The 113,408-nt window shown below is 62.9% G+C and carries 101 protein-coding genes, 4 tRNA genes, 1 rRNA gene, 3 pseudogenes and 1 riboswitch (1 of these 110 running past the window's edge); of the genes and pseudogenes, 45 read left to right on the top strand and 64 right to left on the bottom strand.

All coding sequences use genetic code 11. The annotated features are described in order from the left end of the window. The 4 genes in view from JNA92_RS00535 to JNA92_RS00520 are tightly spaced (at most 13 nt apart) and all read left to right on the top strand, a layout consistent with a single transcriptional unit that may run on beyond the window. Positions 1-811, top strand: the 3' portion of a protein-coding gene (locus JNA92_RS00535) for an ABC transporter permease (protein ID WP_241802820.1). Its footprint begins 29 nt before the window's first position; 811 of the gene's 840 nt are visible here — the last part of the coding sequence; its start codon lies off the left edge, out of view; it ends in the stop codon at positions 809-811. Further along, a complete protein-coding gene (locus tag JNA92_RS00530; RefSeq protein WP_241802819.1) occupies positions 801-1,607 on the top strand; it encodes an ABC transporter permease in 807 nt (268 codons plus the stop codon). Before JNA92_RS00535 ends, JNA92_RS00530 begins: the two co-directional genes overlap by 11 nt. A 1-nt stretch (position 1,608) precedes the next feature. Then, entirely contained in the window at positions 1,609-2,598 is a 990-nt protein-coding gene (locus tag JNA92_RS00525) for an ABC transporter ATP-binding protein (protein ID WP_241802817.1), read from the top strand. Between the two features lie 13 nt (positions 2,599-2,611). Beyond that, positions 2,612-3,265 (top strand): HAD family hydrolase, encoded by a 654-nt coding sequence (locus tag JNA92_RS00520; protein ID WP_241802816.1) that lies wholly within the window; start codon positions 2,612-2,614, stop codon positions 3,263-3,265. 115 nt (positions 3,266-3,380) lie between these two features. Here the strand turns inward: JNA92_RS00520 and JNA92_RS00515 are convergent, their stop codons facing one another. Continuing rightward, positions 3,381-4,343, bottom strand: a complete 963-nt coding sequence (locus JNA92_RS00515) for an NAD(P)H-quinone oxidoreductase (RefSeq protein WP_241802815.1) — start codon at positions 4,341-4,343, stop codon at positions 3,381-3,383. A gap of 142 nt (positions 4,344-4,485) precedes the next feature. On the opposite strand from JNA92_RS00515, the gene JNA92_RS00510 reads away from it, so the two are divergent. Further along, a complete protein-coding gene (locus JNA92_RS00510) occupies positions 4,486-6,567 on the top strand; it encodes a carboxy terminal-processing peptidase (RefSeq protein ID WP_241802814.1) in 2,082 nt (693 codons plus the stop codon). A 144-nt stretch (positions 6,568-6,711) separates the two neighbouring features. On the opposite strand, the gene JNA92_RS00505 is transcribed toward JNA92_RS00510, so the two are convergent. The 6 genes from JNA92_RS00505 to JNA92_RS00480 form a co-directional block, all read right to left on the bottom strand. Continuing rightward, positions 6,712-7,080: a hypothetical protein gene (locus tag JNA92_RS00505; protein ID WP_241802811.1), complete on the bottom strand. Its 369-nt coding sequence runs from the start codon at positions 7,078-7,080 to the stop codon at positions 6,712-6,714. Continuing rightward, complete coding sequence (locus JNA92_RS00500; protein WP_241802810.1) at positions 7,077-7,415, bottom strand: helix-turn-helix domain-containing protein; 339 nt, start codon at positions 7,413-7,415, stop codon at positions 7,077-7,079. Before JNA92_RS00500 ends, JNA92_RS00505 begins: the two co-directional genes overlap by 4 nt. A 340-nt stretch (positions 7,416-7,755) precedes the next feature. Then, positions 7,756-8,268 (bottom strand): Fic/DOC family protein, encoded by a 513-nt coding sequence (locus JNA92_RS00495; RefSeq protein WP_347269606.1) that lies wholly within the window; start codon positions 8,266-8,268, stop codon positions 7,756-7,758. Continuing rightward, positions 8,265-8,435 carry a YhfG family protein gene (locus JNA92_RS00490; protein ID WP_241802805.1) on the bottom strand — a complete coding sequence of 57 codons (171 nt, stop codon included), beginning with the start codon at positions 8,433-8,435 and terminating at the stop codon, positions 8,265-8,267. The genes JNA92_RS00495 and JNA92_RS00490 overlap by 4 nt, the downstream gene beginning before the upstream one ends. A 73-nt stretch (positions 8,436-8,508) precedes the next feature. Continuing rightward, positions 8,509-8,949, bottom strand: coding sequence for a YkvA family protein (locus JNA92_RS00485; RefSeq protein WP_241802804.1), 441 nt, complete (start codon positions 8,947-8,949; stop codon positions 8,509-8,511). A 280-nt stretch (positions 8,950-9,229) separates the two neighbouring features. Next, positions 9,230-9,982: an FKBP-type peptidyl-prolyl cis-trans isomerase gene (locus JNA92_RS00480; protein WP_241802803.1), complete on the bottom strand. Its 753-nt coding sequence runs from the start codon at positions 9,980-9,982 to the stop codon at positions 9,230-9,232. A 347-nt stretch (positions 9,983-10,329) separates the two neighbouring features. On the opposite strand from JNA92_RS00480, the gene JNA92_RS00475 reads away from it, so the two are divergent. Then, a complete protein-coding gene (locus tag JNA92_RS00475) occupies positions 10,330-11,646 on the top strand; it encodes a hypothetical protein (RefSeq protein WP_241802802.1) in 1,317 nt (438 codons plus the stop codon). Between the two features lie 62 nt (positions 11,647-11,708). Here JNA92_RS00475 and pcaQ read toward each other — a convergent pair whose 3' ends face one another. The 4 genes from pcaQ to JNA92_RS00455 all read right to left on the bottom strand — a co-directional run bounded on the left by pcaQ (position 11,709) and on the right by JNA92_RS00455 (position 19,975). Next, positions 11,709-12,641, bottom strand: a complete 933-nt coding sequence (gene pcaQ / locus JNA92_RS00470) for a pca operon transcription factor PcaQ (RefSeq protein ID WP_241802801.1) — start codon at positions 12,639-12,641, stop codon at positions 11,709-11,711. 127 nt (positions 12,642-12,768) lie between these two features. Beyond that, complete coding sequence (nirD, locus tag JNA92_RS00465) at positions 12,769-13,131, bottom strand: nitrite reductase small subunit NirD (protein WP_241802800.1); 363 nt, start codon at positions 13,129-13,131, stop codon at positions 12,769-12,771. Continuing rightward, the gene (gene nirB, locus JNA92_RS00460; RefSeq protein ID WP_241802799.1) at positions 13,131-15,683 is read right to left on the bottom strand and encodes a nitrite reductase large subunit NirB; all 2,553 of its coding nucleotides are present in this window, start codon (positions 15,681-15,683) and stop codon (positions 13,131-13,133) included. Before nirB ends, nirD begins: the two co-directional genes overlap by 1 nt. A gap of 302 nt (positions 15,684-15,985) precedes the next feature. Next, complete coding sequence (locus tag JNA92_RS00455) at positions 15,986-19,975, bottom strand: bifunctional nitrate reductase/sulfite reductase flavoprotein subunit alpha (RefSeq protein WP_241802798.1); 3,990 nt, start codon at positions 19,973-19,975, stop codon at positions 15,986-15,988. A gap of 313 nt (positions 19,976-20,288) precedes the next feature. Here JNA92_RS00455 and map point away from each other — a divergent pair, with 313 nt between their 5' ends. Further along, the gene (map, locus tag JNA92_RS00450; protein WP_241802797.1) at positions 20,289-21,065 is read left to right on the top strand and encodes a type I methionyl aminopeptidase; all 777 of its coding nucleotides are present in this window, start codon (positions 20,289-20,291) and stop codon (positions 21,063-21,065) included. A gap of 88 nt (positions 21,066-21,153) precedes the next feature. On the opposite strand, the gene JNA92_RS00445 is transcribed toward map, so the two are convergent. From JNA92_RS00445 to JNA92_RS00430, 4 genes are all read right to left on the bottom strand, one after another. Beyond that, positions 21,154-21,230: transfer RNA gene (locus JNA92_RS00445), tRNA-Asp, on the bottom strand. Positions 21,231-21,243: 13 nt separating this feature from the next. Beyond that, a tRNA-Val gene (locus JNA92_RS00440) sits at positions 21,244-21,319 on the bottom strand. A gap of 169 nt (positions 21,320-21,488) precedes the next feature. After that, positions 21,489-21,565, bottom strand: a tRNA-Asp gene (locus JNA92_RS00435). Positions 21,566-21,578: 13 nt separating this feature from the next. Continuing rightward, positions 21,579-21,654 (bottom strand) — tRNA-Val (locus JNA92_RS00430). A 216-nt stretch (positions 21,655-21,870) separates the two neighbouring features. Here JNA92_RS00430 and rdgC point away from each other — a divergent pair. Together rdgC and sugE are read left to right on the top strand one after the other, a co-directional pair. Further along, on the top strand, positions 21,871-22,791 hold the full coding sequence (gene rdgC, locus JNA92_RS00425) for a recombination-associated protein RdgC (protein WP_008098477.1): 921 nt from the start codon (positions 21,871-21,873) through the stop codon (positions 22,789-22,791). Positions 22,792-22,999: 208 nt separating this feature from the next. Further along, entirely contained in the window at positions 23,000-23,317 is a 318-nt protein-coding gene (gene sugE / locus JNA92_RS00420; RefSeq protein ID WP_012313171.1) for a quaternary ammonium compound efflux SMR transporter SugE, read from the top strand. 10 nt (positions 23,318-23,327) lie between these two features. Here sugE and JNA92_RS00415 read toward each other — a convergent pair whose 3' ends face one another. Further along, the gene (locus JNA92_RS00415) at positions 23,328-25,205 is read right to left on the bottom strand and encodes a 1-acyl-sn-glycerol-3-phosphate acyltransferase (RefSeq protein WP_241802796.1); all 1,878 of its coding nucleotides are present in this window, start codon (positions 25,203-25,205) and stop codon (positions 23,328-23,330) included. Between the two features lie 196 nt (positions 25,206-25,401). On the opposite strand from JNA92_RS00415, the pseudogene JNA92_RS25965 reads away from it, so the two are divergent. Further along, positions 25,402-26,535, top strand: a pseudogene (locus JNA92_RS25965) (methyl-accepting chemotaxis protein); the annotation flags it as partial. Next, on the top strand, positions 26,527-27,390 hold the full coding sequence (locus JNA92_RS25960; protein ID WP_431312446.1) for a methyl-accepting chemotaxis protein: 864 nt from the start codon (positions 26,527-26,529) through the stop codon (positions 27,388-27,390). The pseudogene JNA92_RS25965 and the gene JNA92_RS25960, both read left to right, overlap by 9 nt. 65 nt (positions 27,391-27,455) lie before the next feature. On the opposite strand, the gene JNA92_RS00405 is transcribed toward JNA92_RS25960, so the two are convergent. Together JNA92_RS00405 and JNA92_RS00400 are read right to left on the bottom strand one after the other, a co-directional pair. Continuing rightward, positions 27,456-28,757, bottom strand: a complete 1,302-nt coding sequence (locus JNA92_RS00405) for an SLC13 family permease (RefSeq protein WP_241802794.1) — start codon at positions 28,755-28,757, stop codon at positions 27,456-27,458. Between the two features lie 32 nt (positions 28,758-28,789). Further along, positions 28,790-29,623: an amidohydrolase family protein gene (locus JNA92_RS00400; protein WP_241802793.1), complete on the bottom strand. Its 834-nt coding sequence runs from the start codon at positions 29,621-29,623 to the stop codon at positions 28,790-28,792. Between the two features lie 167 nt (positions 29,624-29,790). Here JNA92_RS00400 and JNA92_RS00395 point away from each other — a divergent pair, with 167 nt between their 5' ends. Beyond that, positions 29,791-30,528 (top strand): GntR family transcriptional regulator, encoded by a 738-nt coding sequence (locus JNA92_RS00395; protein WP_241802792.1) that lies wholly within the window; start codon positions 29,791-29,793, stop codon positions 30,526-30,528. A 144-nt stretch (positions 30,529-30,672) separates the two neighbouring features. Beyond that, positions 30,673-34,149 carry a hybrid sensor histidine kinase/response regulator gene (locus tag JNA92_RS00390; protein ID WP_241802791.1) on the top strand — a complete coding sequence of 1,159 codons (3,477 nt, stop codon included), beginning with the start codon at positions 30,673-30,675 and terminating at the stop codon, positions 34,147-34,149. Here JNA92_RS00390 and rmuC read toward each other — a convergent pair. Continuing rightward, the gene (gene rmuC / locus JNA92_RS00385) at positions 34,121-35,494 is read right to left on the bottom strand and encodes a DNA recombination protein RmuC (protein WP_241803389.1); all 1,374 of its coding nucleotides are present in this window, start codon (positions 35,492-35,494) and stop codon (positions 34,121-34,123) included. The genes JNA92_RS00390 and rmuC overlap by 29 nt on opposite strands. A gap of 169 nt (positions 35,495-35,663) precedes the next feature. Further along, positions 35,664-36,008: pseudogene (locus JNA92_RS00380) on the bottom strand (sel1 repeat family protein); the annotation flags it as partial. Between the two features lie 953 nt (positions 36,009-36,961). Here JNA92_RS00380 and JNA92_RS00375 point away from each other — a divergent pair. The 3 genes from JNA92_RS00375 (at position 36,962) to JNA92_RS00365 (ending at position 39,326) form a co-directional block, all read left to right on the top strand. Further along, the gene (locus JNA92_RS00375; RefSeq protein ID WP_241802790.1) at positions 36,962-37,183 is read left to right on the top strand and encodes a hypothetical protein; all 222 of its coding nucleotides are present in this window, start codon (positions 36,962-36,964) and stop codon (positions 37,181-37,183) included. 248 nt (positions 37,184-37,431) lie between these two features. After that, a complete protein-coding gene (locus JNA92_RS00370) occupies positions 37,432-37,914 on the top strand; it encodes a hypothetical protein (RefSeq protein ID WP_241802788.1) in 483 nt (160 codons plus the stop codon). Between the two features lie 146 nt (positions 37,915-38,060). Further along, positions 38,061-39,326 (top strand): OmpP1/FadL family transporter, encoded by a 1,266-nt coding sequence (locus tag JNA92_RS00365; protein ID WP_241802787.1) that lies wholly within the window; start codon positions 38,061-38,063, stop codon positions 39,324-39,326. A gap of 203 nt (positions 39,327-39,529) precedes the next feature. Here JNA92_RS00365 and JNA92_RS00360 read toward each other — a convergent pair whose 3' ends face one another. The 15 genes from JNA92_RS00360 to cobO form a co-directional block, all read right to left on the bottom strand. Further along, positions 39,530-40,081 (bottom strand): glutathione peroxidase, encoded by a 552-nt coding sequence (locus tag JNA92_RS00360; protein ID WP_241802781.1) that lies wholly within the window; start codon positions 40,079-40,081, stop codon positions 39,530-39,532. A 46-nt stretch (positions 40,082-40,127) separates the two neighbouring features. Continuing rightward, entirely contained in the window at positions 40,128-40,250 is a 123-nt protein-coding gene (locus tag JNA92_RS25810; RefSeq protein WP_267821751.1) for a hypothetical protein, read from the bottom strand. Further along, complete coding sequence (locus tag JNA92_RS00355; RefSeq protein WP_241802780.1) at positions 40,247-41,449, bottom strand: MFS transporter; 1,203 nt, start codon at positions 41,447-41,449, stop codon at positions 40,247-40,249. The genes JNA92_RS25810 and JNA92_RS00355 overlap by 4 nt, the downstream gene beginning before the upstream one ends. A gap of 63 nt (positions 41,450-41,512) precedes the next feature. After that, entirely contained in the window at positions 41,513-41,917 is a 405-nt protein-coding gene (locus JNA92_RS00350) for a MarR family winged helix-turn-helix transcriptional regulator (protein ID WP_241802778.1), read from the bottom strand. 42 nt (positions 41,918-41,959) lie between these two features. Beyond that, positions 41,960-43,081: a glycoside hydrolase family 5 protein gene (locus JNA92_RS00345; RefSeq protein ID WP_241803388.1), complete on the bottom strand. Its 1,122-nt coding sequence runs from the start codon at positions 43,079-43,081 to the stop codon at positions 41,960-41,962. A gap of 163 nt (positions 43,082-43,244) precedes the next feature. Beyond that, positions 43,245-43,979, bottom strand: a complete 735-nt coding sequence (locus JNA92_RS00340) for an adenosylcobinamide-GDP ribazoletransferase (protein ID WP_241802776.1) — start codon at positions 43,977-43,979, stop codon at positions 43,245-43,247. A 1-nt stretch (position 43,980) separates the two neighbouring features. After that, positions 43,981-44,550 (bottom strand): alpha-ribazole phosphatase family protein, encoded by a 570-nt coding sequence (gene cobC / locus JNA92_RS00335; RefSeq protein WP_241802775.1) that lies wholly within the window; start codon positions 44,548-44,550, stop codon positions 43,981-43,983. Then, positions 44,547-45,602: a nicotinate-nucleotide--dimethylbenzimidazole phosphoribosyltransferase gene (cobT, locus tag JNA92_RS00330; protein WP_241802774.1), complete on the bottom strand. Its 1,056-nt coding sequence runs from the start codon at positions 45,600-45,602 to the stop codon at positions 44,547-44,549. Before cobT ends, cobC begins: the two co-directional genes overlap by 4 nt. Beyond that, the gene (gene cobU / locus JNA92_RS00325; RefSeq protein WP_241802773.1) at positions 45,599-46,120 is read right to left on the bottom strand and encodes a bifunctional adenosylcobinamide kinase/adenosylcobinamide-phosphate guanylyltransferase; all 522 of its coding nucleotides are present in this window, start codon (positions 46,118-46,120) and stop codon (positions 45,599-45,601) included. The genes cobT and cobU overlap by 4 nt, the downstream gene beginning before the upstream one ends. Position 46,121: 1 nt before the next feature. Next, positions 46,122-47,576, bottom strand: coding sequence for a cobyric acid synthase (locus tag JNA92_RS00320; protein ID WP_241802772.1), 1,455 nt, complete (start codon positions 47,574-47,576; stop codon positions 46,122-46,124). Beyond that, positions 47,573-48,565 carry a threonine-phosphate decarboxylase CobD gene (cobD, locus tag JNA92_RS00315; protein WP_241802771.1) on the bottom strand — a complete coding sequence of 331 codons (993 nt, stop codon included), beginning with the start codon at positions 48,563-48,565 and terminating at the stop codon, positions 47,573-47,575. The genes JNA92_RS00320 and cobD overlap by 4 nt, the downstream gene beginning before the upstream one ends. Continuing rightward, positions 48,558-49,466, bottom strand: coding sequence for an adenosylcobinamide-phosphate synthase CbiB (gene cbiB / locus JNA92_RS00310; protein ID WP_241802770.1), 909 nt, complete (start codon positions 49,464-49,466; stop codon positions 48,558-48,560). Before cbiB ends, cobD begins: the two co-directional genes overlap by 8 nt. Next, positions 49,463-50,113: a 5,6-dimethylbenzimidazole synthase gene (bluB, locus tag JNA92_RS00305; RefSeq protein ID WP_241802769.1), complete on the bottom strand. Its 651-nt coding sequence runs from the start codon at positions 50,111-50,113 to the stop codon at positions 49,463-49,465. The genes cbiB and bluB overlap by 4 nt, the downstream gene beginning before the upstream one ends. Further along, entirely contained in the window at positions 50,110-51,405 is a 1,296-nt protein-coding gene (locus JNA92_RS00300; RefSeq protein ID WP_241802768.1) for a cobyrinate a,c-diamide synthase, read from the bottom strand. The genes bluB and JNA92_RS00300 overlap by 4 nt, the downstream gene beginning before the upstream one ends. Then, a complete protein-coding gene (gene cobO / locus JNA92_RS00295) occupies positions 51,402-52,013 on the bottom strand; it encodes a cob(I)yrinic acid a,c-diamide adenosyltransferase (protein WP_241802767.1) in 612 nt (203 codons plus the stop codon). Before cobO ends, JNA92_RS00300 begins: the two co-directional genes overlap by 4 nt. Before the next feature lie 118 nt (positions 52,014-52,131). After that, positions 52,132-52,351, bottom strand: a riboswitch (cobalamin riboswitch). 192 nt (positions 52,352-52,543) lie between these two features. Between cobO and JNA92_RS00290 the strand changes: the two genes are divergently transcribed. Beyond that, on the top strand, positions 52,544-53,860 hold the full coding sequence (locus JNA92_RS00290; protein WP_241802765.1) for a PQQ-dependent sugar dehydrogenase: 1,317 nt from the start codon (positions 52,544-52,546) through the stop codon (positions 53,858-53,860). Between the two features lie 12 nt (positions 53,861-53,872). Here JNA92_RS00290 and JNA92_RS00285 read toward each other — a convergent pair whose 3' ends face one another. The 5 genes from JNA92_RS00285 to JNA92_RS00265 form a co-directional block, all read right to left on the bottom strand. Continuing rightward, on the bottom strand, positions 53,873-54,406 hold the full coding sequence (locus JNA92_RS00285) for a C40 family peptidase (RefSeq protein WP_241802764.1): 534 nt from the start codon (positions 54,404-54,406) through the stop codon (positions 53,873-53,875). Positions 54,407-54,541: 135 nt separating this feature from the next. After that, positions 54,542-55,186 carry a C40 family peptidase gene (locus tag JNA92_RS00280; RefSeq protein ID WP_241802763.1) on the bottom strand — a complete coding sequence of 215 codons (645 nt, stop codon included), beginning with the start codon at positions 55,184-55,186 and terminating at the stop codon, positions 54,542-54,544. 126 nt (positions 55,187-55,312) lie between these two features. Then, positions 55,313-56,020 (bottom strand): DnaA regulatory inactivator Hda, encoded by a 708-nt coding sequence (hda, locus tag JNA92_RS00275; RefSeq protein WP_039601502.1) that lies wholly within the window; start codon positions 56,018-56,020, stop codon positions 55,313-55,315. A gap of 179 nt (positions 56,021-56,199) precedes the next feature. After that, positions 56,200-57,273, bottom strand: a complete 1,074-nt coding sequence (locus JNA92_RS00270) for an AI-2E family transporter (RefSeq protein ID WP_241802762.1) — start codon at positions 57,271-57,273, stop codon at positions 56,200-56,202. A gap of 12 nt (positions 57,274-57,285) precedes the next feature. Beyond that, positions 57,286-58,353 carry a DUF2066 domain-containing protein gene (locus JNA92_RS00265; protein ID WP_241802761.1) on the bottom strand — a complete coding sequence of 356 codons (1,068 nt, stop codon included), beginning with the start codon at positions 58,351-58,353 and terminating at the stop codon, positions 57,286-57,288. Positions 58,354-58,670: 317 nt separating this feature from the next. On the opposite strand from JNA92_RS00265, the gene purM reads away from it, so the two are divergent. From purM to JNA92_RS00245, 4 genes are all read left to right on the top strand, one after another. Further along, entirely contained in the window at positions 58,671-59,729 is a 1,059-nt protein-coding gene (gene purM / locus JNA92_RS00260; RefSeq protein WP_012313138.1) for a phosphoribosylformylglycinamidine cyclo-ligase, read from the top strand. Further along, complete coding sequence (gene purN / locus JNA92_RS00255; protein WP_241802759.1) at positions 59,729-60,382, top strand: phosphoribosylglycinamide formyltransferase; 654 nt, start codon at positions 59,729-59,731, stop codon at positions 60,380-60,382. The genes purM and purN overlap by 1 nt, the downstream gene beginning before the upstream one ends. 8 nt (positions 60,383-60,390) lie before the next feature. Then, positions 60,391-61,101, top strand: coding sequence for a DUF3108 domain-containing protein (locus tag JNA92_RS00250; RefSeq protein ID WP_241802758.1), 711 nt, complete (start codon positions 60,391-60,393; stop codon positions 61,099-61,101). Positions 61,102-61,266: 165 nt separating this feature from the next. Beyond that, positions 61,267-61,449, top strand: coding sequence for a hypothetical protein (locus JNA92_RS00245; RefSeq protein WP_241802757.1), 183 nt, complete (start codon positions 61,267-61,269; stop codon positions 61,447-61,449). 87 nt (positions 61,450-61,536) lie between these two features. Here the strand turns inward: JNA92_RS00245 and JNA92_RS00240 are convergent, their stop codons facing one another. The 7 genes from JNA92_RS00240 to JNA92_RS00210 form a co-directional block, all read right to left on the bottom strand. After that, positions 61,537-62,076, bottom strand: coding sequence for a DUF2058 domain-containing protein (locus tag JNA92_RS00240; protein ID WP_241802756.1), 540 nt, complete (start codon positions 62,074-62,076; stop codon positions 61,537-61,539). 26 nt (positions 62,077-62,102) lie between these two features. Continuing rightward, positions 62,103-62,936, bottom strand: coding sequence for a nucleoside triphosphate pyrophosphohydrolase (gene mazG, locus JNA92_RS00235; RefSeq protein WP_241802755.1), 834 nt, complete (start codon positions 62,934-62,936; stop codon positions 62,103-62,105). Between the two features lie 61 nt (positions 62,937-62,997). Further along, a complete protein-coding gene (gene relA, locus JNA92_RS00230; RefSeq protein WP_241802754.1) occupies positions 62,998-65,238 on the bottom strand; it encodes a GTP diphosphokinase in 2,241 nt (746 codons plus the stop codon). Between the two features lie 95 nt (positions 65,239-65,333). Continuing rightward, positions 65,334-66,692: a 23S rRNA (uracil(1939)-C(5))-methyltransferase RlmD gene (rlmD, locus tag JNA92_RS00225; protein ID WP_241802753.1), complete on the bottom strand. Its 1,359-nt coding sequence runs from the start codon at positions 66,690-66,692 to the stop codon at positions 65,334-65,336. Further along, a complete protein-coding gene (gene cysM / locus JNA92_RS00220; protein WP_241802752.1) occupies positions 66,693-67,592 on the bottom strand; it encodes a cysteine synthase CysM in 900 nt (299 codons plus the stop codon). A gap of 138 nt (positions 67,593-67,730) precedes the next feature. Further along, positions 67,731-69,122: a sensor histidine kinase gene (locus JNA92_RS00215; RefSeq protein ID WP_241802751.1), complete on the bottom strand. Its 1,392-nt coding sequence runs from the start codon at positions 69,120-69,122 to the stop codon at positions 67,731-67,733. A 3-nt stretch (positions 69,123-69,125) separates the two neighbouring features. Then, positions 69,126-69,842 (bottom strand): response regulator transcription factor, encoded by a 717-nt coding sequence (locus tag JNA92_RS00210; protein ID WP_241802750.1) that lies wholly within the window; start codon positions 69,840-69,842, stop codon positions 69,126-69,128. Between the two features lie 194 nt (positions 69,843-70,036). Here JNA92_RS00210 and JNA92_RS00205 point away from each other — a divergent pair, with 194 nt between their 5' ends. The 4 genes from JNA92_RS00205 (at position 70,037) to JNA92_RS00190 (ending at position 74,871) form a co-directional block, all read left to right on the top strand. After that, positions 70,037-72,796, top strand: a complete 2,760-nt coding sequence (locus JNA92_RS00205; protein WP_241802749.1) for a response regulator — start codon at positions 70,037-70,039, stop codon at positions 72,794-72,796. A gap of 215 nt (positions 72,797-73,011) precedes the next feature. Further along, positions 73,012-74,001, top strand: coding sequence for a 2-hydroxyacid dehydrogenase (locus JNA92_RS00200; RefSeq protein ID WP_241802748.1), 990 nt, complete (start codon positions 73,012-73,014; stop codon positions 73,999-74,001). Positions 74,002-74,032: 31 nt separating this feature from the next. Next, complete coding sequence (locus JNA92_RS00195) at positions 74,033-74,470, top strand: hypothetical protein (RefSeq protein ID WP_241802747.1); 438 nt, start codon at positions 74,033-74,035, stop codon at positions 74,468-74,470. Further along, positions 74,467-74,871: an META domain-containing protein gene (locus JNA92_RS00190; RefSeq protein ID WP_241802746.1), complete on the top strand. Its 405-nt coding sequence runs from the start codon at positions 74,467-74,469 to the stop codon at positions 74,869-74,871. The genes JNA92_RS00195 and JNA92_RS00190 overlap by 4 nt, the downstream gene beginning before the upstream one ends. A 215-nt stretch (positions 74,872-75,086) precedes the next feature. On the opposite strand, the gene JNA92_RS00185 is transcribed toward JNA92_RS00190, so the two are convergent. Then, entirely contained in the window at positions 75,087-75,551 is a 465-nt protein-coding gene (locus JNA92_RS00185; RefSeq protein ID WP_241802745.1) for a TlpA disulfide reductase family protein, read from the bottom strand. Positions 75,552-75,636: 85 nt separating this feature from the next. Between JNA92_RS00185 and arsC the strand changes: the two genes are divergently transcribed. From arsC to JNA92_RS00170, 3 genes are read left to right on the top strand one after another with little or no spacing between them, the layout of a single operon-like run. Continuing rightward, positions 75,637-75,990 carry an arsenate reductase (glutaredoxin) gene (gene arsC / locus JNA92_RS00180; protein ID WP_241802744.1) on the top strand — a complete coding sequence of 118 codons (354 nt, stop codon included), beginning with the start codon at positions 75,637-75,639 and terminating at the stop codon, positions 75,988-75,990. Continuing rightward, the gene (gene wrbA, locus JNA92_RS00175; protein ID WP_012313121.1) at positions 75,987-76,592 is read left to right on the top strand and encodes an NAD(P)H:quinone oxidoreductase; all 606 of its coding nucleotides are present in this window, start codon (positions 75,987-75,989) and stop codon (positions 76,590-76,592) included. Before arsC ends, wrbA begins: the two co-directional genes overlap by 4 nt. Further along, positions 76,585-76,998, top strand: coding sequence for a DUF2069 domain-containing protein (locus JNA92_RS00170; protein ID WP_241802743.1), 414 nt, complete (start codon positions 76,585-76,587; stop codon positions 76,996-76,998). Before wrbA ends, JNA92_RS00170 begins: the two co-directional genes overlap by 8 nt. A 33-nt stretch (positions 76,999-77,031) precedes the next feature. On the opposite strand, the gene JNA92_RS00165 is transcribed toward JNA92_RS00170, so the two are convergent. Together JNA92_RS00165 and ttcA are read right to left on the bottom strand one after the other, a co-directional pair. Beyond that, on the bottom strand, positions 77,032-77,703 hold the full coding sequence (locus JNA92_RS00165; RefSeq protein WP_241802742.1) for a DNA-3-methyladenine glycosylase I: 672 nt from the start codon (positions 77,701-77,703) through the stop codon (positions 77,032-77,034). A gap of 3 nt (positions 77,704-77,706) precedes the next feature. Then, positions 77,707-78,531 carry a tRNA 2-thiocytidine(32) synthetase TtcA gene (ttcA, locus tag JNA92_RS00160; RefSeq protein ID WP_241802741.1) on the bottom strand — a complete coding sequence of 275 codons (825 nt, stop codon included), beginning with the start codon at positions 78,529-78,531 and terminating at the stop codon, positions 77,707-77,709. 262 nt (positions 78,532-78,793) lie between these two features. Here ttcA and JNA92_RS00155 point away from each other — a divergent pair, with 262 nt between their 5' ends. Further along, positions 78,794-79,393 (top strand): Yip1 family protein, encoded by a 600-nt coding sequence (locus JNA92_RS00155; protein ID WP_241802740.1) that lies wholly within the window; start codon positions 78,794-78,796, stop codon positions 79,391-79,393. Between the two features lie 139 nt (positions 79,394-79,532). Continuing rightward, positions 79,533-80,027, top strand: a complete 495-nt coding sequence (locus tag JNA92_RS00150) for a SprT family zinc-dependent metalloprotease (protein ID WP_241802739.1) — start codon at positions 79,533-79,535, stop codon at positions 80,025-80,027. Between the two features lie 105 nt (positions 80,028-80,132). On the opposite strand, the gene JNA92_RS00145 is transcribed toward JNA92_RS00150, so the two are convergent. The 4 genes from JNA92_RS00145 to JNA92_RS00130 form a co-directional block, all read right to left on the bottom strand. After that, positions 80,133-81,455, bottom strand: a complete 1,323-nt coding sequence (locus tag JNA92_RS00145) for a dicarboxylate/amino acid:cation symporter (protein ID WP_241802738.1) — start codon at positions 81,453-81,455, stop codon at positions 80,133-80,135. 314 nt (positions 81,456-81,769) lie between these two features. After that, positions 81,770-83,116, bottom strand: a complete 1,347-nt coding sequence (locus tag JNA92_RS00140; protein ID WP_241802737.1) for an ATP-binding protein — start codon at positions 83,114-83,116, stop codon at positions 81,770-81,772. Further along, a complete protein-coding gene (locus JNA92_RS00135) occupies positions 83,113-83,790 on the bottom strand; it encodes a response regulator (RefSeq protein WP_241802736.1) in 678 nt (225 codons plus the stop codon). Before JNA92_RS00135 ends, JNA92_RS00140 begins: the two co-directional genes overlap by 4 nt. 125 nt (positions 83,791-83,915) lie before the next feature. Next, positions 83,916-84,521: a porin family protein gene (locus JNA92_RS00130; RefSeq protein ID WP_241802735.1), complete on the bottom strand. Its 606-nt coding sequence runs from the start codon at positions 84,519-84,521 to the stop codon at positions 83,916-83,918. A gap of 129 nt (positions 84,522-84,650) precedes the next feature. On the opposite strand from JNA92_RS00130, the gene JNA92_RS00125 reads away from it, so the two are divergent. Beyond that, positions 84,651-85,442 (top strand): dienelactone hydrolase family protein, encoded by a 792-nt coding sequence (locus JNA92_RS00125; RefSeq protein WP_241802734.1) that lies wholly within the window; start codon positions 84,651-84,653, stop codon positions 85,440-85,442. Between the two features lie 63 nt (positions 85,443-85,505). After that, positions 85,506-86,207 (top strand): 4'-phosphopantetheinyl transferase family protein, encoded by a 702-nt coding sequence (locus tag JNA92_RS00120; protein WP_241802733.1) that lies wholly within the window; start codon positions 85,506-85,508, stop codon positions 86,205-86,207. Positions 86,208-86,210: 3 nt separating this feature from the next. On the opposite strand, the gene JNA92_RS00115 is transcribed toward JNA92_RS00120, so the two are convergent. Together JNA92_RS00115 and JNA92_RS00110 are read right to left on the bottom strand one after the other, a co-directional pair. After that, on the bottom strand, positions 86,211-87,818 hold the full coding sequence (locus tag JNA92_RS00115; RefSeq protein WP_241802732.1) for an ATP-binding protein: 1,608 nt from the start codon (positions 87,816-87,818) through the stop codon (positions 86,211-86,213). Continuing rightward, positions 87,815-88,513 (bottom strand): response regulator transcription factor, encoded by a 699-nt coding sequence (locus JNA92_RS00110; RefSeq protein ID WP_241802731.1) that lies wholly within the window; start codon positions 88,511-88,513, stop codon positions 87,815-87,817. The genes JNA92_RS00115 and JNA92_RS00110 overlap by 4 nt, the downstream gene beginning before the upstream one ends. Positions 88,514-89,195: 682 nt before the next feature. Between JNA92_RS00110 and JNA92_RS00105 the strand changes: the two genes are divergently transcribed. The 5 genes from JNA92_RS00105 to JNA92_RS00085 all read left to right on the top strand — a co-directional run bounded on the left by JNA92_RS00105 (position 89,196) and on the right by JNA92_RS00085 (position 96,757). Beyond that, positions 89,196-92,075: a ribonucleoside-diphosphate reductase subunit alpha gene (locus JNA92_RS00105; protein WP_241802730.1), complete on the top strand. Its 2,880-nt coding sequence runs from the start codon at positions 89,196-89,198 to the stop codon at positions 92,073-92,075. 546 nt (positions 92,076-92,621) lie between these two features. Next, entirely contained in the window at positions 92,622-93,872 is a 1,251-nt protein-coding gene (locus JNA92_RS00100) for a ribonucleotide-diphosphate reductase subunit beta (protein WP_241802729.1), read from the top strand. Between the two features lie 563 nt (positions 93,873-94,435). Further along, the gene (locus JNA92_RS00095) at positions 94,436-94,954 is read left to right on the top strand and encodes a BRO-N domain-containing protein (RefSeq protein WP_241802728.1); all 519 of its coding nucleotides are present in this window, start codon (positions 94,436-94,438) and stop codon (positions 94,952-94,954) included. Between the two features lie 280 nt (positions 94,955-95,234). Further along, positions 95,235-95,537 (top strand): helix-turn-helix domain-containing protein, encoded by a 303-nt coding sequence (locus tag JNA92_RS00090; protein ID WP_347269605.1) that lies wholly within the window; start codon positions 95,235-95,237, stop codon positions 95,535-95,537. Then, positions 95,537-96,757: a type II toxin-antitoxin system HipA family toxin gene (locus JNA92_RS00085; RefSeq protein WP_241802726.1), complete on the top strand. Its 1,221-nt coding sequence runs from the start codon at positions 95,537-95,539 to the stop codon at positions 96,755-96,757. The genes JNA92_RS00090 and JNA92_RS00085 overlap by 1 nt, the downstream gene beginning before the upstream one ends. Before the next feature lie 234 nt (positions 96,758-96,991). Here the strand turns inward: JNA92_RS00085 and JNA92_RS00080 are convergent, their stop codons facing one another. Next, the gene (locus tag JNA92_RS00080; protein WP_241802725.1) at positions 96,992-97,840 is read right to left on the bottom strand and encodes a hypothetical protein; all 849 of its coding nucleotides are present in this window, start codon (positions 97,838-97,840) and stop codon (positions 96,992-96,994) included. Between the two features lie 618 nt (positions 97,841-98,458). On the opposite strand from JNA92_RS00080, the gene JNA92_RS00075 reads away from it, so the two are divergent. The 8 genes from JNA92_RS00075 (at position 98,459) to JNA92_RS00040 (ending at position 106,492) form a co-directional block, all read left to right on the top strand. Next, on the top strand, positions 98,459-99,697 hold the full coding sequence (locus tag JNA92_RS00075; RefSeq protein WP_241802724.1) for an OprD family porin: 1,239 nt from the start codon (positions 98,459-98,461) through the stop codon (positions 99,695-99,697). Between the two features lie 143 nt (positions 99,698-99,840). Beyond that, positions 99,841-100,647 (top strand): NAD-dependent epimerase/dehydratase family protein, encoded by an 807-nt coding sequence (locus JNA92_RS00070; RefSeq protein WP_241802723.1) that lies wholly within the window; start codon positions 99,841-99,843, stop codon positions 100,645-100,647. Between the two features lie 26 nt (positions 100,648-100,673). Continuing rightward, positions 100,674-101,552 (top strand): glucurono-1,5-lactonase, encoded by an 879-nt coding sequence (locus tag JNA92_RS00065; RefSeq protein ID WP_241802722.1) that lies wholly within the window; start codon positions 100,674-100,676, stop codon positions 101,550-101,552. A 65-nt stretch (positions 101,553-101,617) separates the two neighbouring features. After that, on the top strand, positions 101,618-102,589 hold the full coding sequence (locus tag JNA92_RS00060; RefSeq protein ID WP_241802721.1) for a TRAP transporter substrate-binding protein: 972 nt from the start codon (positions 101,618-101,620) through the stop codon (positions 102,587-102,589). 75 nt (positions 102,590-102,664) lie between these two features. Next, positions 102,665-103,192, top strand: a complete 528-nt coding sequence (locus tag JNA92_RS00055) for a TRAP transporter small permease (RefSeq protein WP_241802720.1) — start codon at positions 102,665-102,667, stop codon at positions 103,190-103,192. After that, entirely contained in the window at positions 103,193-104,473 is a 1,281-nt protein-coding gene (locus tag JNA92_RS00050) for a TRAP transporter large permease (RefSeq protein ID WP_241802719.1), read from the top strand. Between the two features lie 156 nt (positions 104,474-104,629). Continuing rightward, the gene (locus tag JNA92_RS00045; protein WP_241802718.1) at positions 104,630-105,550 is read left to right on the top strand and encodes an EamA family transporter; all 921 of its coding nucleotides are present in this window, start codon (positions 104,630-104,632) and stop codon (positions 105,548-105,550) included. Between the two features lie 24 nt (positions 105,551-105,574). Beyond that, a complete protein-coding gene (locus JNA92_RS00040) occupies positions 105,575-106,492 on the top strand; it encodes an aldose 1-epimerase (protein WP_241802717.1) in 918 nt (305 codons plus the stop codon). 2 nt (positions 106,493-106,494) lie between these two features. On the opposite strand, the gene JNA92_RS00035 is transcribed toward JNA92_RS00040, so the two are convergent. From JNA92_RS00035 to rrf, 7 genes and pseudogenes are all read right to left on the bottom strand, one after another. After that, positions 106,495-107,391 carry a LysR family transcriptional regulator gene (locus tag JNA92_RS00035; RefSeq protein ID WP_241802716.1) on the bottom strand — a complete coding sequence of 299 codons (897 nt, stop codon included), beginning with the start codon at positions 107,389-107,391 and terminating at the stop codon, positions 106,495-106,497. Positions 107,392-107,443: 52 nt separating this feature from the next. Further along, positions 107,444-109,474: a pyridoxamine 5'-phosphate oxidase family protein gene (locus JNA92_RS00030; RefSeq protein WP_241802715.1), complete on the bottom strand. Its 2,031-nt coding sequence runs from the start codon at positions 109,472-109,474 to the stop codon at positions 107,444-107,446. Between the two features lie 27 nt (positions 109,475-109,501). Then, positions 109,502-110,125: a glutathione S-transferase family protein gene (locus JNA92_RS00025; protein WP_241802714.1), complete on the bottom strand. Its 624-nt coding sequence runs from the start codon at positions 110,123-110,125 to the stop codon at positions 109,502-109,504. Between the two features lie 129 nt (positions 110,126-110,254). Then, positions 110,255-110,809: a UPF0149 family protein gene (locus tag JNA92_RS00020; RefSeq protein ID WP_241802713.1), complete on the bottom strand. Its 555-nt coding sequence runs from the start codon at positions 110,807-110,809 to the stop codon at positions 110,255-110,257. Between the two features lie 73 nt (positions 110,810-110,882). Then, positions 110,883-111,065, bottom strand: a pseudogene (locus tag JNA92_RS25900) (hypothetical protein); the annotation flags it as partial. A 116-nt stretch (positions 111,066-111,181) separates the two neighbouring features. Further along, a complete protein-coding gene (locus tag JNA92_RS00010) occupies positions 111,182-112,825 on the bottom strand; it encodes an acetolactate synthase large subunit (RefSeq protein ID WP_012313089.1) in 1,644 nt (547 codons plus the stop codon). Positions 112,826-113,107: 282 nt separating this feature from the next. Continuing rightward, positions 113,108-113,223 (bottom strand): 5S ribosomal RNA (gene rrf / locus JNA92_RS00005). Between the last annotated feature and the right edge of the window lie 185 nt (positions 113,224-113,408).

Raw genomic sequence — 113,408 nt, 5'->3', positions numbered from 1 at the left:
GGCCTTGCTCTGCCTGCTGCCGTTTGCCGTGTTCTTCGTCATCTTCCAGATCGCCCCGCTGGCCTGGGTGGCCATCAACAGCGTGCAGTCGGAGGCGGGCTGGGGGCTGGCCAACTTCAGCAAAGTGTTCGCTTCGAAGTTCTACCTGCAGGCACTGCAACGCAGCCTGGAGATCAGCTTCTGGTCGAGCCTGTTCGGCATCATCATCGCCACCCTCGGTGCTTACTCGCTGCGCCAGGTCGATTCGCGCCTGCGCGACTTCGTCAGCGCCTTCGCCAACATGACCAGCAACTTCGCCGGCGTGCCGCTGGCCTTCGCGTTCATCATCCTGCTGGGTTTCAATGGGGCGCTGACCCTGCTGCTCAAGCAGATCGGCCTGCTGGAAGATTTCAGCATCTACTCCAGCAACGGCCTGATCCTGGTGTACACCTACTTCCAGATCCCCCTGGGCGTGCTGCTGCTCTACCCGGCCTTCGATGCCCTGCGCGAAGACTGGCGCGAATCGGCCGCGTTGCTGGGCGCCAGCCACTGGCAATACTGGCGGCACATCGGCCTGCCGGTGCTGACACCTGCCCTGCTAGGCACCTTCGTTATCCTGCTGGCCAATGCGTTGGGCGCGTATGCCACGGTGTATGCGCTGACCACCGGCAACTTCAACGTGCTGCCGATCCGCATCGCCGGCCTGGTGGCCGGTGACATCAGCCTGGACCCCAACCTGGCCAGCGCGCTGGCCATGGTGCTGGTGGGCTTGATGACGGTGGTCACGCTCGTTCATCAATGGCTGCTGAAACGGAGCTACCATGCACGCTAACCGCTCAACCAGGCCGAGCGCCGGCAGCCTCTACCACCGCGTCGTGGTGTACCTGCTGTTTCTCATCCTGCTGCTGCCACTGGCCGGTACCCTGCTCTACTCGCTGGCCACCAGCTGGTCAGCCAGCCTGCTGCCCAGCGGCATGACCCTGAAGTGGTACGTGGCGCTGTGGGGCGAGCCGCGCTTTCTCGCGGCCTTCGGCCAGTCGCTGTTGGTGTGCCTGGGCGCGCTGCTACTGTCGGTGGTGCTGATCCTGCCGCTGCTGTTCGTGGTGCACTACCACTTCCCCAGGCTCGATGCACTGATGAACATCCTCATCCTGCTGCCCTTCGCGGTGCCGCCGGTGGTGTCCTCGGTGGGCCTGCTGCAGTTGTACGGCAGCGGGCCGATGGCCATGGTCGGCACGCCGTGGATCCTGATCGGCTGCTACTTCACCGTCGCCCTGCCGTTCATGTACCGGGCGATCACCAACAACCTGCAGGCGATCAACCTGCGCGACCTGATGGACGCCGCCCAGTTGCTCGGCGCCAGCACCTGGCAGGCGGCGTTCCTGGTGGTGCTGCCCAACCTGCGCAAAGGCCTGATGGTGGCGCTGCTGCTGTCGTTCTCGTTCCTGTTCGGCGAATTCGTGTTCGCCAATCTGCTGGTCGGCACGCGCTACGAAACCCTGCAGGTGTACCTGAACAACATGCGCAACAGCAGCGGCCACTTCAACAGCGCGCTGGTGATCTCGTACTTCGCCTTCGTGCTGGTACTCACCTGGGTCGCCAACCGCCTGAACAAGGACAAGACCTGACATGAGCTTCGTCAGCGTACAGAAACTGCACAAACGCTATGCCGGGACCCCGGTGTTCGAGAATATCGACTGCCACATCGAACGCGGCGAATTCGTCACCCTGCTCGGCCCTTCAGGTTGCGGCAAGTCCACCCTGCTGCGCTGCATCGCCGGGCTGACCCCGGTCGACGGCGGGCAGATCCTGCTCGATGGCCAGGATATCGTGCCGCTGAGCCCGCAAAAGCGCGGCATTGGCATGGTGTTCCAGAGCTATGCGCTGTTCCCCAACATGACCGTGGAGCAGAATGTCGCCTTTGGCCTGCGCATGCAGAAGGTCAAGGCCAGTGACACGCAGGTACGGGTGCGCGAGGCGTTGGACCTGGTGGAGCTGGGCAGCTTTGCCGGGCGCTACCCGCACCAGCTGTCCGGCGGCCAGTGCCAGCGTGTGGCCCTGGCCCGCTCGCTGGTCACCCGCCCACGCCTGCTGCTGCTGGACGAGCCGTTGTCGGCGCTGGATGCACGTATTCGCAAGCACCTGCGCGAGCAGATCCGCGCCATTCAGCGCGAGTTGGGGCTGACCACCATCTTCGTTACCCATGATCAGGAAGAAGCGCTGACCATGTCTGATCGCATCTTCCTGATGAACCAGGGGCGTATCGTCCAGAGCGGCGATGCCGAAACCCTTTACACGGCACCGGTGGACCTGTTCGCCGCCGGCTTTATCGGCAACTACAACCTGCTCGACCCGCAAAGCGCCAGCCGCCTGCTGCAGCGCCCGGTGACCAGCCGCCTGGCGATTCGCCCCGAGTCGATCACCTTGAGCCTGGAGGGCGAACGGGACGGCGAAGTGCGCAGCCACAGCCTGCTCGGCAATGTGATCCGCTACCGGGTACGGGTGCGTGACGTGGAACTGGTGGTGGATGTGCTCAATCGCTCATCGGCCGATCTGCACGCGGACGGCCAACGGGTATCCTTGTCGATCGACCCCACGGCGCTACGGGAAGTGGCCTAAGGAGACTCAACGCATGGCACTGGCAATTTTCGATCTGGACGAAACCCTGATCCACGGCGACTGCGCGTCGCTATGGAGCGAGCAGATGGCGCGGCTGGGCTGGGTCGACGGCAAGGAGTTCCTGCGCCGCGACCATGCCCTGATGGAGGCCTACGGCAAAGGCCACCTGCAGATGGAGGAGTACATGGCCTTCAGCCTGGAGCCGATTGCCGGGCGCACCCTGGAAGAAGTCGAGCACCTGGTTGAACCCTGGGTGGAGGATGTCATCGAGCCGATCATTTTCGGTGATGCCTGCCGCTGCATCGCCGAGCACCGCAAGCGTGGCGACCGCATCCTGATCATTTCTGCTTCCGGCACCCACCTGGTCGGGCCGATTGCGGCGCGGTTGGGCGTGGACGAGTACCTGGCGATCGAGCTGGAGGCTGTGAACGGGGTATATACCGGCAAGACCCATGGGGTGCTGACTTACCGTGAGGGCAAGATCACCCGCTTGCTGGAGTGGCTGGACCAGGAACAGGAAAACCTGGAGGGGGCGAGCTTCTATTCCGATTCGCGCAATGATCTGCCGTTGTTGCTGAAGGTTGATCACCCGCTTGCAGTTAACCCTGATGCGGTGCTGCGCGAGCATGCCGAGAAGAATGGCTGGCCAATCTTGAGCTGGTCTTGAGGGCCGCGGGGGCGCCTTGCGCCCCAATCGCGACCCAAGGCGGCTGCAGGAGCTTGCACGCCCCTGCAGCAGCGGGCTGGTGTCGCGATTGGGCCGTAAAGCAGCCCCGGCAATCTCACGCCAGGCTAGGGTCGATCACCATGACCAGCTTGCCCGACACCTGATTGCTCTCGAGTTCGGCATAGGCTGCCTGGGCGAACTCGACCGGGTAGGTGTCCACCAGCTGCGGCGACAAACGCTTTTCGCTGAACAACGGCCACACCTGCTGTTGCAGCTCGCGCAGCAGCTCGGCCTTGAACCCGTCGTCACGGTTGCGCAACGTGGAGCCAGTGATTTCCAGGCGCTTGCCCAGCACCTGCGCCAGGTCCAGTTCAACCGTGCGCCCGCCCATCAGGCCGATGATCACCCAGCGCCCATCGCGGGCCAGCAGCTTGAGGTTGAGCTGCCCGTAGCTGGCGCCCACCGGGTCGAGAATCACATCGAACGGGCCCATGCCCTCCAGCGCATCCAGGTTTTCATTGCGCACCACCCCGCCCGTCGCGCCCAGTGCCTGGCAGTACGCCAGGCGGTCCTGCGAGCCAACGCTGACGTACACCGGGTTGCCGAACGCCTTGCACAACTGGATGGCGGCCGAGCCGACGCCACTGGCACCGGCGTGTACCAACACCTTCTCGCCAGCCTTCACTGCGCCCAACTGGAAAATGTTCAGCCACGCGGTGGCGTAGACCTCGGGTAGCGCTGCGGCCTCGTGCAGGGTCAGGCCCTCGGGCACTGGCAGCACATGGCGGGCATCGACCACCACTTCTTCGGCCATGGCCCCGCTGGCCAGCAGCGCGCACACTCGGTCGCCTACCCGCCAGTCGGCACCCGCGCCCACCTCTTCCACCACCCCGGCGCATTCCAGGCCCATGTAAGGGCTGGCGCCGGGCGGTGGCGGATAAAGCCCCTTCATTTGCAGCAGATCGGCCCGATTCAGGCCCGCCGCAGCCACGCGAATGCGTACCTGGCCGGCATCCAGGGCCGGGCGCTCGGCCTCGACCCACTCCACATGTCCGTCTTCGCCTTGCAATGCCTTCACAGTGCCTCCATAGTTGATTGACATGACTGAGCCTGGGGTACCCACGCCCCTGGCTTTTTGCAGTATTTGCCCGGCTCCATGGAACCGGCAACGGAAAAGACGGCCTACTATGCGTGATCAATTGCCTCCACGTCGAATCAGCATGAAGCATTTCCTTCCAAGCACCGCCCTGGCCCTGATGATCGGCCTGGGTAGCCTCACGCTCGGCGGCAATGCGTCGGCCGCCAACAAATGGGACAGCCTGCAGCCGGACCGTGACGAAATCGTCGCCAGCCTCAATGTGGTTGAGTTGCTCAAACGTCACCATTACAGCAAGCCGCCGCTCGATGACGCCCGTTCGGTGATCATCTACGACAGCTACATCAAGCTGCTCGACCCTGCGCGCAGCTACTTCACTGCGGCTGACATCGCCGAGTTCGACAAGTGGAAGCGCCAGTTCGACGACTTCCTCAAAAGCGGCAACCTCGACCCTGGCTTCACCATCTACAAGCGCTACCTGGACCGCGTCAAGCAACGCCTGGACTTCGCCCTGGCCGAGCTGAACAAGGGCGTCGACAAGATGGACTTCACCACCAAGGAAACCTTGCTGATCGACCGCAAGGATGCGCCGTGGCTGAAGAACCAGGCCGAGCTGGACGACCTGTGGCGCAAACGCGTCAAGGACGAGGTGCTGCGCCAGAAGATCGCCGGCAAAGAGCCCAAGCAGATTCAGGAAACCCTGACCAAGCGTTACAAGAACCAGCTGTCGCGCCTGAACCAGACCCGTGCCGAAGACATCTTCCAGGCCTACATCAATACGTTCGCCCAGTCCTACGACCCGCACACCAACTACCTGTCGCCGGACAACGCCGAGAACTTCGACATCAACATGAGCCTGTCGCTCGAAGGCATCGGTGCGGTGCTGCAAAGCGACAATGACCAGGTCAAGATCGTGCGCCTGGTCCCTGCAGGCCCTGCGGCCAAGACCAAGCAAGTGGCCCCGGCCGACAAGATCATCGGCGTTGCCCAGGGCAACAAGGAAATGGTCGACGTGGTCGGCTGGCGCCTGGACGAAGTGGTCAAGTTGATCCGTGGCCCGAAAGGCTCGGTCGTGCGCCTGGAAATCATCCCGGCCAGCAATGCCCCGAGCGACCAGACCAGCAAAGTGGTGTCGATCACCCGCGAGGCGGTCAAGCTTGAAGAGCAGGCGGCCAAGAAGTCGGTGCTCAAGCTCAAGCAGGCTGGCCGTGACTACAAGCTGGGGATCATTGAAATTCCGGCCTTCTACCTGGACTTCAAGGCGTATCGCGCCGGGGACCCGGAGTACAAGAGCACCACGCGTGACGTGAAAAAGCTGCTCACCGAACTGCAGAAGGAAAAAGTCGACGGCGTGGTCATCGACCTGCGCAACAACGGCGGCGGCTCCCTGCAAGAAGCCACCGAGCTGACCAGCCTGTTCATCGAGAAGGGCCCTACGGTGCTGGTTCGCAACAGCGATGGCCGGGTGGACGTGCTGGAAGACGAAAACCCTGGCGCCTTCTACAAAGGCCCGCTGGCGCTGCTGGTCAACCGCCTCTCGGCCTCGGCCTCGGAAATCTTCGCCGGCGCCATGCAGGATTATCACCGCGCGCTGATCATCGGCGGCCAGACCTTCGGTAAAGGCACCGTGCAGACCATTCAGCCGCTCAACCATGGCGAGCTGAAACTGACCCTGGCGAAGTTCTACCGGGTTTCCGGGCAGAGCACCCAGCATCAGGGCGTGCTGCCGGACATCGATTACCCGTCGATCATCGACACCAAGGAAATCGGTGAAAGCGCCCTGCCCGAGGCCATGCCGTGGGACACCATCCGCCCGGTGGTCAAGCCAGCGGCCGACCCGTTCAAGCCCTTCCTGGCGCAGCTCAAGGCGCAGCATGAAGCGCGCAGCGACAAGGACGCGGAGTTCACTTATATCCGTGACCGCCTGGCCCTGACCCAGAAGCTGATGAACGAGAAGACCGTCAGCCTCAACGAGCAGGACCGCCGCGCCCGCCACGATGAAATCGAGGCCAAGCAGCTCGCGCTGGAAAACATCCGCCGCAAGGCCAAGGGTGAAGAGCCGCTCAAGGAGCTGAAGAAAGAGGACGAGGACGCCTTGCCGACCGAGGATGAAAACACCAAGCCCGAAGACGACGCTTACCTGTCCGAGACGGGTCGCATCCTGATCGATTACCTCAGTGCCAGCACCAAGGTAGCCAAGCAGTAATCAGTCATCGCGCTGATGTGACACAAAAGGGGCCGAGCACGTAAGTGCTCGGCCCCTTCTGCTTTCGGTGTTTACCATGGGTGACAACAGTGCGACGCACGTCTATCGGCCTGCGACCGCAATCACAGCGCCACCCTCAACCTGTCAGGCAATCTCCGGGTAGGCATACTCGAAGACCCGCACAACTTCCGAAGCATGCCACGACGCGGCCTCCATGCCGTCGGCCGGCCCGGAGAAGCGCCCAAGCCGCTCAACGCATTCGAAAAAACCGGTGCGCGGCAGGCGGCTGGCGCCCTGGCTGATCACCAGTGAGCTGCGCAGCGGCTGCTCGGCACGGGCATCGAGCACCGCCAGGTACTCGAGCGCCGCAGTCAGCGTCTGCATGGCAGGGCTGGGCAATTGCAAACGCTCGATCAGTGCGCGGTAAGTCAGCAAATGCCGTTGGCGGCGGGCCAGGTCAAGCTCGTCCAGCAAGCTCTGCCAATGCTGACGGCTGATCCTGACCTGGCTCATGACGGCTCGCTCCAGCCCGCCACCCCCAGGTGCCAGGCCAGGGCACGGCGGATCGCTGCATCCGGCTGGCGTTCACCAGACTCGATCATCGCCAGGTAGGCGGGGCTTACCCCCACATTGCGCGCCAATTGCTCGGGTGCAATGCCTTTGGCCTGACGCAACTGCCCTACCTCGCTGAACGCGGGCAAACTGGCACTTGGCTCAGTGTGATCGCGGGTTTCGCCAACCGCCTCGGCAGGCGCCTGGCCGGCCGCCTTGAGCAGCGCCTGATACTGCTCCCAGGGAACGACGGCGTACTCGGGCTGACCGTCCCGGCTAATGACCTGAATACCCATAACAACCCCCTTACGTAGGATTACCGCATGTAATCCGCTCAACAGCCCCAGGCTTGCATCTCTCACAGGCCTGCCTTAACTGCGCGTGCTTGCCGATGCATAAAGCCGTCGTCGACCAATAGCGAAAGGCAATCGGGCTGCTCTTCTTCTGTTATATCTCATTGTAAGGGATTTCCACCTGCCGCGCGCTCTCGTCAGTCAAGGAGGACAATCACGCGAATGCGCTGGCGCCTACAGGCAGCGTTTAGTCATTTTCCAGGATCGGCTGACCGATACACCGAGCGAATATCTGGGCTAAATATCCGTCGTCGCCATGGTAGGAAAGAATGTTGGCGTGAATTCACTCTTCACGCCCGACAGCCTCCCACGTAATCGAAAAGCCCGCATTGATGATGATCCACTCAAACAGAATGCGCTGCGTACGGCCATTGCCTTCCCTGAAGGGGTGCGCGACATTCAATGTACCGTAAGCTTCAGCTACTGCGGTGATCAGATGGTCACGCGAATACCCTTCAAACCACCCTGCCGCAGCGATCTTTGAAAACTCCTTCCTGGTTTCAGGTTCTATGAATTCTGGGCTACAAAACCGCGTACTTCCCTTACTGATCGCACTGCTGCGAACTCGCCCTGCCCAGCTGTAGATGCGGGAAAACAGGGCACTGTGGATTTGCTTCAGCGAATCCAGGCTGTAAGGAGGCGGTAAGAACTCCAAACGGGAAGCCGCGAGCGCGCTGAGGTAGCGTTCGGCATCTTCCAGATCGTCAGGGTCGTGCAACTCGAGCAGGTTAATCAGAACGTCAGTACCCGGATAGCAGTCCGAGTCTTGTTCAGAACCGTACTTGTCCGAACTCAAGCCTTGATCAGCCGCACTGCTTTGAGGGCTGCGGCACGCGTTGGCAGCTTGATCTCACCCTCGCCATTCGACACCCATACACCTTCAAGGCGCAGGCTGGCCGCATAGTTGGCTTTGCGGTGCTTGGCGAACCAAGCTTTCTTGGCTTCCAAACTGAGCTTTTCCATCTCTATGACCCTTGGTTAGCATGCAGTGTGTGTATTGTAGCCGAACCCTTTGCACCATTGGAAAACGGTGCTTTTAGGGCGTTTTACGCTCCAGGCGCAACGCTTCAGGGGTGTCAGGCAAGCGCTCGACCACGCGCAAGCGCTCGGGGGCCTGGCTGTCGCGCCAAGACTTGAACCGCGCCAGCTCATCGGAGACGGTTTTCAGCACCCAGCCGAGCACGGCGATGTCATCGAGAAAACCTACGCCCAGCAGCCAGTCGGGGATCGCATCGATGGGGCTGACGAAATACAGCAGGCCGGCGACGATGGTCACCAGTGCCTTGGGGCTGATCGCGCGGTACTCGCCACGCCACCAGGCCAGGCACAGCGACTGCAACAGCTTGATGTCTCCACGCAACTGGCCCAGGCGCGGGCCTTTGCGGGCCACCGCGAACAGCAAAGCCGGCAAGCGGCCACGGCTTAGCAGGCGCTCGGCCAAGGGCAGGAAGCGGGCGAAATTCCAGGGTGCGCTCATGTAGCCTCCAGCAGGGAGAGGTTATCCACATTTATTGTGGATAACCTTGTGAACAGGGCGAAGTTTCTGACGGCAGGTGCCTGTAAAGCAAGGGCCCCGGTCAGATCGGGCGTTTTTTACACAGTCGTTTCAAAACCGCAAACGATTTGCGTCAGAAGCCTCCTGCTTCTTCACGCTGCCCTTTCTCGGACAGTCTGCTGCCCCGGAGGTTCGGCCCGAGGCCTACTGCACAAACGACAACGCCCCGTCGAAACGGGGCGTTGTGTACTACCAGCCGGTATTATTTGGCTGGTGCTTCAGCCGGAGCTTCAGCTTCAGGCGCGTCGCCTTGCAGCTGGGCCGGGTCCTTGATGGCGATCAGTTCCAGGTCGAACACCAGCACCGAGTTGGCCGGGATCAGCGGGCTTGGGCTCTGTGCGCCGTAGGCCAGTTCAGCCGGGATGAACAGCTTGTACTTCTCGCCAACGTGCATCAGCTGCAGGCCTTCGACCCAGCCTGGAATGACACCACTGACCGGCAGGTCGATCGGGCTGCCACGCTCTACCGAGCTGTCGAACACCTTGCCATCGATCAGCTTGCCTTCGTAGTGGACAGTCACCACGTCGGTCGGCTTGGGCTGTGGGCCGTCGGCCTTCTTGACCACTTCGTACTGCAGGCCCGAGGCGGTAGTGACCACACCTGGCTTCTTGGCATTTTCTTCGAGGAACTTCTTGCCGGCGGAGGCGGCTTCTTCGCTGGCCTTGGCCAGGCGCTCCTCAGCGCGCTTCTGCAGCGCGGTGAAGGCTTCTACCAGCTCTTCGTCCTTGATGCGCTGTTCTTTCTTGCCAACGGCGTCTTCGATGCCGAGGGCGACGGCTTTGGAATCAAGGTCTTCCATGCCTTCCTGAGCCAGGCTCTTGCCCATGTTCAGGCCGATACCGTAGGAGGCTTTCTGTGCCGGAGTTTTCAGCTCGGGGCTGCTGGCTTGTTGATCACAGCCAGCCAGTACCAGGCCTACCAGGGCAACCGCAGCCGCCAAACGATGCTGTTTCATGCTATTTCCTTGTTCATGCGCCATGTGGGCAATCAGGGTAAAGCCGCGAGCTTATCAGGCGGCCATTACCAATGGCTACCGGCATAAGAGCCGGTTTCATGGAGTAAGTTCACTCGGTAGCGCGCTTGCACTCAACCTTAAGGGCCTTTGGCCAGTATTGACCATAAGCCCAGCAAACGCCCCTGCAAACTTGGCCCTTCCAGCGGCCGGCCCCAAGCTGGCATTTCTGCCAGTAGCGCCCTACTTGAGCCTGGTTTCCAATGAGCCTGCAACGCACCTGACGCGCAATGGCTGATCACCCCCTAAGCCAGCACGGCCCCGCGTTTACTCATTACCGAGGAAGAGCCATGAACATTTCACCAAAGCCCAACCGCTCAACCCGTAACGCCCTTGCCGGGCCCCGCACATCCATCGAGCTGCCGCAGGCCCCCCTCGATTGTGATTACGGCATCGATGGGCTCGCCTACATCTTTGAAAAAATCGCCGGGTCACGGGCTAACACCAATGCAATCATCAATAGCACGGTGAGCGCTGGACGCAGTTATGTCATCGGTGAAAGTTACAATCCCCAAACGAGTGAAGCGAAGGTTTTCGTGGCTTGCCTGAAGGATCTAGGCACCCTGGACAACAGTTTCGGTGACGGTGGAATCTTCGATTTCAACAAGGCAGCCAGCACCGACTACATGGACCCCAAAAGCATCGTGGAGGATGCTGCGGGCAATTTACTCATCGCTCTCAAGGTGGTGGGGCAATCAGCCAGCCACCTTTGGAAACTGAGTGCCGGCGGGCAACCGGACCCGAACTTTGGGGACCGCAAGGGGTACGTGGATACCCGCAACCTGATCGGCGAAGAGTTGGTGCTGGAACACTTGGCAGTGACGAAGGGCCACATTTTCGCCACCGGTGGCAAGTCAGAGAACTTCGAACCGGTGGTGCTGGGGCTGGACAATGACGGCGCATTGCGCGCGGATTTTGGTGATGATGGCCTGGTTGATGTCAGCAAGCTAATACCCGATACCGACTCACACATTGTCGACGGCATTGCCAGTTTCACGTCCCCCTCGAATGCGCAGCAGCTGGTATTGACCTGGTACCTGATACGGGGGGAAGACCCCTACAGCGTTACCACAGCCATGACCCCTGACGGGAAAGTGGATGATAACTTTGGCACCAAGGGTTTCCACTGGTCAGCCCCCTGGATCATTAATAATGGTTTTTCCGTAGACCCGGTCGCCAAGCGAATCACCTTTTACGGGGAACTGTACGACGTCGATGAAGATATCAGCCACCCGACCGTTTACCGCATCGACTACTCGGGGGCGCCAGCCAGGGAGTTCAACGGCGGCGAAGCGTTGGTATTTGACAAGCCGGGCGGTTGGTACGCCGGCGTAGAAACAGCCGGTGGCCTGGTGGGTTACGGGCATTTCTATACTTATTCGCTTGCCTTCAGCTTGACCTCCGAGGGCACGTTCGACACCCGCTTCGTCCCGCCCTTCGGCTACGGCCAGTTCGGCGCACAAATACCAGAGGACGGCTTCTATGCCTCGGGATCGACGGTCTCGCTCGATGCAGGCAACCAGCGCTTGTTGATCAATGGCCGTGACGAAGAGGTCCGAGGCTCGACTGTTCCCTGTGTGGCCGCGGTGGCCTTGCCAAGCGCTTGACAGCAGTTGAGCATCAAGCCCACGAGCGTTCCTCGGCCAGGAACGCTCGGCTACGACGAAGCTTACGGGTAGGACCGCTCGCGATATTGCCCCGCCACTTCCCGCAATACATCGCACACCCACTGCCCGGGCAGGCTCAGCGCCAAGGCGGCATTGCGGCAGATACCCACCGACCCACCCGGTTCCCGCACCCCTAGGTCGAGCTCGGCCAGTTCGCCGCGGCGCAGGTCGAGCAGCACCGCATCACGCGGCGCCACCCACACGGCGTCACTGCCGAGCAGGTAGCGGCGGCTCAAGGCCAGTGAGAGGGTCTCCAGGCGCTGGGCCGGCAGTTGAATGCCGCATTGCACGAACAGGCTGTCGGCGTGCTGGCGTATGGTCGTGCCTGGTGGCGGGAGCACCAGCGGGTATCGGCCGACGCGGGCTCGGTCTACTTGCGTGCTGGCCAGCAATGGGTGGCCGGGGCGCACGACCAACGCCATCGACTCGCTGTACAGGTGCTCGAACGACAACCCCTGGATCTGCGGGCTGTCGGTCATGCGCCCCACCACCAATTCCAGTTCCCCCAGGCGCAACTGCCCGAGCAACTGTGCACTGGCCCCGGTCACCACGCTGATCAGCAACGCCTCGTGGCGTTGGTGCAGGCGGCACAGCACCTCGGGCATCAGCAGGCCTTCGACCGTGGACAGCACGCCGATGCGCACCTGCGACGGTGCCCGCGCTTCACCGCGCAAGCTGCTCACGCCGTCGCGCAGGGCCTGCACGCTGGGCCCGGCGTAATGCATGAAACGGGTGCCGGCCGGGGTCAGCTCGACCCCTTGGCGGCTGCGCTCGAACAGTCGCGTTTCGAGCAGGTCCTCAAGCTCCTTGAGGGTCTTGGAAATCGCAGGCTGGCTGATCGCCAGAATGTCAGCGGCCCTGGCCAGGCTGCCCTGCCGGGCAATCTCCAGAAAGCACAGCAGGTGGCGGTACTTGATGCGGGTGTCGAGGTTCATGCGCCAAGCTTACCGCATCGCCACCTGTGGCGTACCCAGGGTTCCTTGCCCCGGTCTTTAGAAGTCGCAATCGGCGGCGCCCGCGCTATCGCTTGTTCAAAAGCAAATGCAGAACACAGAGCCGGGATCAGGCCAGCGCCACTTCCACTGCCTCCCCGTTCAGCCGTACCGGCCACACACGTAACTGCTGGCTGGCATCTTCCAGACAGGCCCCGCTGTGCAGGCTGAAGTGCTGCTTGTACAGCGGGGCTGCCACCACCAGCTCACCCTGCAGGCTGCCCACCAGCCCGCGGCCAATGATGTTGGCCCCCGAGCGTGGGTCGCGGTTGTCCACCGCGTACAGGCTCTGCGCCTGCCCCGGCAGGTAGAACAGGGCGACCTGGATGCCATCGAGCCAGACCACCACACCGGAGTCGGCGACCAGGTCAGCGGTGTGGCACACCGCTTGCCAGTTGGGTTGCTTTGCCACAGCAGCATTGGACAGGTTCATCAGACAGCCTCCTCGACGGTAGGGATCAGGTGCAGGGGTGCAGCGGGGCGACGTTGTTCACGCTCGCGGACGAAGTGCACGTCCGGGTCGGCGCGTCGATCGTTGACGAAGGTACGGAAGCGCTTGAGCTTTTCCGGATCGTTGAGGGCATTGGCCCATTCGCACTCGTACTGCTCGACCACATGCTGCATCTGCGCTTCCAGCTCGGCAGCCAGGCCCAGGCTGTCTTCGAGGATCACCTGCTTGAGGTAATCCAGGCCGCCGTCCAGGCTTTCGCGCCACACCGACGTGCGCTGCAGCTTGTCGGCGGTGCGGATGTAGAACATCAGCACGCGGTCGATCAGGCGTACCAGGGTCTCGTCGTCCAGGTCGGTAGCGAACAGCTCGGCATGGCGTGGGCGCATGCCGCCATTGCCGCAGATGTAGAGGTTCCAGCCTTTGTCGGTGGCGATCACGCCGATGTCCTTGCTTTGCGCCTCGGCGCATTCGCGGGTGCAGCCAGAGACCGCGAACTTGAGCTTGTGCGGGCTGCGCAGGCCCTTGTAGCGGTCCTCCAGGCGCAGCGCCATGGCGACGCTGTCCTGCACACCGTAGCGGCACCAGGTGCTGCCTACGCAGGACTTCACCGTGCGGGTCGATTTGCCGTAGGCGTGGCCAGTCTCGAAGCCGGCCTCGATCAGCTCGCCCCAGATCAGCGGCAGCTCGTGCAACTGGGCGCCGAACAGGTCGATGCGTTGGCCGCCGGTGATCTTGGTGTAAAGGTCGTACTTCTTGGCCACCTGACCGATCACGATCAGTTTGTCCGGGGTGATTTCGCCGCCGGGAATGCGCGGCACCACCGAATAGGTACCGTTTTTCTGCATGTTGGCCATGAAGGTGTCGTTGGTGTCCTGCAGCGGCACCAGCGCAGGGTCCATGATCGGTTGGTTCCAGCACGAAGCGAGGATGTTGCCCACCGCCGGCTTGCAGATGTCGCAGCCGACATGGCCCTGGCCATGGCGCGCCAGCAAATCATTGAAGGTGCGTATGCCACCCACCCGCACCAGCCCGTACAGCTCCTGCCGGGTATAGGCGAAGTGTTCGCACAGGCGCTTGTCCACGGCCACGCCACGGGCGGTGAGTTCATGCTCGAACACCTGCTTGAGCAGCGCCGCGCAGCCGCCACAGCCGGTGGCAGCCTTGGTGCAGCCCTTGATCGCAGCCAGGTCGGCGCAACCACTGTCAATCGCTGCGCACACGGCGCCCTTGCTGACGTTGTGGCACGAGCAGAGGGTCGCGCTGTCAGGCAGCGCATCGGCGCCCAGGGCTGGTACGCCGCCGCTTTGCGGCAGGATCAAGGCCGCCGGGTCGGCAGGCAGGGCGATGCCGTTCTGGGCGTATTGCAGCAATGTATCGTAGTAGCTGTTGTCGCCCACCAGCACGGCGCCAAGCACGTGCTTGCCGCTGGCATCGACCACCAGCCGGCGATAGGCGGCATTGGCCTCGTCGATGAAGCGGTAGCTGCGCGACCCGGGCGTGGCGCCATGGGCATCGCCGATGGCGCCGACATCGACGCCCAGCAGCTTGAGCTTGGTCGACATGTCGGCCCCGGTGAATTCCCCAGCCGCCTCGCCCAACAACAGCGCCGCGACGTTGCGCGCCATACTGTAGCCCGGCGCAACCAGGCCGAACACGCTGCCGTTCCACGAGGCGCATTCACCGATGGCGAAGATCCGGGGGTCGCTGGAGCGGCAGTGGTTGTCGACCACCACCCCGCCGCGCGCGGCGATCTCCAGGCCGCAGGCACGGCCCAGGGCATCCTGCGGGCGGATGCCGGCAGAGAACACCACCAGGTCGGTTTCCAGGTGTTCGCCACCGTCGAAATTCATCCGATAGCGGTAGGCCTCACCGTCGCTGATCGACTGGGTGGCGCGCGACAGGTGCACGCCCACGCCCAGCGCTTGGATCTGCGCCTTGAGCGCGGCGCCGCCTTCAGCATCCAGTTGCACCGGCATCAGCCGTGGCGCGAACTCCACCACGTGCGCTTCCAGGCCCAGGGACTTGAGGGCATTGGCCGCCTCAAGGCCCAGCAGACCGCCGCCCACCACCACGCCACGGGTGGCATCAACGGCAGCGGCGCGTATCGCGTCGAGATCGTCGAGAGTGCGATAGACCAGGCGGGCGTTGCCGCTGGAGCCCTCGATCGGAGGCACGAAGGGGTAAGAGCCGGTGGCCAGGACCAGATGGTCGTACCCGTAGCGGCCTGCGGCGGTCACCACTTCACAGCGCTCACGGTCGATTTGCAGCACCGCTTCACCCAGGTGCAGGTGCACCCCGTTTGCGCCATAGAAACCCTGCTCGCACAGGGCCAGGGTTTCGGCACAGCTGCCGCTGAAGTATTCAGACAGGTGCACGCGGTCGTAGGCGCGCTGGCGCTCCTCGCCGAACACGCGCAACTCGAAGCGCGCCAGCGCGCCGCGTTCGACCAGTTGCTCGACGCAATGGTGGCCCACCATGCCGTTGCCGACGATGACCAGTCGCTCTCGTTGCCCGCTGCTCGCTGTTGCCTTCATAAGCCGATCCTCGATCAAAAAAAAAGCGCCTGGAGCCGAAGCTCCAGGCGCCTTTGCCTGTATTCATCACGGAATGCCCCCGGTTGATCGCCGTTGATCAGTGGGGCTTGTTGTGCTGGAGATAGAGCAGGGAATGTGCCAGTTACCTCGTTTGTCGCGGCCCTGTCGCCGGCAACCCGGCGCATACAGGGGCTTCGCTGTCATTTGGCCCTGTGCTGCAGGCGTGAAAGCCGGCTTACCGACCTTATAGCCAACCCGAACCACGCCCATTCAAGGTGCACTGCTCCCCATCCTGGAGCACGTCAATACACATCGCGGCGATAACGCCTGGCCTTGCTCAAGGCCTGCATGTAGGCATCGGCATCCACACTACCGTGCTCGGCAATGATCTCGCGCAGCACTGCGTCCACATCCTTGGCCATGCGCTGAGCATCACCGCACACATAGAAGTAGGCCCCCGCCTCCAGCCACTGCCACACCCGCGCACCCTGCTCACGCATCCGCTGCTGCACATAGATCTTTTCTGCCTGATCGCGGGAGAACGCGGTGTCCAGGCGCAGGTGGCCGCTGGCCTGCCAGGCCTGCAACTGCGCCTGGTAGTAAAAATCGGTGGCTGCACATTGCTCGCCGAAGAACAGCCAGTTATGCCCTTTTGCCCCCCGCGCCTCGCGCTCTTCGAGAAACGCACGAAACGGCGCGATGCCTGTACCGGGGCCCACCATGATCAGTGGCACGTCATCGTCTTCAGGCAGGTGGAAATGCCGGGATGCCTGGGGAAAGATCGCCACTTTCACAGCCTGCCCCCGGTCAGCGAGGAAGCTCGAACTCACCCCTTTTCGCTGGCCATAACGCACGGTAGAGACGGTCAGATGCACCTGGCCGGGGTGGGCCAATGGGCTGGAACTGATCGAGTACAGGCGCGGTTGCAAGGGTTTGAGCAACTCGAGCCAGGTTGCCAACGGCAGGTCTTGTGGAAACGCGCGCAGCACGTCTGCCAACTGCCGGCCCCATAGCCAATCCTGCAGGGCTGCCGTGCGCTCAGGCTGCAACAGGTGCCGGAGGTCCTCAGCCTGCTGGCTGAAGACCTGCAGTTGCTGAGGGGTGACCCTGGCAATTTCCAGGTGCGACGCCAAGGCCTGGGCCAACGGCATGGGCGGCTGGCCCTTGAGTTCGACCAGGGCCTGGCCGTCCTGCTGCATGAGCGCCAGCAACTCCTCCACCAGCGCCGGGCAGTTGCGGGGCCACACGCCCAGCGCATCGCCCACCGCGTAGGTGAAGCCGCTGCCGGGAAGCTCGAACACCAGCTGGCGGGTTTCCTTGCTTGAACCGGGGCCACTGAGCAGGGTGTTTTCCAGCAGCGTCGCCGCCCACGGCCGTTGCTTGCTGTACGGCGCAGCGGCGTCGGCCTGGTTGACCGGGCGCGCCACGGCAGCGCTGCCCAGCTGGGGCAACAGCGCGTCGAGCCAAGTGGCAAAGGCCTCATCGAAATCCGGTTCACAGTCGACCCGCGGCAGCAGGCGGCGCCCCCCAAGTTCGGCCAGGCGCTGATCGAGCTTGCGACCAAAGCCGCAGAACTGGGCGTAACTGGAGTCGCCAAGGGCCAGCACCGCATAAGGCAGCTCAGCGCAGTGTGCGCCCTCCTCGCTTTGCAGCGCCCGCCAGAACGCGGTGGCGCTGTCGGGCGCATCACCATCGCCAAAGGTGCTGGCAATCAGCAGCACACTCGCCGCGCCTTGCAACTGGCTTGGGCTGATCGCCTCCATGCAACTGAGCTGCACCTGCAGCCCTGCGCCGCGCAAACGCTCTGCGCAGCGCTCGGCCAGCGCCTCGCCGTTGCCGGTTTGCGAGGCCCACAGCACCTGATGCCGGGGCGTGGCGGGGAGCAGCGCCGCTGCTGCCGGCTGCTGGGCGTACAGGCCGGCCAGCAGCCCATCCACGAACGACCGGCGCGAGGCCGCCAAGGGCGCACTGGCCGGCAAACGGGGAACCCCTTCGGCTCGCGCCTGGTCCAGGCCGAGCAGAAAGCCCTGCAGGTAATGGCGTTCGTCCTCGGCCAGCACGGGGGCTGGGAGGGTGTCCAGACCAAGCAGGCGAGAGAGGATCGCAGTCGGCATACGGGCAGGCTCCGGTGCATGGGTAGTGTTGCCGAGGTCCAGGACATCGATGCGTTCTCCAGCAACCCGCTCGAGGGCCACGGCGCAGTGCTTGAGGGCAGGCTGCAGCGACAGCGGATCGACCGCATCGCAGGTCACGGCGTTGATTGCCAGTTGCTCGCCGATCACATCGTTCCAATGGAACGGCGCGAAGCAATTGCCCGGCATGACCCTGTCGCTGACCCGCGCCGGCAGCACGGCCTGGCCCCGGCGCGAGCGGATCGCCACCTGGTCCCGGCCCTGGATGCCCAGCCGGGCGGCATCCTCGGGATGCAGCTCGACGAAGGGGCCGGGCTCCAGCTTGTTCAGGGCCGGCACCTTGCCGGTCTTGGTCAGGGTGTGCCATTGGTGTTGCACGCGCCCGGTATTGAGCACCAACGGGTAGTCGGCGTCGGGCAGCTCCGGCGCGGGCAGCCAGGGCCGGGCGAAGAAGCGGGCCTTGCCACTGGCGGTGGGGAACACCGGGGAAGCGCATGCGCCGTCCTCGATGTAACGCACCGGGCTGCGGTCGTCCACGCGGCCGGGCGGGCAAGGCCACTGGTGCGGCTTGTCGCGCAGTTGCGGGTAGCCCACGCCACGCAGGTCGTAACCGGTGAGCGGGTTGTAGAAGCGACGGATTTCGTCGTACACCGCTTCAGCGTCGGCGTAGTCGAAGGCTTCGGCGTACCCCATGGCACAGGCGACCCGGGCGATGATCTGCCAGTCCGGCAAGCTCTGGCCCGGTGCCGGCACGGCGCGAGGCATCAGTGTGAGGTTGCGTTCGCTATTGATCATCACACCCTCGCCTTCAGCCCAGAGTGCGGCGGGCAGAACAATGTCGGCGTATGGGTTGGTTTCGGTGTCGAGAAAGGCATCCTGGGTGATCACAAGCTGCGCCTGGCGCAGGCCATCGATCACCTGCTGGCGGTTGGCGACGCTGGCCACCGGGTTGCTGCAGATGACCCAACAGGCTTTCACTTCGCCGGTTTTCATCTGCTCGAACAGGGCTACCGTGCCCTCGCCGCTTTCTGCCCGCAGGCTGCCGGGTGCCAGGCCCCATTGCGCTTCGACAAAACTTCGGTCGGTGTCGACCAGCGCCGAGCGTTGGCCCGGCAGCCCCGGCCCCATATACCCCATCTCGCGGCCACCCATGGCATTGGGCTGGCCGGTCAGCGAGAACGGCCCGCTGCCGGGGCGGCAGATGGCGCCGGTAGCCAGGTGCAGGTTGCAGATTGCGTTGGTATGCCAGGTGCCGTGCACGCTCTGGTTCAGGCCCATGGTCCAGCAGCTCATCCACTCCCCTGCACTGCCGATCCATGCGGCAGCCTGGCGGATGTCATCTTCTGCAAGGCCGGTGATGGCGGCGACGCGCTCAGGCGTGTAGTCCTCGAGGAAGGCCGGCAGCGCCTCCCAGCCCTCGGTGTGGCGAGCGATGAAGTCGGGGTTGGTCTGGCCATTGCGGTGCAGCAGATGCAACAGGCCATTGAGCAGTGCCAGGTCGCTACCGGGGCGCACTTGCAGGAACAGGTCGGCCTTGTCGGCGGTAGCGGTGCGGCGTGGGTCGACCACGATCAGCTTCGCCCCCGCCTTGACCCGGTCGAGCAGGCGCAGGAAGAGGATCGGGTGGCAGTCGGCCATGTTGGCACCCATCACCAAGAACACCTCGGCACGCTCGAAGTCCTGGTAGCTCCCGGGCGGGCCATCGGCTCCCAGCGAGAGTTTGTAGCCGCTGCCGGCGCTGGCCATGCACAGGCGTGAATTGGACTCGATATGGCGCGTGCGGATAAAGCCCTTGGCCAGTTTGTTGGCCAGGTACTGGGCTTCCAGTGACATCTGCCCGGAAACGTAAAGCGCTACGGCGTCCGGGCCGTGCTGGTCGATGATGCCGCGCAGGCGCTCGGCAGCCTGGGCGATGGCCTGGTCCATGCTGCTGCGCGCCGGTTCATGGTCGCGTTGCTGGCGCACAAAGGCACTGTCCATGCGCCCGGCGGCGGTCAGGGGCAGGTGCGCGGTAAGGCCTTTGGTGCACAGACGGCCAAAGTTGCTCGGGTGCTGCTTGTCACCACTGATCTTGCTGACCTTGCCATCGGCCACGCTCATGACGATGCCGCAGCCTACGCCGCAATAGGGGCAGACGCTGCGTACTTCGGTGCTGGCCATGGGGCGGGTCTCCTGGTGCAAACGCAAAAGGCGCCGGCTGCCCCGGCTTGCTTGGCAAGCGAGTGCAACACGGCGCCTTTGTCGTGAAGGGTTGAAGGCAGTCGACGTTGACGGCCTTGATGGGGGTCTTTCAGCAATTGTCGGGCCAGCCCCACCGCCCTGTCGCCGGCAAGCCGGCCGCTGCAGGATCACCGGTACTTCAACGCGGGTGGAGCAGGCAAGGCCTGCAGGGCAACGCACCATGCGGTGGCACCCCAACGCCCCATGGCGCTATGCTGGGGCACATTCCAGCATGAGTTACTGCGCCTCCCACATGTCACAAGTGATCCTCAAGACCCCTGCTCAACTCGACCTGATGCGCAACGCCGGCCGTTTACTGGCCCAGGTGTTCGCCGACCTCGACACGTTCATTCGCCCCGGCGTGACCACGATGCAGATCAACGACCGCGCGGAGGCCTTCATCGTCAACACCCTCAAGGCACGCCCGGCGAGCAAGGGCCAGTACGGCTTCCCCTACGCGCTCAATACCTCGGTGGACCATGTGGTCTGCCACGGTATGCCCAAGGCCGATGAGGTATTGCGTGAAGGGTCGATCATCAACGTGGATATCACGCTGGAACAAGGCGGCTACATCGCCGACTCGTCGAAGATGTATTGCCTGGGCCCGATCAGCGATGAGGCACGACGCCTGGTCGACACCACCTATGAGGCCCTGTGGAAGGGGATTGAGCAGGTGCGCCCGGGGGCGACGCTTGGCGACATCGGCCATGCCATCCAGGCCCATGCCGAAGCAGCGGGCTACAGCGTGGTGCGCGAGTACTGCGGCCATGGCATTGGCCAGCAGATGCACGAAGCGCCAGAGGTGCTGCATTACGGCCAGCGCGGCATGGGCATGAAGCTCAAGCCGGGCATGGTGTTTACCATCGAGCCGATGATCAACCAGGGCGGGCGTGGCACACGGACCTTGAAGGATGGGTGGACGGTGATTACCCGCGACCATACGCTGTCGGCGCAGTGGGAGCATACCGTGGCGGTGACCGAGGATGGGGTCGAGGTGCTGACGCTACGCAAGGAAGAACGCGTGGGTTGAAAGCACGGGATACAGACACAAAAAAAGCGACCCTAAGGTCGCTTTTTTTGTGACTTCCGGGTGTTCAGTGGGCCCTGGAAGTGGAATATGGCGCAGCGGACGGGACTCGAACCCGCGACCCCCGGCGTGACAGGCCGGTATTCTAACCGACTGAACTACCGCTGCGCTATTCAACGAGTGGTGGGTGATGACGGGATCGAACCGCCGACCCTCTGCTTGTAAGGCAGATGCTCTCCCGGCTGAGCTAATCACCCTTCGTCTCGGTGAGGCGCGCATTCTACGGAGCAAGCGCAAGCCTGGCAAGCCGTAGGGCTGTTTTTTTTGAAAAAAATCGAAACCCCAAACAGCAGGCACAAAAAAAGCGACCCTAAGGTCGCTTTCTTCGTTACTTCCGGGTGTTCAGTGGGCCCTGGAAGTGGAATATGGCGCAGCGGACGGGACTCGAACCCGCGACCCCCGGCGTGACAGGCCGGTATTCTAACCGACTGAACTACCGCTGCGCTATACATCGAGTGGTGGGTGATGACGGGATCGAACCGCCGACCCTCTGCTTGTAAGGCAGATGCTCTCCCGGCTGAGCTAATCACCCTTCGTCTCGGTGTGGCGCGCATTCTACGGATGGGCCGCCACCCTGGCAAGCACATTTTTCAACTTTTCTAAAAAAAATGTTCAGGCCTTTCAAAGACCTAGCGCGGTCCAGGGTTTCTTTCTTCCTATATAGCTGCTGGCCCAATGACAGGGCTGGCCTGGAACGGCTGCACGGAGAATAATGCCCCCCTTATGCATTAAGGAGAGACTCACCCTCATGTGGTTCAAGAACCTGCTGACTTACCGCCTGACCCAGGATGTCCCATTCGAGGCTGAAGCACTGGAGGCCGCCCTGGCCAGCAAGCCGGCCCGCCCCTGCGCTAGCCAGGAGCTGACCACTTACGGTTTCGTCGCTCCGTTCGGCAAGGGCGAAGACGCCCCACTGGTGCACGTCAGCGGCGAGTTCCTGCTGATTGCCGCGCGCAAGGAAGAACGCATTCTGCCAAGCAGCGTGGTAAACGATGCTGTGAAGGAGAAGGTCGAAGAGATCGAGACCGAGCAGATGCGCAAGGTCTATAAAAAGGAGCGCGACCAGATCAAGGACGAGATCATCCAGGCGTTCCTGCCGCGGGCGTTCATCCGCCGCTCGATGATCTTCGCCGCCATCGCCCCGCGCCTGGGCATGATCCTGGTCAACTCGGCGAGCGCCAAGCGCGCCGAAGACCTGCTGTCAACGCTGCGTGAGGTGATGGGTTCGTTGCCGGTACGCCCGGCGACGGTGAAAATCGCACCGACCGCGACCATGACCGACTGGGTCAAGTCGCAGCAGGCTGCCGAAGGTTTCTATGTGCTGGATGAATGCGAGCTGCGCGACACGGCCGAAGATGGCGGCATCGTGCGTTGCAAACGCCAGGACCTGACTGGCGAAGAAATCCAGCTGCACCTGAGCACTGGCAAGGTGGTCACGCAACTGGCTCTGGCCTGGCAGGACAAGCTGTCGTTCGTGCTGGACGACAAGATGGTGATCAAGCGCCTGAAGTTCGAGGAGCTGCTGCAAGAGCAGGCCGAGCAGGATGGCGGCGATGAAGCGGCCCAGCAGTTCGATGCCAGCTTCCTGCTGATGATGATGACCTTCAGCGAATTCCTCCCGGTGCTGTTCGAAGCCCTCGGCGGCGAAGAGATCCCCCAAGGGGTCTGACAGCAGCTGCAAGCTGTGAGCTGCAAGCTACAAGAAAGATCAAAAGCGGTAGTGCGGTGCTCAATACACCGCCGTACTGCTTGCAGCTTGAAGCTTGAAGCTTGAAGCTTGAAGCTGCATTATCAGGGCCACTGTGAGGACGACCTCACGACGCACTGCGTGACCATTACGGGGACGGCCCCATCAGTCAAACGATGGAGACTTACTCATGTCCTGGATCATCCTGTTCTTCGCCGGCCTGTTCGAAGTCGGCTGGGCTGTCGGCCTCAAATACACCGACGGCTTCACCCGCCCGCTTCCCACCGTGCTTACCGTCGGCGCAATGGTCATCAGCCTCGGCCTGCTGGGCCTGGCCATGAAAGAGCTACCGCTGGGCACCGCCTATGCCATCTGGACCGGCGTGGGTGCCGTCGGCACCGTCATCGCCGGCATCATCCTGTTCGGTGAGTCCATGGCCCTGGTGCGGCTGGTCAGTGTGGCGCTGATCGTTACCGGCCTGATCGGCCTGAAAGTCAGCGCCAGCTGACCGCCTACGCCTAACGCAGGTCGCCGCGCAAGCGGCTGACCTGCTCACGCAGCAACTCAGGCTGCGCCACCTCCACCGGGATGGAAGCGCCAGCGACGATGGTCACCCGCGACCACAAGCGCTTGAAGAACCCCTTGCCCGGGTCGCGGCTGAAGAAGCTGCCCCACAGCCCCTGCAGCGCCAAAGGAATCACCGGCACCGGGGTTTCTTGCAGAATGCGGCTGACACCGCCGCGGAACACATCGATCTCGCCATCGCCGGTCAGCTTGCCTTCCGGGAAAATGCACACCACCTCCCCCGCCGACAGGTACTCGGCGATACGGGCGAACGCGCGCTCGTAAATGGCCGGGTCCTCATTGCGCCCGGCAATCGGGATGGCACCGGCGGTGCGGAACACGAAATTGAGCACCGGCAGGTTGTAGATCTTGTAGTACATCACGAACCGGATCGGGCGGCGGATGGCACCGCCGAGCAGCAGCGCGTCAACGAAGGACACATGGTTGCACACCAGCAGCGCTGCGCCTTCGTCGGGAATGCGCTCGAGGCCGCGGTGCTCCACCCGGTACATCGAGTGGCTCAACAGCCAGATCAAGAAGCGCATGGTGAACTCGGGCACGATCTTGAAGATATAAGCGTTGACCAGGATGTTGAGCAGCGACACCACCAGGAACAGCTGCGGAATGCTCAGGTCCGCGAGGCCCAGCAGGACGATGGTGAGGATGGCCGACACCACCATGAACAAGGCATTGAGAATATTGTTGGCGGCGATCACGCGCGCGCGCTGGTCCTCGGCGGTACGCGCCTGGATCAGCGCGTACAGCGGCACTATATAGAAGCCACCGAATACCCCAAGCCCGACGATCGACAGCAGGATCCACCAGGCCTGGCTCAAGCCCAGCAGTGCCAGCCAATCGTGGGGGGCTGCGCCGGCCGGCACATCACCGGAATGCCACCACCAAAGCAGCCCGAACAGCGTCAGGCCGAAAGAGCCGAAGGGCACCAGGCCGATCTCGACCTTGCGCCCACTGAGCCGCTCACACAATAACGAGCCCAGGGCGATCCCCACCGAGAACAGTGTCAGTACCAGGGTCACCACCGTGCCGTCACCGTGCAGCCAGTCCTTGGCATAGGCCGGGATCTGGGTCAGGTAGATGGCGCCGACGAACCAGAACCACGAGTTGCCGACGATGGAGCGCGACACCGCCGGCGGTTGCCCCAGCCCCATGCGCAGGATCACCCACGACTGCTTGAAGATGTTCCAGTCCAGCGCCATTTGCGGTGATATGGCCGCCGCGCGCGGGATCCAGCGGCTGGCCAGGTAGCCCAGCACCGCGGTACCCACTACCCCGCCCGCCACCACGGTGGCGTAGCTGTCGCTGGCCATCATCACCCCGGCGCCGATGGTGCCGGCGAGAATGGCGAGAAAGGTGCCCATTTCCACCAGGCCGTTGCCGCCCACCAACTCTTCTTCACGCAGGGCCTGGGGCAGGATCGAGTACTTCACCGGGCCGAACAGCGCCGAATGGGTGCCCATGCCGAACAGCGCCACCAGCATCAGCAGCAGGCTGTCGCTGACGAAGCCGAGGGCCCCGATGGCCATGATGGCAATTTCGGCCAGCTTGATCGCACGGATCAACGCGTCCTTGGCGAACTTCTCGCCAAACTGCCCGCCCAGCGCCGAAAACAGAAAGAACGGCAGGATGAACAGCAACGCGCACAGGTTGACCCAGATCGAGCGGTCCCCGTCGCCAAGGCTGAGCTTGAACAGGATGGCCAGGATCAGCGATTGCTTGAACAGGTTGTCGTTGAAGGCACCCAGCGACTGGGTGATGAAAAACGGCAGGAAGCGCCGCTTGCCGAGCAAGGTGAATTGCGAGGAATGACTCATCGTCCTTGTTCCCTGAGGGGCTTTTGTCATTTGAGGCACGCAGGCCGCAATAAGCCACAAATCTGCACGGTAAAGCCTGTTGCTGGCAAGCCAGTTACGTCGCGTAGACCGCCTGCCCCCAAATGATGGCATTTTGACGTCAATCTTCTTGCTATCGGTGTTCAGATTTTGTTACATCTGCCGATTAAACATATAGATGACTGTATCTAACAGAAGGAACGGACCTCCGGTCTCCTCCAACGCACAAGAAAAGGAGCTCAGCAGCATGCTTACCTGGATAGGCGACCTCAGGATCGCCCACAAACTCTTCCTCGGTTTCGGCCTGGTGCTGAGCCTGACCTTGCTCCAGTCGCTGATCAGCTGGGAAGGCATGGGCAGCCTGGTGCGCCGCAGCGAGGTGGTCAGTGCGGTGTCGCGCCTCAACGATGCCTTGGGCGACCTGCGTGAGGCGCGCCTGCGCCACGCCATGGCCAATGGCGCCGAAAACCAGGCCAAAGCGTTGCAGGATGCGCTTGAAGCGTTCAAGACGCCGCTGGCGAAACTGCGTGAGACATTGGTCAAGCCCCAAAGCCTGGCGCTGCTCGACAAGGCCGAGCAGACCCTTGCAGGGTATGCCGCCAACCAGGCACAGAGCTTCCAGTCGTACCAGAAAATGCGGGCGGCACAAAAGGAAATGGGCGCCCTCGCCACCCGTTCGTTCGCCAGCATCGAAACGATCCGCACCCAGGTACGCGCCCTGCCCGACGCCGAGCAACGCGTTGTCCGCGGCGAAGCGATCAATCAGATCCGCGAGAACCTGATCCTGCTCCGCTACCACGTACGCGGCTACACCGGTAACACCAACGCCGACACCGAAAAACTGATGAACGCACAGATCGCCACCACGGTGAACGACCTGCCTGGCCTGGTGGCGCGTTTCAATGGCGATTTCGACGCACAGTTCAGCACCCTGAACCAACAGGTTCGTGCCTATGCCGACGCGGTCGAAGCGTTCCGGGGTGAAGTGAGCACGCTGATCGAGCGCCGCAACGCCATGACCAGTGACATCGACACGCTCACAGGCCTGATCGGTGATTTGCTCGACGCCCAGGCAGTGTCGGTGGTCAACGACAGCCAGTTCGCCAAGAACCTGCAGATCTTCACCACGCTGCTGGCGCTGCTCATGGGCATCTTCGCCGCGCTTATCATCGCCCGCCAGATCAGTGCTCCACTGCAGCAGGCCTTGCGCGCCATGCAGCAAGTCGCCGCCGGTGACCTCAGCGAGCAACCGCCCAGCCGCCGCCGCGACGAAGTCGGCCAGTTGCAGAATGCCTTGCAGGGCATGACCGGCAACTTGCGCGACCTGATCGCGCAAGTGCGCGACGGTATTTCGCAGATTGCCAGTGCCACCGAAGAACTGTCGGCGATCACCGAGCAGACCAGTGCTGGCGCCAGCAGCCAGAAAGTTGAAACGGATCAGGTTGCCACGGCCATGCAGGAAATGGCCGCCACCGTACACGAAGTGGCGCGCAACGCCGGTGAGGCCTCGCAGGCTGCCAGTGCCACGGACGAAGAAGCGCGCGAAGGCGACCGCGTGGTCAACCGCGCCGTCGAGCAGATCGGCCGGCTGGCCAACCAGGTAGACGCCACTGGCCAAGCCATGGGCGCACTACGCAACGAGAGCCAGCGCATCGGCAAGGTGATGGACGTCATCAAGGCAGTGGCCGAGCAGACCAACCTGCTGGCGCTCAATGCCGCGATCGAAGCGGCCCGCGCTGGCGAGGCTGGCCGTGGCTTTGCCGTAGTGGCCGATGAAGTGCGCAGCCTGGCGCAGCGTACCCAGGCATCCACCCTGGAGATCGAGTCGGCCATCGGTAGCCTGGAGGAAGGCACCCGTTCAGTGAGCGAACTGATGGACGAAAGCCAGAGCCTGACCCAGAGCAGCGTGGCGCTGGTGCGTGAAGCAGGGGTGGCGCTGGAAGGCATAACCCAGCGCATTTCGGGAATCCAATCGATGAACCAGCAGATTGCCGCGGCTTCCGAGCAGCAGAGCGCGGTGGCCGAAGAGATCAGCCGTAGCGTGGTGACGGTGAGGGATATTTCCGAACAGACGGCGCAAGCCAGCCACCAGACGTCCGCCTCCAGTGTCGAGCTGGCGCGGCTGGGTGGGCAGTTGCAGCAGATGATCAGCCGGTTCCGGCTCTAGTCACTGCAACCGCAGGCACAAAAAAACCGCAGCCAGGCTGCGGTTTTTTTTCATGCATTGGAACGTCAGAGCACGAAGGTCAGCAGCACATTGAACGCCAGCGCCGCCACGAAACCGATCGGCGCCGCCTTGAACAGCAACTGCGGGAATAGCGACATGCGGCTCTTCTCGTTACTGCAGGAGCCCAGAATCAGGCTGCCGCCGGAGGAGAACGGCGAGATGGAGGTGGCTTGAGCACCCGCGACAATGGCAATGAACAGGATCATGGGCTCGATACCCATGTTCTGCGCAATTGGCAGCACCATGGGGAACAAGGCGGGGGTCACGACGCCCAGGGTGCTGGAGAAGATGGACATGAATGCCGCCACCGCACCGAATACGACCGGCACCATGATTGGCGGGATGCTGGTGCCGATCCAGGAGGCGAGGATGTCGATGGTGCCGGCCTTGATCGCCACGGAAATCAGCATGCCCACACCGCAGATCATGATCAGCGTGCCCCAAGGCACGGTCGCCATGGCCTTGCGCTCGTCACCGAGTTTCAGCAACAGGGCAATCACCGAGAACAGGCTGGCGATCAGGCCGATATCCACCTTGGCGTTGATGAAGGCCACCGTGGCATTGCCCGGCAGGGCGATGCTGGCCACAGGCGCAGCCAGCACCATCAGCATCATCGCCAGGGTCAGCCACAACGTGGTTCGCTGCTGGCTGTTGAGCGGCGCTGGCGCCTCGACAGCAACGACAGAGGCCTTCAACGCGCGCCCATGGCTGGTAAGGAAGACGAATACTCCGATCACCAGCAGTGGAATGACGAAGGTGCTGACGAAGATACCGGCAGCATTGATGAAGGCCTGGTTGTCACTCACGCCGGCATTGGTCATCAGCCCACGGAAGATGATGCCGCTCTGGCTGGACATGAAGTTGGCCCCGCTGAGCGCGCCATAGTTCACGGCCATGCCGCCGACGATCAGGCTCATGCGGGTACGCTCGCACAGCAGCAGGGTGATAGGCGCCATGAACGCCAGTACGGTGTAATACCCGGCCCCCATCGCGGCGATCACGGTGGCGGCGAAGAACACCGCGAACGGCAGCAACTGCGGCACCGCCCGGCAGCGGTAGATAAGGTGCTCGGCCAGCTTCTCCAGGGTGCCATTGACGGTGGCGAAGCTATAGAACAGGCAGACCGAGAAGATCACGAAGAAGATCTTCAGAGGCCACAGGCCGATGACCTCCGAGGGGCTCAGGCCCATGCCGAAACAACCGATCAGATAGGCAAAGGCGATGGCGAAAAGGCCGATGTTGATCTTGGTCTTGTAGCCGAGGGCCACGGCGGCGACGATGGCCGCGACGACTAGCATGCTCATCATGTTGAAAGTGTCCTGTTGTTATTGTGTAAGTATCAGCGCGAACGGTCGAAGCCGAACAGCTTCACCGGGTTGAGCCTCAGCACCTGGGCACGCTCGCCCGCATCGGGGAGCAGCGCTTCGAAGAAGGCATACTGGTCGGCGTAGCGGGTCTGGCGCTCGAACTGGGTGTTGGGCCAGTCGCTTCCCCACAGCAACCGATCCAGGCCACCCGCTGCCTGCCGTATCTGGGCCAGCAGTACCTGCGCTTTGGCCGGGTCGGTCTGGCTGCGATAACCGGCGGACAGCTTCAACCACAACTTCGGTTCGCTGAGCAGGTGAAGGAAGGTACGGTGGCTGTCCTTTTGCGGGTCGATCCCCTCGGCAGGCAGGCCAAAATGATCGACCACCACCTCCACGCCGCAGGCGAGGATCGCTGGCACGATCAAGGCCAAGTCATCGAAACGGCGCTGGATTTCCACTTGCCAGCCGCGCGCAGCCAAGCGTTTGAACAAGGCGGTCCACTCGGGCCCGGCATAGTCTGCCAGGTGCTTGCCGACCAGGTTCAGGCGGATGCCCACCACGCCGGCGTCACCCAGCGCATCGAGCTGCTGATCGCTGACCGTGGCATCGACGACCGCCACAGCACGCAAGCGCTCAGGAAAGCGGCGCAAAGCCTGGACCATGAAGCTGTTGTCGGTGCCCAGGAAACTGGGCTGGATGAGCACGCCATGGGACAGGCCATGCTGATCCAGATGATCGAGGTATTGCTCGATCAGCGCATCGTAGTCTGGGCTGTAGCGACGGTTGGGCACCATCGGCAGGTCTTGGCGAAAGATATGGGCATGGGTATCGACGCCGGTGATGGCGGGCAGATAGGGGTTGGTCATGAAGCGAACCCTGGTCGATTGTTATTGGCAGCTGAAGCGCTGCGTTGTTATACAAACATGCAGTCATATATATGAATATATGACCATATCTTCAGTCGACCGACTCTGTCAATCAAGCCCCGGGTGGTAAAGTAGTGCCAACTCGTCAGCCATGGACCCTTCGCACAATGAGTAACGGGATTCTCGGACAAGACCCGCGCCTACCGCTTTATCAGCAAGTACGGGAAGAAATCCTCGCCAGGATCGCCGCTGGGCAATGGCTACCCGGGGGAACGATCCCCACTGAAACGGAGCTGACCCGCCTCTACGGTGTCGCCATCGGGACGGTGCGCAAGGCGGTCGACACGCTGGTCAATGAAGGCCTGCTGCTGCGCAGCCAGGGCCGCGGCACCTTCGTCCGGCGCCCTGACTTCGAGGGATCACTGGTGCGGTTTTTCCGACAGGTGGATTCGACCGGCCAGCGGCTGGTGCCGATCAGCCGCATACTGGACAAGCAGTTGCGCGAGCCACCGGAGCAAGTCAGCGCAGCCCTTGGCCTGGGCGATGCAGAACAGGTCATCTGGCTAGAGCGCCTGCGCCTGGTGGACGGCCGCCCGCTGTTCCATGAGCAGATCTGGCTACCGGCCAAGCGTTTCATGGCCCTGCTGGATATTGACACAGAGGCCTTCGGCGACCTGCTCTACCCCTTCTACGAGTCCAGCTGTGGCCAGTGCGTCGCCTCGGCCAAGGAAACACTGACCGTGGGTACAGCCGATGCAGCCCGTGCCGGCCACCTGGCAATCAAGGAAGGTGCGCCCGTGGTGGTCATCCAGCGCACGGCACTGGGTTACGATCGCAGCCCGCTGGAGTACCGCGTGTCCCAGGCAGCAGCCGAAGGCTTCCGCTACCAGATCGATATTTGCTGAAGCGATGGCGGGCACTGGCGCAGCTCGATGTGCCCGTGCCTGCGACGACGCGCCACTGCGACCATCGTCGGCGCTGACGAACCCCCGCCTGCGTGCCAGACTGACTGATCGGGATCGCGTTACTTTTTTTGCTCCGGAGTCTTCATGTCGTTGTCCAGCGGGCTGATCGCTCTGGTCGCCCTGGCCTACATGGCCGTCATGTTCGCCATCGCCTTCTACGGCGACCGCCGCAGCACACCATTGCCGCCGCGGCTGCGCGCCTGGGTGTACAGCCTGTCACTGGCGGTGTACTGCACCAGCTGGACCTTCTTCGGTGCGGTCGGCCAGGCGGCCGAGCAACTGTGGGCCTTCCTGCCAATCTACCTGGGCCCGATCCTGCTGCTGATCTTCGCGCCCTGGGTGCTGCAGAAGATGGTGCTGATCAGCAAGCAGCAGAACATCACCTCGATCGCCGACTTCATCGCGGCCCGCTACGGCAAGTCGCAGACCCTGGCCGTGGTGGTGGCGCTGATCTGCCTGGTCGGGGTGCTGCCCTACATCGCCTTGCAGCTCAAGGGCATCGTGCTCGGTGTCAACCTGCTGATCGGCGCGAATGCCGACGCCACCGGCACCCGTGTGCAGGACACCGCGCTGGTGGTGTCGCTGGTATTGGCGTTGTTCGCCATCGTCTTTGGCACGCGCAGCCTCGACGTCACCGAACACCACCGCGGCATGGTCCTGGCCATCGCGTTCGAGTCCCTGATCAAGCTGCTGGCCTTCCTCGCCGTGGGCGTGTTCGTGGTGTTCAACCTGTACGACGGGTTTGACGACCTGTTCACCCAGGCGCGCCAGTCGGTGCTGCTGGACAGCTACTGGCAGGAGACGATCAACTGGCCCTCGATGGTGGTGCAGACCGCCGTGGCGATGATGGCGATCATCTGCCTGCCCCGGCAGTTCCACGTCACCGTGGTGGAGAACATCGAGCCGCAGGACATGCGCCTGGCGCGCTGGGTGTTCCCGATGTACCTGGCCTTGGCCGCGTTGTTCGTGGTACCCATTGCCCTGGCCGGGCAAATGCTGCTGCCAGGTACGGTGATTTCCGACTCCTTCGTGATCAGCCTGCCGTTGGCCGAAGCGCACCCGAGCCTGGCTCTGCTGGCCTTCATCGGCGGTGCCTCGGCCGCCACCGGCATGGTCATCGTCGAGGCCGTGGCGTTGTCGACCATGGTGTCCAATGACATGCTGCTGCCGTGGCTGTTGCGCCGCAACAACGCCGAACGGCCCTTCGAGGTGTTCCGCCACTGGATGCTGTCGGTGCGCCGGGTGACCATCGTGGTCATCCTGCTGCTGGCCTATGTCAGCTACCGCCTGCTTGGCTCTACGGCAAGCCTTGCAACCATCGGCCAGATTGCCTTCGCCGCCGTGACCCAACTCACCCCGGCCATGCTCGGTGCGCTGTACTGGAAGCAAGCCAACCGCCGTGGCGTGTTCGCCGGCCTCGCTGCAGGTATCTTCCTGTGGTTCTACACCCTGGTGCTGCCCATCACCGCCCACAGCCTGGGCTGGTCGCTGCAGCTGTTCCCGGGCCTGGCGTGGCTGCACGGCAACCCGCTGGGCCTGCCGATCACGCCGCTCACACAAGGGGTAGTGCTGTCACTGGCGGGCAACTTCACGTTGTTCGCCTGGGTCTCGATGCTGTCGCGCACGCGCGTGTCGGAGCATTGGCAGGCCGGGCGCTTCATCGGCCAGCAGACCAGTGCCCGCCCCAACGGCAAACCGCTGCTGGCGGTGCAGATCGATGACCTGCTGACGCTGGCCTCGCGCTTTGTCGGTGAGGAGCGTGCCCGGCAAAGCTTCATCCGCTTTGCTTATCGCCAGGGCAAAGGCTTCAATCCCAACCAGAACGCTGACGGCGACTGGATCGAACACACCGAGCGCCTGCTCGCTGGGGTGCTTGGCAGCTCCTCGACCCGCGCCGTGGTCAAGGCGGCCATCGAAGGCCGCGACATGCAGCTTGAAGACGTGGTGCGCATCGCCGATGAAGCCAGCGAAGTGCTGCAGTTCAACCGCGCCCTGCTGCAAGGCGCCATCGAGAACATCAACCAGGGCATCAGTGTGGTCGATCAGAACCTGCACCTGGTGGCCTGGAACCGCCGCTACCTGGAGCTGTTCAACTACCCCGACGGGTTGATCAGCGTCGGCCGGCCGATCGCCGACATCATCCGCTACAACGCCGAACGCGGCCTGTGCGGCCCGGGAGAGGCGCAGGTGCATGTGGCCCGGCGCCTTCACTGGATGCGCCAAGGCCGCGCGCATTCGTCCGAGCGGCTGTTCCCCAATGGCCGGGTGATCGAACTGATCGGCAACCCGATGCCCGGGGGCGGCTTCGTCATGAGCTTCACCGATATCACCCCGTTCCGCGAGGCCGAACAGGCGTTGCGCGACGCCAACGAGCGCCTTGAACAGCGGGTGGCCGAACGCACCCACGAGCTGTCGCAACTCAATCAGGCGCTGTCGGAGGCCAAAAGCCAAGCCGAAGCGGTCAGCAAGTCCAAGACCCGCTTCCTGGCGGCGGTCAGCCATGACCTGATGCAGCCGCTCAACGCCGCGCGGCTGTTCTCCGCCGCCTTGTCGCAGCAGGCCGGGGGCATGAACGAGGAAGCCCAACAGTTGGTGCAGCACATGGACAGTTCGCTGCGTTCGGCCGAAGAGCTGATCAGCGACCTGCTGGATATCTCGCGCCTGGAAAACGGCAAGATCACCCCAGACGCCAAGCCTTTTGCCCTCAATGAGCTGTTCGATACGCTGGGTGCCGAGTTCAAGGTCCTGGCCGCCGAAAAAGGGCTGGAGTTCCGCCTGCGCGGTAGCCGCCTGCGGATCGACAGTGACATGAAACTGCTGCGCCGGGTGCTGCAGAACTTCCTGACCAATGCCCTGCGCTACGGCAAGAGCCCGATCCTGCTGGGCGCCCGGCGCCAGGGCGAGCGGCTGTGGCTGGAGGTCTGGGACCGCGGCCCGGGCATCGCCGACGACAAGCTGCAGGTGATCTTCCAGGAGTTCAAGCGCCTGGACAGCCACCAGACCCGCGCCGAAAAGGGCCTGGGGCTGGGGCTGGCGATTGCCGATGGCCTGTGCCGGGTGCTCGGCCACACGCTGCAGGTGCGTTCCTGGCCTGGCAAAGGCACGGTGTTCCGCGTCAATGTCCCGATCGCCCGCCAGGCAGCGGCCGCGCCGAGCGCGCCGGTGGAGCAGGCCAGCCAACCCCTGGCCGGGCTGCAGGTGCTGTGCATCGACAACGAAGACAGCATTCTGATCGGCATGAACAGCCTGCTCAGCCGCTGGGGCTGCCAGGTATGGACGGCGCGCAACCGCGCCGATTGCGAGGCGTTGCTGGCGCAGGGCATGCGCCCGCACCTGGCGCTGGTGGACTATCACCTGGATGACGGCGAAACCGGAACCGGGCTGATGGGCTGGCTACGCGCGCGCCTCGGCGAGCCGGTGCCTGGGGTGGTGATCAGCGCCGACGGCAGCAAGGAAACCTTGGCCACGGTGCATGCCGCAGGCCTTGATTACCTGGCCAAGCCGGTCAAGCCTGCGGCCTTGCGCGCGCTGCTCAATCGCCATCTGAGCCTGGTTCAGTAACCGCCTGGTCCGCCAGCGTTTCATCCGTCAGTGCCCGCTCCAGCAAGTCGGCCGGCAGGCTTTTGCTGGCACGGGCGCCGAGCAGCTTGAGCTGCTCGCTGCGGCTGACCAGGTTGCCACGCCCTTCACAGAGTTTGTTGCGCGCAGCGGCATAGGCCTTGTCGACCTGCTGCAGGCGATTGCCCAGCTCGTCCAGGTCCTGGATGAACAGCACGAACTTGTCATACAGCCAACCGGCGCGTTCGGCGATCTCGCGGGCGTTCTGCCCTTGGCGTTCTTGCTTCCACAGGCTGTCGATGACCCGCAGAGTGGCGAGCAAGGTGGTCGGGCTGACGATCACGATCTGCCGGTCGAAGGCCTCCTGGAACAGGTTCGGCTCGGCCTGCAGGGCTGCCGAAAACGCGGCCTCGATGGGCACGAACAACAACACGAAATCCAGGCTGTGCAAGCCGTCCAGGCGGCTGTAGTCCTTGCTCGACAGCCCTTTGACGTGGCTGCGCAGCGACTGTACGTGCTGTTTGAGCGCGCTTTCATCATTGCTGCTGACAAACTGCTGGTAGGCCGTGAGGCTGACCTTGGCATCGACCACCACCTGCTTGTCACCGGGCAGCATGATCAGTACGTCTGGCTGGAAGCGCTCACCGTCGGCGCTCTTGAGGCTGACCTGGGTCTGGTACTCGCGGCCCTTTTCCAGGCCGGCATGCTCGAGCACGCGCTCGAGAATCAGCTCACCCCAGTTACCTTGGGTTTTCTGGCCCTTGAGCGCCTGGGTGAGGTTGGTGGCTTCGTCGGACAGGCGCAGGTTGAGTTGCTGCAGGCGCTCCAGTTCCTTGCCCAGGGAAAAGCGTTCACGGGCTTCTTGTTGGTAGCTCTCCTCGACACGCTTTTCGAAGGCCTGGATGCGCTCCTTGAGCGGGTCAAGCAACTGGCCCAAGTGCTGCTGGCTGGTCTGCGCGAAACGCTGCTCGCGTTCGTCGAAGATTTTCGTGGCCAGGTCGGCGAACTGCGCGCGAAGGGTGTCGCGGGCTTCCTGCAGGTCTTCCAGGCGCTGCTGATGGCTGTCCTGCTGCTCACGCAGCTCCGCTTCCAGGCGCGCTGCCTGGGCCTCCAGGCGACGCAGTTCGGCTTCCCGGTTGGCGCGCTCCAGGTGCCAGGCGTGGGCGGCGTCACGGGCATTGTCGCGGTCAATCTGCAGCAGCTCGAGTTCACGGCCCTGGGCGGCCAGTTGGGCCTGCTTGAGCGTGTTGGCTTCGCTGAGGTCGCTCACCTCGTCCCGGCTGGCATCCAGTTGTGCTTGCAGGCCTGCCTGGGCCAGCAGGGCCCCATTGAGGCGTTCTTCGAGCAAGGCCCGCTCGCCTTGGCCGGCAGCCTGACGGCGCTGCACCTGCATGACCCACACCAGGCAAGGCAAGGCGCCTGCCACCAAGCCCAGCACGATGCTGGTCAGATCCACTGCCATGCTTACCCCGAACAGTCTGTCGCAAATGAGCTGCAGCTTAACAGTCAGTCCGTTTCTGCGCCTGCTCTGGCGCGTTGGCCTGGCACAGCCGCGCATATTCCAGTTGCGCCCGGCGGTCGCCGGCGCGCGCCGCCTGGCGCAGCAGTTCGTGCCCGATACGCCTGTCACGCGCGTTGCCGCAGTCGCGGCAAAGCATCTGCCCCAATCGGCTCTGGGCCACCACCACGCCCTCCCGAGCCGGTTGCTTGAGCAGGCGCCCGGCCAGATGCTTGACCTGAGGCTTTTCGCCCAGGCGCGGGTTGTCCAACAGCCAGAGGGCCACTTTCAGGGAAAAACGTCTGGACGAAGGGGCTGATGGCGTAACAGCGGGTTCGGTGGAGGATCTACCGCGAAATTTCATGACGAACAGAGAAGGCAATTTGAAAAGCGCGCCACTCTACCCTTTTTTTCTTGCCGTGGCCCGACGATTTTCAACGCCTGGAAAAAAATCTCGATGATCGTTTCTTGACGTTCCCAAGTAGATGACCGGCGGATCTGCAGCTGACTGATAACTGTCGGACAGTTCTGTAATTTGCTGGCACTCCCGTCCTAGAGCAAGCGCTCGGGACAATCCACAGTTCCTGTGGATAACTCGGTGGACAACCCCCCAAACCACCCCGCAAACCCGCGTGAACCGGGGCTTTCAGTCAAACTGACGATTTTTTCACCAGTAAAAAATAGTGTTTTTTTTCATTGACTTAAGGCATCAGTCAAGGCATTGGCAGGGTCGATGGGGGGTGTTGCCAAGCTGTTACAAGTCACGCCCGGAATGTGAACAAGTGCACCGAAAACCTGCATTTGAATGCACGAAATTGGTACATCCGGCCGGTAATGGGCCATTTGCCCCCTCTTCACACAACGCAAAAGAAGCGCCATACTGCCCGGCTTACCCGAAGAAACGTGGCAATGCTTGCAAAGCTTCTGAGCTTGCGGTAAGGTGCGCCTCGTTAGTACCAAGCTGAAAGTCAATTCTGGCCAGAAACGTCCTTGCAGGCCTGCTCCCCCCAAGAGCACCACTGCTGAAACCAGGACCGGCCCTTTCGATGATTCACTCTCCAGCCTTGCGCTGTTCAGCACGAATCACGTGACAGATTGATCAGGATTCCATACCGATGGCCTAGAACCTTGGCCCCGGCATGCTGCCTGCCCTCTGAAGTACCTACCAGTCAGCCCAAGCGCCCACCTTATGATTGCGCCCCCTCTGGCTGCCCTGTTCCAGTCAGGTTCGTTCGTCCCTTAATAAAGGCGTCACTGGAACGTTTCTATCATGCACGGATCATAATCCCCGTGTTTAAAGCAGGAACATCCAACAATATGCAAACTCAACAAATTCAGGCTGCCATTGGCACCCTCTCCCAGGCCTTCTCGCCGTTGAAGTGCCTTATCACCGCCCCACGCAAGGGCAACTTCAGCTTCACCCTGGTGGACGAGCACGGCGTTGCCTGCCACACCGAACGCCTGTACCCCGAACAGTACAGCCGCTCGGAACCGCTGCAAGCCGTCATTGCCCGGACGCGCCAGTCGCTCACTGCGTGAGCGGCGAATACCGTGGCATTCAGTCGCTGAATGACGCACACGGTAAGCTACCTGATCGTTCTTGGCCTAATTGCCGCAAGGTATATAGCGCCGAACGACAGGCAGCAATCGATTTAAAAACAGCCCTTTACACCACGATTATCACACTACACTTCAACTCGAGCGGTCCTTGCCGCTTCCGGCGGGCCTGATCATTCACCAGCTGCCAAGCTCCCACGCCCGTCGGCCCCTTACTGCTCGAGGGCATCATGGGTATTGCGGCGAATGAATTGTGTCAGTATGTGATTCGACCAACCTTGGTCTATCTCAATCGTCATTGTGCCAGTGCCGAAGCCCTTTTGCTGGGCATCGCGGCCAGCCAATCGGCACTCGGGTCGGCGCTGCATGATCGCCGTGGCCACGGGCTTTACCGTATCGGCGAGCATCGCCATCGCGCGGTCTGGGACGATTTTCTCGCCCGCGACCCTGAGCTGGCCAGCCTGGTCCGCGGCCTGGCGAGCCAACATGCGTTTCTGGGTGGCCCGCACCTGGAGCTTGCAGTCAACCTGCGCTACTCCACCGCCATCGCCTGGATGCTCATCGAAGCGCAAGCCACGCCCCTGCCTGCCGTTGACGACCTGCTAGGCCAGGCGCGAATCTGGCGTCAGATCTTTCACCCCCAGGGCCGTCTGCGCGACTTCACGCAGGCCTGGCATCTGTGTATTACTCAGAAATTGCCACAGGCATCTTAGGAAACGCCCTACAGCACTACCGGAAAAAATGGAATTTTGGTCGGATTGTCCTACAAAACCGCTCTATCTCCTGCGATACAGGCTATGGCGCGGCGCGTGAATTGTTGGTAGCTTTTCGCCCCGGAGATCCCAAGGAGTTTCTAATAATGAAAAAAGTAATGCTCAAAACCTCCCTCGGCCTGGCCGTGGCTTTCGCCTCCAGCCATCTGTTCGCTGCCGGCTTTGCCCTCAACGAACAGAGCATCAGCAGCATGGGGACAGGTTTCGCGGGACGTTCTTCTTCTGCCGAAGATGCCAGTACTGTGTTTGGCAACCCGGCAGGCATGTCACGCCTCAAGCGCGAACAATTCACCGTGGGCGGCGCTGCCGTCATCGCCAAATCCGATATCTCGGGCCCTGGAAGCAACCTCGGGGGGGAAACCGACGGTGACATGGTGCCTGTGGTCGGCGTACCGATGGGCTACTACGTCAAACCCCTCGACGATCACTGGAGCGTCGGTTTCGGCGTCTATGTACCGTTTGGCCTGGTCACCGACTACGGTAGCGACGATGCCGCGCGCTATTGGGGTAAAAAGAGCCACGTCGAAGTCATCACCTTCCAGCCAACCGTCAGCTACGCCTTCAACGATAAGGTGTCGATCGGTTTCGGCCCGACCATCAACCGCATCAAGGGCGAGTTGGGCTCAAGCCTGATCAACCCGTTCACGCCGGGCAGCAATGACGGTGAAGTGAAGATCAAGGGCGACGATACCGCTGTCGGTTACAACATCGGTATCCTGGTGCAGGCCACCGACCGTACTCGTGTCGGCCTGACCTACCACTCCATGGTCGACTACAAGCTCGAAGGCAAGACCCGTGTGAGCACCCCGCTGATCGGGCCTTTCAATGGCGACAAGTTCGACGCCAGCCTCAAGATCAAGACACCGGAGTCGGTGGATCTTTCGGTCACCCACGAACTCGACGACCAATGGACCCTCTACGCGGGCAGCACCTGGACCCGTTGGAGCCGCCTCAAAGACATCACCGTGCAGAACGATGTGCCGGCACCGCTTGCAGGTTCGGCGTTCGAGACCATCAGCGAAGAGCAGAACTGGCACGACACCTGGGCCCACGCCATTGGCGCGTCCTACAAGGTGAACAAGGAGTGGGTGCTGCGTACCGGCTTTACCGTCGACCAATCGCCAACCAACAACCACGACCGTTCACCGCGCATCCCGACTGGCGACCGCAAGGTGTTCAGCCTGGGTGCGGGCTGGAGCCCGAACGACGACATGACCATCGACGTGGCCTACTCCTACCTGTGGGAAGAGGACACCAAGGTCAACCAGGTCAGCGCCACCAAAGGCAGCTACCAGGCCAAGTACGAGAACAGCGCTCACGGTATAGGTGCCTCCCTCACCTACCGTTTCTGATCCGCACGGCTGTGTAAAAGCAGCCCGTGGGGCTGACGCCAGTCAGTCAGCGATTTCAGGGCTGCTACGCAGCCCATCGCTGGCACGCCGGCGCCCACAGAGACCGCGCAGCTCTTTAGGTTCTGTGTTGTACCTGTAAGGGCCAGCTTGCCAGCGATGGGCTGCAACCCCCAAGCGAAAGCAAGGCAAACCAAGAGCGCGGGTTATGGCTGCGATGCAATCGCCTTCTCGATCGCCGCCTTGAACTCAGCATCATCCGGTTTGGTCAGGCTGGAGAAGTTGGCAATCACCTTGCCCCTGCGATCAATCACGTACTTGTAGAAATTCCACTTCGGAGCACTGCTCTGCTCCGCCAGCCCCACGAACAGCGGGATCGCATCCTTGCCACGCACCGCCTGGGTCTTGGTCATGGTGAACGTCACGCCATAGTTGGCATAACAGACCTTGGCGGTCTTCTCGCTGTCGGCGTCTTCCTGCTTGAAATCGTTGGACGGCACGCCGAGCATCTCCAACCCTTGCTCGTGATATTTCTTGTAGACACTCTCAAGCCCCTCGAACTGCGGCGCAAACCCGCAATAACTGGCCGTGTTGATCACCACCAGAGGCTTACCGGCAAAACGCTGGCAAAGGTCGACCTCACCCTTGCCACGCAACTCCGGCAAGCTGCCCTGCAACAATGCCGGGCAATCCGCCGCCCAGGCAGAACCGGCAGCGAACATGACCAGCAACGGCATCATCAACCCATATGCACGCATCGAAACACTCCTCTGCAAGACGACCCTCGAACTTGCAGGGTAGCGCTTAACACACACCTACGCCCAGTTGCATGAGGGCCATGCCGCCCCGATGCCAGCCCCACCACGCCAGCACCAGCAGCAGTGCGGCCCCCACGGCGAGCAACGCGCGAGCCAGATAGCGGTTCATGCCGCCTGAGCCTGCAGGCGGGCGACCGGGCGCTCACTCACCGGCCAGTTGAGCGCGGCAGCCAGCAGGCTGAGCAGGATGGAGATCTGCCAGACCAGGTCGTAATTACCGGTACGGTCATACACCACCCCCCCCAGCCAGCCACCGAGGAAGGCACCCAACTGATGGAACAGGAAGACGATGCCGCCCAGCATCGACAGGTTCCGCACGCCGAATACCGTGGCAACGGTGCCGTTGGTCAAGGGCACGGTCGAAAGCCACAGCAAGCCCATGGCAATGCCGAACAGGTAGGCGCTGAACTGGGTCACGGGTGCCCAGAGGAACAGCACGATCACCACCGCGCGCAACAGGTACAACGCCGTGAGCAGGCGCGGCTTGGACATGCGCCCACCCAACCAGCCCGCCGTGTAGGTGCCGACGATGTTGAACAGCCCGACCAGCGCCAGCACGGTGGTACCGGTGGTTGCCGCCAGGTGCTGGTCAACCAGATAGGCCGGCAAGTGCACGCCAATGAATACCACCTGGAAGCCGCAGACAAAAAAGCCCAGCGCCAGTAGCCAGAAACCCGAATGCGAGCAGGCTTCACGCAACGCCTGGCCCAGCGTTTGTTCGCCACCGAGGGCAGGCAACGGGCGATCACGCAGCAGCCCGACAAAGGGCACGATCAATGCCACCAGCAGGCCGAGCACCAGCAGCGCTGCCGACCAGCCCAGCCATTCGATAAGGCCCAGCGTACCGGGCAGCATGGCAAACTGGCCGAACGAGCCTGCCGCGCTGGCAATGCCCATGGCCATGCTGCGCTTCTCAGCCGGCACCGCCCGGCCAACCACGCCAAGAATGACCGAGAACGAGGTGCCGGACAGGCCGATACCAATCAGCAGGCCGGCACTGAGTGACAGCGACCAGGCCGAGTCGGCCGTACTCATCAGCAGCAGGCCCGCGGTATACAAGATGCCGCCGATGATGACCACCCGCGCTGCGCCCAGGCGGTCTGCCAACGCGCCGGCAAACGGCTGCGCCAAGCCCCAGATCAGGTTCTGCAGGGCAATGGCGAACGCGAAAACTTCACGGCCCCAGCCAAAATCTGCGCTCATCGGCGCCAGGAACAAGCCGAAGCCGTGCCGCACACCCAGGGACAATGCCAGGATCAACGCAGCCCCCACCAGTACCCACCCGCTGGTTCGCCAAACCGAAGTCATTGTCGTTATCTCCAGCACATCACAAGGTTATGCGGGTATATACCCGCTTTAAGTCAAATTGGCTCAAGCCAGTTCTGCCAGCAAACGCACCAACTGGTCGCGCTGCCCCTCACCCAATCGCTGCACCAGTACTTGCTGCGCCAGCTCCCATGCTGGGTAGGCCGCTTGCAAGCGGCTCGCCCCCGCGTCAGTCAACAGCACGACACGGTTGCGCTGGTCATCCCCCTCAGCCAAAGCTACCAAGCCTTCGGCTTCCAGCACCCTCAGGTTGCGGCCAAGGGTGCTGCGCTCCAGGCCCATGGCTTCAGCCAGGGTGGTGATACTCGGCCGGTCGAGCCGCTGCAGGTGGCGCAATAGGGAAAATTGGGCGACGTTGATGCCGAAACCTTCGAGGGCTTCGTCGTAATGCCGGCTCACCCCACGGGCGGCACGACGCAGGTGGGTGCAGATGCATTCACTGGTCAACATGGTTACGTGTATATACCCGCGTTTGGCATGTTGCAAGAAGTTTCAGCGCTGCTGCGGGCTCAAACGTCGGCGGATCGGCTCGAATGCTTCGGTAGCGCTGCGCGCCAGCGGGTCCGGTGCCCCGTTATCGATGGCTTGCCAATAGCGCCAGGGCACCTTGGCCGAACCCAGTTCATAGTCCATGCCATCCCAGCTGTCCTCACGGAAGCTGTAGAAGGCCCAGTGCAACTGGTTGCGATCAAGCACGCTGAGCACGTCTTCAAGGTACTGCCTGCAACCCGGCAAGCGGCGCATGCAACCGAACTCGCCAACGACCAGGCGCTCACGCGGCACGTTGTTGGCCGCCATCCACGCCAGCGGCTGCTCAAGGTACTGCTCTACCCGTTTGCCATCCCAGTGCCAGGTTTGCCCGGCAAAGGGCACCGGCCCCGGATAGGCATACGGTTTTTTGCGCGCCATGTTTGGCGCGCTGGTGGCGGCATAGGGCTCGTACATGTGAATGCTGTAAAGCACACGCTGATCCTTGAGCGGCTCGGGCCAGTAGCTCAAAGCATCGGCTGCTGCATACCAACCAGCGTCGAGCATGACTGGCGTGAGCGTATCCACCTCACGGATCGCCAGCAGCAGTTGCCGGTAAAAGCCCGGCAGGTCACGTGCACCGCCCTTTTCGCGCGCATACCACTGCTGCATGTGCGGCTCGGGCGCATGCTCGGCGAGGCCGCCCTCACGCTCCGGTGCAGGTTCGTTGATCAGGTTGTAGGCAGCGATGGCCGGGTGGCCCTTGAGCTCGCGCGCCAGGTCACGCCAGAAATCGGCCGCCTGGGCCCAGTACTGCTTGTCTTGCCACAGGCGGTCATCGAACTGGCCCTGGTTGTTTTGCGACCAGCGCATGCCCGGCAGCGAAAGTGGGGCAATCACGACCTTCAGCCCAGCCTCATGCGCACGATCAAGTGTGTCACGCAGTATTTTGAGGTCCGTTTCGGCCAAGCCCCGGTAATGGTCGGCGCTACCCAACAGAAAGTCGCGCTGCGCAGGTCGCCATTTGTCATAGGACAGCCGCACCCAGGTGGCGCCATAACCGCGCAACGCGTCGAAGTAAGCCTGATCGGGTGGCAGGCGGTTGAAGCTGTTACCGCCGTGGCGCGGGGTGCTCCAGAAACCCATGAGGTCGGCGGCAAGGGCCGGTGGCAGGGCAAAGATGAGCAAGCTGGCAAGGATCCAATGCCACATGAGGCCTCCTTGGCCAATTCAAAAAACCGAGGATACCCTTTCCGACCCACGAAGCATTTGCTGATGTATTGCCGGGCATTGCACCTGGCAGGTGCAGCTACATCCCCAAAGCGAGCCCCAGCACCACGGCCAGCTCCAGCAACTCCAGCACTGCCCCCGCGGTATCGCCAGTGGTCCCGCCCAAGCGCTGGCACATCAGCTGTCGTAACCAGCAGAACACCGCGAACGCCAGCAGGCCCACCCACAGCGCACTCCAGCCCCCCAGCAGCAGGCAGAACAGCAAACTGCCCAACAGCACCCAGCGCGCCGTGCGACGCGGCAGGTGCTCGGCCAGCGCTTGCCCAAGCCCGCCAGGGCGCACGTATGGCGTGCCCAGGAACAGCCCCAGCATCGCTGCCCGCCCAATCACAGGTGCCAGCACCAGCAGTGCACCCGCACCGCGCTCGACAAGCACCCACAGCGCACAGAACTTCAGCAACAACACCAGCACCAGGGTGACCACGGCAATCGGCCCGCTGCGCGGGTCCTTCATGATCTTGAGCGTGCGCTCGCGATCGCCGAACCCACCCAGCCACGCATCAGCGCTGTCTGCCAGGCCGTCCAGGTGCAGCGCACCACTGAGCAATACCCATAGGGCCAGCAGCAACGCCGCGTGCAAAGGTGCCGGCGCGCCTTGCAACAGATGGCTGGCAAGCCACAGCAACAGCCCGAACAGCAAGCCGACCAGCGGATAGCACAGCAGCGAGCGACCCACCTCCCGCGGTTCAGGCATACCGGGCAAGCGTACCGGCAGGCTGCTGAGAAACTGCAGGGCAATCCAAAAAGGCAGCATTTCAGTGCACCTCGGTCAATTGGCCGTCTCCGCCCAGGCCCAGACGTACAAGCGCGCCGTGGCCCACTTCGACCTGCAGCAACTGCTCCTTGGGCAAACCGCGCGCACGCGCCAGCAGCAGGCGCATGACACCACCGTGGGTGACCAGCAACACCTGCTTGCCGGCATGCTGCTGATGCAAGCGGGCGACAGCCCCCAGCACCCGCTGGGCGAACGCACTGACGGCCTCACCGCCGGGCGGCGTATAGCTGTAAGGATCGGCCCAGAAACGCCCCAGCTCATCCGCTTGCGTCTGCATGATCTGCAGGGCGCTGCGCCCTTCCCACTCACCGAAGTGCAACTCTTGCAGATCGGCTTCGCGCTGCACCGTCAAACCCAGCCGGTCACCCAGCTCATCGGCAAACCGCGCACAGCGCTGCAAGGGTGAGCTGACCACTACTTGCCAAGGGGCGCGATCCTCCACGGCACTGCGCATCTGCGCCCAGCCCAGTTCGGTGAGGGCATCGTCCAGGCTGCCACGCAAACCGCCACCCTGTTCGGTTTCACCGTGGCGCAGCAAGTGCAGAATCATGCCGGCCGGTCCGCCACGGCCGCTTCGGCAAAGGTCGCCATCTGCCCATGCAGCACGCAGGCCATGCGCAACAGTGGCACCGCCAGCGCCGCACCGCTGCCCTCGCCCAGGCGCAGCCCCAGGGCCAGCAGCGGCTCGGCCTGCAGGGCCTCGAGCAACGCCTTGTGCCCAGGCTCGGCACCTTGGTGGGCAAACAGCAGCCAGGCCCGGCAGTGTGGGTTCAGGCGCACGGCTACCAGCGCGGCGACGCTGCAGATGAAGCCGTCCACCAACACCGCGATGCCCTGCTGTGCACAGGCCAGGTAGGCGCCGGCCAGGGCGGCGATCTCAAAACCACCCACACAGGCCAGCGCCTGCAGCGGGTCGTCGGCACGCAGGCCGTGCAGCACCAAAGCGCGCTCTATCACCTCAGCCTTGTGGCGGACCCCTGCGCTGTCCAGGCCAGTGCCTGGGCCACTGAGTTCGCGCGCCGGGCAGCCCAGCAGGGTGCTGGCCAGCGCTGCAGCAGCCGTGGTATTGCCAATGCCCATCTCGCCACCGATGAACAGCTGCGCGCCGTTCTGGGCTGCGCGCAGGGCGCTGTCACGGCCGGCTTGCAGGGCCGCCCGCAGTTGCACCTCGGTCATCGCCGGCTGGCGGGCGAAGTTGGCGGTGCCGGCACCCAGGCACAGGTGGCGAACACCAGGCAATTGCAGGTTCGGGTCGATGGTGCCAAGGTCGACCACGTCCAGGCTGGCCTGCAGTTGGCGCGCCAGCACGCTGATCGCTGCGCCGCCGCCGACGAAGTTGCGCAACATCTGCCCGGTGACCGCCTGCGGATAGGCCGAAATCCCCTCCTCGACCACGCCATGGTCACCGGCAAAGAGCGTGATGGCGACCTGATCCAGGCTCGGTCGCTCAACCCCCTGCAGCCCGGCCAGGTGCACAGCCAGGTGTTCCAGCTGGCCGAGCGACCCGGCAGGTTTGGTCAGCTGCTGCTGACGGGCGCGGGCCTGATCCATGGCGGCGGTGTCCAGAGGTTGGCAGGCATCAAGCCACCAGGTCGAATTCATAGAGCAGGTCCTTTAAGCATCAGGGGCAGGCCGGCGACGGTGAGTACCACCCGCTGGCAACGTTCGGCGACGGCCTGGTGCAGCCAGCCGGCCTGGTCGACATAGCGCCGGGTCAGCTCGCCCATGGGCACTACACCCAGGCCGGTTTCATTGCTGACCAGAATGATCACGCCGGGCAATTGCGCCAGGCAGTCGAGCAGTGCATCGCGCTCTTGGGCCAGGCGCTGATCGTCGTCGAGCATCAACAGATTGGTCAGCCACAGGGTCAGGCAGTCCACCAGCAGGCAGCGCCCTTCGCCCGCTTCGGCGCGCAGCGCGGCAGCCAGGGCCAGCGGCTCTTCGATCAGCGCCCAATCGCTTGGCCGGCGCTGGCGGTGCAGGCGTACCCGTTCGTTCATTTCGCCGTCGAGGGGTTCGCTGGTGGCGATATAGGTCACCGGCAGGCCGCTGTCGGCTGCCAGTTGTTCGGCCAGGCGGCTCTTGCCCGAACGGGCACCGCCGAGGATCAGGTTGCGCATGTCAGGCGAGCCCACAAAGTTTGCGCAGTTGCGCGGTGTCCAGGTGCTTTTCCACCAGGTCGGCCAGGCGTTCGATATCCCGCTCGCGCAGGGCCTGGTAATCGATCTGCTGCACGTCCGCCAGGCCCGCCCAACGCAGCAGCGCTGCGCACGACTGGCTGCCTTCGAACAGGCCGTGCAGGTAGGTGGCGAGGATCTGCCCGTCGGCGCTGATGGCTCCGTCGCTGCGGCCATCGGCCAGTTGCACGGCGGGGCGCTCCAGCGCAGGGCCTTGGGTGACGCCGGCATGGATCTCGTAACCGGCCACAGGCGACTGTCCGAGGTGCAAGGCTCCGGCTACGTTGCGCAGCTGCTTCTCGGCCTCAAGCACCGTGGCGTAATCGAGCAGGCCCAGCCCCGGGCTGGACCCGGCAGGCCCCTCGAGGCCGAGCGGATCATGCACCTCACGGCCCAGCATCTGCAGGCCGCCACAGATACCGATGAGCTTGCCGCCGTAGCGCAGATGGCGGGCGATGGCGGTATCCCAACCGCGCGCGCGCAGTTGCGCCAGATCGCCACGCACGCTTTTGGAGCCAGGCAGGATGATCAGGTCGGCAGGCGGAATCGGCTGGCCAGGGCCGATGAACTGCAGGTCCACCTGGGGATGCAGGCGCAATGGGTCGAAGTCGGTGTGGTTGCTGATGCGCGGCAGCACCGGCACGATCACCTTGAGCACGCGCTCATCCTTGGCCGCCTGGCGTACATCGATGCCGTCTTCGGCCTCCAGGTGCAGGTCGGTGACATACGGCAGCACACCCAGCACCGGCTTGCCCGTGCGCTGCTCCAGCCAGTCCAGGCCCGGCTGCAGCAGGGCGATGTCGCCACGGAAACGGTTGATGACGAAGCCCTTGACCCGGGCTTGCTCGGTCGGCGACAGCAGTTCCAGGGTACCGACCAGGTGGGCGAAAACGCCGCCGCGATTGATGTCGGCGACCAGAATCACCGGGCAGTCGACCGCTTCGGCGAACCCCATGTTGGCGATGTCACCCGCACGCAGGTTGATCTCGGCAGGCGAACCTGCACCTTCGACCATCACCACCGGGTACTGGCCGCTGAGGCGCTGGTGGGACGCCAGTACCGCCTGCATGGCGATGGCCTTGTAGTCGTGATAGGCCACCGCATTCATGCTGGTGACCGCGCGGCCATGGATGATGACCTGGGCGCCGGTGTCACTGTTGGGCTTGAGCAGCACCGGGTTCATGTCGGTGTGCGGCGCCAGGCGGCAAGCCTGGGCCTGCACCGCCTGGGCGCGGCCGATCTCACCGCCATCGGCAGTCACGGCACTGTTGAGTGCCATGTTCTGCGGCTTGAACGGCACCACGGCCACCCCCTGGCGCAGCAGCCACCGGCACAGGGCGGTCACCAGCGTGCTCTTGCCGGCGTCGGAGGTAGTGCCTTGCACCATGAGGGTGGTCATGCCATTTCCTTCTGATAATCGGCCAGGGCCTGGGCCAGCCGCTGCTCTTCAGCAGCGCAGGCGGGCAGGCCCAGGCGCACGGCAGGTGGCTGTTCGAACAGGCGCACCAGGATGCCGCGGCGGGCCAGAAAGTCATGCAGGTGCGCTGCGCGCTCGTAGCGTACGTACTGGAACAGGTCGCAACCACCTGCCGGGGCCAGGGCAGTGTTTTCCAGCAGCCGGGCAAGCCGTTGGCTGGCACGGGCACAACGCTCGATCTGCAGCGGGTGCGCTGCCAGGTCGGCGAAACACGCCTGGGCCAGCACTCGGGTCGGGCCGCTGATGGTCCACGGGCCCAGCAGGTCGGCCATGCGCCGCAACAGTGGCTGCTCGGCTGCCACGCAGCCCAAGCGCACACCGGCCAGGCCGAAGAACTTGCCGAACGAGCGCAGCACGATCAGCCCAGGGCGTTCGGCGCAACCGGCCACGCTGTGCTCGGGCGTGTTGTCCATGAAGGCTTCATCGACCACCAACCAGCCGCCGCGCTCGGCCAAGCGGGCATGCCATGCCAGCAGGCGATCGCGCGGCACGCGGTGGCCGGTGGGGTTGTTCGGGTTGACCAGCACCAGCACATCGAGGCTGTCCAGGCACGCCTGGGCCTCGCTTTCATCCAGTTCGATCACGTGATGCCCGGCGCGTCGCCAGGCCTGTGGATGCTCGGCATAGCACGGCGACAGCACCCCGACACGACCGCGCGGGCGCAGATGCGGAAGGGCCTGGATCGCCGCTTGCGAGCCCGCTACCGGCAACAACTGGCCAACACCGTAATATTGTCGGGCCGCCTCTTCGAGGCCGTCTTCGGTCTCGGGTAGCCGCGCCCAGGCGTGCGCCGGGATCGGCGGCACCGGGTAGGCCCACGGCGCAATACCGCTGGACAGATCGAGCCAGGCCTCCCGGGCAATCCCGTATTGCCGCACTGCCCTGAGCAGTCGGCCGCCATGTTCAAGCATTGCAGTAGGCTCCCACGCAGATCACCAGCAACCACAACCACACGCCACGCTGCACCAGGGCCCAGCCGCGCTCGATGGCACCGGCATCGGCCACCGGGCCTTCGCCCAGGCGCGGGCGCTCGTGGCGCTCACCGTGATACACCGCCGGGCCACCGAGTTCGACACCCAGCGCACCGGCCCCCGCCGCCATCACCGGCCCGGCGTTGGGGCTGTCCCACATCGGGCCCTGGTTGCGCCAACAGGCCAGCGCCAGGCGGGTTTTGCCGAGCAAGGCGTAGGTCAGTGCCACCAGCCTGGCGGGAATATAGTTGAGTACATCGTCGATGCGCGCCGCACACCACCCGAAGCGTTCAAAGCGTTCATTGCGGTAGCCCCACATGGCATCCAGCGTATTGCTCAGGCGGTACAGGACCACGCCCGGCGCTCCGGCCACGATGAACCAGAACAGCGCGGCGAACACGGCATCGCTGCCGTTCTCCAGCACCGATTCGGTTGCGGCCCTGGCCACGGCCGGCTCGTCGAGCTCGCCGGTCTCGCGGCTGACCAGGTAACCGACGCGGCGCCTCGCCTCCTCCAGATCACCCTGGCGCAAGGCGCTGGCGACCGGCAGCACATGCTCGCCAAGGCTGCGCAGGCCCAGGGCGCAGTACAGCGCCAGCACATCCACCAGCCAGCCAATGTAGGGCAGCCAGGAGAGGATCAGCGCCACCAGGGTCAAGGGCACCACGGCCAGGAACCAGGCACTCACGCCGTGGCTGCGCCAACCACGCCCACCGGCATTCAGGCGCTGCTCCAGGCTCGACACCAGGTTACCGAAGGCCACCAGCGGATGGCGCCGCTGCGGCTCGCCGAACAATGCATCCAGGGCCACACCGGCCACGGTCAGCAAGGCGACACTCATGGGCGCTCTCCCCAGTGGTTCTCATACAGCATGTCGCTCAAAGGCCGTTCCTGGGCCCAGTTTTCCATCACCAGCATGGGCGCCGGATAGAACTCGGTGACAGGCCCCAGGCACAGCACCGCCACCGGTTTGGCGCCGGCAGGCATGCCCAGCAGCGCAGCCAGTGCCTGCGGGTCGAACAACGAGACCCAGCCCAGCCCCAGCCCTTCGGCACGGGCCGCCAGCCACAGGTTCTGAATGGCGCAGGCGAGCGAGGCGAGGTCCATTTCCGGCAAGGTCCGCCGGCCGAAAATATGTGGCTCGCGGTTGTCCATCAATGCCGCCACCAAGACTTCGGCGCAGTCGTTGATGCCTTCTACCTTGAGCTTCATGAAGGCGTCGCTGCGCTCGCCCAAGGCCTGGGCCGTGCGCACCCGCTCCTCCTCCACCAGCGCCTGGATCCGCCCGCGCAGATCCCCCTGGCTGATGCGGATGAAACGCCAAGGCTGCATCAGGCCAACGCTGGGGGCCTGGTGCGCCGCGCCGAGCAGGCGGCCGAGCACGTCAGGCGCAACGCTGCCGCCGGCGAAGTGGCGCATGTCGCGGCGCTCGCCGATTGCCCGGTAGACGGCCGCGCGCTCGGCGTCACTGAAGGCGTGCTCGCTCATGGCCGCAACAGCGCCGCCGCCGCCTCTGGGTTGGAGGGGAAATAGAAGTGCACATAGGATGCAGTGAGCCGCCCAAGGCGGTAGACCGCCTCGTTGCCGCGCCCGCCGTTGGGGCTCAGGCCGCGCGCGATGGGCTGCAGCTCGGTGCTGGTCAGGGAGTGGTGGTAGGTGTGGCCGCGCAGAGTGCCTTCGGGCAGCTCCACAGCTTGCAGGGCCAGCGCCGCCAAGCGTTTTTGCATGGTCGCCTCGCCGGGCAGCAGGCCGAGCAGCGCTGCACGCTCACCGGCTACGTCGGTCAGGGCATCGAGCAGGTAGAGCATGCCACCGCACTCGGCCAGCAACGGCTTGCCCGCGCCGTGGTGCGCACGGATCGCGGCGCACATCGGGGCGTTGGCGGCCAGCGCATGGTGGTACAGCTCCGGGTAGCCGCCCGGCAGGTACAGGCTGTCTACATCGGGCAGCGCGCGGTCGTGCAGCGGTGAGAAGAACGCCAGCTGTGCGCCCAGGTTGCGCAGCAGGTCGAGGTTGGCGCCGTAGGTGAAGGCGAACGCTGCGTCCCGGGCGACGCCAATGCGCACACCCGCCAGCGAGGCGGTGCAGGGCACTTCCTGCGGCGCGGCGAATGCCACCGGCGGCGGCAATGCGGCATCGCAGCTGCTGCCCAGTGCCTGGGCGGCAGCATCCAGACGCGCATCCAGGTCATTCAGCTCGCTGGCCTGCACCAACCCCAGGTGGCGGCTGGGCAGCTCGATACCGCGCTCGCGCGACAGCCCGCCGTACCAGCGCAGGCCTTCGCTCAGGCTGCCTTCGAGCAACTGCGCGTGGCGCAGGCTGCCGACACGGTTGGCGAGCACCCCAGCGAACGGCAGGTCGGGCTGGTAGCGCGCCAACCCCAGGGCCAGTGCACCAAAGGTCTGGGCCATGGCCGTACCATCGATCACCGCCAACACCGGCACGCCGAAGTGGCGCGCCAGGTCGGCACTGGACGGGGTGCCGTCGAACAGCCCCATCACGCCCTCTATCAGGATAAGGTCGGCCTCACCCGCCGCGTCCCACAGCAGGCGGCGGCTTTCCTGCGCACCGATCATCCACAGGTCGAGCTGGTACACCGGCGCCCCGCTGGCACGCTCGAGGATCATCGGGTCGAGAAAATCAGGCCCGCATTTGAACACACGGACCTTGCGCCCAAGGTTGCGGTGCAGGCGGGCCAGGGCTGCGGTCACGGTGGTCTTGCCCTGGCCAGATGCCGGTGCTGCGATCAGAACGGCTGGGCAGTGGCGCGTCTGACTCACAGTTCGACGCCCTTCTGGGCACGGATACCCGCCTGGAAGGCATGCTTGAGCATGCCCATCTCGGTAACGGTGTCGGCCAGCTCGACCATTTCGGCTTTGGCCGCGCGGCCAGTGACGATCACATGCTGCATGGGGGGGCGCGCCTGGATGTCGCCAAGCACCTGATCGAGGTCGAGGTAGCCGTGCTTGAGGGCGATGTTCAGCTCGTCGAGCACCACGAACTGGACGCTCGGGTCCTGCAGCAGTTGGCGTGAAACCGCCCAGGCTGCCTCAGCGGCGGCAATGTCGCGCTGGCGGTCCTGGGTTTCCCAGGTGAAGCCTTCGCCCATCACGTGGTAACGCACCTGCTCGGGGAAGCGCCGGAAGAACAGCTCCTCGCCGGTACTGTTGCGGCCCTTGATGAACTGCACCACGCCACACTGCATGCCGTGGCCCAAGGCGCGTGCGAGCATGCCGAACGCCGAACTGCTCTTGCCCTTGCCATTGCCGGTCAGCACCAGCAGCAGGCCGCACTCATTAGGGGAATTGGCGATGCGCTCGTCGATGATCGCCTTCTTGCGCTGCATGCGCGCCAGGTGACGTTCGTCGCGTTCGGTGGTTTCGCTCATGGGGGTCTCCGCAGGCTGTCGCCGCGTAAGACACGGCGACAGGTCGATAGGCGGGCAGACGGAGAGCGCGCAGGGCCGTGGCCAGACGCCACGGTGCACCGCGCATCACCCTCCGTGATGCCGTTGGCAGTGACAGGCCGGTCTCCGGGCTCGTGAGCGGGCGTTGGCCCGGGCCCGCGCGCCTTCCCGGATACTGGCATCCAGTGGCCGTGCGCGGTTTTTGACTCACCTACCGTTGCGGGGGCAGCGCCGGACTCGCACCTTATAGGCGCACACCGGCTTCCCAGTTTCACCCTGCCCAGACGGGCTTGCAGGGCACCTGAAACACGCGCGAAGGTTAGAGTGTTGCACCGGGAGCGTCAATCGGAGGGGGTGATTTGGCAGCGATCTGATGCCGATAAAGGCGCATGATCGCTTGCTCATGGATCGCTGCGAGCGGATCGGCCGCTACGACCGGGAAGTGCTCAGCTGAACCACTGGCCGTTCTCCCGGCTCTGAATCTTCAAGAGCATCGTCACAGGGGTGCAGACATGAAACACATGCGTGTTGTCTTTCCTTGGGTACTGGGCGCTTGCCTGGCGGGCTGCACCGAGAGGGCCATGCTGGAGGTCAGTGAGGGCAGCGGCCCGTCTGTACAGCTGCCCCCACCGAAAAAGACGTTGATACCCACCGTCAATATCGCGCCCGCCATCGGCTGGCCAACGGGTGGTAAACCCAAGGCGGCAGCAGGCACACAGGTGAACGCCTTCGCCGACAACCTCGACCACCCGCGTTGGCTTCATGTACTGCCCAACGGTGATGTGCTGGTGGCAGAGACCAATGCCCCGCCCAGGCCTGATGATGGCAAGGGCCTGCGTGGCTGGGCCATGGACAGGGCGATGAAGCGCGCCGGTGCCGCGGTGCCCAGCGCCAACCGCATCACCTTGCTGCGCGATGCCGACCATGACGGCGTTGCCGACACCCGCACGACCTTCATCGACGGGCTCAATTCGCCGTTTGGCATGGCACTGATCGGCCAGGATTTCTATGTCGCCGACACCGACAGGCTGCTGCGCTTTCGCTACACCTCGGGGGCTCTGCAGCTTCGCGAACCGCCGGCGCAGGTCATCGAGTTGCCAGCCGGGCCCCTGAACCATCACTGGACCAAGAACGTCATTGCCAGTGCCGATGGCAAGAAGCTGTATGTGACAGTCGGCTCCAACAGCAATGTCGGTGAGAACGGCATGGAACAGGAACAGGGACGCGCTGCGATCTGGGAGGTCGATGCGGCCAGCGGCGCGCACCGGATCTTTGCCTCTGGGCTGCGCAACCCCAACGGCCTGGCCTGGGAGCCGCGTACTGGTGCCTTGTGGACAGCCGTCAACGAGCGTGACGAGATCGGCAGTGACCTGGTGCCCGACTACATCACATCGGTGACAGATGGCGGCTTTTATGGTTGGCCCTACAGCTATTACGGGCAGCACGTCGATGAGCGGGTCGTGCCGCCGAACCCGCAAAAAGTCGCGCAGGCGCTTGTGCCGGACTATGCCGTGGGGCCCCATACCGCATCACTGGGGTTGGCGTTTGCAGAGCCCAGAGCGCTGCCTGCACCGTTCGACCACGGTGCTTTCGTGGGCCAGCATGGCTCCTGGAATCGCCAACCGCACAGTGGCTACAAAGTGATCTTCGTGCCCTTCGACACGGCTGGCAAACCTGTCGGCAAACCAATCGACCTGCTCAGCGGGTTTCTGGATGGCAATGGCAACGCCATGGGGCGACCGGTAGGCGTGGTCAACGACCATCGCGGCGGCGTGCTGGTGGCAGACGATGTGGGCAACGTGGTGTGGCGGGTAAGCAAGGCGCCGTAGCGCCTTGCGCGATCAAGGGTTATGCGCCAGATGCCCTTGAGTGATCACCCGTTTTGCCTGCAGGTAGGCTTTGGACCAGTAACTGTTGGACAGGTAATCCAGGCGTACAGTGCCACCGGTGGACGGCGCATGCACGAAACGGCCTTCGCCCACGTAGATACCGGCGTGACTGACCTGCGAGCCACCGCTGGTGGCGAAGAACACCAGGTCGCCCGATTGCAGTGAGTGGACATCCACGGTCGGAGCACGCATGACGATCATTTCTCGGGTGGAACGAGGCAGGCTGATACCCGCTGCATCCCGGTAGACGTAGTTGATCAAGCCACTGCAATCGAAACCGGAATCGGGAGTGTTACCGCCCCAGCGATACGGCGTACCCACCAGACCGATCGCGCGCATCAGCACGTCGTTGGCAATCGGCGAAGCAGGGGGTTGGCTGTACGAGACCTGAGGCTGTACCACAGGCGCCGGTGCCGGGGCACGGCTGGAGCAGGCGGCAAGCAATGCCACCAGGGAAAGGAGTGCGAAGCGCGCCATCATCACCATGGCAGAACATCCTGTCTGAGATCGCTGGGCTGCAACCGAAAAGTGTTGAGAATTTAGATTAGACGCATTCTGTAAATACGCACGGCGACTAGCTTTTCAAGCATCGTCGCCGTGGCAGAGTACATCATTTTGATATCAGTTGCGTGCGAGATTGCTCGCCGGCGCCATGGCCAGGGCGCGCTTGGCCTCGAGGAAGGTCTTGCTCCAGTAGCGATCACCGAGGTTGTCGATGCGCACACCACCGCTGCGGCGGCTGCTGGAGTGGATGAACTGGTTGTCACCCAGATAGATGCCGGCATGGCTGACACGGCCACGGCCATTGGTGCTGAAGAACAGCAAGTCACCCGGCTTGAGCTTGTTGCGGGCCACCTTGGGCGCATCGACGTTGATCATTTCGCGGGTCGAGCGCGGCAGGGTCATGCCGGCCTCTTCGCGAAACAGGTAGCCGATGAAACCGCTGCAATCGAAACCGGACGCCTGCGAGGTACCACCGTAGCGGTAACGGGTACCGATCAGCGACATGCCACGTTCGAGGATGCTGTCGGCCAATACTGGCAACTGATAAGGCTTGCTGGTGCTGGAGAACGCCTGAAGGTCATCTTCAGTGGCCACTTCGGGTTGCTCGCCGAACACGGACGATACCGAAGCTTTGGCCTTGGGCGCCGACTGAGCGGCGACCGGGGTGTGATCCTGGGGCTGGGAAACAGGGCCTTGGGCCGCGCAGCCAATCAGCAGGGTCACAAGTGCGAGGGGCACGAGGGGTGCGAAGCGCTTGAGCATGGGCACGACCGTGTCTGTAGTCCTTTAGAAGGGGGAAACTATGCCTTCTATCAGGCCCATTTGCAAATTTTATCGAAAAAGATGTGACTTTTTCGTTTTGCCGCTCAAAGCCCCGTATTCAAGGGCTTACCAGCCAAGGGTTTCTTTCAGGAACGGGATGGTCAGCTTGCGCTGTGCCTGCAAAGAAGCCTGATCGAGCCGCTCGAGCAGGTCGAACAGGGCACTCATGCTGCGCGTACCACGGGTCAGGATGAAGTGGCCGACTTCATCGGTCAGGTGCAGGCCACGGCGCGAAGCGCGCAATTGCAGGGCGCGCAGCTTGTCTTCATCAGACAGCCCGCGCATCTGGAATACCAGCGCCAGGGTCAGGCGGGACTTGAGGTCGGGCAGCTTGATCGGCAGTTCGCGCGGCGAGGCCGAGGCGGCCAGCAGCAGGCGCCGACCACTGTCGCGCAGGCGGTTGAACAGATGGAACATCGCCTCTTCCCACTCTGCCTTGCCGGCAATCACGTGCAAGTCGTCGATGCACACCAGTTCGTACTGCGCCAGGTAATCGAGCAACCCGATACCACGATCGAGCAACTGCGCCAGCGGCAGGTACACAGCGGCTTCGCCCCGCTGCTGGAAGCGGTGAGTGGCGGCTTGCAACAGGTGGCTACGGCCGACACCCTGCTTGCCCCACAGGTAGATGAGGCTCTCGGTCCAGCCGGCGTCGGCTTCGCACAGCCGCTCTACGTAGCCCAACGCCGCTGCATTGGCGCCCGGATAGTAGTTGATGAAGGTGGCGTCATCGCGCAGGCGCACACCCAGGGGCAACTGGATCGGTGGTTTCATGCTCGCGGGCGGTCGGGAGACCACAGGGGGCCTAGGGTGATCGGTGTGCAAAGTCTATACCCGCAACGCGGGTGGCACAATCGCGAAGGCACGTAGCACAAGCAAAATCAACGAGTTGCAAGACAGTTTGGCGCCCACATGGACTGCGCCGGGTTTTAGAAGTAGAGCAAGACAGCAGCTTACAGATCAGGGTCGACCTCCCCCGCGTACATGTCCGATTCCTTGTACAGGTCATGCACATGGCGCAGCAGCACCATGATCACTGCAGCCACTGGCAAGGCCAGCAGCACACCGGTAAAGCCGAACAGTTCGCCCCCGGCAAGGATGGCGAAGATCACCGCCACCGGATGCAGGCCGATACGGTCCCCCACCAGCAACGGTGTCAGCACCATGCCTTCCAGCGCCTGACCGACCATGAACACTGCGACGATGCCCAGCATCGGGTACAGATCGCCGCCAAACTGGAACAGCCCGGCCACCAGCGCCGCACCGATGCCTATGATGAAGCCCATATAGGGCACGATGGCCGCCAAGCCGGCCAGCATGCCGATCAGCAGCCCCAGTTCCAGCCCCACCAGCATCAGCCCGGCGGAATAGATCACCCCGAGCGCCAGCATGACCATCAACTGGCCCCGCACGAAGGCCCCCAACACCTCATGGCACTCTGCGGCCAGCCCGACCACCTGCGACTCGCGCTGGCGCGGCAGCAGGCTGCGCAGTTTGGCCATCATCAGGTCCCAGTCGCGCAACAGATAGAAGCCCACCACCGGGATCAGCACGAAGTTGGCCAGCCAGGCCAGCAGCGCCAGGCTCGAGGCAGTGGCTTGGGACAGCAGCATGCCAACGATGTCCGTGGTCTGGCCCATGTGTTCACTGACCGCGGCCTTGATCTTGTCGAACTTCCAGAACCCGTCGGCCAGGCCCAGGCGGCTCTGCACCCAGGGCAGCGCCACATGTTGCAACCAGTCGAGCATCTGCGGCGTCAGTTCATACAGCCGCACCAGCTGTTTGGCCAGCATCGGGATCAGGATGAGCAGCAGCGCCAGCAGGATCAAGGTGAACAGGGTGAAGACCACCACCACTCCCCAGGTCCGCGACAACCCCATGCGCTCCAGGCGATCGACCAGCGGATCGGCCAGATAAGCCAGCAGGATCCCCACCAAAAAGGGTGAGAGGATGTTGTGCAGGCCATAAAGAAGCAGGGCGATCAGCAGGGCGACACCCACCCAGATCCAACGGCGCATATCAGTCATGGTCGCTTATCCTTACCAGCGAAAACGCAAGCCGTCGAACGGCTTGGGGGCTACAGCAGCCGTTGCCGGTTGCCCTGGCGTCGCTTCGGCTCCAGGCGCAGGCGCAGCCGGGGTGGGAGGCGCCTGTTCAGCGGGGACCTCCTGCAACTTGGCCAAGCCAAGCTGTGCACGCAACTGCTCAGGGTTGGCAGTGACGCCATAGGTCAAGGTCTTGCCGTCGGCCAGTTGCAGGCGCGGGCCGTAAGGTTCGAGCACGCGGTTGAGCTCAGCGTAACGCTGCAGGTTCACGCCTTGCACCTGCACCTGCAACTGGCTGCTGGCGCCGGGCCGGGTCACGTAACGAGAGGCCAGGCGGTTGCTGACAGCCAGCATCACAGCATCGGCCAATGCGGCCTGGTCTGCGCCTTCGGCGCTGCCTTGCTCGCGCTTGTCGCCCAGCCACAGCTGCCATTTGCCTTGCCACTTGCCATCAGCCTCCAGGGCGTGCACGGCCAACAGCGCATCGGCGCCATAACGCTCGGAAGCTTCGCGCAGTGGCGCCGGGTCGTTGCCTTCGAGCTGTTTGGCGTTGGCCACCAGTTGCTCCTGCAGGTCGGCCAGCGGCAGGCGCAGTGGCAGGCCGCGGTGCTGGGCGGCACGGCGCAGCGCCTGGGCGCTGGTCTGGCCATCGCCCACCAGGCTGCTGCCCTCGACACTGTCATTGAGCCACCAGCCGAGAATCGACGGCCGATTGCTGCCCCACAGCGCCAGCCCGGCCTTGCGCAAGGCCCGCTCGGTGCTACCGGGGTCGAACTCGACCATCACCGACTCAGGCGGGCCGGCCTCGGTACCGACCTGGTTGATGATCTGTTGCGGGTCTTTGCGCAGTTCGGCCAGCGCCGGGTTTTGCGGGGCCTTGGGGTCGCCGGTCAGGCGCAGCACCAACGTATCGAGCGCCTTGGTGGTGGCTGCAGTACGGGCTTCAGCGCCCTGCCCTTCGAGCGGTTCGCGCACCTGATAGAGCCCGGAAACGCTTTCGGCCTGGGCGGCGATACTGACCAAGGCAAGGCAGCCGGCTGACAGATAATTGAGAAGACGCATTGAGGATTCCTGTCCAGTCGAGCTTCAAGCTGCAAGCTTCAAGCTGTAAGAAAAAGCAGTCAGAACCCCAGCGCTTTGACTCGCGACTGGGGCTCGCTGATTGCAGCTTATACAGAAGGGGCTGCATCAACCACCCGCGAGGCTTTTTCAGTAATTTACTGCCCTGCCCGTCGGCCTGAGGATGGCCGCTGCACCGCAACCCTGATAAAATCGCGCGCCTTCACAGACCTCTGACGTTTCAGGCAGCCGCCGCTCCCAGCCGGCCTTGGCCGTCACGGTCGTTTTTACGAATCCCTCCCTCTTAAAGGCCTGGATCAATGAGCAAGCAACCCTCCCTGAGCTACAAGGACGCCGGTGTAGACATCGACGCCGGCGAAGCACTGGTCGAACGCATCAAGGGCGTGGCAAAACGCACCGCACGCCCTGAAGTCATGGGTGGCCTGGGTGGCTTCGGCGCCCTCTGCGAGATCCCGGCCGGCTACAAGCAGCCGGTGCTGGTCTCTGGCACCGACGGCGTCGGCACCAAGCTGCGCCTGGCGCTGAACCTGAACAAGCACGACAGCATCGGCCAGGACCTGGTCGCCATGTGCGTCAATGACTTGGTGGTCTGCGGCGCCGAGCCGCTGTTCTTCCTCGACTACTACGCCACCGGCAAGCTCAACGTCGACGTCGCCGCGACCGTGGTCACCGGCATCGGCGCCGGCTGTGAGCTGGCCGGCTGCTCCCTGGTTGGCGGCGAAACCGCAGAAATGCCGGGCATGTACGAAGGCGAAGATTACGACCTGGCCGGTTTCTGCGTCGGTGTGGTGGAAAAGGCCGAGATCATCGACGGCTCCAAGGTCGCTACCGGCGACGCGCTGATCGCCCTGCCGTCTTCCGGCCCGCACTCCAACGGTTACTCGCTGATCCGCAAGATTCTCGAGGTGTCGGCGACCGACATCGAGAACACCCAGCTCGACGGCAAGCCGCTGACCGACCTGCTGATGGCGCCGACCCGCATCTACGTCAAGCCACTGCTGCAACTGATCAAGCAGACCGGCGCCGTCAAGGCCATGGCCCACATCACCGGTGGTGGCCTGCTGGACAACATCCCGCGCGTTCTGCCGAAAAACGCCCAGGCCGTGGTTGACGTGGCCAGCTGGCAGCGCCCTGCGGTATTCGACTTCCTGCAAGAGAAAGGCAACGTCGACGAGCACGAGATGCACCGTGTACTGAACTGCGGCGTGGGCATGGTCATCTGCGTGGCCCAGGACCAGGTCGAGGCAGCACTGAATGTACTGCGTGCAGAAGGCGAGCAGCCTTGGGTCATCGGTCGCATCGAACAAGCCGCTGAAGGCGCTGCCCAGGTCGAGCTGCAGAACCTCAAGGCACACTGATGCCGAGCGAGCCCTGCAATGTAGTGGTACTGCTGTCGGGTTCGGGCAGCAACCTGCAAGCCTTGATCGATAGCAGCCATGGTGAAAACAGCCCGGTACGCATCGCTGCGGTGATTTCCAACCGCGCCGACGCCTACGGGCTGCAACGCGCGGCGGCGGCGGGTATCGCCACCGCCGTACTGGACCACACCGGCTTCGACGGCCGTGAAGCCTTCGATGCAGCGCTGATGGCGCGCATCGACGGCTTCGCGCCCGCCCTGGTGGTGCTGGCCGGCTTCATGCGTATCCTCAGTGGCGGCTTCGTTCGCCACTATCAGGGCCGCCTGCTCAACATCCATCCGTCACTGCTGCCCAAATACAAGGGCCTGCATACTCACCGACGGGCCTTGGAGGCAGGCGACGCCGAGCACGGCTGCAGCGTACACTTCGTCACCGAGGAACTCGATGGCGGCCCTCTGGTCGTACAGGCTGTGGTGCCGGTCGCGTCAGGCGATAGCGCTGAGAGCCTGGCCCAGCGAGTACACCAACAGGAACACCAGATCTACCCGCTGGCAGTGCACTGGTTTGCCGAGGGGCGCTTGCGCCTGGGCGAACAGGGTGCATTACTGGATGGCCAGCCACTGCCGGCCAGTGGTCATTTGATCCGACCCTAGGAGAATTTATGCGTCGCGCCCTGCTCTTGGCTCTCGCCGTGCTCGCCCTGCCCCTCCAGGCAGCCGATCTGAAACCCTTCTCGGCCAGTTACACCGCCGACTGGAAGCAACTTCCCATGAGCGGCACTGCCGAGCGCAGCCTGGTCAAGAATGCCAACGGTACCTGGGACCTTAATTTCAAGGCTTCCATGATGATCGCCAGCCTGACCGAGCAAAGCACCCTGCGCATGGACAACGACACCCTGCTGCCGCAGAAGTATCACTTCGAGCGTGGCGGCCTGGGCAAAGCCAAGAAAGTCGACCTCACCTTCGACTGGAACGGCAAGAAAGTCACCGGCAGCGACCGGGGTGACGCCGTCAGCCTGCCGCTCAACCGCGGCGTGCTGGACAAGTCCTCTTATCAGTTGGCGCTGCAGCATGATGTGGCCGCTGGCAAGAAAAGCATGACCTACCAGGTGGTCGATGGTGACGAGATCGACACCTACGACTTCCGCGTGCTGGGCACTGAGAAAGTCACCACCAAGACCGGCCAGGTCGAGGCGGTGAAGGTCGAGCGCGTGCGCGACCCAAGCCAGAGCAAGCGCATCACCGAGCTGTGGTTCGCCAAGGACTGGGACTACCTGCTGGTCCAACTGCGCCAGGTCGAAACCGATGGCAAGGAGTATGTGATCGTGCTGCAGGATGGTACGGTCGATGGCAAGTCGGTCAAAGGCAGCTAAGCCGCAGCCCGCAAGATCCGTAGCCCCGCCCTGTGCGGGGCTTCTTTTTGCCTGGGCAACATGAAACTTGTTTCATGGCTATTTTATTTACTTAGGCTGCTAACAAACTCTATAAAAGAGGTGCGCGACAGAATGTCGCAACCAACTGAACAGTGGAGTTTAACGATGACAGTCCAAGTAACTGAACGCGACGAATCGAAAATGTCCCACGAAGGCCTGGCCGCTGGCGTGCGGATCTGGGATGTGCACCAGCAAGGCGAATTGGTCGGGATGTTCCACAATGAACACGAAGCCCACCAATACCGGGCAGAGCTTGAAGTGCAGGAAAACCAGCGCACTTCGCAATGACCCGCACAGGTTTTTGATTTCGGGCCGCGCAGCGGCCCTACTAACGCTAACTGACTGACACTACCGCTAAGGCGGGGTGATTGGTGCTTACCACATCAAGTCGTCAGGGATCTTGTACGCCGCATACGGATCGTCCTCATCCGCTTCCTCGACATGGGTATTGAGCAGCAGGATGCGATGAGGGTCGCGCTCCTGGATCTTCACCGCTGCCTCGCGCGGAATGACTTCGTACCCCCCACCAAACGACACGATCGCTAGCGCGCCATTGCTCAGCTTGGTACGCATCAGGGCGTTTACCGCAATACGTTTGACCTTCTTGTCGTCGACGAAGTTGTAGTAGTCCTCGGTCGTGAGCTTGGGCAGGCGGGTCGCCTCGATCAACTGCTTGATCTGCGCGGCACGGGCCTTCTGTTCGGCCTTTTCCTGCTGCTGACGGTTCAGTTCCTGGTCACGCTTGGCCTTCTCGGCCATGGCTTCCTTGGCCAGGCGCTGCTGGGTGTCGTCGACTTCGACCTGGCCCTTGTGCTCCAGGCGTTTCTGTTTCTTTTGGGCCTTGTTGGCCTGGGAGACCTGCTTCTGGTTGACCAGACCGGCCTTGAGCAATTGATCGCGAAGGGAAAGACTCATGGATGTTCACTCACTTATGCAGCCACTCAGCCGCAGCTGGGCAGGTTCTTTTCCTGACGTTTGGCTTCCCCCCAAAGGGCGTCCAGTTCGTCAAGGTTACACGATTCGATGGGGCGACCGCTGTCGCGCAATGCCTGTTCGATGAAGCGGAAACGCCGCTCGAACTTGCGGTTGGCACGACGCAGTGCATTTTCCGGGTCTTGCTTGAGGTGACGGGCCAGGTTGACAGCCGCGAACAGCAGGTCGCCGACTTCATCTTCGACGGACTTGGCATCCCCGTCGGCCATGGCCTGCAACACTTCGTCGAGCTCTTCACGGACCTTGTCCAGCACCGGCAATGCGTCTGGCCAGTCGAAACCGACAGTGGCGGCACGCTTTTGCAGTTTGGCGGCCCGGGACAGGGCAGGCAATGCCGCCGGCACGTCATCGAGCAGCGACAGCTGTTCAGGCTCGCTTTTCTCGGCACGTTCCTGGGCCTTGATTTCTTCCCAGCGCGACTTGACCTGTGCCTCGCTCAGGCTGGGCGTGTCCAGCGGCGCGTACAACTCGCCGGTGGGAAATACATGGGGGTGGCGGCGGATCAGTTTGCGGGTAATCGCATCGACCACACCGTCGAACTCGAAGCGCCCCTCCTCCCTGGCCAGCTGGCTGTAGTAGACCACCTGGAACAGCAGATCACCGAGTTCGCCCTGAAGGTGCTCGAAATCCCCGCGCTCGATGGTGTCGGCAACTTCGTAGGCCTCTTCGATGGTGTGCGCCACGATGCTCGCGTAGTTCTGCTTGAGGTCCCACGGGCAACCATACTGCGGGTCGCGCAGCCGGGCCATGAGGTGCAGCAGGTCTTCGAGGGAATAGGTCATGTAGCAGGTCCTTCGGCGGTGACTTCGTTGCGGGCAAGCCCACAAAGAAGCCACCACAGTTTCAAGGGGTACGGTTACGCCGCGTCTCGATGATATTCGGCAACTGCGAAATCCTGCCGAGCAGACGCCCCAGCGCATCCAGGCCCGGGATCTCGATGGTCAGCGACATCAACGCGGTGTTGTCTTCCTTGTTCGAGCGGGTGTTGACTGCCAGCACGTTGATCTTCTCGTTGAGCAGCACCTGCGACACATCGCGCAGCAACCCTGGGCGGTCGTAGGCACGGATAACGATATCGACCGGATAGGTCTGCACCGGTATCGGCCCCCAGCTGACCTGAATCATCCGCTCCGGCTCACGCCCTGCCAGTTGCAGCACCGAGGCACAGTCCTGGCGGTGAATGCTCACCCCGCGGCCCTGGGTGATGTAGCCGACGATGGCATCGCCCGGCAGCGGCTGGCAGCAGCCGGCCATCTGCGTGAGCAGGTTGCCGACGCCCTGGATCTGGATGTCGCCACGCTTGCCATTGCGCGGGCCGCTAGGCTTGCGCGGCACCAGTTCGATCTGCTCGATACGCTCGGGCTCGAGCAGTTGCTGAGCAGCGTTGACCAAGTGAGCCAGGCGCAGGTCACCGGCACCGAGCGAGGCGAACATGTCCTCGGCGGTCTTGACGTTGGTCTTCTCGGCCAGGCGTTCGAAGTCTACCTGCGGCAGGCCCAGGCGGCTGAGCTCGCGCTCGAGCAAGGTCTTGCCTGCGGCGACGTTCTGATCGCGGGCCTGCAGCTTGAACCAGTGGACGATCTTGGCCCGGGCCCGCGAGGTGGTGACGTACCCCAGGTTGGAGTTCAGCCAGTCCCGGCTCGGGTTGCCGTGCTTGCTGGTGATGATCTCCACCTGCTCGCCGGTCTGCAGGCTGTAGTTGAGCGGCACGATGCGCCCGTTGATCTTGGCGCCACGGCAGTTGTGGCCGATCTCGGTGTGCACCCGGTAGGCGAAGTCCAGCGGCGTGGCGCCCTTGGGCAGGTCGATGGCATGGCCGTCGGGGGTGAATACGTAGACCCGGTCCGGTTCGATATCGACCCGCAACTGCTCGGCCAGGCCACCGATGTCGCCCAGTTCTTCATGCCATTCGAGCACCTGGCGCAGCCAGGAGATCTTCTCTTCGTAGTGATTGGAGCTGGGCTTGACGTCGGTGCCCTTGTAGCGCCAGTGGGCGCAGACGCCCAGTTCGGCCTCTTCGTGCATGCCGTGGGTACGGATCTGCACTTCCAGCACCTTGCCCTCGGGGCCGATCACGGCGGTGTGAAGCGAACGGTAGCCGTTCTCCTTGGGGTTGGCGATGTAGTCGTCAAACTCTTTGGGAATGTGCCGCCACAAGGTGTGGACGATACCGAGCGCCGTATAGCAGTCGCGCACTTCCGGTACCAGCACGCGCACCGCACGCACGTCGTAGATCTGGCTGAATTCCAGGCCTTTGCGCTGCATTTTGCGCCAGATCGAGTAGATGTGTTTCGCCCGCCCACTGATGTCGGCGTTGACGCCGGTGGCCAGCAGCTCATTCTGCAGCTGGTTCATCACATCAGTGATGAAGCGCTCACGGTCCAGCCGGCGCTCGTGCAACAGCTTGGCGATCTGCTTGTACTGATCGGGCTCCAGGTAGCGGAAGGACAGGTCTTCCAGCTCCCACTTGATGTGGCCGATGCCAAGCCGATGGGCCAGCGGCGCATAGATGTCGAAGACCTCCCGCGCCACACGCAGACGCTTCTCGTCATCGGCGGACTTCACCGCACGGATCGCGCAGGTGCGCTCGGCCAGCTTGATCAGCGCCACGCGCACATCGTCGACCATCGCCACCAGCATCTTGCGCAGGTTCTCGACCTGCGCCTGCGAGCCCAGCACCAGCGACTGGCGCGGGCTGAGGCTGGCACTGATGGCGGCCATGCGCAGCACGCCGTCGATCAGCTTGGACACCACAGGGCCGAAACGCTGCCCGACTTCGGCCAGGGTCACCTTACCCTCACGCACGGAGCGGTAGATCACCGCCGCCACCAGTGAATCCTGGTCGAGCTTGAGGTCGGCGAGGATTTCGGCGATTTCCAGGCCAGCCTGGAAACTGGAGGTTCCATCGGCCCAGGAATGCTTGGCAGGGTTGCCCTTTTTCTCGATTTCCTGGGCGAACTCGCAGGCCTCTTCGAGTGCCACGCGATCCAATGCCGAATCGACGCTCACCACATGATCCAGCCATGCTTCGAGATTGATACTGCCGTCCGTATTGACCGGCTGGTGCACTCTCACCTGTACCATCTTTGTTTTACCTTTCCATACAGCGCACCACTCGGAGCGCTGGCTATCACCGTGTGGCTCCCAGTCCATGGGAACCGCACCAAGGGGCCAGCCTGCTAGCCCGCTTCGAATAACGCCATGGCCTCGACATGCGCCGTCTGAGGAAACATGTCGAGAATCCCGGCCCTTTTTAACCGGTACCCCTGGCCGACCAGCACCTGGGCGTCTCGCGCCAGTGTGGCCGGGTTGCATGATACATAAACCAGCCGCGTGGCCTTGAGGCGTGCGATGCTTTGCACCACCTCGAAAGCACCGTCGCGCGGTGGATCCAAGAGTACCGCAGAAAAGCCCTCGGCGGCCCATCCGGCGCCTGCCAAAGGCTGGGATAAATCGGCCTGAAAAAACCGTGCGTTATGCACATTGTTGTTTCGGGCATTGGCCGCAGCCCGGTCCACCATCGCCTGCACACCCTCAACCGCCACCACTTCCCGCGCCTGGCGGGCCAGCGGCAGGGCGAAATTGCCCAGGCCACAGAACAGGTCGAGCACACGCTCGTCGGCCTGCGGAGCGAGCCAGACCAGGGCCTGCTCGACCATTGCAGTATTGACCTGGGCGTTGACCTGAACGAAATCGCCCGGGCGCCAAGCCAGTTCCAGCTGCCACGGCTCCAAGGTGAAGCCTAGCGTCGCGCCAGCCTCCACCGACACCGGTTCGCCTTCGCCCTGCAGCCACAGCTGCGCCTTGGCCTCGTTGCAGAATGCCTGCAGACGCGCCAGGTCATCGGCCGGCAACGGTGCCACATGGCGTACCAGCAGCGCTTCGGCCGTGCCGCTGAACAGCTCGACGTGGCCGATGGCCTGGGGCTTGCTCAACGAACGCAGCACCGTAGGCAAATGCCGCACGATGGACTGCAAAGGCTGTACCAGCACGGCGCAGTCGTCGATGGCGACGATGTCCTGACTGGCCTCGGCACGGAACCCTACCTCCAGCTGACGCGCTTTGACATCCCAGCGCACGGCCACACGCGCCCGCCGCCGATAGCCGAATTCCGGCCCGCTCAATGGCGCCGCCCATTCTTGCGGTTGCACCCCGGCCACCCGTTGCAGCTGTTCGGCCAGGGTCCGCTGCTTGAGCGCCAACTGCGCCTGATGCGGCAGGTGCTGCAAGTTGCAGCCACCACAACGCTCGTAATGGCGGCACGGCGCCTGGCGGCGCTCGGCGCTGGCCTGCAGCACACGCTCCAGGCACGCCTCGACCACCTTGCCACGGGCATTGAGCACCCGCGCCTCGACCGCCTCACCGGCCAGGGCGCCGCTGACGAACCAGGTCCGCCCGTCGTGGAAGGCGATGCCACGGCCGTCACCGGCAAGGCGCTCGATGTCCAGACGCTGCTTTTTGCCCACGGGTACCTGGGGCGTGCGGTTTCCACCGGCTGGCTGGAAGCGCAGGCCGCTGTTGCTTTTCTTTCTGGACATTTAGCTCGGGTCGAACAGGCCGGTGGACAGGTAACGGTCGCCACGGTCGCAAATGATCGCGACCATTACCGCGTTTTCCACTTCCTGGGACAGGCGCAGCATCGCTGCCACCGCACCACCGGAAGACACGCCGCAGAAAATGCCCTCTTCGCGGGCAAGGCGGCGCATGGTGTCTTCAGCTTCTTGCTGGGACATGTCCATGACGCGGTCAACGCGGGTGGCATCGAAGATTTTCGGCAGGTACTGCTCGGGCCAGCGGCGGATGCCCGGAATGGCCGAGCCTTCCATCGGTTGCAGGCCAACGATCTGCACGGCCGGGTTCTGCTCCTTGAGGTACTGCGAGCAACCCATGATGGTGCCGGTGGTGCCCATGGAGCTGACGAAATGCGTGATGGTGCCCTGGGTCTGCTGCCAGATTTCCGGGCCGGTGCTGTTGTAGTGAGCAATCGGGTTGTCGCCGTTGGCGAACTGGTCCAGCACAAGACCGCGGCCTTCGGCCTGCAGCTTCTCGGCCAGGTCGCGGGCACCTTCCATCCCCTCTTCCTTGGTCACAAGGATCAGCTCGGCACCGTAGGCAGTCATCGCTGCCTTGCGCTCTGCGGTGGAGTTGTCGGGCATGATCAGGATCATCTTGTAGCCCTTGATCGCTGCCGCCATGGCCAGGGCTATACCGGTATTTCCGGAGGTAGCTTCGATCAGGGTGTCGCCGGGCTTGATCTGGCCGCGCAGTTCGGCGCGCGCGATCATCGACAGTGCCGGGCGGTCCTTCACGGAGCCTGCTGGATTGTTACCCTCGAGCTTGAGCAGGAGGGTGTTGCTGGTTTCTCCAGCGATGCGCTGCAGGCGAACCAGGGGCGTATTGCCGACGCAATCGGCGATGGTTGGGTACTGCAAGGTCATGGTGTATTTCACAATCCGGACGGCAGGGGCGCCTATCATACCGGCAAACACTTCCCGGCCATATCACGCAATCTGTGGTGGGTATAGCTACAAGCTATAAGCGGCAAGCTGCAAGCTGCAAGCTGCAAGCTGCAAGCTTCAAGCTGTCGGTAGCGTTTGTGGGGGCGGGGGTTGCCGTGATGGCGCGGGGAGGTGCAGCGGTAGGCGCATGCAGAGCTTTAGACCGCGTTTGCCGTTCTCTGCCCACAGGGTGCCGCCCTGACGCTGGATCGCACTGCGGGCGATGCTCAGGCCCAGGCCGAAACCGCCGTCGCCGGGGCGCGAGCCATCGAGCCGGGTGAAGGGGGCGAAGATGCGCTCCAGATCCTCGTAAGCCACGCCACCGCCCTGATCTTCCAGCCACAGGCGCCAATGGCTACCTTCACGCTGCCCGGCCAGCTGCACCACGCCGTTTTCCGGGGAGTGGCGGATGGCATTGCGCAGCATGTTTTCCAACGCCTGAGCCAGATGATTCAGGTTGCCCTGCACCCAGCAGTCAGCTGGCAACTCGCAGCGCAAGCGTTCGGGCGACCAGCCGCTTTCGTAACTGGCATCCTCTGCCAGCAGGTCCCACAGGGCCTGTACCTGGATAGGCTCAAGGTTCATCGGCGCACGTTCGGCATCCTGCCAGGCAAGCTGCAAGGTGTTCTCGACCAACTGCTGCATGCAGTCCACCTCGCGCCCCAGCCGCTCGCGCAGGCGCTGAAGGTCGGTTTCACCGTCGCAGGCCACGCGCAACCGGCTCAGCGGTGTGCGCATTTCATGGGACAAATCACGCAACAACTGCTGTTGCATGGCCACCGTGCCCTGCAGCCGTTCGGCCATCTGGTCGAAGGCGCGGGCCAGCTCGCCCAGTTCGTCATGCCGGGCGGTGGTGCGTGCGTCCAGCCGCGCCGACAGCTGGTCGGCACGCCAGGCATTGGCCTGCTCGCGCAACTGGTTGAGCGGCACGATCAACATGCGGTACAGGCCGACACACAGCAGCAAGGTGAACAACCCGGGAATCACACCGTTGGTCACCACCCGCCACAGCACCCGGTATTGGCCAGGGTTGAAACGTTCGGGCAACGCCATCACCAGCATGCCCTGCTCCGGTGCCCCCGGAAACGGTATGCGCAGCCAGGGCTGGTCGGTACTGCGCCGGCTCATCGGCCAGTCGACACCGCGCAGGCGCGTGAGCCGCTGCATGATCTCCGGGCCGAGGGTGGTGCTGGCAAGGGGCTGCAGATTGCTATCGAGCACGCCTATCCAGCCGCGCTCACGCTGGTGCATGGCCGCAACCCACTGGTCCAGCCCGGTGCGGCCAGCACTGCGCCAGGCCGCTTCGGCCTCCCCGGCATAGCTGCGCAGCACCTGGCGGGCAGGCTCATCGAGGTAGGCATTCTGGGTTTCCATATGCCGGCCCCAGGTGTAACTCAGGCCGATCATCAGCAGGCAGAAACCTACCAGCAGGATGGCCAGCTTCCAGAACAGCGAGTGACGGTCCAGCATGGCCTACTCCGCTTCACCGGCACTGAGCACGTAACCCTTGCCCCACACGGTGCGGATCTGCCGCTCCAGGTAGCCGATGCCTTTGAGCTTGCGGCGGATCTGGCTGACGTGCATGTCCAGGCTACGGTCATGCCGCGAATAGCCCCGTTGCAGCACCTGCTGGTAGAGAAACGGCTTGCTCAGCACCTCGTCGACGTTGCGGTTGAGGAGATCGAACAGGCGATACTCGCTAGGGGTGAGGCCTGCCTGCCGGCCAGCGAAGCTGACATCGCAAACCGTCTCGTCGAACCACAGCTCGCCGCAGGCAATACCCGATGGCGGCTGATGACGACGCTCCAGCGCGACGCGGCGCAGGATGGCCTCGATGCGCACCTGCAGCTCGACCATGCTGAAAGGCTTGGGCAGGTAATCGTCGGCACCGCGCTGGAAGCCATTGATGCGGTCGGCCTCAGCACCTAACGCCGACATCAGGATAACCGGCGTGGCGCTGCGTCGACGCAACTGGGCCAGGGCATCCAGCCCGTTGAGCCCGGGCAGCAGAATATCCATCAGGACCACGTCGAAGTCCTGACGACCGGCGGTTTCCAGGCCTTCCAGGCCGTTGCGGCACCAGGTCACCGCAAAGCCGCCGCGCTGCAGTTCTTCGTGCAGGTAGGCACCCAGCACCGGGTCATCCTCGATGGCGAGGATGCTGGAAGCATTAATAGTTACGGGATTCATTGGCAACTGCCACATATTCTCAATTGCGCGATTATTGAGCATGCGTCCGCCATAGGCAACCGCCCTGCGCTCAACGCCCGACTGCTGGGTGAAAACAGCCACATAAAGGGTGCATTAGGCCGGCAGGCGGAGTAACTTTCCGCTTTGCTCCGTTACGCCGGTAACGGCATCCAAGCACATCACAGGAGGCGAGTGTGCTCGATCGTTTGGGAATCAGAAGCCGGGTACTGCTGCTGGCACTGCTGCCTGCCAGCTTGATGGCTCTGGTGCTGGGCAGCTATTTCACGTGGCTGCAGCAAGACCAGTTGCGCACCCAACTGCTGCAACGCGGCAAGATGATTGCCGAACAACTGGCACCGTTGGCCGCGCCCGCCATGGCCCGGCAGGCGCCTGCGCAACTGGAGCGGATCGCTGCGCAAACGCTGGAGCAGGCCGATGTGCGTGCAGTGGCCTTCCTCGCCCCGGACCGCACCCGTCTGGCCCACGCCGGCCCCAGCATGATCAACCAGGCGCCCAGCGGCGGCACGGGTACTCAACTGTTGGAGCGCAGCGGCAACGATGCCACCCGCTACCTGATGCCGGTGTTCGGCCACCACCGCGACCTGGCCACCGAAGCCGTCCCGGCCGAAGCCGAGCGCCTGCTGGGTTGGGTCGAGATCGAACTGTCGCACGACGGTACGCTGCTGCGCGGGTACCGCAACCTGTTCACCAGCATGCTGCTAATACTCGCGTGCCTGGTGCTCAGCGGCCTGCTGGCAATGCGCATGAGCCGCACCATCAATGACCCGATCGCGCGCATCAAGCATGCCGTCAACCAGCTCAAAGACGGCCACCTGGAAGAACGTCTGCCCGCCATGGGCAGCCACGAGCTGGACGAACTGGCCAGGGGCATCAACCGCATGGCAGAAACCCTGCACAGCGCCCATGAAGAACTGCAGCACAGCATCGATCAGGCCACCGAGGATGTGCGCCAGAACCTGGAAACCATCGAAATCCAGAACATCGAGCTGGACATGGCGCGCAAGGAGGCCCTGGAGGCGAGCCGCATCAAATCGGAATTCCTGGCCAACATGAGTCACGAAATCCGCACGCCGCTCAACGGTATTCTCGGCTTCACCCACCTGTTGCAGAAAAGCGAGCTGACCCCGCGCCAGCTGGACTACCTGAACACCATCGAGAAATCGGCCGACAACCTGTTGGGGATCATCAACGAGATCCTCGACTTTTCCAAAATCGAGGCCGGCAAGCTGGTGCTCGACAGCATCCCTTTCAACCTGCGCGACCTGGTCCAGGACACCCTCACCATCCTGGCGCCCGCCGCCCACGCCAAGCAGCTGGAGTTGCTCAGCCTGATCTACCGCGACACACCGTCATCGCTGGTTGGCGACCCGCTGCGGCTCAAGCAGATCCTCACCAACCTGGTGAGCAACGCCATCAAATTCACCCGCGAGGGCACCATCGTCGTGCGGGCAATGCTCGAGGACGAGCAACAAGACAGCGCGCAACTGCGCATCAGCGTGCAGGACACCGGTATCGGCCTGTCACCGCAGGATGTGCGCACGTTGTTTCAGGCGTTCAGCCAGGCCGACAATTCGCTGGCCCGCCAGCCGGGCGGCACCGGCCTTGGGCTGGTGATTTCCAAGCGCCTGATCGAGCAGATGGGCGGCGAGATCGGGGTCGACAGCACCCCAGGGGAGGGTTCGCAATTCTGGATCAGCCTGAGCCTGCCCAAGGCCCACGACGACAGCGAGACGCAGGCGTCGCAGCCGCTGCTGGGGCGTCGCGCGGCGATCGTCGACGGGCATGACCTGGCACGCCAGGCCCTGGAGCACCAGCTGCAGGACTGCGGCTTGAGCGTAAGCCTGTTCGCCTCGTATGAACACCTGCTGCAGGGGGTTCAGGCGGGCTTCCAGGCCGGCATGCCCTTCGAGTTCGCGGTGCTGGGTGCCAACCTGGGCAATCTCACGCCCGAACAGCTGGGCCAATACCACCAGCAACTGGAGCGCTACCACTGCCATTGCGTGGTGCTTTGCCCGACCACCGAGCAAGCGCTGTACCACCCTCACCTGCCTAATGGCCACGGCCAACTGCTGTCCAAGCCGACCTGCACGCGCAAGCTGCGCCGCCTGCTGCTGGAGCTGCTGCAACCGCGCCGTACGCGGGGCGAACTGGCCGCGCCAACGCGCGGCCAACGCCAGCCGAAAATCCTCTGTGTCGACGACAATGCGGCCAACCTGCTGCTGGTACAAACCCTGCTGGAAGACCTCGGCGCCGATGTGCTGGCGCTCGACAACGGCCATGCCGCGGTCCAGGCGGTACAGAGCGAACACTTCGACCTGGTGCTGATGGACGTGCAGATGCCAGGCATGGATGGCCGTGCCTGCACCGAGCAGATCCGCTTGTGGGAAAACACCCAGAGCGGCAGCCCACTGCCGATCGTCGCCCTCACCGCCCACGCCATGGCCAACGAGAAACGGGCACTGCTGCACAGCGGCATGGACGACTACCTGACCAAACCGATCAGCGAGCGCCAGCTGGCCCAGGTGGTGATGAAATGGACCGGCCTGAGCCTGGGTGTCGGGCCATTGGAGCGCCTGGAGGAGCAGCAGGCCGAGGGCCAGGATCTACCGGTGCTCGACCCTGACGAAGGCTTGCGCCTGGCGGCAGGCAAGCCGGATCTGGCGGCAGACATGCTGACCATGTTGCTGGCGTCGCTGGCGTCGGACCGTGAAGCCATTCGTGCTGCACGGGAGGCGGACGATCACGGTGTGCTGATCGAGCAGGTGCATCGGCTCAACGGTGCCTCGCGCTATTGCGGCGTGCCGCAGTTGCGTGCCGCCTGCCAGCGCAGCGAGACCTTGCTGAAACAGGAGCATCCGCAAGCGCAGCAGGCGCTCGACGAGCTGGATGGCGCAATTGTCCGGCTGGCGGAGCAGGCCCGCCAGAACGCCTGACCTTCAGGGCCTCATCGCCGGCAAGCCGGCCACAGGGATTTGCGCCGGCTTTTATGAATGGGGCAAGACGGCGGCTTCCACAGGTAAAGCGCAGGCCTGAAGCAGTGCGCGGTCGCGGTGGGAGGCGGCTTGCCGGCGATGGGGGCGGCGCAGATCAACTTCCTTGTGCGCGCAGGTGGCTACAATCCCCCAACCACGACCAAGGAAGCCCGACCATGCGCGCTCTTTTGTTCAGCAGCCAGCACTACGACCAGGAAAGTTTCACCCAGGCCGCTTGCGATAGCGCTTTGGAACTCCATTTTCAAGCCGCCCGCCTGACCCTCGACACAGCCGCCCTGGCTCAGGGCTTCGAGGTGGTGTGCGCATTCATCAACGATGAGCTCGACGCTCAGGTATTGCAACGCCTGGCGGCTGGCGGTACGCGCCTGATCGCCCTGCGCTCGGCCGGCTACAACCATGTCGACCTGGCTGCCGCCCAAAGGCTGGGCCTTGCGGTGGTGCGCGTACCCGCGTACTCACCGCACGCCGTGGCCGAGCATGCCGTGGCGCTTATCCTGGCCCTCAACCGACGCCTGCACCGGGCCTACAACCGCACCCGCGAGGGTGACTTCACCCTGCATGGCCTGACCGGCTTCGACCTGCACGGCAAGACCGTCGGCGTGGTCGGTACCGGCCAGATCGGCGCCGCCTTCGCCCAGATCATGGCAGGCTTCGGTTGCCAGCTGCTGGCCTATGACCCCTTCCCCAACCCCCAACTGCTGGCGCTTGGGGCGCGCTACGTCGAGCTGCCAGAACTGCTGCGCGAGGCGCGGATCATCAGCCTGCACTGCCCGCTCACCGAACACACCCGGCACCTGATCAACCCGCAAAGCCTGGCCCAACTGCAGCCCGGCGCCATGCTGATCAACACCGGCCGTGGTGCGTTGGTCGACACCCCGGCCCTGATCGAGGCCTTGAAAAGCGGCCAGCTCGGGTACCTGGGGCTGGATGTGTATGAAGAAGAAGCCCAGCTGTTTTTCGAGGACCGTTCTGACCTGCCGCTGCAGGATGATGTGCTGGCGCGGCTGCTGACGTTCCCCAATGTGATCGTCACCGCGCACCAGGCGTTTCTGACCCGCGAAGCGCTGGATGCCATTGCCGCGACCACGCTGGAAAACATCAACCGCTGGGCGGCGGGTAATGCGCAGAATCTGGTCACAGGTTGATGCTAGGATACGCGGCATTTCTGGAGGACCCATGGTCGAGCACGATTTCCGCTACACCCTTTTCAACCCGCAACACACCTTGATCGAGTGCCGCGCCCTGGTACCGGGCCGCTACCAGGTGACCGGCAACGGTGGTTCGATGCACAAGGGCGACACCCTGTTGGTCACCCTCAAGGGCAGCAAGGACTTGTCCATGCGCCTGACGGTCGAGAGCGTGCGCCACCTGATCAACCCGCGTGGCCAGTGGGTGGCCGTGGCCAGCGGCCCGCTGTTCAACGAGCTGGAAATCCTCAATTGGCAGGCTGAGTGCGACAGCTGCGATGCTGTGCTGGACTTCGAGTTCGCCGTGGACGCCAAGCTGGGCAAGAAAGCCCGCCAGCCGGCCGCTACGGCGCGTATCGCCGAGCTGGGCTGGGCCAGTCGTGGCGACAAGCACGTGTGCCCGCGTTGCCAGGAGAGCATCGAGTGAAGAATCTGCTGACCGGCGCCCTGATTGCCACCGGCCTGCTCGGCTGCGCAACCGAACCTTCGAAGCTGCAACTGGAGCGCAGCTATGTGCTGGAGTGGATCGGTGAACGGCCGCTGATCGACTACAGCCACCTGACACTGACGCTGGCCAGTGACGGCCGGGCCTATGGCAATGCGGGCTGCAATCATTGGTTCGCCCCGTACACGCTGGACGGCGAGCACCTGAGCTTCGGCAAGGTCGGCAAGACCCGCAAGCTTTGCGCGCCAGCGTTGATGGAGCAGGAAAAGCGCTTCCTGCAGGCGCTGGAGACGGTGCAGCGCTGGGATGTGTCCCCTGTCGAGCAGTTGCGCTTCTGGCCGGCCGAAGGCAAGCCCCTGCGGTTCTGGCCCGAAGAGGGCTAAGCTCTCGGAAGCTTCAAGCTGCAAGCTTCAAGCTGCAAGCAAAGGCGGATCGGCGCACGGCCCGCTTTTTCTTGCAGCTTGAAGCTTGAAGCTTGCCGCTTTGAGGCCCCGTTGAGTGCTTTGAGCTGCAAGCTGCTAGCTACAAGCTGCAAGCAAAGGCGGATCAGCGCACGGCCCGCTTTTTCTTGCAGCTTGCAGCTTGCCGCTTGCAGCTCTCAGGCCCCCTTGAGCGCTTTGATCTTGGCCTGGAGCCCTTCCAGGGTCTGCTCACCCAGCAGTTGCTCGCGGACCTTGCCCTGGTCATCGATGATGTAGGTCACCGGCAACGCTTCGCTGCGTGGCAGGTCATAACGCTCGGCCGGGTCCTGGGCCAGCACGGTAAAGCCGATGCCCAAGGTATCGGCCGCCTGCTTCAACTCCTGCCCCTGCAGGCCATCGAAGTTCACCCCCACCACCTTGATGCCATCGGCTGCCCACTGCTTGGCCGCAGTGTTCAGTTCAGGCACCTCCGTACGGCACGGGCCGCACCATTCAGCCCAATAATTGAGCACCAGCCAGTGCCCGTCGATCTGCTCGGCCTTCACCGTGTTGCCATGCTGGTCCACACCGTAGTCGGCACCGCAGCCACTGAGCAAAAGGCCAGCGGTGATGGCCAATACTGCTGCCAAACGCCTTGCCATGGGTCAATCCTTCTCGAAGTTTCAAGCGAATAGGTCAGTTCCTGCGGTTAGAATAGCCGCCACACCCAGCTGGATGCGACCCGACATGACTGACTTGACGCTCTATCATAACCCGCGCTGCTCAAAATCCCGCGGCGCACTGGAACTGCTCGAACAACGCGGGCTGGCGCCGACCATCGTTCGTTACCTCGAAACCCCGCCCGACGCCGCCACCCTCAAGGCTCTGCTTGGCAAACTGGGCATCGGCCCACGCCAGCTGCTGCGCACCGGTGAAGACGAATACAAGGCATTGGACCTGGCCAACCCGGCCTTGAGCGATGCACAACTGATCGACGCCATGGCCCAGCACCCTAAGCTCATCGAGCGCCCGATCCTGGTTGCCGGTGACAAGGCGGTGATCGGCCGACCACCAGAGAACGTGCTGGAGATCCTGCCGTGAGCGCGCCCTATATCCTGGTGCTGTACTACAGCCGACACGGCTCGACCAGCGAAATGGCCCGGCATATCGCCCGCGGTATCGAGCTGGCCGGCATGGAAGCGCGCCTGCGCACGGTGCCGGCGATTTCCACCGAGTGCGAGGCCGTGGCGCCAGACATTCCGGCCAGCGGCGCGCTGTACGCCACCTTGGACGACTTGCGCCATTGCGCTGGCTTGGTGCTGGGCAGCCCGACCCGCTTCGGCAACATGGCCGCACCACTCAAGTACTTCCTCGATGGCACCAGCAGCTTGTGGCTGGGGGGTGAACTGGTCGGCAAGCCGGCCGGCGTGTTCACCTCCACCGCCAGCCTGCACGGCGGCCAGGAAACCACCCTGCTGTCGATGATGCTGCCGCTGATGCACCACGGCATGCTGGTGATGGGCCTGCCCTACAGCGAATCGGCGCTGCTCGAAACCCGCGGCGGCGGCACGCCTTACGGCGCCAGCCACCATGCCGGCGCAGACGGCAAACGTGAGCTGGATCAACACGAGATCACCCTGTGCCGCGCGCTGGGCCAACGCCTGGCAACCACGGCCAAGGCCCTGGAGGCCTCGCGTGGCTAAGCAGCCAAAGGTGTTGCCACCACTGGAGTGGCTGGCACCGCGCCTGCGCCTCACACGCGCTGTGAGCCTGGCGTTTTTTCTTGGCCTGATCGCATTGCTGGTGGCGAACAACCTGTGGTTCGCCAACCTGCACGGGGCGCGGGTAGAAGTGATCCTGGCGATCGAGCTTGTGCCGCTGCTGTTGCTGCTGCCCGGCATGCTGCTGGGCAGCGCCCGGGCGCATGCCTGGACCTGCTTTGTGGTGAATATCTATTTCATCAAAGGGGTGCTGGCGGCGTTCGACCCGTCGCGGGCAGTGTTCGGCTGGGTCGAGGTGCTGCTGAGCCTGGGGCTGTTCATCAGCGGGTTGCTGTTCGTGCGCTGGAAATTCCAGCATGAACGGCGCATGGCGGGTGAAGGCAGTTGAATCCGCAGGGCTGCTGTTGCAGCCCCGGTTTTTTCAATGGTTGACGGTATGTGCCAGCATCACCGACAACTGGCACAGCGGCCGCCCGCTCTCGGCATGCCACTGGTTGAATGCCTGCTGCACCAGCGCCAGGTCGCGCTGGCTGGTCGGCTGCTTGTCGATCACCTTCTGGGCAATCAACGCAGCGGCCATGTCATCGGTGGGGATGAACGTATCCTTGCCGACCATGCGCAAAAACCGCGGCGCTGACAACCCGCCCAACTGATTGCCATGCTTGGCCAGATACTTCCACAACCCGACGATATCGGTCACCGGCCAATCGGCGACGAACGCACCAAAGCTGCCCTTCTCCCTGGCCACATCAAGGATCATCTGTGCATTGCGCGGCACGCTCTTGAGCTTGCCCAGGTGGCGGATGATGCGCTCGTCCTGCATCAACCGCTCCAGGTGCTCTGCGCCCATCAGTACGACCTTCTCCGGGTCGAAACCGAAGAACACCTGCTCGAATGCCGGCCATTTTGCATCGACCAGGCTGTGCTTGAGCCCTGCGCGGAACACGCGCAAGGCCAAGGTCGACAGGTAGCGGTCGTTGCTGATGTCGCGCAGCTGCGCCGGGGTGCGCGGCTGCGGCAGGAAGGCCTCCAGGGCCTGGGCCGAGCCGAAGCGGTTCAGGCAGTACTCATGCAACCACTGGTAATCGCGCATGGATCAGATGTTCAGTACATCGAGGAAACGCGGGGTGGCGCTTTCGTCGATCTTGAGGCTGGTGAAGTCGAACAGGTTGCGGTCGGCCAACTGCGACGGGGCGACGTTCTGCAGGGCGCGGAAGATGCTCTCGGTACGGCCCGGGTGTTTGCGCTCCCACTCCACCAGCATGTCCTTGACCACCTGGCGCTGCAGGTTCTCCTGCGAACCGCACAGGTTGCACGGGATGATCGGGAATTCCTTCATGTCCGAGTAGGCCTGGATGTCCTTCTCGCTGCAGTACGCCAGCGGGCGGATCACCACGTTACGGCCGTCGTCGGCACGCAGCTTGGGCGGCATGCCCTTGAGCGAACCGTTGAAGAACATGTTGAGGAAGAAGGTCTCGACGATGTCGTCGCGATGGTGCCCAAGCGCCATCTTGGTTGCGCCGATTTCGTCAGCGAAGGTGTACAGGGTGCCACGGCGCAAGCGCGAGCACAGCGAGCAAGTGGTCTTGCCCTCTGGCACCAGCTCCTTGACGACCGAGTAGGTGTCCTTCTCGACGATGTGGTACTCGACGCCCAGCGCTTTCAGGTAGGCCGGCAGCACATGCTCGGGGAAGCCCGGCTGCTTCTGGTCCATGTTCACCGCGACGATCTGGAACGTGATCGGTGCCACCTTCTGCAGGTGCAACAGAACGTCGAGCATGGTGTAGCTGTCCTTGCCGCCGGACAGGCAGACCATGACCTTGTCGCCATCCTCGATCATGTTGTAGTCGGTGATGGCTTCGCCGGCGAGACGACGCAGGCGTTTTTGCAGTTTGTTCTGGTTGACCGAGAGGGTGCCCATAGCGCTTGGATCCGCGAGGTGTGACAAAAGCCGGCTATTTTACGCACAAACTACGCGCACCTGTAGGGATTCCGATAAAGACTTCAAGGGAATCAGCAGGCGGCCTTACAGCGCGATTTGCTCTAAAAAGCACAGTTTGTGCGGGTAACGGCTTCCTATACTGCGACATAAGGCCACATTACCGCTTCCATCGGTGCCCTGGCCTCGGGCCGCTTGCGCTCCATCTGGGGGGCGATTGGCAACAACGAGAGGAGTGACCGGCATGATTCATCACGTTGTGGGGCTGTTTACCCACCCCGATCAGGAGTGGCGGGAGATACGCGGGGAAGAAGAAAGCATCAGCCACATGTACCTGACGCACACGCTGATACTGGCGGCGATACCCGCCGTTTCGGCATTCATCGGCACTACCCAGGTCGGCTGGGTGATCGGCGACCGGCCAGCGGTGATGCTGACGATGGAAAGCGCTTTATGGATGAGCATCATGTCCTACCTGGCGATGCTCGCCGGGGTTGCGGTCATGGGCGCGTTCATTCACTGGATGGCACGCACCTATGACGCCAGCCCGTCCATGGCGCAATGCATCGCCTTTGCCACCTACACCGCCACACCGCTGTTCCTCGGCGGCCTGGCAGCGCTTTACCCGCACCTGTGGCTGGGCATGCTGGTGGGTACCGCGGCCATTTGTTACACCGTCTACCTGCTGTACGTCGGCTTGCCGACATTCATGAACATACCGACCGATGAAGGCTTCCTGTTCTCCAGCTCGGTGCTGGCAGTGGGCCTGGTGGTACTGGTAGCGATCATGGCTGCGACCGTGATCATCTGGGGACTGGGCGTGGGGCCCGTCTATACCAACTAGCTTCGAAAACACATAGATCCAACACTGGGGCATCAAACCGGAAGCCGCCGCAAGGCGACTTCCGGCTGTCTGCTGACCGGTGGCTCGGCAGGCTGCCACTGCTTGCGGCATAATGCCCGGTCAGGAGAATTACCCCGCCATGCCCGAGCTGCTCAAACAACGCGTCGAAACCTGTTACCAGCAAGCCGAAACCTTTTTCAAGCGCCCCTTCCCGCGCCCGGAAGTCAGCTTCAAGCTGCGCGGCCAGAAAGCGGGCGTCGCCCACCTGCACGAAAACCTGTTGCGCTTCAACCTGCAGCTGTACCGCGAAAACCAGGAAGATTTCCTGCGCCAGACCGTGGCCCATGAAGTGGCGCACCTGGTGGCTCACCAACTGTTCGGCGACCGCATTCAGGCCCATGGCGAAGAGTGGCAACTGATCATGCGCGGGGTGTATGAACTGCCGCCCAATCGTTGCCACAATTATGAGGTGCGCCGGCGTGTGGCGACCCGCTACATCTACCGCTGCCCGTGCCCGCAGAGCGATTTCCCGTTCACGGCACAGCGGCACAAGTTGGTGCATCAGGGGCGGCGCTACCTGTGCAGGCGGTGTAAAGAAGTCCTGATCTACAGTGGCGAGACGCGGGTTGAATAAACCGGCCTATCGCCGGCAAGCCAGCTCCCGCAGATACTGCGCTGGCGTCATAGCAAAAACGAGAAAGGCGACCCGAGGGTCGCCTTTCTCATGACGGCATCACACTCAACGAACCGGGACTTCAGCAACGCCCAGGTCATCGGTCGGGGTGTTCAGCTCGAGCGGCGCGCCACCCGAAGCCAGCTCCGATGCCAGCTTGTCGTCGTCCATTTCCTTGACCCACTTGGCCACCACCACGGTAGCGACGGCGTTGCCCACCAGGTTGGTCAGGGCGCGGGCTTCGGACATGAAGCGGTCGATGCCAAGGATCAGCGCGAGGCCGGCAACCGGCAGGTGGCCGACAGCCGACAGGGTCGCGGCGAGCACGATGAAGCCAGAGCCAGTAACACCGGCAGCCCCTTTGGACGCTACCAGCAGCACCAACAGCAGGGTGATCTGGTGAGTGATGTCCATGGTGGTGTCGGTGGCTTGAGCGATGAACACCGCGGCCATGGTCAGGTAGATCGAGGTGCCGTCCAGGTTGAAGGAATAACCGGTCGGGATCACCAGGCCAACCACCGACTTCTTGGCACCCAGGCGCTCCATCTTGGCCAGCATGCGTGGCAGCGCAGATTCCGAGGACGAGGTACCCAGTACGATCAGCAGTTCTTCACGGATGTAGCGGATCAGCTTGAGCACGCTGAAGCCGTGGGCGCGGCAGATACCGCCCAGCACGACCAGCACGAACAACAGGCAGGTGATGTAGAAGCAGGCCATCAGGTAGCCCAGCTGTACCAGCGAGCCAACGCCGTACTGGCCGATGGTGAAGGCCATGGCACCGAAGGCACCGACCGGAGCCAGTTTCATGATCATGTTGATGATGTTGAACATGACATGGGCGAAGCGGTCGATCAGGTCCAGCAGCGGTTTGCCGTAACTGCCCAGACGGTGCAGGGCAAAGCCGAAGATCACCGAGAACATCAGCACCTGCAGGATATCGCCGTTGGCGAAGGCACCTACCACGGTGTTAGGGATGATGTTGAGCAGGAAGCCAACGGTCGTCTGCTGAGCACCGGCGGCGGCGTAGGCGGCCACGCTGCTGGCGTTCAGAGTGCTGACGTCGATGTGCATACCAGCGCCTGGTTTGACCACGTTGACGACGACAAGGCCGATGATCAGGGCGATGGTGGAAACGATCTCGAAGTACAGAAGTGCGTAGCCGCCGGTCTTGCCGACCGACTTCATGCTCTGCATGCCAGCAATGCCGCTGACCACGGTACAGAAGATGATGGGCGCGATGACCATCTTGATCAGTTTGACGAAACCATCACCCAACGGTTTGAGGGCGACGCCGGTTTCCGGGTAGAAGTGGCCGAGCAGGATGCCGATGGTGATGGCAACGATCACCTGGACATACAGGGATTTGTACAGCGGCTGACGTGTCGTCATGGCTAAATTTCCTCAAGTGTGCCGGCTTCATCCTTCCCAGGATGTCAGGGCACCTGAATCGCTAACCCTCCTGCACCCGGAGGGATTTGTCGTTGTGTTCGAGCTGCCTGGGCAGGCCTCTGCCAAGTCAGATAGCAAGGGCGATGCCAAAACGCCCACGAAGGGTGCAAAGGCCGTATTTGCTAGCGGGAAATGCCCAACGACAGGGCGAATTGCCTGAAGAAAGATGGCGGATTTCCGCCCGATGGCGGGATTTGTACAGGTACCCTGGCGGGAATCCGCCCGCAGGCGATGGGGCATCCTGTGCCTGAACGTCAATCCAGGTAGAAGGTGACCCGCAATGCCGCTCCGCCCAACGGCGAGTCGTCCAGGCTCAATTCAGCGTCGTAGCTGTCGACGATATCTTTGACCACTGCAAGGCCGATTCCCTGCCCGGGATGCTGCCGGTCCAGCCGCTCGCCCCGTTCGAGAATCCGCTCCCGCTGATCGGCCGGTACACCCGGCCCGTCATCGTCGATGCTCAAGGTCAGCCGCCCAGGCGCCTCCTGCAGGCTCACCCGCACCTGCCCCAGGCACAGGCGGAAGGCGTTTTCCAAGAGGTTGCCCAACAGCTCCAGCAGCGCGCCCTGCTCCATCGGCACCTGTGCCTGCGCCGGCACTTCGAGCAGCACTTCGACGCGCTTGTCGCGGTACACCTTGGCCAGGGTGCTGCACAGGCTGTCCAGCACCGGAAGCAACTGCACGCTGTGGCGCACCAGGCCACTCTTGCGCAGGCTGGCGCGCTGCAACTGGTAGTCGATCTGCTGGCTCATGCGTTCGATCTGGCTCTGCAGCACCCGCGCCTGCTCACGCTCACCCGCGCGCTGCTGCATGCTCTCGCCCACGCCCTGCAGCACCGCCAGCGGCGTCTTGAGGCTGTGCGCCAGGTCCCCCAGCGAGTCGCGATAACGCTGGCGCTGTTCCCGCTCACTGCGCAGCAGACGGTTGAGCGAGCCGGTCAGGCGCAGCAGCTCACGGGGGTGCTCGGCACTTAGCCCGTCGCGGGCACCCGCCTCCACCTCATCCAGCTCGCGGCTCAGCCGCCTCAGGGAACGCAGGCCCCAGGTCAGGCCGGCCCAAAGCAATACCAGCAACGCCAGCGAGGCCGCACCAAAGCCCAGGTAGAGCTTTTCACGCAGGCCATCGAGGGTTCGCTGGTACTCACGCACCGGCTGCAGGGCGACGATGCTATAGGCGGCGCTCTGGCCACCCAGCAGCTTTATTTCGACGTCGTAGACAAAGAATTCCTCACCGTCATCCTGGTGCATGCGGGCGAACTCATTACCGCGTCCATCGTAGCGCGGCTGGTAGTTGATGTGCTGGTCGGCCGTGGCCCGGGAGCGCCAGACCAGCTTGCCTTCGCGGTCGAAGATGTAACCGAGCAAACCGGTATACGGCAGGTTGTAACGCTCGTCCGGCAGCAGTGCGGGCATCTGCAACTGGCCATGCTCGATGCGCGCCGAAGAAATCAGCGTGGTCACATCCGACGCCAGGCGCTGCTCGATCGATTCCTGCAAGGCCAGGCTGAAGGCCTTCTGCAGCGCGGGCAGCAGCGCCAGCATGAACAGCACCGCCAGCACCGCTGCCGCGAGCATCAAGCGCACCCGCAGCGAACGAATCATCGGCAGCGCTCGGTGAACAGGTAGCCCAGGCCACGCACCGTGTCGATCGGTTTGAACCCGCGCTCACCTTCGAGCTTGCGACGCAAACGGCCGATCAGCACTTCGATGACGTTGGGGTCACGCTCCTCGTCGCCTGGATACAGCTGTTCCATCAGGCGCTCCTTGGCCACCACCTGCTGGTGATGACGCATCAGATATTCAAGGATGCGGTACTCGTAGGCGGTCAGCGCCAGCGGCTGCTCGTCAAGGGTCGCCTGCTTGCGGTTGAGGTCCAGCAGCAAGGGCCCTGCGGCGATGGTCGACTGGGTGAAGCCGCTGGAGCGGCGCAGCAGGGCATTGAGGCGTGCTTCAAGCTCTTCGAACTGGAAGGGCTTGACCAGGTAATCATCGGCACCGGCGGCCAGGCCTTCGACCTTGTCCTGCCAGTTGCCCCGGGCGGTGAGAATCAGAATGGGAAAGGTCTTGGCCTGGGCGCGCAGGCGGCCGATCAGTTCCAGGCCGCTGATGCCGGGCAGGCCGAGGTCGATCACGGCCAGGTCGAAGTGAAATTGCTCGGCCTGGTACAGCGCTTCTTCGGCGTCAGCCACGGCCTGGACCACATGGCCGCTTTCGCTCAGGCGGGTATGGAGGTGGTGCCTTAGCAGGGCTTCGTCCTCGACCACCAGCAGTTTCATGTGACGCTCCTTCCTATGTTGGCTGTACCGGCCTCATCGCCGGTAGGCCGGCTCCCGCACTCAATAGCAGTGGGGAACTCGGCTTGCAGACGATGAGGCCAGTAGAGGATAACTCGACTCGGGCATCAGAACGTGTAGTTCGCCGACAGGTAAGTCTGAGCACTGCTGGTCAGGCGCAAGGTACCCTCTTTCGGCCCGCCGCTCGCCCCTACCTCGGTCGCCGCATTGGTACGCAGATAGCGGTAGCCCAGCTCAACCGAAGCCCGGTCGGTGATTTCCTGGATTACGCCGGCTTGCAGGCCCACTGCATAGCCATAGTCGGTATCACGGCTGGCCCCTGGCGAGTCCTGGGTCAGCTTGGTCATGCCCAGGCTGCCGCCACCGAACAGTTTGGTGGTGTCGCCTACCGGCAGGAACAGATCATAGCTGCCCAGCAGGTTCTCCTGGCGCAGCTTCAGGCCGCTGTGGTCGCCCGAGACGTTGTCGTAGGTCATGTAGTAGCGACCCTGGTCGTTGATCTTGCCCAGGCGCACGCCCCAGGTGTCATCCTTGCCGATGATGCCGTCGGCGTTCAGGTGGTCGGTGTTGCGTTGCAGCAGCCCAGACTTGCGGACCTTGTCGCTGGTCTGGCCGTAGGTCAGGCTGGCGAAATTGTCGTCGGCGGCCTGGGCGGTGGTCATGCCCGCTGCACAGACGGCCATGGCAGCAAGTAAGGTATTGAAGGTTTTCATGGCGTTGTACTCCAGTTGAATGCGCTGTTTCGGTCTGGAAGCTAGAGTAAGCAGAACGCCCTGAACCGCGGCTGAACCCTGGCTGAACCGGGGCTGAACGATACGTTTGCAAAACAAGGAGTAGTGAACATGCGTGCCCTGCTGGCTTTGACCCTGATGTGCAGCGCCGCGCTTGCCCAGGCGGCAGTAGTGACCCGAGAGATCCCCTACCAGGACGACGATGGCAACCGCCTGGTCGGCTACTACGCCTATGACGATGCACTGGAGGGCAAACGCCCAGGCATTGTCGTAGTGCATGAATGGTGGGGGCTCAACGATTACGCCAAGCGTCGTGCCCGTGACCTCGCGGCATTGGGCTACAAAGCGCTGGCCATCGACATGTACGGTGACGGCAAGCACACCGAGCACCCGCAGGATGCCCAGGCATTCATGGCCCAAGCGCTGAAGGACCCGGCTGCGGCAGCCGCGCGCTTCGACGCGGGCCTTGAACTGCTGAAAAAGCAGCCGAACGTCAACAAGCATCAACTGGGCGCCGTAGGTTACTGCTTCGGCGGCAAGGTGGTACTGGATGCGGCCCGGCGCGGCGAGAAACTGGACGGCGTGGTGAGCTTCCATGGTGCACTGGCTACCAAGACGCCGGCCAAGCCTGGTGTGGTCAGGGCCGACATCCTGGTGGAACACGGCGCGGCGGACAGCATGGTCACTGATGAACAGGTCGCCGCGTTCAAGGCCGAAATGGACGCGGCCAAGGTCAACTATCAGTTCGTCAGCATCCCCGGCGCCAAGCATGGCTTCACCAACCCGGATGCCGACCGCTTGAGCCACGGCGCCCATGGCGGGCCGGACATTGGTTACAACAAGGCTGCGGACGAGCGTTCATGGGCGGACATGCAGGCGTTCTTCAAGAAAGCGTTCGACTGACGATTGCCGGGCCGCTTCGCGGCCCATCTCCCACACAGCCACAGCGGCTGGCACAATACCGCCATGAACAGATTGCCTTCCTGCTGTGACCCGCTGCAGCACCACTGGCCCCTGCCCCGCCCGTTGCCCGGCGCGGTGCTGGTCAGCTGTGCCTTCGACCCCAACCGCCTGGCCGCCGACGACTTCCAGCGTGCCGGCATCGAACCCAGCCCCAGCCTGCAACGCTCGGTGGCCAAGCGTCAGGCCGAGTACCTGGCCGGCCGGGTGTGCGCGCGCGCCGCGCTGCAACGCCTGGATGGCCGTGACCATGTGCCCGGCACCCACGAAGACCGTTCGCCGATCTGGCCCACGGGCATCCACGGCTCGATCACCCACGGCAAAGGCTGGGCTGCGGCCGTGGTTGCAGCGCAAGGCAGTTGCCGTGGCCTGGGGCTGGACCAGGAAGCACTGCTGGACGACGAGCGAGCCGAACGGCTGATGGGCGAAATCCTCACCCCGGCAGAGCTTGAGCGCCTGGACCGCAGCCAGGTGGGCCTGGCGGTTACCCTGACCTTTTCACTCAAGGAAAGCCTGTTCAAGACCCTTTACCCACTGACCCACCAGCGCTTCTACTTCGAGCACGCCGAGATACTGCGATGGTCACCTGAAGGCCTTGCACGCCTGCGCCTGCTCATCGACCTGTCGCCCGAATGGCGCCATGGCGTCGAGCTGGAAGGCCAGTTCTGCGTGCAGGACGGTCATCTGCTCAGCCTGGTCAGCGTTTAAGCCTTACAGCGGCGCCTGCTCGCGTGGCCAGTTGAGGCTGAAGCAGGCACCGCCCAGCGCTTCACTTCGCCCTACCGTGGCCCGGCCGGCGTGCCAGTAGATGATGCGCCGCACGATCGACAGGCCCAGGCCATGCCCTCCCGAAGCCCGGGTACGGCTGTCGTCGAGCCGGGTGAACGGCGTGAAGATGCGGTCCCAGTAACCTTCGGGGATGCCCGGCCCGTCATCTTCGACTTCGATGCGGCAGCGCTGCTGGCCCAACTCATAGCTCAACCGCACCTCTGCCCGGGCATGGCGCAGGGCATTGCTGACCAGGTTCTGCAGCGCCCGATGCAGATAGCGCGGCTCGGCCTCGACCCAGGCCTCTTCGCCACCCTGAAGCTGACAGGCACCGCGCACCAGCCTGACTTCGGTATTGAGCGGGGCCAGTTCGTCGATCACCCGGTCCAGCAAGGCATCCAGGTCGACGCGCTGGAACTTCAGGGCCGGCGCGCCCTGCTCCAGGCGGGCGTAGGTCAGCATCTCGTCGACCAGCTTGTCCAGGTCCTGGATATCGCCGTCCATGCCCGCCAGGTGCTTGGCGCGGGCCTGATCGGTCGGCGCGCTTTCGATCATTTCCAGGCCAAAGCGCAAACGCGCCACGGGCGTGCGCAACTCATGGGACACCGCCCGCACCAGTTCGCGCTGCATGTTCAGCGAACGCTGCAGGTGTTCGGCCATGCCGTTGAACGCTGCCGCCAGGCGCCCGACCGAATCGGCATCGTCGGCCGGCACGCGGGTTTCCAGGCTGCCCTGGGCGATGCGCGTGGCGGCCATTTCCAGGCCCGAGACCCGCCGCTCCAACTGACGCACCAGCAAATAGACCACCAGGCCAATCAGGCACAGGCCGAGGAATGCGATCAGCACCAGCAATTGCGGCGGATAGGGGTTGAGCTGGTACAGCGGGCCAATTTCCAATACCCAGGGCGAGCCCGGCAAGCCTGCGAACACGCGGATCGAATCGCCATCCTTGCCCAGCGCCATGACCGTGTCGCCCTCCTCTACCCGGCGCCGCTGGTCATCGTCCAGGCCCACGCGCTCCAGGCGCTGCAGGGCAATACCAAAACCGAACCCCTTGCTCTGCTTGATCTGCGCCAGGCGCTGTTGCTGTTCGGTGACGGGGTAGCGCACCAGTTCATCGGCGAGCAAATAGAGCGTGGCCCGCGCCAACTGCTCGCTGACCTGCTTGACCTCGGCCACCAGCAGCAGGTCTTCCTGGCCCACCTTGCGCAGCACCTGTGCGGCGTGCGGGCCGGTCTTGTGCACCACCACCAAGGCGCGATTGAGCCGCGCGCGCTGGCCTCCATCAAGGGTGCGCGCTGACATCGGTTGCAAGTCCAGGGGCACACCCAACAAGCGCTCCCACATCAACAACGAGCGTTTGCGTTCGGTTTCATTCTGCTGGGCCAGGTTGTCTGCCATCAGGCTGAACGTGCCTTGGGCCAGACGCTCACGGTGCTGGGCGGCGCGCACCTCGTTGACCAGGTGCAGGCTGAGCACGCCGAGCAGGGCCACCAGCACCAGGACCGCGAGCATGCCGCCATAAATGCGCAGGAAGATCGAGTTGTTCATGGTGCATCGCCGACGAACAGGTAGCCCTTGCTGCGCAGGGTCTTGATAAGCCGGGGGTGGACAGGGTCATCACCGATCTTGGGGCGGATCTTGGAGATGCGCACGTCGATGGAGCGGTCCTGGCCGTCGTAACCGACACCGCGCAAGGCGGTGAAGATCTGCTCGCGCGACAGCACCCGCCCGGCGTTGCTGGCCAGCAGCCAGAGCAGATCGAACTCGGCACCGGTCAGTTCGATCAGCTGTTCGCCAAGCCAGGCTTCGCGCAGGCGATTGTCGATGCGCAGGGCGCCAAAGGCCAGCTCTTGGGTTTTGCCTTGTGCCGGCTCGCTGCGCCGCAGCAGGGCCTGGATGCGTGCCAACAGCAGGCGCGGGCGCACTGGCTTGCACACGTAATCATCAGCACCCAGGTCCAGGCCCTGGACCTGGTCGAGTTCATCGCTGCGGGCGGTGAGCATGAGGATGGGGCCTGCGTACTGGCCACGTACCCGGCGACAGATGCTCAGGCCATCTTCACCGGGCAGCATCAGGTCGAGGATGACCATGTCTGGCTGGCTGTCGACGATGCGCCGGGCGGCGCGCGCGCCATCGCCCTCCACTGCCACCTCGAAACCGTTGGCCTGCAGGTATTCAGCCGTGAGCTCGGCGAGGCGCTGGTCGTCTTCGACGATCAGGATGCGGGGTACGGGTTGGTCCATGGCGTTTGCCTTGATTGTTGTTTTTGCGTTGCCTGTGCCGGCGCCATCGCCGGCATCGCTGCCTTAACCAAAAGGCAACATCCCCTGCCGATACTACGTCCCGCACCCAGCACTGCCAACCTCACCCGAAACACCCCTGGACTGAAGCGTTTTTTGTGCTAGGGTTCGCGCCCTGAAAAATCTGCACTGGGGCAATGAGCTGCAGAAAAAAATACTGCAAACCACTTGGTACAAGGCCTACAGCGAATACCCACTATTCACTCACAAAGTACGCACAAGTTATCCACAGGCGCTCGCCTTGCAAAGCCCCCGATACCGCATTATCTTGTATCCCCAGCGCAGCGAACCACTAGATGTTGGGTTTCACGTACCAACCCCAAGCACGAGTCAGCAGAGAAACTCAAGCGATTTTTCTGCCTGAACTTATTGTGGTTTCAACAACCAAACCGCTCCAGCGGAGATGGAGAGCAACAGCTTTTGGGCTAGCCCCATAGCCTTTGACTTCGGCCAGGGAGCGGCATGTTCTTTGCCCCTTATTCCTGAGTCTGTCCCGAAGTCGGTACGCCCGAGCGGGCGGATGCGTGCGCATGACGCATCCCCGCCAGGGCCGTCGAACGAGTGGACAGAACGGTGGGCGCCCAAAAGGCGCCTGAACATATAGAAATTGTGGAGACACCCACCCATGCAAACCGACACAACTCGCGAGAACCCGCAGGCTTTGGCGCCGCAGGCTGCCGATTCCAACCAGGATCTGGCCGCGACCGCTCCGGGCCAGCTGCGCGTGATCAAGCGCAACGGCACTGTCGTCCCTTACACCGACGACAAGATCACCGTGGCCATCACCAAAGCGTTCCTCGCAGTTGAAGGCGGCACCGCCGCTGCCTCGTCGCGCATCCACGACACCGTCGCGCGCCTGACCGAACAGGTCACCGCCACGTTCAAGCGTCGCATGCCATCGGGTGGCACCATCCACATCGAAGAAATCCAGGACCAGGTCGAACTGGCGCTGATGCGTGCCGGCGAGCAGAAAGTCGCCCGTGACTACGTGATCTACCGCGACCAGCGTGCCAAAGAGCGCGCCACCCGCGCCAACACCGACGCCGCGATCGAGCCGCACCCAAGCATCCGCATCACGCTGGCCGACGGCAGCCTGGCGCCGCTGGACATGGCGCGCCTGAACACCATCATCAGCGAAGCCTGCGAAGGCCTGGCCGAGGTCGATGGCGACCTGATCCAGCGCGAAACCCTGAAGAACCTGTACGACGGCGTGGCCATCAAAGACGTCAACACCGCACTGGTGATGACCGCCCGTACCCTGGTAGAGCGCGAGCCGAACTACTCGTTCGTCACTGCCCGCCTGCTGATGGACACCCTGCGTGCCGAAGGCCTGGGCTTCCTGAACGTCGCCGACAGCGCCACCCACCACGAGATGGCCGACCTGTACGCCAAGGCCCTGCCGGCCTACATCGCCAAGGGTGTCGAGTTCGAGCTGCTGAACCCGGCCCTGGCCGACTTCGACCTGGACAAACTAGGCAAGGCGATCAACCACGAGCGCGACCAGCAGTTCACCTACCTGGGCCTGCAGACCCTGTACGACCGCTACTTCATCCACAAGGATGGCGTACGCTTCGAGCTGCCGCAGGTGTTCTTCATGCGTGTGGCCATGGGCCTGGCGCTGGAAGAGAAAGACAAGGAAGCCCGTGCGATCGAGTTCTACAACCTGTTGTCGTCCTTCGACTACATGGCCTCGACCCCGACCCTGTTCAACGCCGGCACCCTGCGCCCGCAGCTGTCGAGCTGCTACCTGACCACCGTGCCGGACGACCTGTCGGGCATCTACCACGCGATCCACGACAACGCCATGCTGTCGAAATTCGCCGGTGGCCTGGGCAACGACTGGACCCCTGTGCGTGCACTGGGCTCCTACATCAAGGGCACCAACGGTAAATCCCAGGGCGTCGTACCCTTCCTCAAAGTGGTCAACGACACCGCCGTGGCCGTGAACCAGGGCGGCAAGCGCAAAGGCGCGGTGTGTGCCTACCTGGAAACCTGGCACCTGGACATCGAAGAATTCATCGAGCTGCGCAAGAACACCGGTGATGACCGTCGTCGTACCCACGACATGAACACCGCCAACTGGATTCCTGACCTGTTCATGAAGCGCGTCTTCGATGACGGCAAATGGACCCTGTTCTCGCCATCGGAAGTGCCAGACCTGCACGACCTGACCGGCAAGGCCTTCGAAGAGCGCTACGAGTACTACGAAGCCCTGACCGAGTACAACAAGATCAAGGTGTTCAAGACCATCCAGGCCAAAGACCTGTGGCGCAAGATGCTGTCGATGCTGTTCGAGACCGGCCACCCATGGCTGACCTTCAAGGACCCGTGCAACCTGCGCTCGCCGCAGCAGCACGTGGGCGTGGTCCACAGCTCGAACCTGTGCACCGAGATCACCCTGAACACCAACAAGGACGAGATCGCGGTCTGCAACCTGGGCTCGATCAACCTGCCGAACCACATTGTCGATGGCAAGCTGGACACCGCCAAGCTGCAACGCACCGTGAACACCGCCGTGCGCATGCTCGACAACGTGATCGACATCAACTACTACTCGGTGCCGCAAGCACGCAACTCGAACTTCAAGCACCGCCCGGTCGGCCTGGGCATCATGGGCTTCCAGGACGCACTGTACCTGCAGCACATCCCTTACGGCTCCGACGCTGCCGTCGAGTTCGCCGACAAGTCGATGGAAGCGGTCAGCTACTTCGCGATCCAGGCGTCCTGCGACCTGGCCGATGAGCGCGGCGCATACGAGACCTTCCAGGGTTCGCTGTGGTCCAAAGGCATCCTGCCGCTGGATTCGCAACAGATCCTGATCGAGGCCCGTGGCCAGAAGTACATCGACGTCAACCTGGAAGAAACCCTGGACTGGGCACCGGTACGTGCCCGCGTACAGAAAGGTATCCGTAACTCGAACATCATGGCCATCGCGCCGACCGCGACCATCGCCAACATCACCGGCGTGTCGCAGTCCATCGAGCCGACCTACCAGAACCTGTACGTGAAATCGAACCTGTCGGGCGAGTTCACGGTGATCAACCCGTACCTGGTCCGCGACCTGAAAGCCCGCGGCCTGTGGGACTCGGTCATGATCAACGACCTGAAGTACTACGACGGTTCGGTGCAGCAGATCGAGCGTATCCCGCAGGAGCTCAAAGACCTGTACGCCACCGCGTTCGAAGTCGAGACCAAGTGGATCGTCGATGCCGCCTCGCGTCGCCAGAAGTGGATCGACCAGGCGCAATCGCTGAACCTGTACATCGCCGGCGCTTCGGGCAAGAAGCTGGACGTGACCTACCGCATGGCCTGGTACCGTGGTCTGAAGACCACCTACTACCTCCGTGCCCTGGCCGCGACCAGCACCGAGAAGTCGACCATCAACACCGGCAAGCTCAACGCCGTTTCCAGCGGTGGCGACAGCGCCCCGGTCCAGGCAGCCGGCCCAGCGCCAGTGCCGAAGGCCTGCGCGATCGACGAGCCTGACTGCGAAGCCTGCCAGTAAGGCCTAATGCCGCGCGGGGTGCCTAGGGGTGCCACGCGCGGCATTTTTGTATCCGCGCCTCACAGAAACCTTGGCCCTTGCCCGCCGCTCGCGCGGCTCGGTAGAAGTCGCCACCGCAGCTCGTGTTGCCTGACCCGGCCTCATCGCTGGGACCCGCGACACAATCCTCTCTAAACACTATATGGTGTGCCTTAAAATTTAAACTGGCACAAGATATAGGTTGGCGCTACACTCTCCCTCCGTAGAACAACACAGCCATTTCGTGAACGGACGCACGCAAAACCGGTCGAAAAAGTTACCCTCGCCCGCAAGACATGCGCCCCGATCGAAGGTGAATTCCGGTATACTTTGCGCCCTCTGAAAAGAGCGCCATTCAGTGTCCTGGCCCCTCCCCGAGGCCTGGCCAGGACAAGCCAGAACACATTCAGATGTAAACGAGAGTCAGCCTCTCGAGCTGTCCATTCGCCGTTACGGCCTTGCGTCAGGCATCACATTCTTAAAATCCAACCGGTTGCCCCATGGCGACCCTCAAGCAGGAGCCAAACCATGCTGAGCTGGGACGAATTCGACAAAGAAGACGGCGAAGTAGCCGCCAAAGGCAACACCCCTGCGCAGGCCACTGCCGCCGCCACCCTCGACAAGCTCGACAGCGCCGGCGGTGCCGCCGCCCTGGAAGCCCGTGCGGCCACCGCTTCTGACTCCGATGCCGTCAAACGTGCCAAGGCTGCCCTCGACGCCCTCGACGTTGCCGAAGGCCTGGCCGAGCTGGGAGGCTCCGCAGCCCGTGTTGCCGTTGATGAAAAGCGCATGATCAACTGCCGCGCCGACCTGAACCAGCTGGTACCGTTCAAGTACGACTGGGCCTGGCAGAAGTACCTCGACGGCTGCGCCAACCACTGGATGCCGCAAGAGGTCAACATGACCGCCGACATCGCCCTGTGGAAGAGCCAGGACGGCCTGACCGAAGACGAGCGCCGTATCGTGATGCGCAACCTCGGCTTCTTCTCCACCGCCGACTCGCTGGTTGCCAACAACCTGGCCCTGGCCGTGTACCGCCTGATCACCAACCCGGAGTGCCGCCAGTACATCCTGCGCCAGGCCTTCGAAGAGGCGATCCACACCCACGCCTACCAGTACTGCATCGAGTCGCTGGGCATGGATGAAGGCGAGATCTTCAACATGTACCACGAGATCCCGTCGGTCGCGAAGAAAGCCGCCTGGGGCCTGAAGTACACCCGCGCCATCTCCGACCCAGAGTTCAACACCGGCACCGTCGAAACCGACAAAGAGCTGCTGCGCAACCTGATCGCCTACTACTGCGTGCTGGAAGGCATCTTCTTCTATTGCGGCTTCACCCAGATCCTGTCCATGGGCCGCCGCAACAAGATGACCGGCGTTGCCGAGCAGTTCCAGTACATCCTGCGCGACGAGTCGATGCACCTGAACTTCGGTATCGACGTGATCAACCAGATCAAGATCGAGAACCCACACCTGTGGGACGCGGCGATGAAGGAAGAAGCGACCCAGATGATCCTGCAAGGGACCCAGCTGGAGATCGAATACGCCCGTGACACCATGCCACGCGGTGTATTGGGCATGAACGCTGCGATGATGGAGGACTACCTCAAGTTCATCGCCAACCGTCGTTTGACCCAGATTGGCTTGAAGGAAGAGTACCCTGGGACTACCAACCCGTTCCCATGGATGAGCGAGATCATGGACTTGAAGAAAGAGAAGAACTTCTTTGAGACGCGCGTGATCGAGTATCAGACGGGTGGGGCGTTGAGCTGGGATTGATATCCAAAGGGCTGCCAAGAGGCAGCCCTTTTTATTGAGGCAATACAGGCTACCTGAGCTCTTTTCGGAAATTGAGTTTGTTACCTATGGCAGATCAGGAGCGTTGATTAAGCACTCCGCAAGCTCAAACTTGGAAACTTAATCTTAGACCTACCCTCATATATCCCGGCAACCACAGCCAAAGCAAAAAAGCCTAACAAAGAAGTTCAGAAAAGGACTACAGCTTTTGAGTTTGACGGGGTCGTCTGATCGATTTACTTTCTCCGCGGCGCCTAAGAAACGCCTCACGTAGCGGTCAATCCGCCCCGACAGATGCGGCATTTTTTTGCCTGTGGTTTAATCCTGCGCGCAGAAAACGTGTTATGTCGGGAGCGGACTAATACAAGACCCGCAAGGGGAATACGTCCGGTCCGCTACGTGGGATTTCTTAGCTCCCGACACCCAGCCCTAAGAAAGCTGAAATCACGTAGAGGCAAAGGAAATGCCTATCAAGCCTAGCAATACCGTACCTTCCCCACATGCACCACACTTGCTCGAGTCTTTAGAGATTGCGGAGGCCGGCCATGACTGACCTTCACACCCCTATCCTCTTCACCCGCCACAACCGCCCCCTCCACTCGCTCTGGTTCTGCGCTCACGAACTAGGCCGGCTGAGCGCTCGCTTCTTCGATGAACACTGCATTCGCAAACTCGACCCGGACCAGTACCGCAACGTGCAGCTGCTGCGCTATGGGCAGTGTCAAGAGACCATGATGGTCAGCGAATCCGGGGCCTACACCTTATTGGCGCATCATCACATTCCGGAGAACCGCCATCTGCGCTGGTGGCTGACGCATGAGGTGGTGGCGGTTCTGCGCGATGGGCAGGCGGCAGCATTCGAGGATGTGCCGCGACTTGGACAGATGTGTTGGCCAGGCGGGCGTACGGCGACGCTGTTGTATTGGCAAAGTGAGCCCTGGGTTAGGATGCGGGATATGCCGGTAATGATGGCGGGGGAAGCGGCCGGACACTCGCCGATGGCGAAGCGCAAAATGAGCTGGCGCGAGTGCGCTCAGCGGGCATTGCGCATGCATGGCGTCTAAAGGGCTGCTGTGAGCACCACGTAGCGAATACCGATCAACTCTCTTCATAAAAGCCTCTATAAGCATGCTTAAGCCACTTAAGAATGCTTATAGAGGCGTTAAATGCCGGAGTCTTATAGGCTTGCCGCCTACCTCGAATGCTCTGCAGAATCCAGTGGAAGACGTACCCTCCATGATTCGTCTGCCCGTACACTCGAGTCCGCACTCGGGTTTTCAGTAAATATAAGCAGTGCTATAGTCATGCTTACCTTCGATAAAAACGCTTATAGAATATCTTAAAATGCTCGCCTTCCCCTTGATGTGTGCAGACCGGCTAACGAAAATCGGGCTTCTGGTCAAAACCAGACGGCTAGAACGTCGAATGCGTCAGAAAGATCTTGCAGCTCAATCCGGCCTGTCTACCACCACGCTGAGCAAAATCGAAGCAGGTACGCCGACTGTGGAAATGCGCAGCTATATGACCGCACTGTGGCATCTCGGCCTGCTTGACGATGTCTTCAAGGAAATCCCTGAGGCCTCCCCCGCGCCCTACACCACCGAGCATCGCGTGCGGCTCAAGCGTATCTCCGAGGATGATTTCTGATGCCTTCACTGTACATTTACATCCAGCAACCTGGATCGCTTGAGGTCACCACGCTCGGGCGCCTTACCGTGGAAAAGGGTGTAGGTGAGTTCGTCTACAGCCCTGACTATTACAAGGCAGGGGGCTGGGTGCCTGATCCACTGCACTACCCTCTGCGCGTGGAGCCCTATACCAACATTACCAAGAACGGCGGCCTTCCTGGCTTCATCAGGGATGCCGCGCCGGATGGCTGGGGCGAGCGGCTGGTCATCCGCGAGCATGGCGGCGAGATGGACGCTATCAGTTACCTGCAGAAGTCGCCCAACCATGATCGCGCCGGCAGCCTGATGGTGGGCAGCAGCAAAGTGCCACCTGAAGGCATCGGCCAGGCAGGTCTGGGCACACTCACTCAATTGGATGCGTTCATCCAGTTTGCAGACGGAGTCCAGGGCGGCTTCCCACCTGGCACGGATAGAGCGACCAAGGCTACGTTGCAGCAACGCTCCTCGCTCGGTGGTGCGCGCCCCAAATGTACCTTGGTCGAGGCAGGCAGATTCATCCTGGCCAAACCTCGGGATCGCCACGACAACTACGACATCCCTTCGCTTGAATATGCGTGCATGGTATTCGCCGCCAGCAAAGGCTTGAATGTTGCCAACGTTCGCTTGCACAAAGGGCGGGTCAACACATTGCTGGTCGACCGGTTTGACAGAGCGCCGGCAGCTAACGGCCAATACGTACGCGTTCCGATGCTAAGCGGCTTGACCTTGCTCGACAGCAACTGGCTCGGGCAGGGGGATTGGAAGAAATGGCATTACGGGGTGCTGGTAGACGAAATGAACCGCCGTGGCGTGCCGGAAGCGGACCGCCAGGAGCTGTTCAAGCGGATCTGTTTCAACATTCTTGTCGGTAACGATGATGACCATCCTAAGAATGTGGCAGTGGTGTTTACGAACGACTGCTGGCGATTGTCGCCGATGTATGACGTAGTGCCGACTACCGATGGGGCCCCGCCTTCACGCCTGGCAATGGCTATCGGGAGTTATGGGCATGAAATTTCACGACGAAACCTGTTGAGCCAAGTTGAACACTATGGGCTCTCCCAGGCGCAGGCCATCGAGGCAATTGATGAAGTGGCGAGCTGGGCACCGGATCTCGAGGAGCATTATCGTCGCAGCCTCGAAGCGCCGGAGCGGGACCTTGCCATAATGGCCATGGGTGCAAGCAAACTGCTTGAATGACCTGCAAGCACAGCATTCGAGCGTGGACCGGGGGGGACAACTGGATAAGGGAGAGGCCTCGCCCACGCCGACAAGGGGCAGAAGTGTGCCCGACATGGAACAAGCCAGTCACGTGGTCGAGGGCGAGGCCGTGGAGGAGTATAAGGCCGGTTGGCGGAGACACCAACCCCCTCGAAGCGCTTCAATTCAGGCTTGACTCAATCAGGAGCCGCCAAGCGGCTCCTATACCTATCGTCAGGCAGTGACGGCGTTGTCCGCCTGCGCTTGCGGTGCGTCTAGCAGGTTGTGCAGGGTATTGAGGAACAGATCGAAGCTCATGATCCCGTTACCGACGGTCGACAACAGTGTTTGACCGCTCGCGTCCTTGATAACGACCAACTCTGTCCACTGATTGAGGTCGACATTGGCCAGGCTGCTCAACGCGACCTTGCGGCCATCGATGTCGAGCGCGTCGCGGGTGACGGTCAGGGGCTTGGTGGTGACGTTAAAGAAGTCGCCACTGATCCGCTTGCCCCATACCTGTTTGGTGTCGAGATAGTTGAACTGCACCCCGCCACCGTTTTGAAGCGTGGCGTATACCGCTGGCAGCCGTTCGTTCAGATGCTGGTCGCGCACCTGTTCGATAAAGGCGAACAGGCCCTTTAGGTGCGGATTGACCCGGCGGAAAGGCTCGCTTGCGTTGCGCCGATAAGCCAGGTTGTTGATGAGGCCTGCGAAGGCTGTCTGGCCAGAGGCGAACAGGTACACGTCATTCATCTCGCTGAAAGGCACGTAGTCACGTTCGCTGCCGATGATCTGGCAGATGCCTTTTTCGTAGACCTCGTAACGCGCTTTGCGCAGCTTTATCTGCCACAGGGCCAGGGCGAACATGCTCAGCCCGAGCACAGCCAGCAAGGCGACGGTGAAGTAGAAGATGTGCTTGGGTCCGTTGAATTGCAGGTCGCTGGCGATACTCTGGTAGCCGACGAAAACGGCCAAGCCGAAGAAGATGCTGCCCAGGATGAGCATGCTGATGATCAGCGCCTTGCCGTAGCCATAGGTGCCCAGCAGCTTACCGGTGGATGTAGGTGGGGTGTATTGCATGATGGAGCCTCCTTGCGTGTGAAAATGACATCATGTCGAGGGTGGCAGTAAGACATGTCCTGTTAGCAATGGTTCATGGGGAAGGGTGCGCTCGGTACGCACGCTTGCAGAGGCGCTCAACAATCTCACCGGGTTTTAAATCCAACATAACGCGTCTTAAACCCCCTGATCCGGTCCTGATACACAAAGTTCCAGGGTTACCGGCCTATCAACGCCCTTCACACCGACTTTAGTCGTAGTATCTCTTTCAAGGCAGGGGGATGCCCGGGCTAGAGCTTCCGTTGATGAAAAATGCCTCTCAAAAAGGTGCTACACGAGGATTTATTCGCCTTGGTAGGCGTTGACATTACCGCCTGCGCTTGCTAAAAAATCGCCATAGTTGTACGACAACACATAACAAAAACAACAATCAGTGGACACTCTCCCCATGTCGACCCCCATCGCGCTACACCCAAGCCTCGCACCGCCCTCCATTGCATCACGCCCGGCCACCTAGTGCCGTAAACCCGGTTCACCCTACCCGGCCTTCACCGGCCCGTACCCACCCGCTCCTGCCGCAGGCCGCTTTCGCGTGCCCGGTGGACGGGTTGCCTCACCCTTTTGTGGAGCACAACAATAATGAAAATCTGCCAAACCCTTCCCCTCGCCCTGCTGGGCGCCGGCATGATCGGGAGCTTGCCGGGCACCAGCGTGGCCGCAGGCTTCATCGAGGATTCCAAAGCCACGCTTGGCCTGCGCAACTTCTACATCAACCGCAACTTCACCAACCCCAGCAACCCGCAGAGCAAAGCCGAGGAGTGGACGCAGAGCTTCATCCTCGATGCACGCTCAGGCTTCACCGAGGGGCCGATCGGTTTCGGTGTGGATGTGCTGGGGATGTGGTCGGTGAAGCTCGATGGCGGTGGCGGCACCTATGGCACCGCCCTGCTGCCACGGCATGACGATGGCCGGCCGGCGGATGACTTCGGGCGCCTGGCGGTGGCGGGCAAGGCGCGGATTTCCAAGACTGAGCTGAAGATCGGTGAGTGGATGCCAGTGCTGCCCATCCTGCGTTCCGACGATGGCCGCTCGCTGCCACAGACCTTCCGCGGTGGGCAAATCACGTCCAATGAAATCGCCGGGCTGACGCTGTACGGCGGGCAGTTCCGCGGCAACAGCCCGCGCAACGACGCCAGCATGGACGACATGAGCTACGCCGGCGCCCTGTCGGACCGGTTCAACTTCGTCGGTGGCGAATACAAGTTCAACCAGGACCGCACCCTGGTCGGGCTGTGGAACGCTGTGCTCAAGGACGTCTATGAGCAGCAGTACCTGCAGCTGAGCCATAGCCAGCCGGTGGGCAGCTGGACCTTCGGCGCCAACCTCGGCTACTTCCACGGCGGCGAAGACGGCTCCGAGAAGGCCGGGCAATTGGACAACAAGACGTATTCGGGGATGTTCTCGGCCAAATATGGCGGCAACACGTTCTGGGTGGGCCTGCAGAAAGTCGATGGCGATACCTGGATGCGGGTCAACGGTACCAGCGGCGGGACCTTGGCCAACGACAGCTACAACTCCAGTTTCGACAATGCCAACGAGCGCTCCTGGCAGGTGCGTCATGACTTCAACTTCGTCACCGTTGGCGTGCCGGGGCTGACGCTGATGAACCGCTACATCAGCGGCAAGGACGTGCACACCGCGTCGGTCAGCGACGGCAAGGAGTGGGTGCGGGAAACGGAGCTGGCCTATGTGATCCAGAGCGGGGCGTTCAAGGACCTGAGCGTTAAATGGCGCAACTCCTCGATTCGGCGCGACTACAGCAACAACGAATTCGATGAGAACCGGTTGATCTTCAATTACCCACTGTCGTTGCTGTAAAGGCAGGCACGTGGCGGCCCATCGCGCCGTGGCTCGCGATGGGCCGCAAGGTCACAGAAATAACATTGACAACCCCGGAAGTCACTGCCGATAATCCAGGCAAGTCATACGACAACCTACAACAATTAACAAAAGAGCCGGCCATGACCACTACCCCCCTCAAGCGCCTGCTGCTCACCGGAGCCGCAGGCGGCCTGGGCAAGGTCCTTCGCGAACGCCTGCAAGGCTACGCCGAGGTCCTGCGCCTTTCCGATATCAGCCCGATGGCACCTGCTGCGGGCCCGCATGAAGAGGTCGTGACCTGCGACCTGGCCGACAAGGCCGCCGTCCACGCACTGGTAGAAGGTGTCGACGCCATCCTCCATTTCGGCGGCGTATCCACCGAACACGCCTTCGAAGACATCCTCGGCCCCAACATCTGCGGTGTGTTCCACGTTTACGAGGCGGCGCGCAAGCATGGGGTCAAGCGCATCATCTTCGCCAGCTCCAACCACACCATCGGTTTCTACCGCCAGGACGAGCGCATCGACGCCCACGCCCCGCGCCGGCCCGACAGCTACTACGGGTTGTCCAAGTGCTACGGCGAGGATGTGGCCAGCTTCTACTTCGACCGCTATGGCATCGAGACCGTCAGCATCCGCATTGGCTCGTCCTTCCCCCAGCCACAGAACCTGCGGATGTTGTGCACCTGGCTAAGTTACGACGACCTGGTGCAGCTGATCGAACGCGGGCTGCACACCCCCAATGTAGGCCACACCATCGTCTACGGTGCCTCCGACAACCGCACCGTATGGTGGGACAACCGCTATGCCGCACACCTGGGCTACGCGCCGAAAGACACCTCCGAGGTGTTTCGCGACGTGGTAGAGGCCCAGCCGGCCCCTGCCGCCGATGACCCGAGCATGGTCTATCAGGGCGGCGCCTTCGCCGTTGCCGGACCGTTCAACTGATACCCAGTGCTTCAGGAGGCCCGGCCATGAACTGCGAACTGATCGTCGACGCCCGCAACGGCACCGGCGAAAGCCCCGTGTGGCACCCCACCGAACAAGCCCTGTACTGGGTCGACATTCCTGCCCGCACGCTGCATCGCTGGCAGCCCGATGGCGCGCACCAGAGCTGGCAAGGCGACGAGATGATCGCCTGCATAGCGCGCACTGAGCAGGGCTGGATCGCCGGCATGGAAAGCGGCATCTTCCAGCTTGAAACCAGGGCCGATGGCAGCCTGGCCAGCCACTTGCTCAGCGCCGTCGACCATGCCCGCAGCGGTATGCGGTTCAACGATGGGCGTTGTGACCGCCAGGGCCGCTTCTGGGCCGGCACCATGCTGATGGACATGCAGCAAAGCGCCACGGTCGGCGCGCTGTACCGGCATGACGGCGAGGGCCGCTTGCACCTGCAGCAGGACGGCATGATCGTGCCCAATGGCCTGGCCTTCAGCCCCGACGGCACGCGCATGTACCTGTCGGACTCGCACCCTGACGTGCAGAAAATCTGGGTGTTCGACTACGACATTGACAGTGGCACACCCCACAACAAGCGGCTGTTCGTCGATATGCATGCCTTCCCCGGCCGCCCGGACGGCGCTGCCATCGACCAGGACGGCTGTTACTGGATTTGCGGCAACGATGCCGGTCAGGTCCATCGGTTTACACCGGATGGCCGCCTGGACCGCTCACTCAACGTGCCGGTCAAAAAGCCAGCGATGTGCGCTTTCGGCGGCTCCAACCTGGACACCCTGTTCGTCACCTCGATCCGCCCCGCAGGCATCGACCTCGGCGACCAGCCGCTGGCCGGGGGCGTTTTTGCTTTCGAACTCGGCGTCAAAGGCCTGGAGGAACCTGCCTGCCGGGGCTGAACACCCGTACTGCCAACCACACTCGCACGCCCGAAACCAGATAATAAAAACCACGGAGTTTCATCATGACGTTCAAACGCAAGCTGCTTCTTGCTGCACTCCCGTTCGCTTTCAGCCTCTCCCTGCCAGCCCACGCGCTGGACATCAAGTTCGCCGAGATCCACCCGGCCGGTTACCCGACCGTGGTCGCCGAGCAGAACATGGGCAAGAAGATCGAAGCGGCCAGCAATGGCGAGATCACTTTCAAGATGTTCCCTGGCGGCGTCCTGGGCTCGGAAAAGGAAGTCATCGAGCAGGCGCAGATCGGTGCCGTGCAGATGACCCGCGTCAGCCTGGGGATCGTCGGCCCGGTGGTGCCTGACGTGAATGTGTTCAACATGCCGTTCGTGTTCCGCGACCATGACCACATGCGCAAGATCATCGACGGCGATATCGGCCAGGAGATCCTCGACAAGATCACCAATTCCGAATTCAACCTGGTGGCCCTGGCCTGGATGGACGGTGGCTCGCGCAGCATCTACACCAAGAAGCCGGTGCGCAGCCTGGAAGACCTCAAGGGCATGAAGATCCGCGTGCAGGGCAACCCGCTGTTCATCGACATGATGAACGCCATGGGGGGCAACGGCATCGCCATGGATACCGGCGAGATCTTCAGCGCCCTGCAGACCGGGGTGATCGACGGCGCCGAAAACAACCCGCCAACCCTGCTCGAGCACAACCACTATCAGAGCGCCAAGTACTTCACCCTCACTGGCCATCTGATCCTGCCAGAGCCGGTGGTGATGTCCAAGACCACCTGGAACAAGCTCACCCCTGAGCAGCAGACGCTGGTGAAGAAGGTCGCCCGCGAAGCGCAGATGGAAGAGCGTGCGCTGTGGGATGCCAAGACTGCCGCCAGTGAAGAGAAACTCAAGGCTGCAGGCGTGGAGTTCATCACCGTCGACAAGAAACCGTTCTTCGACGCTACCGCTTCGGTACGCGAGAAATACGGTGCACCGTACGCCGACCTGATGAAGCGTATCGACGCCGTACAGTAATACCGGCCCCCTTCCAAGTTTGACCCCGGCAGTGCGACGTGCGACGCCCGTCGCCCTGCCGCTTTGGTGATACCTATGAAATCGCTTTTCCTGAGCGTCAACGACACGCTCTACCGCAGCTGTATCTGGGTCGCGGGCCTGTCGATCCTGGCCATGTCGCTGATCATCCCTTGGGGCATCTTCGCCCGCTATGTGCTGGGTACCGGCTCCAGCTGGCCGGAGCCGGTAGCGATCCTGCTGATGGTGGTGTTCACCTTTGTCGGCGCTGCCGCCAGCTACCGGGCCGGCGCGCACATGGCGGTGGGGATGATCACCGACCGTTTGCCACCCCTGCAGCGCCAGCTGGTTGCACTGCTGGTTCAGGTGCTGATGATCCTGGTATGCGTGTTCATGACCTACTACGGCGTCAAGCTGTGCATCACCACGTGGAACCAGTCGCTGGCCTCGTTGCCTGGGGTGCGGGTGGGCATGACCTACGCGCCGATCCCCGTCGGTGGCCTGCTGACCCTGGTTTTTGTACTGGAAAAACTCCTGCTGGGCGATCAGAGCAACCGCAAGGTGGTTCGTTACGATCTGGCCGAAGAAAACGAAGGAGCTGCGTAAATGGATGCGTTCATTCTGTTGGGCAGCTTCATCGTGCTCATCCTGATCGGTATGCCGGTGGCCTTCGCTCTGGGCCTGTCGGCGCTGATCGGCGCCTGGTGGATCGACATCCCGCTGCAGGCGATGATGATTCAGATCGCCAGTGGGGTTAACAAGTTTTCGCTGCTCGCCATTCCGTTCTTCGTGCTGGCTGGCGCAATCATGGCCGAAGGTGGCATGTCACGGCGTTTGGTGGCCTTCGCCGGCGTGCTGGTGGGCTTCGTACGGGGCGGTTTGTCGCTGGTCAATATCATGGCCTCGACCTTCTTCGGCGCCATTTCCGGCTCGTCGGTGGCTGACACCGCATCGGTAGGCTCGGTACTGATCCCCGAGATGGAGCGCAGGGGCTACCCGCGCGAGTTCTCCACGGCGGTAACCGTCAGCGGCTCGGTGCAGGCATTGCTCACCCCACCCAGCCACAACTCGGTGCTGTACTCGCTGGCGGCGGGCGGCACGGTGTCGATTGGCTCGCTGTTCGTTGCGGGGATCATGCCGGGCTTACTGCTGAGCGCGGTAATGATGGGCCTGTGCCTGATGTTCGCCAAGAAGCGCAACTACCCCAAAGGCGAGGTTATCCCGCTGCGCCAAGCGCTGAAGATCGCCGGCGAAGCACTGTGGGGCCTGATGGCGATGGTGATCATCCTCGGCGGTATTCTCTCGGGGGTGTTCACCGCCACCGAATCAGCGGCCGTGGCGGTGGTTTGGTCGTTCTTCGTGACCATGTTCATCTACCGTGACTACAAATGGCGCGACCTGCCCAAGCTGATGCACCGTACGGTTCGGACCATCTCGATCGTGATGATCCTGATCGGCTTTGCCGCCAGCTTCGGCTACGTGATGACGCTGATGCAGATCCCGTCGAAGATCACCACCTTGTTCCTGACCTTGTCAGACAACCGCTATGTGATCCTGATGTGCATCAACTTCATGCTGTTGCTGCTGGGCACGGTGATGGACATGGCGCCGTTGATTCTGATCCTGACGCCCATCCTGCTGCCGGTCATCACCGGCATAGGTGTGGACCCGGTGCAGTTCGGCATGATCATGCTGGTGAACCTGGGCATCGGCTTGATCACACCACCGGTCGGTGCGGTGCTGTTCGTCGGCTCGGCCATCGGCAAGGTGAGTATCGAATCGACGGTGAAGGCGCTGCTGCCGTTCTACATCGCGCTGTTCCTGGTGCTCACCGCGGTCACCTACATCCCGGCCATCTCGCTGTGGCTGCCGAGCGTCGTGCTGTAACCGACCTCATCCGGGGCCGCTGTGCGGCCCATCGCCGGCATGCCGGCTCCCAGGTACCGCGCCGATCTGATGGATCATGCGAAACCTGTGGGCGCTGGCGTGCCGGCGATGGGCTGCGCAGCAGCCCATGGACACTCCTGCAAATGGACCCTGCACATGGCTGTCGCTGTTTCTACCTCGCTTTTCCCACGCAAGCTGGCGGTCGCGCTACTGGCGCTGCTGGCCTGCTCGTTCGCCGGCAACCACATTGCCGCACGCATCGCCTTCGATGACGACACCGGCGTTCTGCTGGCCATCCTCTGTCGTTCCGGCATCACCTTCCTGGTGCTGGCCAGCCTGGTGCTGTGGCAGCGCCAGCCACTGAGCCTGCCGGCTGGCACGCGGCATTGGCAACTGCTGTTGGGCCTGCTGATCGCCACCCAGAGCCTGTGCCTGTACTCGGCCGTGGCGCGCATCCCGGTTGCCTTGGCGCTGCTGGTAGGCAACACCTTCCCGATGCTGCTGGCGCTGCTGACCTGGGCGCTGGGCGGCGCTCGCCCGACCGGGCGCACCGTGCTGTTCATGGGGCTGATCCTGTGTGGCCTGGTGCTGGCGCTGGATGTACCTGGGCGCCTGAGCAATGAGGGTGAGGCCAACCCGCACTGGCTTCTGGGCGTGGGCCTTTCGTTCTGCGCCGCCTGCGTGTTCGCCTGCGCGTTGTGGATCACTGACCACAAACTGGCGGCGGTTCGCGGCCCGGTGCGTAGCTTGCTGACCCTGTTGATCGTGTTCGCCAGCATGCTGGTGGCCGGTGCCAGCGGGGTGATGCCATCCGGGTTGTCGCTGCCGGCCAGCGCCAGCGGCTGGGCAGCGTTGGCCAGCCTGGTGGTGCTGTATGGCGTGGCCTTCACCTTGCTGTTCGTCTGCGTGCCACGGCTGAACATGGCGCAGAACGCGCCGGTGATGAATATCGAGCCCATCGCTACGCTCCTGCTGGGTTGGGCTTTGCTGGATCAACGCCTGGGCACCTGGCAATTGATCGGCGCCGCCGTGGTGGTGTGCGGCATCGTGCTGCTGACCTACCGCCGGGCCAACTGACCCGCTTTGTGAAAGGAGCCGCTGATGGCTGTCACCGAACTGCAGCTGCAAGACCGCCTGACCCGCCTGACCCTGGCGCCCGAGCTGGGCGCCAGCCTGATCAACTGGGAAGTGAAGGCGACCGGGCAGGCGCTGCTGCGTCATACCGACCCGGCGACGCTGGCCAGCAGTACACCGCGGCAGTTGGCGTGCTACCCCTTGGCGCCGTGGTCCAACCGCATCGGCGAAGGTGGTTTTGCAAGACCCGAAGGTTGGCTGGCCCTGGCGCCCAACACCCCACACGATTTGTATCCGATTCATGGCACTGCCTGGCAGCAGGCCTGGCAGGTGGCTCACCACACTGAGCGAAGTGCCAGGTTGACCCTTCAGAGCAGCGTGCCGTTCGCCTACCGGGCGGTACTGGATGTGCATGTGCATGAAGGTTGCCTGAGGCTTGACCTGCATGTGACGCATCTGGATGAGCCCGCTACGTGGTACGGGCTGGGCTTGCATCCTTACTTCCCGCGCTACCCGGACACCCGGCTGCGGGCAGCGGCGCAGCATGTGTGGCTGGCCGAAGAGGGGCGGTTGCCGTCCTACAAGGCAGCGGTGCCTGAAGCGTGGCGCTTCGATGCGCCGGCCGGCCTGCCGAGCACCGTGGTCGACCATGCGTTCGGCGGCTGGGCCGGCGACTGCGTGATCGAACAGCCCGCGGCCGGTTATCGCCTGGCATGCAGCGCCAACGGCGCCGAGCATTTCTTGCTGTTCTGCCCCCAGGACAAACCGTTCTTCTGCTTTGAGCCGGTCAGCCATCCAATCAATGCCCATCACCTGCCGGGGCAACCGGGGCTGCGTTTGTTGCAGCAGGGTGAAGAAATGAGCCTGGGGTTCAGCCTGGAGTACCAGGCGATCCAGACGGTTGTCAGCGAGCAAGCGGAGCCGGGTGGCCCGAAGGCAGGATGACGTCAGTCCAGCCCTTGGGCCCGCAGCTCATGCGCCAGCATGTCGACGAACGCGCGCACCTTGGCCGAACCGTGCTTGCTTTCGCGGTGCAGCACATGGATCGGCCATGGGGCTTCTTCATAGTCGGCAAGGATCACCTGTAACTGCCCGCTGGCAATCTCGTCCACCACCTGATACGACAGCAACCGGGCAACCCCCAGCCCACCCACCGCCGCGGCAATCGCACCGTCGTTGCTGGTCACGGTGAGCCTGGGTTGGATGCGCACCAGGGTCGGTTCGTCCGTCACGCCGAAGCGCCAGCCCGCGCGCGGGGACAGGTTGGTGGTGGCGATCACCGCATGCGCCGGCAAGTCCGAGGGGTGCTGCGGCACGCCATGGCGCAGCAGGTATTCAGGCGAGGCGCAGAGCATGCGCCTGACCCTGCCCACGCGCAGGGCCTTGAGGCCGGAGTCGGGCAGCGGACCGATACGCACGGCAACGTCCATGCCCTCCTCGACCATGTTGACGATGCGGTCGAGGAAGTAGGCAGATACGTTGACCTCGGGGTACTGCTGCAGATAACGCACGATGCTCGGCATGACGAATTTCTTGCCGAAAAGGATGGGCGCAGTGACCGCCAGCTCGCCTTTGGGCGTGGCGTTGATGCCGGCGGCGGCCTCGTTGGCCTCAAGGATGCTGGCGAGGATATGGCGGGTGTCCTCCAGATAGCGGCCACCCGCCTGGGTCAGGCGCACGCTGCGCGTGGTGCGTAGCAACAGTTTGACGCCGAGCATGTCCTCGAGCGCGCTGACAGCGCGGGTTACGGCAGCGGGTGAGATATCCAGGCGGCGGGCGGCGGCTGCGAAGCTTTCCAGCTCGCCTACCGCAACGAACACCTTCATCAGGTGAATCTGGTCCATGTCAGCTCCTGGGGACGGGTGTCGAGTGATTATCAGCCATCTGCAGGCGGCATCAAATGTCCAGTACCAACGCTTGCCCACCCTCCTGCGTTTTGCCCGGCACCGCGCAACAGATCAGCACTGTCCCCGCGTCCGGCATCTGCGCAGGCGGGTTCGGGTAATGCACCTGGCCGCTCACCACCTTGGTCTTGCAGGTGCCGCACGACCCGCCCCGGCAGCTGAAGTCCGGGGACAACCCTCGGGCCTCGGCAAGTTCCAGCAAGGTACCACCGCCCGGCGCCCAGCGCGCCTCCTTGGCCGAGCTGGCGAAGTACACCGGCACCGGCTCGCTGGCAGCCGGTGGCTGCTGCAATGTCGGCTGGTTGTCGTCGGTATGACGCTTCAGGGTCGACGGGCCGAAGGCTTCTGCATGGATGCGCTTGTCGGGTACATGAATGGCGCGCAGCCCTTCGTACAGCTCTTGGGTAAAACTGGCGGGCCCACACAGGTAGAAGTCGTAGTCATCCAGCGTCAGCTTCGCTTTGACCTGCTCGATCGCCAGGCGCCCGGCATGGTCGTAGTCGCGTCCTGGTAGTGCATCGTCCTCGGGCTGGCTAAGGAAACGATGCACACTCAACAGGCCGCCTGCCTGCTCGCCCAACGCCGCCAGTTCCTGTTGAAATGGCAAGTCGGCGAGGCGGCGGGCGCCGTGGAACAGATGGATTCGCCGCGCCTGCTGCCGGGCCAGCTGCTCGCGCAACATGGCGATCAGCGGGGTAATGCCCACGCCTGCCCCCATCAGCACGATGGGCCTTGCACTGTCGCCATCCAAGGTGAAACTGCCCATGGGCAGCCGCACGTCGAGCAGATCGCCCACGCCGACCTGTTCGTGCAGATACCGCGAAGCCGCCCCCTGGGCCTTCACGCTGATGCGCAGGTAGCCGTCCGATGGCGCGCACGACAGGCTGTAGGTGCGAATCAACGGCGTCTCGCCTCCCAAGGCCAGGCGCACCGGAATGTGCTGCCCTGGGGCGAACGTTACCGGCCTATCTGGGGCGAGGTAGAACGAGCGAATGTCTCGGCTTTCCTGCTCCACCCGCTGCACACGCCAGGCCAGCCATTGGCGCTGCCGTTCGCGCTGCTGCAGGCGCTGCTCGGCCTCGGCCCAGGTGCCGGTCATCAGGCTGGTAGGCGCGTACTCCTGGAAGGCCCAGCGCAATGACACGCCAGCCCGGCGCAGCACGACCTGTTCGACCTGAAGCGTCCATAGCCGCTCGGCGCCTTCGAAGTCTTTGATCAGTGGGCTGTCGAGCACAATAGTGGTGCGGCCAGTCAGTTGCAGGACATCACCGTTGCTGAAATCGACGAACAACAACCCTGCCTGCGGATTTTCCAACAGGTTGCCGAGGGTATTGAAGTGCAGGTTGCCGGCATAGTCGGGGATGGTCAGGCGGTTGCCATCGACCTTGACGAACCCGGCCCGGCCGCCGCGGTGCGAGACGTCCACCGCGCGGTGGCCGTCTGGGTGGTCTATGTAGCTGGCCACGAAAAAGGTGTCGGCCTGCTCGATCATGGTCACCGCATGGGCATCCAGCACGCTTGAATCCAGCCGCCCCTGCGCCGGCTCATCGACACGCGTGTAAGCACGCATCTGGATGTACTGGGGACAATTGCCGAAAGCATGCTCCACCGCCACCGCCAGCCGCCCATCGTTCCCTTGCTGGATAAGGCCGTTGATGCGATTGCGGCGGCGGCTGTGCAGCTCGATGCCCAGCAGGCCGACAGCACCACCTGGGCCCAGGCCTGGCGCTGCCGGGTCGTCACTGGCGAGCTGGGTGTCGATCAGCAACTGCCGAGGGTCGGGCGAACTGACGAAGCCTTCGGGGCCTTCAAGCAGTGTCGCCCAGGGTTTACCGTGGGCGTCCACGGCACCTGCAACTAGAAACGGCAATTGCCGGTAGAAGTCGCGGTGCTGGTCGGGCATGTAGTCACGAATGACCTTCCGCCCGAACACCTCCATACGTTCCGCCACACCGGCCTGTTCCTGCAGCCGTTTCTCGCCAGCGTGCCAAGGGGAAGTTCGAGGGTCTGGTAGTGCTTGCATGGCGGCGTTCCTCGGTAGGGTAGCGGCTCAGGCGCTGGCTTGCAGGCCCACGGCGGTACGTGGCATGGCAACGAAGCCGGGCAGCGCTTCGACACGCGCCAGCCAGGCACGCACGTTGGGGTACGGGTCCAGCGAGACATTGCCTTCGGGGGCATGGGCGATGTACGAATAGTTGGCGACGTCGGCGATGGTTGGCTCGCTGCCCACCAGGAAGGGCGTCTTGGCCAGCTCGGCATCCATCACCTTGAGCAAGCTGTGGGCACGGCCGATGACTTCGTCGGTGTTGAACGAGGCGCCGAACACCGTGACCAGGCGAGCGGCAGCAGGGCCGAAAGCAACGGGCCCGGCAGCAACCGACAGCCAGCGCTGCACGCGGGCAGCGGCAAGCGGGTCTTGGGGCAGCCACTGGCCACGTTTGTCGTAAGTACCCGCGAGGTAGACGAGGATGGCGTTGGAGTCGGCGATGACAGTACCGTTGTCATCGATCACAGGTACTTGGCCGAACGGGTTGATGGCGAGAAATTCCGGCTGCTTGTGCGCCCCTTTGGCCAGGTCTACGAAGACCAGTTCGGTGGGCAGGTTCAGCAGTGACAGCATCAGCTCGATGCGGTGGGCATGGCCGGACTTGGGGAAGTTGTAGAGTTTGATCATGGTCTGCGCTCCAGGCGTGGCACCGGGGTGGTGCTGCTGGAACACATGCTGCGCTGATTCGGCGGGCAGCAGAATCAGCGCGCAGAGGAGATCATAATTTCGCTAGGCGAAATAATGACCCTGGGCAGATCAATGTCGTTGCTGCTTCTGATACCGATACAAGCCCTTGGCTGCAGCGACCACGTGGGGCACACAAGCCTGAAGCTCATCGACGCTCATGGTATCAAGCAGTTCGAAGTTATCTTCCAGCCCGTGCAGCGAAATGGCCTTGAGCAGTTGATCCTGCTCTGGCGGAAGGTCGCCCCATTGCGCGACCTGGGTAGCGCGCATGTAGCCAAAGCACCACTCCTCCATGATGATCGCTGGCCCTTCCTCGCCTTCACTTTCTTCGAACACCGGCTCGAAGCCGTCGACATCCTCCGCAAGCTGTTCCGCCACCTGGTGGGCATAGCGCAGCATCAGTGCCGTGTAGGCTTCTTCATGGGCAGGCTTCTTGAACTTCGGCACCTTGCCACCGGCGACCGCAGGTAACCACTGCTCAGGGTTGACCCGACCCGGCGAGCTGGCCAGGCCGGTGAAAAAGCCGTTGAGCTCGGCAAGGTTGAGTACCGAATAGTCGTTACCGTAGGTGATCAGCAGGTCTTCAAGGCGGTTGAGCTCTTTTTCGCTGAGGGGAGGAAGCATGGGGGCACATCCTGAAAAGCCAAAGTCTGTGCACCCTATCACAGCGGCGGGGCAAGGGCTTCACGCAGCCTCAGTAGCCGCAACGTAGCAGCTCACGAGTAGCGGGCAACCCGGTAACACCTGCGCCGATGATGCAGATCCGATGCTCCGGTTGAACAGCACGCGCGATACCACCTTCTTGCTCAATCAGACGGCGATAGTCAAACCAAAGATCTGGTGTGCAGGCTCTGCCGATTACCCGCTTGAAAGCCGACACTGTTGCGGTGCCAGCGCAGCCTGATCCCCGCAAAGCGCCACACCCGCAAATCACTGGCCTAAAAGACCAGTGATGTTCCCGGGGGAGGCGGTTTGCCAGGGATAGGACTTTACGGCTTACACCGCCAGCGCGCGCTCACGCAGCTCGCTGTTGAGGATGCGGTCGTTCTCGCTGTAATCGACCGGGCAGTCGATCACGTGCACACCCGGGGTCTTGATGCAATGCTCGAGCAGCGGCAGCAAACCTTCGGCGCTTTCTACGCGATGGCCATTGGCACCGTAGGCTTCGGCGTACTTGACGAAGTCCGGGTTGCCGTAGTCCAGGCCGAAATCGGTGAAGCCCATGTTGGCCTGCTTCCAGCGGATCATGCCGTAGCCGTCATCACGCAGGATCACCACGGTAACGTGCATGCCAAGACGGACTGCGGTTTCCAGCTCTTGGCTGTTCATCATGAAGCCGCCGTCGCCACACACCGAGATCACCGGACGGTCCGGGTACACCAGGTGGGCTGCCATCGCCGACGGCAGGCCAGCACCCATGGTCGCCAGGGCGTTGTCGAGCAGTACGGTGTTGGGCTTGTGAGCCTTGTAGTTACGGGCGAACCAGATTTTGTAGATGCCGTTGTCCAGGGCGACGATGCCTTCGGACGGCAGTACGCGGCGGATATCGGCAACCAGGCGCTGAGGGTAGACCGGGAAGCGGTCATCGTCGGCGCCTTCGGCGATCTGGGCTTCGTTGGCTTCACGAATCGCCATCAGGCGGGTGAAGTCCCAGTGCGAAGTGTCGCCCAGGCCTTCAGCGATCTGCCAGACGGCGTTGGCGATGTCGCCGATCACTTCAACCTGCGGGAAGTACACGGCGTCGACTTCGGCGGAACGGAAGTTGATATGGATGACTTCGGTGCCGCCACGGACCATGAAGAACGGCGGCTTCTCGATCACATCGTGGCCGATGTTGACGATGAGATCGGCCGCTTCGATCGCACGGTGCACGAAATCACCGGACGACAGCGCAGCGTTACCCAGGAAGCGCGGGCTGCGCTCGTCAACCACACCCTTGCCCAGCTGGGTGGTGACGAACGGGATACCGGTCTTGTCGACCAGTTGCTTGAGGACCTTGGCAGTCATCTTGCGGTTGGCGCCGGCACCGATCACCAGGATAGGGCTGCGTGCGGTGCGCAGTTTCTCGATGGCAGCTTCGATGGCCACGTGCTCGGCCAGCGGACGGCGGTGCAGGCTGCGCGGGATCGGCATGGCATCGGTCTGCTCGGCGGCGATGTCTTCCGGCAGCTCCAGGTGCACGGCACCCGGTTTTTCTTCTTCGGCCAGGCGGAACGCTTCACGCATGCGCGAAGGGATATTGTCGGCCGAGGCGAACTGGTGGGTGTACTTGGTGATGGGATCCATCATGCCGCACACATCGATGATCTGGAAGCGGCCCTGCTTGGACTTCTTGATCGGCTTCTGGCCGGTAATCATCATCATCGGCATGCCGCCCAGGTAGGCGTAAGCACTGGCGGTGACCAGGTTGGTAGCGCCGGGGCCCAGGGTCGACAGGCTGACGCCGGTCTTGCCGGTCAGGCGGCCATAGGTGGCTGCCATGAAGCCCGCAGACTGCTCGTGGCGGGTCAGTACCAGCTTGATCTTCGACTTGCGCAGGGATTCCAGCAGGTCGAGGTTTTCCTCACCAGGAATGCCGAACACATACTCGACACCTTCGTTTTCCAGGCATTGCACAACGACATCGGCGGCCTTGGCCATCTTGCTTGTAACCTCAGTTGTATAGGACGGTGAAGGTCCAGAAATGCGCAGCACGGCACGCTGGCATCGCTCTATCCGGGCGCGAGGGTGCCCCGAACCTAAGCCTTGACGCAGCTTGGGCAGGGCAAAGTCACGTAAACGAACAGGATTAATTGTCGCACCCTTCGGCGCGTTTGCGCAGGTGCGAGACGGACAAAACATCTTTGCCTGGAGAAAGGTGTGCGAATATCGGAAAGACAAAACCCCTACCTGCTTGCGCAGATAGGGGTTTTGCGAAATGAATCTTGACGATGACCTACTCTCACATGGGGAAACCCCACACTACCATCGGCGATGCATCGTTTCACTACTGAGTTCGGGATGGGATCAGGTGGTTCCAATGCTCTATGGTCGTCAAGAAATTCTGTAGCCAGAATGCCCAGATGGACAGCCCAGCGAATCCGGATATGCGATATTTGTGGTTCGTTGCGAACTTTCGGTTCGTATCATCTTCACCACCGCAATCTGCAGAAGCAAATTGCTTGGGTGTTATATGGTCAAGCCTCACGGGCAATTAGTATTGGTTAGCTCAACGCCTCACAGC

This window comes from Pseudomonas putida (genome assembly GCF_022627325.1).
GTDB classification, from domain to species: Bacteria; Pseudomonadota; Gammaproteobacteria; order Pseudomonadales; family Pseudomonadaceae; genus Aquipseudomonas; species Aquipseudomonas putida_X.
This window is presented reverse-complemented; position numbering and strand designations above follow the sequence as displayed.

What these genes read in the sequence shown, in the direction of transcription:
- JNA92_RS00530 (WP_241802819.1), top strand. Translation starts at nt 801, where the DNA reads ATGCACGCTAACCGCTCAACCAGGCCGAGCGCCGGCAGCCTCTACCAC.
- JNA92_RS00525 (WP_241802817.1), top strand. Translation starts at nt 1,609, where the DNA reads ATGAGCTTCGTCAGCGTACAGAAACTGCACAAACGCTATGCCGGGACC.
- JNA92_RS00520 (WP_241802816.1), top strand. Translation starts at nt 2,612, where the DNA reads ATGGCACTGGCAATTTTCGATCTGGACGAAACCCTGATCCACGGCGAC.
- JNA92_RS00510 (WP_241802814.1), top strand. Translation starts at nt 4,486, where the DNA reads ATGAAGCATTTCCTTCCAAGCACCGCCCTGGCCCTGATGATCGGCCTG.
- JNA92_RS00505 (WP_241802811.1), bottom strand. Translation starts at nt 7,080, where the DNA reads ATGAGCCAGGTCAGGATCAGCCGTCAGCATTGGCAGAGCTTGCTGGAC.
- JNA92_RS00500 (WP_241802810.1), bottom strand. Translation starts at nt 7,415, where the DNA reads ATGGGTATTCAGGTCATTAGCCGGGACGGTCAGCCCGAGTACGCCGTC.
- JNA92_RS00490 (WP_241802805.1), bottom strand. Translation starts at nt 8,435, where the DNA reads ATGGAAAAGCTCAGTTTGGAAGCCAAGAAAGCTTGGTTCGCCAAGCAC.
- JNA92_RS00485 (WP_241802804.1), bottom strand. Translation starts at nt 8,949, where the DNA reads ATGAGCGCACCCTGGAATTTCGCCCGCTTCCTGCCCTTGGCCGAGCGC.
- JNA92_RS00480 (WP_241802803.1), bottom strand. Translation starts at nt 9,982, where the DNA reads ATGAAACAGCATCGTTTGGCGGCTGCGGTTGCCCTGGTAGGCCTGGTA.
- JNA92_RS00475 (WP_241802802.1), top strand. Translation starts at nt 10,330, where the DNA reads ATGAACATTTCACCAAAGCCCAACCGCTCAACCCGTAACGCCCTTGCC.
- pcaQ (WP_241802801.1), bottom strand. Translation starts at nt 12,641, where the DNA reads ATGAACCTCGACACCCGCATCAAGTACCGCCACCTGCTGTGCTTTCTG.
- nirD (WP_241802800.1), bottom strand. Translation starts at nt 13,131, where the DNA reads ATGAACCTGTCCAATGCTGCTGTGGCAAAGCAACCCAACTGGCAAGCG.
- nirB (WP_241802799.1), bottom strand. Translation starts at nt 15,683, where the DNA reads ATGAAGGCAACAGCGAGCAGCGGGCAACGAGAGCGACTGGTCATCGTC.
- JNA92_RS00455 (WP_241802798.1), bottom strand. Translation starts at nt 19,975, where the DNA reads ATGGCCAGCACCGAAGTACGCAGCGTCTGCCCCTATTGCGGCGTAGGC.
- map (WP_241802797.1), top strand. Translation starts at nt 20,289, where the DNA reads ATGTCACAAGTGATCCTCAAGACCCCTGCTCAACTCGACCTGATGCGC.
- rdgC (WP_008098477.1), top strand. Translation starts at nt 21,871, where the DNA reads ATGTGGTTCAAGAACCTGCTGACTTACCGCCTGACCCAGGATGTCCCA.
- sugE (WP_012313171.1), top strand. Translation starts at nt 23,000, where the DNA reads ATGTCCTGGATCATCCTGTTCTTCGCCGGCCTGTTCGAAGTCGGCTGG.
- JNA92_RS00415 (WP_241802796.1), bottom strand. Translation starts at nt 25,205, where the DNA reads ATGAGTCATTCCTCGCAATTCACCTTGCTCGGCAAGCGGCGCTTCCTG.
- JNA92_RS25960 (WP_431312446.1), top strand. Translation starts at nt 26,527, where the DNA reads ATGACCGGCAACTTGCGCGACCTGATCGCGCAAGTGCGCGACGGTATT.
- JNA92_RS00405 (WP_241802794.1), bottom strand. Translation starts at nt 28,757, where the DNA reads ATGATGAGCATGCTAGTCGTCGCGGCCATCGTCGCCGCCGTGGCCCTC.
- JNA92_RS00400 (WP_241802793.1), bottom strand. Translation starts at nt 29,623, where the DNA reads ATGACCAACCCCTATCTGCCCGCCATCACCGGCGTCGATACCCATGCC.
- JNA92_RS00395 (WP_241802792.1), top strand. Translation starts at nt 29,791, where the DNA reads ATGAGTAACGGGATTCTCGGACAAGACCCGCGCCTACCGCTTTATCAG.
- JNA92_RS00390 (WP_241802791.1), top strand. Translation starts at nt 30,673, where the DNA reads ATGTCGTTGTCCAGCGGGCTGATCGCTCTGGTCGCCCTGGCCTACATG.
- JNA92_RS00375 (WP_241802790.1), top strand. Translation starts at nt 36,962, where the DNA reads ATGCAAACTCAACAAATTCAGGCTGCCATTGGCACCCTCTCCCAGGCC.
- JNA92_RS00370 (WP_241802788.1), top strand. Translation starts at nt 37,432, where the DNA reads ATGGGTATTGCGGCGAATGAATTGTGTCAGTATGTGATTCGACCAACC.
- JNA92_RS00365 (WP_241802787.1), top strand. Translation starts at nt 38,061, where the DNA reads ATGAAAAAAGTAATGCTCAAAACCTCCCTCGGCCTGGCCGTGGCTTTC.
- JNA92_RS00360 (WP_241802781.1), bottom strand. Translation starts at nt 40,081, where the DNA reads ATGCGTGCATATGGGTTGATGATGCCGTTGCTGGTCATGTTCGCTGCC.
- JNA92_RS25810 (WP_267821751.1), bottom strand. Translation starts at nt 40,250, where the DNA reads ATGAACCGCTATCTGGCTCGCGCGTTGCTCGCCGTGGGGGCCGCACTG.
- JNA92_RS00355 (WP_241802780.1), bottom strand. Translation starts at nt 41,449, where the DNA reads ATGACTTCGGTTTGGCGAACCAGCGGGTGGGTACTGGTGGGGGCTGCG.
- JNA92_RS00350 (WP_241802778.1), bottom strand. Translation starts at nt 41,917, where the DNA reads ATGTTGACCAGTGAATGCATCTGCACCCACCTGCGTCGTGCCGCCCGT.
- JNA92_RS00345 (WP_241803388.1), bottom strand. Translation starts at nt 43,081, where the DNA reads ATGGGTTTCTGGAGCACCCCGCGCCACGGCGGTAACAGCTTCAACCGC.
- JNA92_RS00340 (WP_241802776.1), bottom strand. Translation starts at nt 43,979, where the DNA reads ATGCTGCCTTTTTGGATTGCCCTGCAGTTTCTCAGCAGCCTGCCGGTA.
- cobC (WP_241802775.1), bottom strand. Translation starts at nt 44,550, where the DNA reads ATGATTCTGCACTTGCTGCGCCACGGTGAAACCGAACAGGGTGGCGGT.
- cobT (WP_241802774.1), bottom strand. Translation starts at nt 45,602, where the DNA reads ATGAATTCGACCTGGTGGCTTGATGCCTGCCAACCTCTGGACACCGCC.
- cobU (WP_241802773.1), bottom strand. Translation starts at nt 46,120, where the DNA reads ATGCGCAACCTGATCCTCGGCGGTGCCCGTTCGGGCAAGAGCCGCCTG.
- JNA92_RS00320 (WP_241802772.1), bottom strand. Translation starts at nt 47,576, where the DNA reads ATGACCACCCTCATGGTGCAAGGCACTACCTCCGACGCCGGCAAGAGC.
- cobD (WP_241802771.1), bottom strand. Translation starts at nt 48,565, where the DNA reads ATGCTTGAACATGGCGGCCGACTGCTCAGGGCAGTGCGGCAATACGGG.
- cbiB (WP_241802770.1), bottom strand. Translation starts at nt 49,466, where the DNA reads ATGAGTGTCGCCTTGCTGACCGTGGCCGGTGTGGCCCTGGATGCATTG.
- bluB (WP_241802769.1), bottom strand. Translation starts at nt 50,113, where the DNA reads ATGAGCGAGCACGCCTTCAGTGACGCCGAGCGCGCGGCCGTCTACCGG.
- cobO (WP_241802767.1), bottom strand. Translation starts at nt 52,013, where the DNA reads ATGAGCGAAACCACCGAACGCGACGAACGTCACCTGGCGCGCATGCAG.
- JNA92_RS00290 (WP_241802765.1), top strand. Translation starts at nt 52,544, where the DNA reads ATGAAACACATGCGTGTTGTCTTTCCTTGGGTACTGGGCGCTTGCCTG.
- JNA92_RS00285 (WP_241802764.1), bottom strand. Translation starts at nt 54,406, where the DNA reads ATGGTGATGATGGCGCGCTTCGCACTCCTTTCCCTGGTGGCATTGCTT.
- JNA92_RS00280 (WP_241802763.1), bottom strand. Translation starts at nt 55,186, where the DNA reads ATGCTCAAGCGCTTCGCACCCCTCGTGCCCCTCGCACTTGTGACCCTG.
- hda (WP_039601502.1), bottom strand. Translation starts at nt 56,020, where the DNA reads ATGAAACCACCGATCCAGTTGCCCCTGGGTGTGCGCCTGCGCGATGAC.
- JNA92_RS00270 (WP_241802762.1), bottom strand. Translation starts at nt 57,273, where the DNA reads ATGACTGATATGCGCCGTTGGATCTGGGTGGGTGTCGCCCTGCTGATC.
- JNA92_RS00265 (WP_241802761.1), bottom strand. Translation starts at nt 58,353, where the DNA reads ATGCGTCTTCTCAATTATCTGTCAGCCGGCTGCCTTGCCTTGGTCAGT.
- purM (WP_012313138.1), top strand. Translation starts at nt 58,671, where the DNA reads ATGAGCAAGCAACCCTCCCTGAGCTACAAGGACGCCGGTGTAGACATC.
- purN (WP_241802759.1), top strand. Translation starts at nt 59,729, where the DNA reads ATGCCGAGCGAGCCCTGCAATGTAGTGGTACTGCTGTCGGGTTCGGGC.
- JNA92_RS00250 (WP_241802758.1), top strand. Translation starts at nt 60,391, where the DNA reads ATGCGTCGCGCCCTGCTCTTGGCTCTCGCCGTGCTCGCCCTGCCCCTC.
- JNA92_RS00245 (WP_241802757.1), top strand. Translation starts at nt 61,267, where the DNA reads ATGACAGTCCAAGTAACTGAACGCGACGAATCGAAAATGTCCCACGAA.
- JNA92_RS00240 (WP_241802756.1), bottom strand. Translation starts at nt 62,076, where the DNA reads ATGAGTCTTTCCCTTCGCGATCAATTGCTCAAGGCCGGTCTGGTCAAC.
- mazG (WP_241802755.1), bottom strand. Translation starts at nt 62,936, where the DNA reads ATGACCTATTCCCTCGAAGACCTGCTGCACCTCATGGCCCGGCTGCGC.
- relA (WP_241802754.1), bottom strand. Translation starts at nt 65,238, where the DNA reads ATGGTACAGGTGAGAGTGCACCAGCCGGTCAATACGGACGGCAGTATC.
- rlmD (WP_241802753.1), bottom strand. Translation starts at nt 66,692, where the DNA reads ATGTCCAGAAAGAAAAGCAACAGCGGCCTGCGCTTCCAGCCAGCCGGT.
- cysM (WP_241802752.1), bottom strand. Translation starts at nt 67,592, where the DNA reads ATGACCTTGCAGTACCCAACCATCGCCGATTGCGTCGGCAATACGCCC.
- JNA92_RS00215 (WP_241802751.1), bottom strand. Translation starts at nt 69,122, where the DNA reads ATGCTGGACCGTCACTCGCTGTTCTGGAAGCTGGCCATCCTGCTGGTA.
- JNA92_RS00210 (WP_241802750.1), bottom strand. Translation starts at nt 69,842, where the DNA reads ATGAATCCCGTAACTATTAATGCTTCCAGCATCCTCGCCATCGAGGAT.
- JNA92_RS00200 (WP_241802748.1), top strand. Translation starts at nt 73,012, where the DNA reads ATGCGCGCTCTTTTGTTCAGCAGCCAGCACTACGACCAGGAAAGTTTC.
- JNA92_RS00195 (WP_241802747.1), top strand. Translation starts at nt 74,033, where the DNA reads ATGGTCGAGCACGATTTCCGCTACACCCTTTTCAACCCGCAACACACC.
- JNA92_RS00185 (WP_241802745.1), bottom strand. Translation starts at nt 75,551, where the DNA reads ATGGCAAGGCGTTTGGCAGCAGTATTGGCCATCACCGCTGGCCTTTTG.
- arsC (WP_241802744.1), top strand. Translation starts at nt 75,637, where the DNA reads ATGACTGACTTGACGCTCTATCATAACCCGCGCTGCTCAAAATCCCGC.
- JNA92_RS00165 (WP_241802742.1), bottom strand. Translation starts at nt 77,703, where the DNA reads ATGCGCGATTACCAGTGGTTGCATGAGTACTGCCTGAACCGCTTCGGC.
- ttcA (WP_241802741.1), bottom strand. Translation starts at nt 78,531, where the DNA reads ATGGGCACCCTCTCGGTCAACCAGAACAAACTGCAAAAACGCCTGCGT.
- JNA92_RS00155 (WP_241802740.1), top strand. Translation starts at nt 78,794, where the DNA reads ATGATTCATCACGTTGTGGGGCTGTTTACCCACCCCGATCAGGAGTGG.
- JNA92_RS00150 (WP_241802739.1), top strand. Translation starts at nt 79,533, where the DNA reads ATGCCCGAGCTGCTCAAACAACGCGTCGAAACCTGTTACCAGCAAGCC.
- JNA92_RS00145 (WP_241802738.1), bottom strand. Translation starts at nt 81,455, where the DNA reads ATGACGACACGTCAGCCGCTGTACAAATCCCTGTATGTCCAGGTGATC.
- JNA92_RS00140 (WP_241802737.1), bottom strand. Translation starts at nt 83,116, where the DNA reads ATGATTCGTTCGCTGCGGGTGCGCTTGATGCTCGCGGCAGCGGTGCTG.
- JNA92_RS00135 (WP_241802736.1), bottom strand. Translation starts at nt 83,790, where the DNA reads ATGAAACTGCTGGTGGTCGAGGACGAAGCCCTGCTAAGGCACCACCTC.
- JNA92_RS00130 (WP_241802735.1), bottom strand. Translation starts at nt 84,521, where the DNA reads ATGAAAACCTTCAATACCTTACTTGCTGCCATGGCCGTCTGTGCAGCG.
- JNA92_RS00125 (WP_241802734.1), top strand. Translation starts at nt 84,651, where the DNA reads ATGCGTGCCCTGCTGGCTTTGACCCTGATGTGCAGCGCCGCGCTTGCC.
- JNA92_RS00120 (WP_241802733.1), top strand. Translation starts at nt 85,506, where the DNA reads ATGAACAGATTGCCTTCCTGCTGTGACCCGCTGCAGCACCACTGGCCC.
- JNA92_RS00115 (WP_241802732.1), bottom strand. Translation starts at nt 87,818, where the DNA reads ATGAACAACTCGATCTTCCTGCGCATTTATGGCGGCATGCTCGCGGTC.
- JNA92_RS00110 (WP_241802731.1), bottom strand. Translation starts at nt 88,513, where the DNA reads ATGGACCAACCCGTACCCCGCATCCTGATCGTCGAAGACGACCAGCGC.
- JNA92_RS00105 (WP_241802730.1), top strand. Translation starts at nt 89,196, where the DNA reads ATGCAAACCGACACAACTCGCGAGAACCCGCAGGCTTTGGCGCCGCAG.
- JNA92_RS00100 (WP_241802729.1), top strand. Translation starts at nt 92,622, where the DNA reads ATGCTGAGCTGGGACGAATTCGACAAAGAAGACGGCGAAGTAGCCGCC.
- JNA92_RS00095 (WP_241802728.1), top strand. Translation starts at nt 94,436, where the DNA reads ATGACTGACCTTCACACCCCTATCCTCTTCACCCGCCACAACCGCCCC.
- JNA92_RS00090 (WP_347269605.1), top strand. Translation starts at nt 95,235, where the DNA reads ATGCTCGCCTTCCCCTTGATGTGTGCAGACCGGCTAACGAAAATCGGG.
- JNA92_RS00085 (WP_241802726.1), top strand. Translation starts at nt 95,537, where the DNA reads ATGCCTTCACTGTACATTTACATCCAGCAACCTGGATCGCTTGAGGTC.
- JNA92_RS00080 (WP_241802725.1), bottom strand. Translation starts at nt 97,840, where the DNA reads ATGCAATACACCCCACCTACATCCACCGGTAAGCTGCTGGGCACCTAT.
- JNA92_RS00075 (WP_241802724.1), top strand. Translation starts at nt 98,459, where the DNA reads ATGAAAATCTGCCAAACCCTTCCCCTCGCCCTGCTGGGCGCCGGCATG.
- JNA92_RS00070 (WP_241802723.1), top strand. Translation starts at nt 99,841, where the DNA reads ATGACCACTACCCCCCTCAAGCGCCTGCTGCTCACCGGAGCCGCAGGC.
- JNA92_RS00065 (WP_241802722.1), top strand. Translation starts at nt 100,674, where the DNA reads ATGAACTGCGAACTGATCGTCGACGCCCGCAACGGCACCGGCGAAAGC.
- JNA92_RS00060 (WP_241802721.1), top strand. Translation starts at nt 101,618, where the DNA reads ATGACGTTCAAACGCAAGCTGCTTCTTGCTGCACTCCCGTTCGCTTTC.
- JNA92_RS00055 (WP_241802720.1), top strand. Translation starts at nt 102,665, where the DNA reads ATGAAATCGCTTTTCCTGAGCGTCAACGACACGCTCTACCGCAGCTGT.
- JNA92_RS00050 (WP_241802719.1), top strand. Translation starts at nt 103,193, where the DNA reads ATGGATGCGTTCATTCTGTTGGGCAGCTTCATCGTGCTCATCCTGATC.
- JNA92_RS00045 (WP_241802718.1), top strand. Translation starts at nt 104,630, where the DNA reads ATGGCTGTCGCTGTTTCTACCTCGCTTTTCCCACGCAAGCTGGCGGTC.
- JNA92_RS00040 (WP_241802717.1), top strand. Translation starts at nt 105,575, where the DNA reads ATGGCTGTCACCGAACTGCAGCTGCAAGACCGCCTGACCCGCCTGACC.
- JNA92_RS00035 (WP_241802716.1), bottom strand. Translation starts at nt 107,391, where the DNA reads ATGGACCAGATTCACCTGATGAAGGTGTTCGTTGCGGTAGGCGAGCTG.
- JNA92_RS00030 (WP_241802715.1), bottom strand. Translation starts at nt 109,474, where the DNA reads ATGCAAGCACTACCAGACCCTCGAACTTCCCCTTGGCACGCTGGCGAG.
- JNA92_RS00025 (WP_241802714.1), bottom strand. Translation starts at nt 110,125, where the DNA reads ATGATCAAACTCTACAACTTCCCCAAGTCCGGCCATGCCCACCGCATC.
- JNA92_RS00020 (WP_241802713.1), bottom strand. Translation starts at nt 110,809, where the DNA reads ATGCTTCCTCCCCTCAGCGAAAAAGAGCTCAACCGCCTTGAAGACCTG.
- JNA92_RS00010 (WP_012313089.1), bottom strand. Translation starts at nt 112,825, where the DNA reads ATGGCCAAGGCCGCCGATGTCGTTGTGCAATGCCTGGAAAACGAAGGT.